This window comes from Parvularcula oceani (genome assembly GCF_000733125.1).
Lineage (GTDB): Bacteria > Pseudomonadota > Alphaproteobacteria > Caulobacterales > Parvularculaceae > Parvularcula > Parvularcula oceani.
The window spans coordinates 1-114884 of the sequence record NZ_JPHU01000004.1 but is presented as its reverse complement, the minus strand read 5'-3'; the positions used below and the strand labels follow the sequence as shown (position 1 = coordinate 114884).

Annotated in this window: 96 protein-coding genes, 1 tRNA gene and 1 pseudogene (1 of these 98 running past the window's edge); 57 read left to right on the top strand and 41 right to left on the bottom strand. The window is 67.6% G+C overall.

All coding sequences use genetic code 11. The features are described 5' to 3' along the window. The 6 genes from gabT to IE88_RS0106430 form a co-directional block, all read left to right on the top strand. A protein-coding gene (gene gabT, locus IE88_RS0106455; RefSeq protein WP_051881598.1) for a 4-aminobutyrate--2-oxoglutarate transaminase crosses the window boundary here: on the top strand, positions 1-1155 show its 3' portion. It extends 174 nt beyond the left edge of the window; the window shows 1155 of its 1329 coding nt (coding positions 175-1329); the start codon falls outside the window, past its left edge; it ends in the stop codon at positions 1153-1155. Between the two features lie 98 nt (positions 1156-1253). Beyond that, on the top strand, positions 1254-2276 hold the full coding sequence (locus tag IE88_RS18520) for a gamma-glutamylcyclotransferase (protein WP_202900442.1): 1023 nt from the start codon (positions 1254-1256) through the stop codon (positions 2274-2276). Between the two features lie 46 nt (positions 2277-2322). Beyond that, entirely contained in the window at positions 2323-2859 is a 537-nt protein-coding gene (locus tag IE88_RS0106445) for a GNAT family N-acetyltransferase (RefSeq protein WP_031551863.1), read from the top strand. A gap of 90 nt (positions 2860-2949) precedes the next feature. Continuing rightward, positions 2950-4173 (top strand): Gfo/Idh/MocA family protein, encoded by a 1224-nt coding sequence (locus IE88_RS0106440; protein WP_031551861.1) that lies wholly within the window; start codon positions 2950-2952, stop codon positions 4171-4173. Between the two features lie 314 nt (positions 4174-4487). Next, positions 4488-4799, top strand: coding sequence for a UrcA family protein (locus IE88_RS0106435; protein ID WP_031551859.1), 312 nt, complete (start codon positions 4488-4490; stop codon positions 4797-4799). A gap of 54 nt (positions 4800-4853) precedes the next feature. After that, a complete protein-coding gene (locus IE88_RS0106430) occupies positions 4854-5318 on the top strand; it encodes a GAF domain-containing protein (protein WP_031551857.1) in 465 nt (154 codons plus the stop codon). Between the two features lie 3 nt (positions 5319-5321). Here the strand turns inward: IE88_RS0106430 and IE88_RS16390 are convergent, their stop codons facing one another. Then, on the bottom strand, positions 5322-5525 hold the full coding sequence (locus IE88_RS16390) for a hypothetical protein (protein WP_051881597.1): 204 nt from the start codon (positions 5523-5525) through the stop codon (positions 5322-5324). 92 nt (positions 5526-5617) lie between these two features. On the opposite strand from IE88_RS16390, the gene IE88_RS0106420 reads away from it, so the two are divergent. Beyond that, positions 5618-6778 (top strand): spore photoproduct lyase family protein, encoded by a 1161-nt coding sequence (locus IE88_RS0106420; RefSeq protein WP_156032440.1) that lies wholly within the window; start codon positions 5618-5620, stop codon positions 6776-6778. Positions 6779-6782: 4 nt separating this feature from the next. Here IE88_RS0106420 and IE88_RS0106415 read toward each other — a convergent pair whose 3' ends face one another. Further along, positions 6783-7397, bottom strand: coding sequence for a class I SAM-dependent methyltransferase (locus IE88_RS0106415; RefSeq protein ID WP_031551854.1), 615 nt, complete (start codon positions 7395-7397; stop codon positions 6783-6785). Positions 7398-7401: 4 nt separating this feature from the next. Continuing rightward, the gene (locus IE88_RS0106410) at positions 7402-8061 is read right to left on the bottom strand and encodes a phosphatase domain-containing protein (protein WP_031551851.1); all 660 of its coding nucleotides are present in this window, start codon (positions 8059-8061) and stop codon (positions 7402-7404) included. A gap of 108 nt (positions 8062-8169) precedes the next feature. Between IE88_RS0106410 and ettA the strand changes: the two genes are divergently transcribed. The 6 genes from ettA (at position 8170) to IE88_RS0106380 (ending at position 17463) form a co-directional block, all read left to right on the top strand. Then, a complete protein-coding gene (ettA, locus tag IE88_RS0106405; RefSeq protein ID WP_031551848.1) occupies positions 8170-9834 on the top strand; it encodes an energy-dependent translational throttle protein EttA in 1665 nt (554 codons plus the stop codon). Positions 9835-10301: 467 nt separating this feature from the next. Next, on the top strand, positions 10302-12458 hold the full coding sequence (locus tag IE88_RS0106400; RefSeq protein WP_031551845.1) for a M36 family metallopeptidase: 2157 nt from the start codon (positions 10302-10304) through the stop codon (positions 12456-12458). Positions 12459-12538: 80 nt separating this feature from the next. Then, positions 12539-13525: an ArsR/SmtB family transcription factor gene (locus IE88_RS0106395; protein WP_031551842.1), complete on the top strand. Its 987-nt coding sequence runs from the start codon at positions 12539-12541 to the stop codon at positions 13523-13525. After that, positions 13518-14393, top strand: coding sequence for a methylenetetrahydrofolate reductase [NAD(P)H] (gene metF / locus IE88_RS0106390; RefSeq protein WP_031551827.1), 876 nt, complete (start codon positions 13518-13520; stop codon positions 14391-14393). The genes IE88_RS0106395 and metF overlap by 8 nt, the downstream gene beginning before the upstream one ends. Next, positions 14390-17017 carry a methionine synthase gene (gene metH / locus IE88_RS0106385; protein ID WP_051881596.1) on the top strand — a complete coding sequence of 876 codons (2628 nt, stop codon included), beginning with the start codon at positions 14390-14392 and terminating at the stop codon, positions 17015-17017. Before metF ends, metH begins: the two co-directional genes overlap by 4 nt. 197 nt (positions 17018-17214) lie before the next feature. Then, a complete protein-coding gene (locus IE88_RS0106380) occupies positions 17215-17463 on the top strand; it encodes a hypothetical protein (protein WP_162178305.1) in 249 nt (82 codons plus the stop codon). Positions 17464-17605: 142 nt separating this feature from the next. On the opposite strand, the gene IE88_RS0106375 is transcribed toward IE88_RS0106380, so the two are convergent. Beyond that, the gene (locus tag IE88_RS0106375; RefSeq protein WP_031551818.1) at positions 17606-19087 is read right to left on the bottom strand and encodes a sigma-54-dependent transcriptional regulator; all 1482 of its coding nucleotides are present in this window, start codon (positions 19085-19087) and stop codon (positions 17606-17608) included. A gap of 192 nt (positions 19088-19279) precedes the next feature. On the opposite strand from IE88_RS0106375, the gene IE88_RS0106370 reads away from it, so the two are divergent. The 9 genes from IE88_RS0106370 to gpmA all read left to right on the top strand — a co-directional run bounded on the left by IE88_RS0106370 (position 19280) and on the right by gpmA (position 27137). Next, on the top strand, positions 19280-20413 hold the full coding sequence (locus IE88_RS0106370) for an NAD(P) transhydrogenase subunit alpha (protein ID WP_036766712.1): 1134 nt from the start codon (positions 19280-19282) through the stop codon (positions 20411-20413). Between the two features lies 1 nt (position 20414). Beyond that, the gene (locus tag IE88_RS18915; RefSeq protein ID WP_272945600.1) at positions 20415-20882 is read left to right on the top strand and encodes an NAD(P) transhydrogenase subunit alpha part 2; all 468 of its coding nucleotides are present in this window, start codon (positions 20415-20417) and stop codon (positions 20880-20882) included. Next, a complete protein-coding gene (locus IE88_RS0106360) occupies positions 20879-22288 on the top strand; it encodes an NAD(P)(+) transhydrogenase (Re/Si-specific) subunit beta (protein ID WP_031551806.1) in 1410 nt (469 codons plus the stop codon). Before IE88_RS18915 ends, IE88_RS0106360 begins: the two co-directional genes overlap by 4 nt. 67 nt (positions 22289-22355) lie before the next feature. Next, positions 22356-23123, top strand: a complete 768-nt coding sequence (locus IE88_RS0106355; RefSeq protein WP_036766711.1) for a PepSY domain-containing protein — start codon at positions 22356-22358, stop codon at positions 23121-23123. An 8-nt stretch (positions 23124-23131) separates the two neighbouring features. Beyond that, complete coding sequence (locus IE88_RS0106350; RefSeq protein ID WP_031551800.1) at positions 23132-23416, top strand: hypothetical protein; 285 nt, start codon at positions 23132-23134, stop codon at positions 23414-23416. A 1-nt stretch (position 23417) separates the two neighbouring features. Beyond that, positions 23418-24641 (top strand): endonuclease/exonuclease/phosphatase family protein, encoded by a 1224-nt coding sequence (locus tag IE88_RS0106345; protein WP_031551798.1) that lies wholly within the window; start codon positions 23418-23420, stop codon positions 24639-24641. Positions 24642-24672: 31 nt separating this feature from the next. Next, the gene (locus tag IE88_RS0106340; protein ID WP_031551795.1) at positions 24673-25479 is read left to right on the top strand and encodes a metallophosphoesterase family protein; all 807 of its coding nucleotides are present in this window, start codon (positions 24673-24675) and stop codon (positions 25477-25479) included. Further along, a complete protein-coding gene (locus IE88_RS0106335; RefSeq protein WP_031551793.1) occupies positions 25476-26369 on the top strand; it encodes a diacylglycerol/lipid kinase family protein in 894 nt (297 codons plus the stop codon). The genes IE88_RS0106340 and IE88_RS0106335 overlap by 4 nt, the downstream gene beginning before the upstream one ends. Positions 26370-26423: 54 nt before the next feature. Further along, the gene (gpmA, locus tag IE88_RS0106330) at positions 26424-27137 is read left to right on the top strand and encodes a 2,3-diphosphoglycerate-dependent phosphoglycerate mutase (protein WP_031551791.1); all 714 of its coding nucleotides are present in this window, start codon (positions 26424-26426) and stop codon (positions 27135-27137) included. Between the two features lie 37 nt (positions 27138-27174). On the opposite strand, the gene IE88_RS0106325 is transcribed toward gpmA, so the two are convergent. Next, positions 27175-27942: a PhoH family protein gene (locus IE88_RS0106325; protein WP_031551789.1), complete on the bottom strand. Its 768-nt coding sequence runs from the start codon at positions 27940-27942 to the stop codon at positions 27175-27177. A 265-nt stretch (positions 27943-28207) separates the two neighbouring features. On the opposite strand from IE88_RS0106325, the gene IE88_RS0106320 reads away from it, so the two are divergent. After that, entirely contained in the window at positions 28208-28780 is a 573-nt protein-coding gene (locus IE88_RS0106320) for a cytochrome b (protein WP_031551787.1), read from the top strand. Positions 28781-28804: 24 nt separating this feature from the next. Here IE88_RS0106320 and IE88_RS17200 read toward each other — a convergent pair whose 3' ends face one another. Together IE88_RS17200 and IE88_RS0106310 are read right to left on the bottom strand one after the other, a co-directional pair. Beyond that, entirely contained in the window at positions 28805-29383 is a 579-nt protein-coding gene (locus tag IE88_RS17200) for a CC0125/CC1285 family lipoprotein (RefSeq protein ID WP_051881595.1), read from the bottom strand. A gap of 118 nt (positions 29384-29501) precedes the next feature. Next, the gene (locus IE88_RS0106310) at positions 29502-30173 is read right to left on the bottom strand and encodes an alpha/beta hydrolase (RefSeq protein WP_031551782.1); all 672 of its coding nucleotides are present in this window, start codon (positions 30171-30173) and stop codon (positions 29502-29504) included. A gap of 151 nt (positions 30174-30324) precedes the next feature. On the opposite strand from IE88_RS0106310, the gene IE88_RS0106305 reads away from it, so the two are divergent. The 8 genes from IE88_RS0106305 to IE88_RS0106275 all read left to right on the top strand — a co-directional run bounded on the left by IE88_RS0106305 (position 30325) and on the right by IE88_RS0106275 (position 37633). Next, positions 30325-30747 (top strand): Rrf2 family transcriptional regulator, encoded by a 423-nt coding sequence (locus IE88_RS0106305; protein ID WP_202900441.1) that lies wholly within the window; start codon positions 30325-30327, stop codon positions 30745-30747. Then, complete coding sequence (locus IE88_RS0106300) at positions 30740-31876, top strand: cysteine desulfurase family protein (RefSeq protein ID WP_031551766.1); 1137 nt, start codon at positions 30740-30742, stop codon at positions 31874-31876. Before IE88_RS0106305 ends, IE88_RS0106300 begins: the two co-directional genes overlap by 8 nt. Continuing rightward, the gene (sufB, locus tag IE88_RS0106295) at positions 31876-33396 is read left to right on the top strand and encodes a Fe-S cluster assembly protein SufB (protein WP_031551762.1); all 1521 of its coding nucleotides are present in this window, start codon (positions 31876-31878) and stop codon (positions 33394-33396) included. Before IE88_RS0106300 ends, sufB begins: the two co-directional genes overlap by 1 nt. Positions 33397-33649: 253 nt before the next feature. After that, on the top strand, positions 33650-34039 hold the full coding sequence (locus tag IE88_RS0106290; RefSeq protein ID WP_031551760.1) for a hypothetical protein: 390 nt from the start codon (positions 33650-33652) through the stop codon (positions 34037-34039). A gap of 179 nt (positions 34040-34218) precedes the next feature. Next, the gene (locus tag IE88_RS18105; protein ID WP_156032434.1) at positions 34219-34437 is read left to right on the top strand and encodes a hypothetical protein; all 219 of its coding nucleotides are present in this window, start codon (positions 34219-34221) and stop codon (positions 34435-34437) included. A gap of 1 nt (position 34438) precedes the next feature. Further along, positions 34439-35188 carry a Fe-S cluster assembly ATPase SufC gene (gene sufC, locus IE88_RS0106285; protein ID WP_031551756.1) on the top strand — a complete coding sequence of 250 codons (750 nt, stop codon included), beginning with the start codon at positions 34439-34441 and terminating at the stop codon, positions 35186-35188. Positions 35189-35190: 2 nt separating this feature from the next. Continuing rightward, positions 35191-36366, top strand: coding sequence for a Fe-S cluster assembly protein SufD (sufD, locus tag IE88_RS0106280; RefSeq protein WP_051881593.1), 1176 nt, complete (start codon positions 35191-35193; stop codon positions 36364-36366). A gap of 46 nt (positions 36367-36412) precedes the next feature. Further along, the gene (locus IE88_RS0106275; RefSeq protein ID WP_031551751.1) at positions 36413-37633 is read left to right on the top strand and encodes a SufS family cysteine desulfurase; all 1221 of its coding nucleotides are present in this window, start codon (positions 36413-36415) and stop codon (positions 37631-37633) included. On the opposite strand, the gene IE88_RS0106270 is transcribed toward IE88_RS0106275, so the two are convergent. From IE88_RS0106270 to IE88_RS18680, 7 genes are all read right to left on the bottom strand, one after another. Further along, entirely contained in the window at positions 37634-38920 is a 1287-nt protein-coding gene (locus IE88_RS0106270; protein ID WP_031551749.1) for a TolC family protein, read from the bottom strand. It abuts the gene before it with no gap. A 5-nt stretch (positions 38921-38925) separates the two neighbouring features. Continuing rightward, positions 38926-40233 (bottom strand): HlyD family type I secretion periplasmic adaptor subunit, encoded by a 1308-nt coding sequence (locus IE88_RS0106265; RefSeq protein WP_031551744.1) that lies wholly within the window; start codon positions 40231-40233, stop codon positions 38926-38928. After that, on the bottom strand, positions 40230-42146 hold the full coding sequence (locus IE88_RS0106260; protein ID WP_051881592.1) for a type I secretion system permease/ATPase: 1917 nt from the start codon (positions 42144-42146) through the stop codon (positions 40230-40232). The genes IE88_RS0106265 and IE88_RS0106260 overlap by 4 nt, the downstream gene beginning before the upstream one ends. 100 nt (positions 42147-42246) lie before the next feature. Further along, entirely contained in the window at positions 42247-44601 is a 2355-nt protein-coding gene (locus IE88_RS0106255; protein WP_051881591.1) for a hybrid sensor histidine kinase/response regulator, read from the bottom strand. Between the two features lie 104 nt (positions 44602-44705). Next, entirely contained in the window at positions 44706-46538 is a 1833-nt protein-coding gene (locus IE88_RS0106250; protein ID WP_031551736.1) for a M2 family metallopeptidase, read from the bottom strand. A 75-nt stretch (positions 46539-46613) separates the two neighbouring features. After that, the gene (locus IE88_RS16385) at positions 46614-47150 is read right to left on the bottom strand and encodes a DUF302 domain-containing protein (protein WP_051881590.1); all 537 of its coding nucleotides are present in this window, start codon (positions 47148-47150) and stop codon (positions 46614-46616) included. Then, positions 47147-48235, bottom strand: a complete 1089-nt coding sequence (locus tag IE88_RS18680; RefSeq protein WP_051881589.1) for a patatin-like phospholipase family protein — start codon at positions 48233-48235, stop codon at positions 47147-47149. Before IE88_RS18680 ends, IE88_RS16385 begins: the two co-directional genes overlap by 4 nt. A gap of 150 nt (positions 48236-48385) precedes the next feature. Here IE88_RS18680 and IE88_RS0106235 point away from each other — a divergent pair, with 150 nt between their 5' ends. Beyond that, positions 48386-51067: a hybrid sensor histidine kinase/response regulator gene (locus IE88_RS0106235; protein ID WP_031551726.1), complete on the top strand. Its 2682-nt coding sequence runs from the start codon at positions 48386-48388 to the stop codon at positions 51065-51067. 133 nt (positions 51068-51200) lie between these two features. Then, entirely contained in the window at positions 51201-51458 is a 258-nt protein-coding gene (locus IE88_RS0106230; protein ID WP_031551723.1) for a GlsB/YeaQ/YmgE family stress response membrane protein, read from the top strand. 21 nt (positions 51459-51479) lie between these two features. Here IE88_RS0106230 and IE88_RS0106225 read toward each other — a convergent pair whose 3' ends face one another. From IE88_RS0106225 to IE88_RS17190, 7 genes are all read right to left on the bottom strand, one after another. Continuing rightward, positions 51480-51857 carry a cytochrome c-type biogenesis protein gene (locus tag IE88_RS0106225; RefSeq protein WP_051881588.1) on the bottom strand — a complete coding sequence of 126 codons (378 nt, stop codon included), beginning with the start codon at positions 51855-51857 and terminating at the stop codon, positions 51480-51482. Then, entirely contained in the window at positions 51854-53845 is a 1992-nt protein-coding gene (locus IE88_RS0106220; RefSeq protein ID WP_031551718.1) for a heme lyase CcmF/NrfE family subunit, read from the bottom strand. Before IE88_RS0106220 ends, IE88_RS0106225 begins: the two co-directional genes overlap by 4 nt. Before the next feature lie 145 nt (positions 53846-53990). After that, positions 53991-55277 carry a PRC-barrel domain-containing protein gene (locus IE88_RS0106215; RefSeq protein ID WP_031551716.1) on the bottom strand — a complete coding sequence of 429 codons (1287 nt, stop codon included), beginning with the start codon at positions 55275-55277 and terminating at the stop codon, positions 53991-53993. A gap of 84 nt (positions 55278-55361) precedes the next feature. Further along, positions 55362-56129 (bottom strand): 3'-5' exonuclease, encoded by a 768-nt coding sequence (locus tag IE88_RS0106210; protein WP_036766709.1) that lies wholly within the window; start codon positions 56127-56129, stop codon positions 55362-55364. Between the two features lie 14 nt (positions 56130-56143). Next, entirely contained in the window at positions 56144-59617 is a 3474-nt protein-coding gene (smc, locus tag IE88_RS0106205) for a chromosome segregation protein SMC (RefSeq protein WP_031551711.1), read from the bottom strand. Between the two features lie 29 nt (positions 59618-59646). Then, entirely contained in the window at positions 59647-60375 is a 729-nt protein-coding gene (locus IE88_RS0106200; RefSeq protein WP_051881587.1) for a DsbA family protein, read from the bottom strand. A gap of 80 nt (positions 60376-60455) precedes the next feature. Continuing rightward, positions 60456-60935: a DciA family protein gene (locus IE88_RS17190; RefSeq protein ID WP_051881586.1), complete on the bottom strand. Its 480-nt coding sequence runs from the start codon at positions 60933-60935 to the stop codon at positions 60456-60458. Positions 60936-60944: 9 nt separating this feature from the next. On the opposite strand from IE88_RS17190, the gene mutY reads away from it, so the two are divergent. Then, positions 60945-62006, top strand: a complete 1062-nt coding sequence (mutY, locus tag IE88_RS0106190) for an A/G-specific adenine glycosylase (RefSeq protein WP_051881585.1) — start codon at positions 60945-60947, stop codon at positions 62004-62006. Here the strand turns inward: mutY and IE88_RS0106185 are convergent. The 3 genes from IE88_RS0106185 to IE88_RS0106175 form a co-directional block, all read right to left on the bottom strand. Continuing rightward, positions 61980-63053, bottom strand: coding sequence for a site-specific DNA-methyltransferase (locus tag IE88_RS0106185; RefSeq protein WP_031551702.1), 1074 nt, complete (start codon positions 63051-63053; stop codon positions 61980-61982). The genes mutY and IE88_RS0106185 overlap by 27 nt on opposite strands. A gap of 90 nt (positions 63054-63143) precedes the next feature. Continuing rightward, entirely contained in the window at positions 63144-63755 is a 612-nt protein-coding gene (locus tag IE88_RS0106180; protein WP_051881584.1) for a ribonuclease HII, read from the bottom strand. 40 nt (positions 63756-63795) lie between these two features. Next, positions 63796-64890, bottom strand: a complete 1095-nt coding sequence (locus tag IE88_RS0106175) for a PA0069 family radical SAM protein (RefSeq protein WP_036766708.1) — start codon at positions 64888-64890, stop codon at positions 63796-63798. Positions 64891-64998: 108 nt separating this feature from the next. On the opposite strand from IE88_RS0106175, the gene IE88_RS0106170 reads away from it, so the two are divergent. Continuing rightward, positions 64999-65682, top strand: a complete 684-nt coding sequence (locus IE88_RS0106170) for a TIGR04283 family arsenosugar biosynthesis glycosyltransferase (RefSeq protein WP_031551696.1) — start codon at positions 64999-65001, stop codon at positions 65680-65682. Continuing rightward, positions 65679-66341, top strand: a complete 663-nt coding sequence (locus tag IE88_RS18675; RefSeq protein ID WP_081871475.1) for a TIGR04282 family arsenosugar biosynthesis glycosyltransferase — start codon at positions 65679-65681, stop codon at positions 66339-66341. Before IE88_RS0106170 ends, IE88_RS18675 begins: the two co-directional genes overlap by 4 nt. Before the next feature lie 103 nt (positions 66342-66444). Here IE88_RS18675 and IE88_RS0106160 read toward each other — a convergent pair. Beyond that, positions 66445-67587, bottom strand: a pseudogene (locus IE88_RS0106160) (MATE family efflux transporter); the annotation flags it as partial. Between the two features lie 267 nt (positions 67588-67854). Between IE88_RS0106160 and IE88_RS0106155 the strand changes: the two are divergent. Further along, positions 67855-69084, top strand: a complete 1230-nt coding sequence (locus IE88_RS0106155) for a class I SAM-dependent methyltransferase (protein WP_031551690.1) — start codon at positions 67855-67857, stop codon at positions 69082-69084. Between the two features lie 43 nt (positions 69085-69127). Here IE88_RS0106155 and IE88_RS0106150 read toward each other — a convergent pair whose 3' ends face one another. Together IE88_RS0106150 and IE88_RS0106145 are read right to left on the bottom strand one after the other, a co-directional pair. After that, positions 69128-69790, bottom strand: a complete 663-nt coding sequence (locus tag IE88_RS0106150; RefSeq protein ID WP_031551688.1) for a DUF1013 domain-containing protein — start codon at positions 69788-69790, stop codon at positions 69128-69130. 154 nt (positions 69791-69944) lie between these two features. Continuing rightward, the gene (locus IE88_RS0106145) at positions 69945-70913 is read right to left on the bottom strand and encodes an NAD(P)H-quinone oxidoreductase (RefSeq protein ID WP_051881582.1); all 969 of its coding nucleotides are present in this window, start codon (positions 70911-70913) and stop codon (positions 69945-69947) included. A gap of 122 nt (positions 70914-71035) precedes the next feature. Here IE88_RS0106145 and IE88_RS0106140 point away from each other — a divergent pair, with 122 nt between their 5' ends. Continuing rightward, entirely contained in the window at positions 71036-72898 is a 1863-nt protein-coding gene (locus IE88_RS0106140; protein WP_031551681.1) for a response regulator, read from the top strand. Continuing rightward, a complete protein-coding gene (locus IE88_RS17185; RefSeq protein WP_051881581.1) occupies positions 72895-73917 on the top strand; it encodes a substrate-binding domain-containing protein in 1023 nt (340 codons plus the stop codon). Before IE88_RS0106140 ends, IE88_RS17185 begins: the two co-directional genes overlap by 4 nt. A 24-nt stretch (positions 73918-73941) precedes the next feature. Here the strand turns inward: IE88_RS17185 and IE88_RS0106130 are convergent, their stop codons facing one another. Continuing rightward, positions 73942-74715 (bottom strand): DUF429 domain-containing protein, encoded by a 774-nt coding sequence (locus IE88_RS0106130; protein WP_272945602.1) that lies wholly within the window; start codon positions 74713-74715, stop codon positions 73942-73944. A gap of 104 nt (positions 74716-74819) precedes the next feature. Between IE88_RS0106130 and rcdA the strand changes: the two genes are divergently transcribed. Next, positions 74820-75344, top strand: coding sequence for a protease adaptor protein RcdA (gene rcdA, locus IE88_RS0106125; RefSeq protein WP_081871473.1), 525 nt, complete (start codon positions 74820-74822; stop codon positions 75342-75344). 52 nt (positions 75345-75396) lie between these two features. Here the strand turns inward: rcdA and IE88_RS0106120 are convergent, their stop codons facing one another. Genes IE88_RS0106120 through IE88_RS0106110 form a run of 3 tightly spaced genes read right to left on the bottom strand, consistent with a single transcriptional unit; the run spans position 75397 to position 78266 of the window. Continuing rightward, a complete protein-coding gene (locus IE88_RS0106120; RefSeq protein WP_051881579.1) occupies positions 75397-75801 on the bottom strand; it encodes a response regulator in 405 nt (134 codons plus the stop codon). Next, positions 75798-76808 (bottom strand): sensor histidine kinase, encoded by a 1011-nt coding sequence (locus IE88_RS0106115; RefSeq protein ID WP_031551665.1) that lies wholly within the window; start codon positions 76806-76808, stop codon positions 75798-75800. Before IE88_RS0106115 ends, IE88_RS0106120 begins: the two co-directional genes overlap by 4 nt. 15 nt (positions 76809-76823) lie before the next feature. Next, positions 76824-78266 carry an ATPase domain-containing protein gene (locus tag IE88_RS0106110; RefSeq protein ID WP_031551662.1) on the bottom strand — a complete coding sequence of 481 codons (1443 nt, stop codon included), beginning with the start codon at positions 78264-78266 and terminating at the stop codon, positions 76824-76826. 219 nt (positions 78267-78485) lie between these two features. On the opposite strand from IE88_RS0106110, the gene IE88_RS0106105 reads away from it, so the two are divergent. Next, positions 78486-79676 (top strand): acyl-CoA dehydrogenase family protein, encoded by a 1191-nt coding sequence (locus IE88_RS0106105; RefSeq protein ID WP_031551658.1) that lies wholly within the window; start codon positions 78486-78488, stop codon positions 79674-79676. A 6-nt stretch (positions 79677-79682) separates the two neighbouring features. Here IE88_RS0106105 and IE88_RS0106100 read toward each other — a convergent pair whose 3' ends face one another. Both IE88_RS0106100 and IE88_RS0106095 read right to left on the bottom strand, forming a co-directional pair. Then, the gene (locus IE88_RS0106100; RefSeq protein ID WP_156032428.1) at positions 79683-81062 is read right to left on the bottom strand and encodes a TrkH family potassium uptake protein; all 1380 of its coding nucleotides are present in this window, start codon (positions 81060-81062) and stop codon (positions 79683-79685) included. A 38-nt stretch (positions 81063-81100) separates the two neighbouring features. After that, positions 81101-82066 carry a bacteriorhodopsin gene (locus IE88_RS0106095; RefSeq protein ID WP_051881578.1) on the bottom strand — a complete coding sequence of 322 codons (966 nt, stop codon included), beginning with the start codon at positions 82064-82066 and terminating at the stop codon, positions 81101-81103. 207 nt (positions 82067-82273) lie between these two features. On the opposite strand from IE88_RS0106095, the gene IE88_RS0106090 reads away from it, so the two are divergent. The 4 genes from IE88_RS0106090 (at position 82274) to IE88_RS0106075 (ending at position 85774) form a co-directional block, all read left to right on the top strand. Further along, the gene (locus IE88_RS0106090) at positions 82274-82654 is read left to right on the top strand and encodes a hypothetical protein (RefSeq protein ID WP_031551652.1); all 381 of its coding nucleotides are present in this window, start codon (positions 82274-82276) and stop codon (positions 82652-82654) included. A gap of 304 nt (positions 82655-82958) precedes the next feature. Then, positions 82959-84098 (top strand): acyl-CoA dehydrogenase family protein, encoded by a 1140-nt coding sequence (locus tag IE88_RS0106085; RefSeq protein WP_031551649.1) that lies wholly within the window; start codon positions 82959-82961, stop codon positions 84096-84098. Beyond that, positions 84098-84559, top strand: a complete 462-nt coding sequence (locus tag IE88_RS0106080) for a MaoC family dehydratase (protein WP_031551647.1) — start codon at positions 84098-84100, stop codon at positions 84557-84559. Before IE88_RS0106085 ends, IE88_RS0106080 begins: the two co-directional genes overlap by 1 nt. Positions 84560-84571: 12 nt before the next feature. Next, positions 84572-85774, top strand: coding sequence for an acetyl-CoA C-acyltransferase (locus IE88_RS0106075; protein WP_031551644.1), 1203 nt, complete (start codon positions 84572-84574; stop codon positions 85772-85774). A gap of 12 nt (positions 85775-85786) precedes the next feature. Here the strand turns inward: IE88_RS0106075 and IE88_RS0106070 are convergent, their stop codons facing one another. The 6 genes from IE88_RS0106070 to IE88_RS0106045 all read right to left on the bottom strand — a co-directional run bounded on the left by IE88_RS0106070 (position 85787) and on the right by IE88_RS0106045 (position 99345). After that, on the bottom strand, positions 85787-89074 hold the full coding sequence (locus tag IE88_RS0106070; RefSeq protein ID WP_051881577.1) for an efflux RND transporter permease subunit: 3288 nt from the start codon (positions 89072-89074) through the stop codon (positions 85787-85789). 3 nt (positions 89075-89077) lie between these two features. Further along, entirely contained in the window at positions 89078-90169 is a 1092-nt protein-coding gene (locus tag IE88_RS16380; protein ID WP_156032427.1) for an efflux RND transporter periplasmic adaptor subunit, read from the bottom strand. A gap of 115 nt (positions 90170-90284) precedes the next feature. Further along, the gene (locus IE88_RS0106060; protein ID WP_051881576.1) at positions 90285-90734 is read right to left on the bottom strand and encodes a DUF2147 domain-containing protein; all 450 of its coding nucleotides are present in this window, start codon (positions 90732-90734) and stop codon (positions 90285-90287) included. Positions 90735-90794: 60 nt separating this feature from the next. Then, entirely contained in the window at positions 90795-93599 is a 2805-nt protein-coding gene (locus IE88_RS0106055) for a phosphoenolpyruvate carboxylase (protein ID WP_156032425.1), read from the bottom strand. A gap of 100 nt (positions 93600-93699) precedes the next feature. Next, positions 93700-97152, bottom strand: a complete 3453-nt coding sequence (locus IE88_RS17180; RefSeq protein ID WP_051881574.1) for a response regulator — start codon at positions 97150-97152, stop codon at positions 93700-93702. A gap of 102 nt (positions 97153-97254) precedes the next feature. Beyond that, the gene (locus IE88_RS0106045; protein ID WP_031551634.1) at positions 97255-99345 is read right to left on the bottom strand and encodes a M13 family metallopeptidase; all 2091 of its coding nucleotides are present in this window, start codon (positions 99343-99345) and stop codon (positions 97255-97257) included. A gap of 155 nt (positions 99346-99500) precedes the next feature. Here IE88_RS0106045 and IE88_RS0106040 point away from each other — a divergent pair, with 155 nt between their 5' ends. The 5 genes from IE88_RS0106040 to IE88_RS18370 are packed head-to-tail and all read left to right on the top strand — an operon-like array spanning position 99501 to position 106497. Then, a complete protein-coding gene (locus tag IE88_RS0106040; protein ID WP_051881573.1) occupies positions 99501-100310 on the top strand; it encodes an N-formylglutamate amidohydrolase in 810 nt (269 codons plus the stop codon). After that, positions 100301-101503, top strand: coding sequence for a tyrosine/phenylalanine carboxypeptidase domain-containing protein (locus tag IE88_RS0106035; RefSeq protein WP_031551628.1), 1203 nt, complete (start codon positions 100301-100303; stop codon positions 101501-101503). The genes IE88_RS0106040 and IE88_RS0106035 overlap by 10 nt, the downstream gene beginning before the upstream one ends. After that, positions 101500-102540, top strand: a complete 1041-nt coding sequence (locus IE88_RS0106030; RefSeq protein WP_031551624.1) for an ATP-grasp domain-containing protein — start codon at positions 101500-101502, stop codon at positions 102538-102540. The genes IE88_RS0106035 and IE88_RS0106030 overlap by 4 nt, the downstream gene beginning before the upstream one ends. A gap of 38 nt (positions 102541-102578) precedes the next feature. Then, complete coding sequence (gene hisG, locus IE88_RS0106025) at positions 102579-103472, top strand: ATP phosphoribosyltransferase (protein ID WP_031551621.1); 894 nt, start codon at positions 102579-102581, stop codon at positions 103470-103472. Between the two features lie 13 nt (positions 103473-103485). Continuing rightward, positions 103486-106497 carry a hypothetical protein gene (locus tag IE88_RS18370; protein ID WP_162178303.1) on the top strand — a complete coding sequence of 1004 codons (3012 nt, stop codon included), beginning with the start codon at positions 103486-103488 and terminating at the stop codon, positions 106495-106497. 96 nt (positions 106498-106593) lie between these two features. Here IE88_RS18370 and IE88_RS0106015 read toward each other — a convergent pair whose 3' ends face one another. After that, positions 106594-107832, bottom strand: coding sequence for a glycosyltransferase family 4 protein (locus IE88_RS0106015; protein WP_051881572.1), 1239 nt, complete (start codon positions 107830-107832; stop codon positions 106594-106596). A gap of 138 nt (positions 107833-107970) precedes the next feature. Between IE88_RS0106015 and IE88_RS0106010 the strand changes: the two genes are divergently transcribed. The 5 genes from IE88_RS0106010 to hisD all read left to right on the top strand — a co-directional run bounded on the left by IE88_RS0106010 (position 107971) and on the right by hisD (position 111263). Further along, positions 107971-108045: transfer RNA gene (locus IE88_RS0106010), tRNA-Thr, on the top strand. A gap of 26 nt (positions 108046-108071) precedes the next feature. Continuing rightward, positions 108072-108200 (top strand): hypothetical protein, encoded by a 129-nt coding sequence (locus IE88_RS18840; protein ID WP_272945599.1) that lies wholly within the window; start codon positions 108072-108074, stop codon positions 108198-108200. Further along, positions 108200-109465: a UDP-N-acetylglucosamine 1-carboxyvinyltransferase gene (murA, locus tag IE88_RS0106000; protein ID WP_031551612.1), complete on the top strand. Its 1266-nt coding sequence runs from the start codon at positions 108200-108202 to the stop codon at positions 109463-109465. The genes IE88_RS18840 and murA overlap by 1 nt, the downstream gene beginning before the upstream one ends. Before the next feature lie 53 nt (positions 109466-109518). Beyond that, positions 109519-109974: a DUF2948 family protein gene (locus IE88_RS0105995; protein WP_031551609.1), complete on the top strand. Its 456-nt coding sequence runs from the start codon at positions 109519-109521 to the stop codon at positions 109972-109974. Then, positions 109974-111263: a histidinol dehydrogenase gene (hisD, locus tag IE88_RS0105990; protein ID WP_031551606.1), complete on the top strand. Its 1290-nt coding sequence runs from the start codon at positions 109974-109976 to the stop codon at positions 111261-111263. Before IE88_RS0105995 ends, hisD begins: the two co-directional genes overlap by 1 nt. Positions 111264-111281: 18 nt before the next feature. Here hisD and IE88_RS0105985 read toward each other — a convergent pair whose 3' ends face one another. Beyond that, complete coding sequence (locus IE88_RS0105985) at positions 111282-112979, bottom strand: alkaline phosphatase D family protein (protein WP_051881571.1); 1698 nt, start codon at positions 112977-112979, stop codon at positions 111282-111284. Between the two features lie 231 nt (positions 112980-113210). On the opposite strand from IE88_RS0105985, the gene IE88_RS0105980 reads away from it, so the two are divergent. Together IE88_RS0105980 and speD are read left to right on the top strand one after the other, a co-directional pair. Beyond that, positions 113211-114377 (top strand): type III PLP-dependent enzyme, encoded by a 1167-nt coding sequence (locus tag IE88_RS0105980; protein ID WP_031551601.1) that lies wholly within the window; start codon positions 113211-113213, stop codon positions 114375-114377. Then, on the top strand, positions 114374-114805 hold the full coding sequence (gene speD, locus IE88_RS0105975; RefSeq protein WP_036766704.1) for an adenosylmethionine decarboxylase: 432 nt from the start codon (positions 114374-114376) through the stop codon (positions 114803-114805). The genes IE88_RS0105980 and speD overlap by 4 nt, the downstream gene beginning before the upstream one ends. Positions 114806-114884 lie beyond the last annotated feature (79 nt).

The following is a 114884-nucleotide window of genomic DNA, read 5'->3' as shown; positions in this document are numbered from 1 at the left end:
GGCATCGGCGTCCTCAATGTCGGGCACCGCCACCCCAAGGTCGTCGAGGCCGCCAAGGCGCAGATCGACAAGGTGATCCACACCTGTTTCGGCGTCGCCCAGTACGAGCCCTATGTCGAACTCGCCGAGCGCCTGAACGCGCTCGTCGCCAAGGCTGGCGGCGGCGGGTCCGCCTACAAGACCATGTTCATGAACACGGGCTCGGAGGCGACCGAGCATGTGTGCAAGTTCGCGCGCCGCATCACCGGGCGGCCGGGCCTGATCGCCTTCGAGGGCGCGTTCCATGGCCGCACGCTTCTGGCGACGGCGCTGACCGGCAAGGCCGTGCCCTACAAGGTCGGCTTCGGCCCGCTGCCCCAGGACGTCTATCACGCGCCCTATCCCAATGCGTATAACGGCATCAGCGTCGAGGGCGCGCTCTCCTGCCTGAACCACATTCTCGAGACGAGCACGCGGCCAGAAGACGTCGCGGCGATCATCGTCGAGCCGGTGCAGGGCGAAGGCGGCTTCGTGCCCGCGCCCAAGGCGTTCCTGCGCGGCCTGCGCGAGCTCTGCGACAAGCACGGCATCCTCTTCGTCGCCGACGAGGTGCAGACGGGCTTCGCGCGCACGGGCTCCATGTTCGCGATCGAGAAATCGGGCGTCGAACCCGACTTCCTGATCTGCGCCAAATCGATCGCGGGCGGCCTTCCGCTCTCGGCCGTGATCGGCAAGACGGACCTCTTCGACCAGATCGCGCCTGGCGGCATGGGCTCGACCTATGGCGGCAACCCCGTCGCCTGCGCCGCCGCGCTCGCCGTCCTCGACGTGATCGAAGAAGAAGGCCTGATCGAACGCGCCGAGAAGATCGGGGCGAAGATCGAGGCGCGCTGGACCGACATCCAGAACGGTGTCGGCAAGGGCGTCTTCGGCGAGGTCCGGAGAGTGGGCGCCATGGCGGCGGTCGAGCTCGTGCAGGACGGCGACCCGTCCAAGCCCAATACCGATGCCGCCGCGGCGATCCAGAAGGAGGCGCGCGATCGCGGCCTCATCTTCCTGACCGCCGGACGCAAGGCGCAGGTGATCCGCACCCATGTGCCGCTGACGATCTCCGACGCGCTGCTCGACGAGGGGCTCGACATCTTCGAGGCGGCGGCGGGCGAGGTGCTCGGCTGAACGCGCCGCAAGAAGCCGGTCTAGCCGGGAGGCGCTTCGGCGCCTCTTCCGGACCGGTGCCGCAGGCTGACAGGCCGCCGGGCTGAACGGAGAATGCCATGCTCGCGATCGCTCATGCCGGCGGTGCCCTGAACGGCGAGGCCTATACCAACAGCCTCGAAGCGCTCGACACCGCCTATGGGCGCGGCTTCCGCTGGTTCGAACTCGACTTCAAATGGACGGCGGACGGGCGCATCGGCTGCCGCCATGACTGGAAGGATTTCGGCGGCGCGGCGCCGACGCTGGCCGACCTCAAGGCGCGCTTTGCGGGCCGCTTCACCCCGGCGGACGCCGAAAGCCTCGCAGGCTGGATGGCGGCGCATCCCGATGCGACCCTCGTCACGGATGTGAAGGAGGATGACCAGCTCCCCGTCCTCGAAACGCTCGCTGGTGCCGGCGTGCCGCAAGAGCGCACCGTGGTGCAGCTCTTCGATCCGAATGAGGACGATGCCGTGGCGCGCGCGGGCTTCTCCCGCCGCTCCATCATCCTCTACCGCTACAAGGGCAGTGCGCACCGGCTCGAAGCCTTCCTGCGGCGCGAGGCCGATCCGCCGACCGCCGTGGGGCTGTCGCTGGCGCAGGCGCGCACCGGGCTTGCCAGGCGGCTCGAAGGGCTGCCGCTCTGGGTCTACACGGTGAACCGGCCCGCCGATGTCCGGCACCTGCGGGGCATGGGCGCCGAAGGTCTCTTCACCGACCGCTTGGCGCCCGAGGGCCTCGGTCTAACCGCGACGCGCGCGGTGCATCCCGTCTTCTCCTACGGCACTCTCAGGGATGAAAAGGTGCAGCGCGCCGTCTTCGGCCGCAGGCTCGCCGGACGGCCCGATGCCATCAGGGGCTATGCCCGAAGCATGCTCGCGCAGCGCGATCCGGCCGCCATCGCCAGGAGCGGGATCGTCCATCACCCCGTCGTCCACCCGAGCGGCCGGGAAGAGGACGAAGTGGCCGGCACGGTGTTCCTGCTGACCGAGGCCGATCTCGCCAAGGCCGATCTCTACGAGGGAGCGGAATATGCGCGGGTCCGCGTGCCGCTCGCCTCGGGAGGGAGCGCATGGCTCTACGGGGCCGCCGATGGAGATTGATGGCCGCAATCGAGGTTCCGCCGGTCGCCGGCGCAAGGAGGAGGCCGTGACGACGATCCGCATCCGCGAGGCAAGAGGCGGCGACGCGCAGGCGATCCGCGACATCTATGCCGCCTCCGTCGAGACGGAGACCGCCTCCTGGGAGACGGTTCCGCCCGATGTCACCGAGATGAACCGGCGCATCGGCAGGATCACCGGCGGCGGCTACCCTTTTCTGGTCGCAGAAGAGGAGGGCACGGGCCCTATTCGCGGCTTCGCCTATGCCGGCCCGTTCCGCGACCGCGCCGCCTATGCATGGTCGGTGGAAGACTCGATCTATGTCGCTGAAGGGATGCGGGGCAGGGGCGTGGGCTCTGCGCTTCTCTCGGCGCTGATCGAGCGCTGCGAGGCCCTGGGCTATCGCCAGATGCTCGCGGTCCTCGGCGATTCCGGCGGCGGCTCGCGCGCGCTTCATGCCCGCCACGGCTTCAAGGAGGCCGGACGGCTTCCCGATTTCGGCTGGAAGCACGGCGCCTGGCGGGAGCTCCTCCTGATGCAGCGTCCGCTCGGCGGCGGCGGGAGCGCACCGCCCGACCCCTCCTGATCCGCGGGCGACTGTACCCCGGCGTGGTTCGCCGTCCCGCTTCGCCCTAGCTATGACGGAACGGCCGCTTCAGCTTTCGGAAGACCGCTCATGACCGCATCGCGCATCTCTCGCCGCACCGCCCTTCAGATCACGGCATCGGGGCTCGCCGCGGCGCCGTGGTGGCGTCCGGCCCTCGGCGCGCAGGGCGAGCCTCTGCCCGAACGGGCGATCGGTAGGCCCTTCCCGCAAGGCGCCTCCCTGCCGGAGGAGCCGCCGGCCAAGCCCGGCGGAGAAAGCGTCGGCGTCGCCATTATCGGCCTCGGCGGCTATGCCCTCGGCCAGATGATGCCGGCCTTCTCGACGGCGAAGAATATCCATATCGCGGGCCTCGTCTCCGGCAATCAGGAGAAGGCGCAGCGGGTGGCGCGCGCTTATGGCGTGCCCGAGGACGCGATCTACGGCTATGACAATTTCGCCGATATCGCGTCGGACGACCGTATCGAGGCCGTCTACATCATCCTGCCGAGCGGTCTGCATGCGGATTGGGCGGAGAAGGCCTTCGCCGCCGGAAAGCATGTCTTGTGCGAAAAGCCGATGGCGCTGAATTCTGCCGAATGCGAGCGGATGATCGCGGCGGGGCGCAGGGCCGACCGGAAGCTGATGATCGGCTATCGCTGCCATTTCGAGCCCTATAATCTGCGGGCGATGGGGCTGATGCGCGAGGACGTGCTCGGCCGCCTGCGGACGATCCGCACGGCCCACACCTATCGCCTCGGCCCGACCACGCCCGCCGAGAACTGGCGCGTGAACCGCGCGCTGGCGGGCGGCGGACCGCTGGAGGATTACGGGATCTACGGCCTGCAGGCCGCGCTCTATCTTTCGGGCGAGATGCCGGAGGCGATCAGCGCGATCAACGACACGCCGCCGAACGACCCGCGCTTCTCGCAGATCTTCGCCCATACGGCGAGCCAGCTGCGCTTCCCTTCGGGCGCTGTGGCGCAGCTTTCGACCTCCTATGACGCGGCCTCCGAGAACCGCGTTTCCGTGCGCGGCGAACTGGGCACGCTCGTCATGGATCCCGCGACGAGCTATCGCGGCAACGTCATGACCCTCGACACCGAAGAGGGCTCGGAGACGCTGGAGCCCGGCGATTCCACCGTCCAGTTCTCGCGCCAGCTCGAGCATTTCGCGCAGGCGATCCGGCAGGGCACGGATGTGAAGACCCCCGGGGAGATGGGCCTGCGCGATGTCCGCCTGATGGAGGCGATCTATCGCTCCGCGGCCGAGGGCAGGACGGTCAGGCTCGCCCCGGACGGGACCATGCGCGGCTGACGAGGCGGCGCCCGAAGAAATCTTTTCCGGCACCGTTTACCCTGCCGTGCTCTCGCCGTGCGCGACGCTGAGCACGGGATGCCCGAAAATCCTGGCTTTGCGACAGAATGGTGCTCGGAAGCAGAAATATTTGGTTGTCTAGGCGACGTCGCGATTCGCACGATTTCGACTTGGGTGGCCCAAGTGCTGATCGGGCCGATCTTTTAACGAAACCATCGATTTCTCTTCATCAACCGGTCACGGATGAGGCCTAGCGGTCCCCTCGTCATCAACGGAGCGGCAGGTGTCGTTCCGACCGGATACAGAGGGAAATCATGATCCGCACCAGCCTCGCCGTTTTCGGCACCGCAGCCGTTCTCTTCCTGCAGCCCGCCGTCGCGCAGGAAGTCAGCGTCGAGATCAGCGCCGTCGAACTCGCCTCCAAGGAGGGCGCAGCGAAGGTCTATCGCAAACTGGAGAAGCGCGCGGCGCGGGCCTGCGGTGTCGAGGAAAGGCTGTCTCCGGCCGAGCGCAATGCGCGCAAGGCCTGTGCTGCCGATCTCCTCGAACAGTTCGTGGCCAGCGCCGACCATTCGATGCTGACGGCGGCGCATGAACGGCCGGTCCGCTTCGCCGAAGCGCGCTGACGCTGGCCACCCGGCCGCGTCTCGTCTACGCGCTTCCGCTCCAAGGAGGCGCGTATGACCGGCAGGGCGGAAATCTATGACGAGGTAAGCCGGCAGCTTGCCTCGGTTCTCGAGGGGGAGGGGGACCGCATTGCCCGCATGGCGACGGTCTCCTGCCTCCTCGCCCAGGCCTTCCCCGACAATATCTGGACCGGCTTCTACATGGTCGATCGGGCCAAGGAAGACGAGCTGGTGGTCGGGCCCTATCAGGGCACGCTCGGCTGCCTGCGCATTCCCTTCGCCAAGGGGGTATGCGGAGCCGCCGCCCGGACGGGCGAGACGCAGGTGGTCGAGGACGTGCACGCCTTCGAAGGCCACATCGCCTGCGACAGCCGCTCTGTCAGCGAGATCGTCGTGCCGGTGCGCGATCCGGACGGAACGCTCTTCGCCGTCCTCGACATCGACAATCCGGAGGCCGGCACGTTCGGCGAAACCGACAGGGCGGCTCTCGAACGCCTCGTCGCGGACGTCTTCGGCTGAACCCTATTTCCAGGCGTCTTCCTCGCGCTTTCGATAATCGAGGAAGGCGTTGCGCAGGCCGCCGAGCACTTCGGCGGCCGTCTCGGCGAGCGCCTTGAACTGCGGGTCGCCCGTCGTCTTCAGTTCCGTGCGCAGCATGGTTTGCAGTTCCTGAAGCTGATCGGCTGCTGTCTTGGCGTGGGCTTCGCCCATGGCGCGGTCGCTCATCTGAACTCTCCTTGTCTGCGGTCAGGAACGGGCGAGCGCCCTGCGCGGTTCCGACGCGCGGGAGGGAGAGTGGCCAGGCGTGTTCTTGCAGCATGCGAGACGCGCCCGCCGCTCCCCATATCGCGCCGAGCCGCGCCGCCGCGCCGCGGCGCGACCCCGAACGGCTCGCCGAGCGCCTGCCCGCCGATCATGCGAAGCTCTGGCGTCCGCGCCGCGTGCTCATCGCGCGGGATGCGCAAGGCTCCGAGGTCGCCCGGCACGCTGCCCGCGCGGGCGAGGCGGCCGGTGCCGAGGTGGTCCATCTCTCCGGCAATCAGATCCGGGGCCTGCGCGGCGAGACGACCGCCGAAACCTATCGCCGCGCCAAATCCACTCTCGCCATCGTCAATGCGCCGCCTTCGGCGCTCAAGCTCCAGCCGATCCCGCCCTCGGCCGATTTCCGGCTCGACCTCGCCACCGGCTGCCCTGCCCATTGCCAGTACTGCTACCTCGCGGGCTCCCTCTCCGGGCCGCCGGTCACGCGGGCCTATGCCAATCTCGGCGAGATTTTCGGCGTCCTGCCGGATTATCTGGGGCAGGGGCGCGTGACGAGCGGCACGCAAGCCCGCGGCGGCGAGGGCACGACCTTCGAAGCGTCCTGCTACACCGACCCTCTCGGGATCGAGCATCTCACCGGGTCGCTATCCCGCGCGATCGAGCATGTCGCGCTGCTCGCAGAGGGTGGCGCGGCGATCGGGCTGCGCTTCACGACCAAATTCGACGCGGTGCACCCGCTGCTGACGCTTCGCCACGGCGGACGGACCCGTGCCCGCTTCTCCGTCAATGCCGAGGCGGTCACGCGCCGGTTCGAGGGCGGCACGGCGAGCCTCTCCCGCAGGCTGGAAGCGATGGGGCAGCTTGCCGGCGCGGGCTATCCGGTCGGGCTCACCATCGCTCCGATCATGCCGATCGAGAACTGGCGCCCGGCCTATCTACAGCTGCTGCGCGATGCGGCCGGGGTCCTGCCCGAAAGCGCCGATCTGACCGTCGAGCTGATCACCCACCGGTTCACTCCCGGCAGCCGCGAGGTGCTGATGGGATGGTACCCGGCGACGGGGCTCGAAATGGATCCGGCCGTCCGCGCGCAGAAGCGCAACAAGTTCGGGGGCGTGAAATACGTCTATCCCAAAGCGCTGATGGAGGAGATGCGAGGCTGGTTCGCACAGAGCGTGGAGCGCGCGCTGCCACGGGCGCGGCTCCTCTACTGGACCTGAGGCCTCAGGCGGCGGCGCCGGTGCTGATATAGCCGGCAAAGCGCGGCGCCCGTTCCGCATAGCCCTGCTCAAGCTCGGGCAGGTCGAACCCCGCTGCGCGAAGCGCCGAGGGAATGTCGCGGGTCAGGTGGCAGCCGCCGGCGAGCCGTCCCCAGACCGGCTGGATGCGGTGCTGCCACCTGGCGACGCCCGCATCGGGCGCCAGGCCGTGTTCGGCGAAGAGAAGCCTGCCGCCCGGCTTGAGCACGCGCCGCGCCTCGCGGAGCGCGCCGGCCAGGTCCGGTACGGTGCAATAGGTGAAGGTGACGAGGACCGTGTCGATGCTGTCATCGGGCAGGGGAACCGCTTCCGCCCCGGCATCGAGAATCGCGTTCGGCAGGGCGGATTGCCGCAGGCGGCTCTCCGCCAGCCGCCGGATCGGCGCGTTCGGCTCGAGGAGGTGGAGGCGGCTGACCCGCGCCGCATCGTAATGGGGCAGGTTCAGCCCCGAGCCGAACCCGATCTCGAGCACCTCTCCGCTGGCGCGGGGCACCAGCTTCGAGCGATAGGGCGCGATGACACGGGAAGAACAGGCGAGGTTCACGAGCCTCGGCTCGATATGCTCCGTGTAAAGACCCATGCCGTCAGCGTATTCCCGGCCGGGTGGTGACGACGAGTCCGGAGCGCAGCACCACGTCGCCGGGCGGCGCGGCTTCCGGCTCGGCCTCCCAGGGGTCGGGCGGCAGGATGATGCCGATATCCTCGAGGCTGCCGGCCGCTTCGGAGACCTCTTCCCTGATGCCTTCGTTGAGCGCGATCCGGGTCAGGTGGGGAAAGGCGACGCGATGTGTCCAGTGCCGAGCCGCCTGCATCTGCGCGGCGGCCTCCTCGGGCGACAGGCCCTCCTCGATGATCTCGAACAGGGCCACGGCGGTGCCGGTGCGGTCCTGGCCGCTGCGGCAGTGGATGAGGACGGGGGTCCTGCCGCGGGCCTGCGCCGAGCGGATCGCCGCGATGACCACGGCGAGATTCTCGCGCTCGAGGTCGTAGGTTCCGGTGGGCAGGGGCAGATAGTCGAGGCCCAGCGCCATCGCTGCCACCATCTCCTCGTCCTGCCCTTCCTGATTGAGGTTGATGACCGTCTCGACCCCGTAGGTGTCGCGCAGGAAGGCCAGTCCCAGAGCGCTCGGCTGCCCCGATCGCACGACCGTTCCCTCGTCCAGGACCTGCACATTGCGAAGCCCGGGCGCCGAGGCGCAGGCGGATGCGAGAAGACAGGCGGCGAGGAGCAGGGAACGTGTCATCCCCTTCACCTAGGCAGCCGATCGCCTCGCGGCGAACATGGCGTGTTGAGCCGCGGCGCTCGCAGCCTTAGATCCCGTTCCCTCAACTCCTGCCGTTCGGAAAAGATCATGGCCCGCCAATTCATCTATCACATGCACGGCCTCACCAAATCCTATGGGGCCAAGAAGATACTCGATAACGTCCACCTGCAGTTCTACCCCGATGCCAAGATCGGCATTGTGGGGGTGAACGGGGCGGGCAAATCGACCCTGCTCAAGATCATGGCGGGGGTCGATCAGGAATTCTCGGGCGAGGCCTATGTCGCCGAGGGCGCCAGCGTGGGCTATCTCGCTCAGGAGCCCGAGCTCGACGAGAGCAAGACCGTCTTCGAGAACGCGGCCGAGGGCCTCGGGGACCTCCAGGCCAAGGTGGACGAGTTCAACGCCGTCTCGATGGAGCTGGCCGAGAACTATACCGACGAGCTGATGGAGAAGATGTCGGCCCTCCAGGAGGAGATCGACGCCAAGGACGCCTGGGACATCGCCTCCAAGGTCGAAGTCGCCATGGAGGCGCTGCGCTGCCCGCCGGGCGACTGGTCGGTCGACAAGCTGTCGGGCGGCGAGAAGCGGCGCGTCGCGCTGACCAAGCTCCTCCTCTCCAAGCCCGACCTTCTGCTGCTCGACGAGCCGACCAACCACCTCGACGCCGAAAGCGTCGCCTGGCTCGAGAATTATCTCCGCAACTACGATGGCGCGGTCGTCCTGGTCACGCACGACCGCTACTTCCTCGACAATGTCACCGGCTGGATCCTCGAGCTCGATCGGGCCAAGGGCATTCCCTACGAGGGCAACTATTCGGGCTGGCTCGAGCAGAAGGCGAAGCGCCTCGAGCAGGAGGCGCGCGAGGAGAACAAGCGCCAAGGCACGCTCAAGCGCGAACTCGAATGGATCAACCAGGGGCAGAAGGCCCGGCAGGCCAAGTCCAAGGCGCGCATCACCTCCTATGAGGAGCTCCGCGACAGGGCCGCGAACGAGAACGTCACCACCGCGCAGATCCAGATCCCGCCGGGCCCGCGCCTCGGCGGCGTCGTGATCGAGGCCGAGGACCTGAAAAAAGCCTTCGGCGACAAGCTCCTGATCGACGACCTCTCCTTCAAGCTGCCGCCGGGCGGCATCGTCGGCGTGATCGGGCCGAACGGCGCGGGCAAGACGACCCTGTTCCGCATGCTGACGGGTGCCGACGAGCCCGATCAGGGCTCGCTGCGCGTCGGCGACACGGTCAAGATGGGTTACGTCGACCAGAGCCGCGCCGATCTCGACGGCAACAAGACCGTCTGGGAGGAGATTTCGGGCGGCCTCGATGTCGTCAAGCTGGGCGAGAAACGGGAGGTGAACTCCCGCGCCTATTGCACCTGGTTCAACTTCAAGGGCGGCGACCAGCAGAAGAAGGTCGGCGACCTGTCCGGCGGCGAACGCAACCGCGTGCAGCTGGCGAAAATGCTCAAGGAGGGTTCGAATCTCCTCCTCCTCGACGAGCCGACCAACGATCTCGACGTGGATACGCTGCGCGAATTGGAAGCGGCGCTGGACGAATTCGCGGGGTGCGCCGTCGTCATCAGCCACGATCGCTGGTTTTTGGACCGAATTGCGACGCACATCCTCGCCTTCGAAGGCGATAGCCACGTCGAATGGTTCGAAGGTAACTTCGAAGACTACATCGAAGACAAGAAACGCAGGCTGGGCCCGGATGCCGACGTTCCGAGGCGGATCCAATATCGGAAGATGGAGCGCTAGCGCTTTCTTCTTAAGGAATATCGGGACCGGTCAGGGCGGAGCGCAATGCTCCGCCCTCTCTTTTTGAATCGTCCAAGAGTAATGGTCTCCATATTAACCATTTAACGTTTCGATAACCTTTTTCGAGACAATACGGTTGCTCAAACATGAAAGAATTCTCATGGAACAATCCGAATGTGGTCACATCTCGCCCTATTGTGGTCACATCCGCGTTAGACAAGGCGCTGGGGCGGTGTGCTGCAAGTATAGATCAGCATACTTCGCCCAACTTCCCAAACTTCTGTTGATTATCACGAAAACGTGTTGACGCTATTCTTGCGCCGGTCTACTCAGCTTCCGTCGAGATAGGGAAAGCAGCAAGAGAAGCGTGGGGTTCGTTGTGCGGCCGGGCAGCCGCGCATCCCGGTGAGCGCGCTTCGTTCGGCTGCGGACTCTGAGCAAGCACCGAGTACGGAACCGTGACGAACATGCTGAAGACGGCGCTCCTCGCCGCCGGGGCCTGGGCAGGGCTCTCCTCCGTTGCAATCGCAGCCGCTCCGCTCGCCGAGACGGAACCCACGGTCATCGCGCCCGAGGACAGGGCAGGCGAAGATGCGATCCGCCGATTGCTGGAAGAGGCCGGCTACGGTCCGCGCAGCCTCGACGCCCTCGTCGAGGTGCGGCGGCACGAGAGCCCCAATGTCGAGCGAACCTATCTCCAGTTCGAGCAACGCATGAACGGCGTGCCGGTGCACGGCTCCTTCGTGCGCGTGGCGCTGGAGGAGGACGGCGCGATATCCCGCCTGTCCTACCGTCTCGCCGATCTGGAGCGGGCCTTCGTGCGGGCGGCGGGAGCGATTTCCGATCGCGCGCTGGGCCGCGCGGTCGGGGATATCTTCGGCCGGAGCGCGGCCGATGTCGCCGCCAAGCACCGCGACAGGCTCGTCTTCGAGCATGACGCCTTCTACGAGCAGGAGCCTACGGCCGATCCCGTGATCATCGCCGACAGCGACGGCACGGTGGAAACCGGCTATCTCGTCGAGGCCTGGGCGAAGGAGACCAACGAACTCAAGCACGCCCTCGTCGATGGCCGCGGCGCGGTCATTGATGTCCAGAACCGCACCGCGAACGACAGCTACATCGCCTACAAGACGAGCCCCGAGCACGGAAATCCGACCGTGATGGGCGGCTGGCTCGCCGACAAGAACGCCTCGCCGAGGGGCTGGCTCAATACGGCGCAGGCGCAGTACGACAACAGCATTCGCGGGCACAACGTCCACGCCTACACCGATACCAGCAGAAGCAATTCACCCGATGGCGGCGGCTCGCGTGTCTGGTCCGGCGTCTTCGGCGTGGTTCCCGATATCCAGCGCGACGCCCTGCACAGCACCAATCAGCGCGCCGCGGTGCAGAGCCTATTCTATCACGTGAACGACATTCACGATAAACTCTACAAATACGGCTTCACCGAAAGCGCGGGCAACTTCCAGGCTTCCAATTACGGCCGCGGCGGGATCGGCGGCGACTATGTCCGGGCCGAAGCGCTCGACGGGACCGGCAGCAACAACGCCAATTTCGCAACGCCCCTCTGGGATGGCGGCGCGCCCCGGATGCAGATGTACAAGTGGAACTGGACCTCGCCGAGCCGGCCGGGCAGCTTCGACGCAGACGTCATCTGGCACGAATACAGCCACGGCCTGACCTGGCGCATGGTGGGCGACATGGACGGCCCCGTCTCCGGTGCGATCGGCGAGGGGATGTCGGATGGCATCGCGGCCATCATGACCGACGATGACACGATCGGCGAGTGGGCGGCCAATAGCGCCACGGGCATCCGGCGGCATCGCTACAAGGGCTATCCGCTGACGCTGAAGGACTTCAGCGGCTTTTCCCAGCACCGCGACGGCGAGATCTATGCGGCGGCCATCTGGCGGACCTGGGAGCTGTTCAAGGCGAACGGCAAGTCGCGCGATCTTCTGATGACCTATCTCGTCGACGGTCTGAACAACACCGTTCCGGGCCCTGACTACATGCAGATGCGGGACGGCCTGCTCGCCGCCTCCCAAGGGGCCGATGACTGCCTGATCTGGAAGGCCTTCGCGCAGTTCGGCATGGGCCAGGGCGCCTCCATGCGCATGTCGGGCAGCTGGCCCGTGATCTCGGAATCGCGCTCGGTCCCGAGCACCTGCTCGGGCGCGCAGAAAGTCTCCGCTCCGCAGACGACGAGCTCTTCGCCGAGCTTCCCCCAGGAAGGGGTCTGGTACGCTTTGAAAAACGTCGCCACCGGCCGCTTCGTCGACACCGATAGCGGCGGGAACGTTGACCAGCATCTCTACAAGAACGGGGATGACCGCTGGTGGCGGTTCAAGGCCGTCGGCGACGGCACCTGGCGGATCATCAACGGCCGTCCCGGCCGCGGGCAGCTCGACACGAATGGCAGCGGCGAGATGCGCTGGGTGTGGCCGACGGACTCGAATGACGATGACAAGCGCTGGCGCATCGAGACGCTCGCCGATGGCAGTGTCCGCTTCACCAACGCGCACAAAAGCCGCTACTTCCTTTCCACCCGCGGCGTGCGCGAAATCGTCTGGGATACGTCCGGCTGGGACGACAACTCCAAATGGGTGCCGGTGAAGATCAAGTAGCCCCAGATCCCAAGACGCACCGGACAGGCGGCGGCGGGTCATCCCGCCGCCGCCTGTTGACCATATAAACGATGCTTTATATGACGATCGCTCATGGAGAGCGATCTGTGCCTGCCGCCTTCGATCAGCGACTGACCCAATTCCGCGCGGCGGGCGAGGCCACGCGCCTCAGGCTGCTATGCCTGCTGCGCGACGCCGAGCTGACCGTGACGGAGCTCACGCGCATTCTCGGGCAGAGCCAGCCGGGCATCAGCCGCCACCTCAAGCTCCTGACCGAAGCGGGTCTCGTCGAGCGCCATCAGGAAGGCGCCTGGGTGTTCTACAGGGGCACGCTCGACGCCGCCTTCACCCGCATCGTCGATGGCCTCACCGGAAGCGAGATCGACGCCGACCGCAATGCCCTCGAAGCCGTGCGGCAGGAGCGGGCCGCCGCGGCCGCCGCCTATTTCGCCGAACATGCCGCCGAATGGGATGCCCTGCGGCGCATGCACCTGTCGGATGCCGAGGTCGAGGCCGCCATGCTGGAACTGGCGCCGCGGGATGTCGGCCACCTCATCGATCTTGGGACCGGGACGGGCCGGATGCTGACCCTGTTCGCCGGACGCTATGACAGCGCCGAAGGCTACGACACCAGCCCGGAAATGCTGTCCCTGGCCCGGGTGAAGCTCGACGAGGTCGGCATCACCAATGCCACCGTCCGCCGCGGCGATATCGGCGGGCTCGAAGCGGCCGGACGAGGCGACCTCGTTCTCCTCCACCACGTCCTGCACTTCATGGCGGAGCCGGAGCGGGCCGTCGGCGTGGCTGCGCGCCTGCTCGCGCCCGACGGGCGCATCGTGATCGCCGATTTCGCGCCGCACGACCATGAGGAACTGCGCGAGCGCTACGCGCATCGCCGCCTCGGCTTCTCGGACGAGGAGATCGGCCGCTGGGCCGAAGCCAGTGAATTGTGCGTGCTCCAGAGCCGCAGCTTTCCGCCTCCGGCAGGCGGCGCGCTGACGGCGCGCCTCTGGGTTCTGGGCCGCGCGGACGAAACGATGCCGCAAAAGAGGGTGGCGCATGGCTGAGGAAAACCGCCTGAAGGTCAGCTTCGAATTCTTTCCGCCGAAGACCGAGGCGATGGAGGCGACGCTGTGGGAGTCGGTGCAGAAACTCGCGCCGCTCGATCCCGCATTCGTCTCCGTCACCTATGGCGCGGGCGGATCGACCCGCGAGAGGACCCATCGCACCGTGGAGCGCCTCAAGCGCGAGACGGATCTCGAGGTCGCCGCACATCTGACCACGGTCGCCGCGACGCGCGAGGAGGTGGACGCCGTCCTGCAGGATTATTGGCGCAGCGGCGTTCGCCACATCGTGGCGCTGCGCGGCGACCCGCCCGGCGGCATCGGCGAGGCCTATGCGCCGCATCCGGGCGGTTATGCCAATGCGGCGGAACTCGCAGCCGGGGCGAAGCGCCTGCACGCCTTCGAGGTGACGGTCGGCTGCTATCCCGAAAAACATCCCGACAGCGCCGATGTCGACGCGGATATCGACATGCTCAAGCGCAAGGTCGACGCCGGGGCGACGCGCGCGATCACGCAGTTCTTCTTCGATAACGATGTCTACGACCGCTATGTGGAGCGGGTCCGCGCGGCCGGCCTCGATATCCCGATCGTGCCCGGCATCATGCCGGTCAGCAATTACGCCGCCCTCAAGCGCATGGCCAAGCTCTGCGGGGCATCGATCCCCCGACGGGTCGAGCGCCTGTTCGGGAACCTCGACGACGACCCCAACACCCGCTCGCTCGTCTCGGCGACGGTGGCGGCGCAGCAATGCCTCGACCTCGCCGAGCGCGGGGTGCGGGACTTTCACTTCTATACCCTGAACCGCGCCGCGCAGGCCTATGCGCTGTGCTACATGCTCGGCCTGCGTCCGGACGAGAAGGAGGCCGCGTGAGCGAAACCCGATCCCGCTTCGTCAATGTCGGTGAGCGGACGAACGTCACCGGCTCGGCGAAATTCCGCAAGCTGATCCAGAAAGACGATTACGAGACCGCCGTCGACGTCGCCCGCCAGCAGGTCGAGAACGGCGCGCAGGTCATCGACGTCAACATGGACGAGGGGATGCTCGACGGCGTGAAGGCGATGACGACCTTCCTGCGCCTGATCGCATCCGAGCCCGATATCGCCCGCGTACCGGTGATGATCGACAGCTCGAAATGGGAGGTGATCGAGGCGGGCCTCAAACAGGTCCAGGGCAAGGCCATCGTCAACTCGATCAGCCTCAAGGAGGGCGAAGCGCAGTTCCTGCACCACGCCTCTCTCTGCCGCCGCTATGGCGCGGCGGTCGTGGTCATGGCCTTCGACGAGGACGGGCAGGCCGACACCAAGGACCGCAAGGTCGAGATCTGCACGCGGAGCTATAACCTCCTCACGGAGAACGGGTTCGATCCCGCGGACATCATATTCGACCCCAATATCTTCGCCGTCGCCACGGGCATCGAGGAGCACGAGAATTACGCCGTCGACTTCATCGAGGCGACGCGCGAGATCAAGCGGACCCTGCCCCATGCGCGCGTGTCGGGCGGGGTCTCCAACATCTCCTTCTCCTTCCGCGGAAACGACGCGGTGCGCGAGGCGATGCATTCGGTCTTCCTCTATCACGCGATCGAGGCGGGCATGGATATGGGCATCGTCAATGCCGGGCAGCTCGCCATCTATGACGACATCCCCAAGGAGCTGCGCGACCCGGTCGAGGACGTGATCCTGAACCGCCATTCCGGCGCGACCGAGGCGTTGCTCGAAGTCGCCGAGCGCTATCGTGGGCAGGGCGCCAAGGCGCGCGAGGAGGACCTGTCCTGGCGCGAGGCGCCGGTCGAGGAGCGTCTGCGCCATGCCCTCGTCAAGGGCATCAATGCCTATGTCGAGAAGGACACGGAAGAAGCCCGCCAGAAGCTCGGCCGCCCGCTCTTCGTCATCGAAGGCCCGCTGATGGACGGCATGAACGTGGTCGGCGACCTCTTCGGCTCGGGCAAGATGTTCCTGCCCCAGGTGGTCAAGTCCGCCCGCGTCATGAAGCAGGCCGTCGCTTACCTGACGCCCTTCATGGAGAAGGAGCGCGAGGAGAGCGGCGAAGAGGCCCGCAAGGCCGCCGGCAAGGTGCTGATGGCCACGGTGAAGGGCGATGTCCACGATATCGGCAAGAACATCGTCGGCGTCGTCCTTCAGTGCAATGACTACGAGGTTATCGATCTCGGCGTCATGGTGCCTGCGAACGACATCCTCGCCGCCGCGCGCGAGCACGAGGTGGACGTGATCGGCCTGTCGGGCCTCATCACGCCGAGCCTCGACGAGATGGTCGGCGTCGCCGCCGAGATGAAGCGCACGGGCATGACCCAGCCTCTGCTGATCGGCGGTGCGACGACTTCCAAGGCGCACACGGCGGTGAAGATCGCGCCGCAATACGAGAACGGCGTGATCTATGTCACCGATGCCAGCCGCGCGGTCGGCGTGGTCTCCGACCTGATCTCGAAGGAGCGCCGGGACGGCTATCTCTCGAACATTCACGATGAATATGACCGCGTCCGCGAGGCCTTCGCGCGCCGTCAGCAAAAGAACGACCGGGTAACGATCGAAGAGGCGCGGGAGAACGCGGCGAAGGTCGCCGATGCGCGCGCGCCGGGCGCACCGGCCAGGCCCGGCATCACCGTCCATGACGACGTGCCGCTTTCGGACCTCGTGCCCTATATCGACTGGTCGCCCTTCTTCGCCTCATGGGATCTGCACGGACGGTTCCCGGCCATCCTGTCCGACGACAAGGTGGGGGAGGCGGCGCGCAGCCTCTATGAGGACGCCGGGAAGATGCTGGCCGAGATCGTTCAGGAGAAGGCGCTGACCGTGAAGGCGGTGGCGGGCCTCTGGCGCGCCCGGCGCGAGGGCGACGACATCGCGGTCCTCGACCCCGAAGACGCTTCGAAGCGCCTCGGCACCTTCCACACGCTGCGCCAGCAGGTCGAGAAGAAGTCGGGCCAGCCGAATTATGCGCTTGCCGACTATATCGGAGACGAGGACTGGATCGGCGGGTTCTGCGTCACGGCGGGGCACGGCGAACAGGACCTCGTGGACCGCTATACGGACCGCCACGACAACTATTCGGCCATCATGGCCTCGGCGCTCGCCGACCGCCTGGCCGAGGCCGCGGCGGAATGGCTGCACGAGCGGGTGCGGCGCGACCTCTGGGGCTATGAGACCGGCCCCGCCTTCGATCCGGCGGACCTCATCGCCGAGGCCTATGACGGCATCCGCCCGGCGCCGGGCTATCCCGCCCAGCCAGACCACACGGAGAAGGAGACGCTGTTCACGCTGCTGAACGCGACCGAGCATACAGGCGTCACCCTGACAGAGAGCTTCGCCATGCAGCCCGGCGCCGCCGTATCCGGCCTCTATTTCGGCCATCCGGAGGCGGTCTATTTCGGCACGGGCAAGATCGCGAAGGATCAGGTCGAGGACTATGCGAAGCGCAAAGGATGGGACGTCGAGACGGCGGAGCGGTGGCTGGCGCCTATTCTTTCTTATAGCTGACGCGCTTTGCGCGACGGCAGCGGAGCTGCCGGCTCGCTCCTGACCGTCGCTCGCTCCGCGGGAGCGGGGTGCGCGGGTGGCGGGCGCATCGCGGCTCTTGAGTTTTCTTGTTGCTGAGGCGCCTTGCGCGACGGCGGGGAGAAGGGGATCGCCCCCTTGAGCTGTCATCGGCCAGCAGCAGCCGGGATTGCCCTTCTGTGTCCGCTGGCTACCCTCCCGGCATGCATCCGCTCGACCGTGTCCGCCGGGTGGCGTCCTATGCGCTCGCCTTCCTTCTCGTCCTGCATGCCGCGTTCAGCTTCGCGATGCTGACGCTGGGCCTCTGGAACGTGATGCAGGGCGAGCCGTGGCGGGCGGCGAACCTCGTGCTCTTCCTCGCCCTGACGCTGGTCTTCGCAGGCGCGGCGTGGTTCTTCGCCTGGTTCGGCCGCATGGCGGGGCGGTGAAAGGGCCGCTAGGCGCACCTTCACCCGCGCCCAGACCCGCCACGATGCGAATGTCTGTCCTTTCCGAACCCGCCGCTGAGCGACCGACGTTCAGGAGGGAGCCGGCAGCTTCGCTGCCGTCGCGCTTCGCGCTTCAGAAGACTCAAGAAGCCCTTCTGACCTCGAGGCCCTGTTCCTGCACCTTCCGGTAGAGGGTCGAGCGGCCGATACCGAGGCGGCGGGCGACTTCGGACATCTGGCCGTTATACATCTCGATCGCCATGGCGATGAGATCGCGCTCGATGTCGTAGAGGCTGCGCAGGTGTCCCTCGCGGTCGAGGACGCTGACGCGGTCCTCTTCTTCCGCCTCGGGCGCATTCCTGGCGGTCGCCGCAGGCGCTTCGGGCGCCTGGGGCGGCGCATCGGCGGCGAGCGGCGGGCCGCTCTCGACCCCGGCCGCCTCGAAGGCGTCCTGCAGGAGCGGGAAGTCGCTGGCCGACAGCCACGCATCCTCGCAGAGGACGACGGCGCGGAAGATCGTATTTTCGAGCTGGCGGATATTGCCCGGCCAGTCCTGCGCCTGGAGCACGTCCATGACCTCGTGGCGGACGCCCTGAACGTCGCGGCCTTCCTCGGCATTGTAGCGCGCGATGAAGTGATCGATCAGCGCGGGGATGTCCTCGCGCCGCTGACGCAGAGGCGGGATTTCGACGGGGAAGACGTTGAGGCGGTAATAGAGGTCTTCGCGGAACGTGCCGTTCTTGACCTCTTCGGCCAGGTTGCGGTTCGTCGCGGAGATGACGCGCACGTCGATCTTGACGGTCTTCTTGGCGCCGACCGGGTCGACTTCGCCTTCCTGCAGGACGCGCAGCAGCTTGACCTGCGCCTCGAGGGGCAGCTCGCCCACCTCGTCGAGGAAGATCGTGCCGCCATTGGCTTCCTGAAACTTGCCGGCATGCTTGCCGACCGCGCCGGTGAAGGCGCCTTTCTCGTGGCCGAACAGGATGCTCTCGACGAGATTGTCTGGGATGGCGCCGCAGTTCACGGTGACGAAGGGCTTGCCGGCCCGGTCGGAGCTGCCCTCGATCGCGCGGGCCATCATTTCCTTGCCGGTGCCGCTTTCGCCGGTGATCAGGATCGGGATGTTGGATGCCGCCGCGCGCTCGCCCATGCGGATGCAGCGCTTGAGCGCGTCGCTCTCGCCGATCACGTCGGAGAAGGCCATGGAATTCTCGGCCTTGCGCTTGAGGCGGCTGACCTCGCCCTTGAGCGTGGTGACGTTGAGGACGTTGTTGATCGAAACGATGACGCGTTCGGGGCTGGCGGGCTTCACGAAGAAATCCGCCGCGCCGGCCTGCATCGCCTTGACCACGGTCTCGACGCCGCCCTGCGCCGTCAGCACGATGACCGGCAGGTCGGGCGCGAAGCCGCGCAGGGTTTCGAGCACTTCGAGACCGTCCATTTCGGGCATGTGCAGGTCGAGCATCATCACGCTCACCCCGCGCCCCGAATCGGACCGCATGAAGTCGATCGCTTTCTGGCCGTTCTCGGCCTGGCAGACGTGATAGCCCGCTCTTTCGCACACGGCCTGCATCAGGCGGCGCTGCGTGGGGTCGTCGTCGACGATCAGAACGGTCTTGGCCATGGCGCGCTCTTTGCTGGAAGAGTTGAACTCACTGCGCTTCTCCTAGGGGGGAGGCGTAAAGACCCGGTGAAGCCGTGCCGAGATGGATCGAATCCGGACATCGGGCGGCGTTTCGCCTGACTGCGCCCCCGTCTGGCCGCTCCTTTCGAAGCGGGTTAGCGTGCCGGTCTTCGCGTGAGGGAGGGGGCAGATTTGACCAGGATCGCCGTTCTGCGGGCCGAGGGCGACGCCCGCGCCGCCGCGACGCCCGACACCGTCTCGCGCATGAAAAAGCTCGGCCTCGACATATGCGTCGAGGCGGGCGCGGGCCGCAGGGCCGGCTTCCCCGATGCCGCCTATGAAGAGGCGGGAGCCAGGGTAACCGGCAACGCGCTCGACGGCGCCGATGCGGCACTGGTGGTCGAGCCGCCGCTCGGCCCCCTGCCGCGCGGCCTCGCGCTGATCGGGCTCCTCGACCCTTACGGCGCCGAGGAAAGAATTCGCGGCTGGGCCGAAAGCGGCATCGACGCCTATGCGATGGAGCTCGCGCCGCGCATCACCCGCGCCCAGTCCATGGACGTGTTGTCGAGCCAGGCCAACCTCGCAGGCTACAAGGCGGTGATCGACGCCGCCCATGCCTATGGCCGCGCCTTTCCGATGATGATGACGGCGGCGGGCACCGTCCCGCCGGCCAAGGTCTTCGTGATGGGCGCAGGGGTGGCGGGCCTTCAGGCCATCGCGACGGCGAGGCGTCTCGGCGCGGTGGTCAGCGCGACCGATGTCCGCTTCGCCGCCAAGGAACAGGTCGAAAGCCTCGGCGCGAGCTTCGTCACCGCCGATATCGAGGCGATGAAGGCGATGGAGGGCGAGGGCGGCTATGCGAAGGAAGCCTCGGACGATTTCCGGAAGAAGCAGGCCGAGCATGTGAAGGGCCATCTCGCCAAGATGGACGTGGTCATCACCACCGCCCTCATCCCCGGCCGCCCCGCGCCGAAGCTGATCATGGCCGACATGCTGGAGGGGATGAAGACCGGCAGCGTCGTCGTCGACCTCGCAGCGCCCAGAGGCGGCAATGTCGAGGGCGAACGGGAAGGCGTGACGATCCTGCGGCCGAAGAACATTCTCGAAGGCCTGCCGGGCGAGGCGTCGAACCTCTATGCCCGGAACCTCCTCTCCTTCCTGACGCTGATCTTCGACGAAGAGAAGGGAGCGCTGGAACCCGAGGCGGGAGACGAGATCGTGCGCGGCGTGCAGCTGACGCGGGACGGGACGGTCGTGCATCCACAATTCGGCGGGCAAGCGGAGCGCCCCCCTGAACCGGCGGCGGAAGACGGGGAAGGAGCCTGACATGCAGATGAGCGAACTCGACGCCGCGAGGCTGGAGGCGGCGCGCGCCGCGGCGGACCTCGAAGCCGCGCAGGCCCAGGCGGAAATCGCGCAGGCGCGGCTCGCAGACGCGCTGGAGGCGCAGCCTGCGGGCCTGATCGAGACGGCGGCGCATCTGCCCTTCGTCTCGGACTTCGTCTATCTCGCGGCGATCTTCGCGCTCGCCTGCTTCGTCGGCTATTACGTGGTCTGGTCGGTTACCCCGGCGCTCCACACCCCGCTCATGTCCGTCACCAACGCCGTTTCCTCGGTCGTGATCGTCGGTGCCCTGATCGCCGTCGGCGCGGAGGTCGCGGATACCGCCGCGGGCGGATGGTCGCGGGCCTTGGGCGTCGTCGCGGTGGCGCTCGCCAGCGTGAACATCTTCGGCGGCTTCCTCGTCACGCAGAGGATGCTGGGGATGTACAAGAAGAAGGAGCGTGGGGCATGAACGCCGACCTCACCGCCATCCTCTACATCGTCGCGGGCATCCTCTTCATCCTGGCCCTGCGCGGCCTCTCCAGCCCTGAGACCGCCCGGCGCGGGAACCGCTTCGGCATGATCGGCATGGCGGTCGCGGTCTTCGCGACGCTGTTCTCCGAGCGCTTCCTGTCCGGCGCGGGGGCAGGGGCGTGGCTGCTCGTCCTCCTCGCCGTCGCGGCTGGCGCTATCCCCGGCGCGCTGATCGCGCGGCGGGTGAAGATGACGGCCATGCCGCAGCTCGTCGCGGCCTTCCACGCGCTGGTCGGGCTAGCGGCGGTGCTGATCGCCTGGGCGGCCTTTCTCGCGCCGCGCGCCTACGGCATCGGCATCCCTGGCGAGATCGAGGCGCAGGCCATCGTCGAGATGGCGATCGGCGTCGTCATCGGCGCGGTGACCTTCACCGGTTCGATCATCGCCTTTCTAAAGCTCGACGGGCGCATGTCGGGCAAGCCGATCCTGCTGCCCGCGCGGCACCTCATCAATCTCGGGCTCGCAGGCGCGGCCATCCTTCTCATCGTGCTGATCGCGGCGGGCGCGCAGTCGGCGGTCCTCTTCTTCCTTCTGACCCTGATCGCGCTCGCGCTCGGCTTCCTCCTGATCGTCCCCATCGGCGGAGCGGACATGCCGGTCGTCGTCTCCATGCTGAACAGCTATTCGGGCTGGGCGGCGGCGGGCATCGGCTTCACCCTCGGAAACATGGCGCTGATCATCACCGGCGCCCTCGTCGGCGCGTCGGGCGCGATCCTTAGCTACATCATGTGCCGCGCGATGAACCGCAGCTTCGTCTCGGTCATCCTCGGCGGCTTCGGCGGAGACGACGCGGCGGCGGGCGCGGGCGGCGAGGAGGACCGGCCCGTCAAGCAGGGCAGCGCGGACGACGCGGCCTTCATTCTGAAAAACGCGGGCAAGGTCATCATCGTCCCCGGCTACGGCATGGCGGTCGCCCAGGCGCAGCATGCCCTTCGCGAGATGGCCGACGTCCTGAAAGAGGAGGGCGTGGACGTGCGCTACGCGATCCACCCGGTCGCCGGGCGCATGCCAGGCCACATGAACGTCCTCCTCGCAGAGGCGAACGTGCCCTATGACGAGGTCTTCGAACTGGAAGACATCAATTCGGAATTCCGCAGCACCGACGTCGCCTTCGTCATCGGCGCGAACGATGTCACGAACCCTGCGGCCAAGACCGACAAGTCCTCGCCGATCTACGGCATGCCGGTTCTCGACGTGGAGGATGCGGGCACCGTCCTCTTCGTGAAGAGGGGCATGTCCTCGGGCTATGCCGGGGTGCAGAACGAGCTCTTCTTCCGCGACAACACGATGATGCTGTTCGGCGACGCCAAGAAGATGTGCGAGGAGATCGCCAAGGCGATGTAATCGGCGGCGCTGGTTTTGCCGTCCGGGGCGGATGCGGCTAACCCCGCGCATCCGCCAAGGAGCGCCCATGCTCATCCTGACCCTCCGGCGCCATGCGCACCGCCTTCACCGCTGGCTCGGACTCCTGATCGGCCTTCAGGTCCTGATCTGGCTCGCGGGCGGCCTCGTCATGTCGGCCCTGCCGATCGAGCGGGTGCGCGGCGAGCATAGGATCGCCGAGCAGGCGGTGACGGCAGTCGCGCCGGACGCGGTTCTTCCCCTCGCCGAGGCTGCGGCGGGGGCGGGAGTGCAGGCGCTGCGCACCGCGCGTCTCGCTCGGCGTGTCGGCACGCCGGTCTGGCATCTCGAGGCGGCTGACGGCCGGACCGCCGTCGTCGATGCCCTGACGGGCCGCATCCTGCCGCCGCTCAACGCCAAGGAGGCCCGCGCGGCCGCCGAAGCCGACTATGCCGGTCCGGGCAGCGTCTCGGCGGTGGAACGGCTGACGGAACCGCCGACGGAATACGGCCGGCCGGGCCCGGTCTGGCGCGTCACCTTCGGCGATCTCGACGCCACCGCGCTCTATGTGGACGAGACGACCGGGGCGGTCCGCGCGCGCCGCTCGCGGACCTGGCGCAGCTTCGATCTGGCCTGGCGGCTTCACGTCATGGACTATGATGACGGGGCGGATTTCAATCACCCGCTGCTGATCGGGGCGGCGGGCGTCGCGGTCGTCTTCGCGCTGTCCGGCCTCGTGCTCGCCCTGCTATGGATTTGGCGGACGGGGCAGGGCAGGCTCCGCGCGAGGGCTGCGCGGGCGCGTCAGGCGTTGCCACGGGAAAACACCGCGCTATGAGGGATCCCATGAACGACAGGACCGAAGATATGAGCATTCTGGACGAGCCGAAGCCCGACGCGGAAGGCAACGTCACCACGGCCGACCATTCCAGGACCTATCAGAACATGATGCGCGTCGGTTTCGCCGTCGGCCTGCCCGTCGGCGTCGCGATAGCCATGTTCGTGATCCTGCTTCTCCTCGGGACGAATTTCATCGTCTCGCTCTTCCTCGCCTTTCTCACCTGGCTCGGCGTCTACGGCTTCTCCAAGACCTTCTTCGTTCACGACGGCACGCGCGCGGACGGCCACTGACATGCGCGCCATCTGCTCGGCCGCCGCGCTGGTTCTGGCAGCGGCGTGCAGCGGCGCGTCCGGGGACATGGCCGCCGAAGAGGCGGCCGCCGCTCCGGAGCGGGACGGCAATGCCCTCCGCGTCGCGACCTACAATGTGTCGATGTATCGCGAGGAGCCGGGGCAGCTTCTCGCCGACCTGCGGGCCGAGGCGGACCCCCAGATCCGGGCGGTGACCGATGTGATCGCGCAGGTCGATCCGGACGTGCTCGTCCTCAACGAATTCGACTACGAGGACAGCGCCGAGGCCCTGGCGCTCTTCGCCGAGCGGCTGGGCTATCCTCATTTCCTCGCTCTGCCGTCCAATACCGGCATCGCTTCGGGCCGCGACCTCGACAATGACGGCCGCGCCGACCATGCGCCCGGCAGCCGGGAATATGGCGGCGACGCCTTCGGCTACGGCACCCATCCCGGCCAGTACGGCATCGCGGTCGCCTCGCGCCTGCCGATCGACGAGGACGCGGTGCGAACCTATCGCGAGCTTCTCTGGTCGGACATGCCCGGCAACCTCCAGCCCGAGAGCTGGTATGACGAGGGCGACCGCGCCGTGATGCGCCTGTCGTCCAAGACCCATGCCGTCGTTCCGGTGGAGACCGCAGCCGGGCCGCTGAACCTCGTCCTCGCCCATCCCACGCCGCCGGGCTTCGACGGGGCGGAGGACCGCAACGGCCTTCGCAACAATGACGAGGTCCGCCTGCTCCTCGACATCGTGGACCCTTCGCGCGGCGGCTATCTGCGCGATGACGAAGGGGGAACGGGCGGCCTCGCGCAGAACGAGATGTTCGTGATCGCTGGCGACCTCAACGCCGACGCCGCCGATGGCGATGTCGCCGAGGGCGCGGGCGAAGGCGCCATCGCGGCGCTCCTCGGCAGCCCTCTCGTCACCGACCCCGAGCCGCGCAGCGAAGGCGGCCCCGCTGCGGCTCAGCACCAGGGCGAAGGCAATCTGAGGCAGGTGGGCGATCCGGCGCTCGACACCGCGGATTTCTCCGACGGGGAAGTCGGGAATCTCCGCGTGGACTACGTGCTGCCCTCGGCCAATCTGACGGTGAAGGATGCCGGCGTCTTCTGGCCCGCCGAGGGGCAGGAAGGCTACGCCCTTGTCGGGCCCGGCTATCCGCCGGTCAGCTCGGACCATCGCATGGTCTGGGTCGATCTCGAACTGCCCGAAGAGACGGGCGAGTAGGACGGTTGGTGCGCCGGCGTGTTCGCACGCCATGGCACGTATCGCGCATCTGTCCGACCTTCATTTCGGCCGCACCGACCAGTCTCAGCTCGACGCGCTCGCGAGCGCGCTCGAGCGGGACCGCACGGACCATATCATCGTCACGGGCGACCTGACGCAGGAAGGCCGCAAAAGAGAGTTCGAAGCGGCCGCCGCCTGGTTCGAGACCCTGCCCATGCGGGTGACCGCCATTCCCGGCAATCACGATGCGCCGGTGCGCAATCTCTACCGGCGCTTCAAGAGCCCCTGGGAGCGCTATGAGCGCTATACCGGCCTCGATGCGGAACCGATCGTGCCGGGCAAAGGCTATATCTTCGCAGGCGCCAACTCCGCCCGCCGCATCCGGCCGAGCCTCGACTGGTCGACGGGCTCCTTGAACCGCCGCCAGGTCGCGCGGGTCATAGAGGCCTTTCGCGACCACCCCGACGACATCAGCATGGTCGGCTTCCACCACCCGATCCGCGCCATCGAGACCGCCGCGAAGGCCGGCAAGGCCGTGGTCAGCGGTGCGGACCACGTTGTCGATGCCATGGCGGACGCGAAGGTGGACGTGATGATGACCGGCCATGTCCATCTCGCCAAGGTGTCGGTGGTGACCGACCGGGGCTGGTCTTTCGTGATGAGCCAGGCCGGCACCGCCGTCTCGACGCGCCTGCGCGGAGAGCTTGCGAGCTACACCGTGCTGGAACTCGACGGCGAGGAGATCTCGGTGGAAATCCACCGCTGGGGCGAGAGCGACTTCGTGGTGGAGCGCGTCGTGCGGTTCGTGCGCGGCGAAGAGGGTTGGAGCGAGGCATGAGCGCGCTTGTCCTGATCAATGCCGAGGCGGGGCGCGTCCTCGACGAAGGCGCGGACCGCATCCAGGAGGAGATCGGCGAGGCCCTGGCCCGCAGCGGCGCTGCGGTCCGGATGGAAGTCGCGCCCGTGCCCGACCTCCTCCGGCTGCTCCGGGAGGCGCGGGAAGACACGGTGGTGACCGTCGGCGGCGACGGGACGGTCGGCGCGGTGGCGGGCGCTCTGGCTGCGATGGAGGCGCCGCCGCGCTTCGTGCCGCTGCCCTTCGGCACCGCCAATCTCTTCACGCGCGATCTCGGCCTCCCGCTCGACCCCATGGAGGCGCTGGAGGCCGCGATCGGCGCGGAAACGCGGCGCATCGACTATGCCCGCGCGAATGAGCACCCGCTGCTCCATTCCGCCGTGTTCGGCACCTTCGCGGAGGTCGCCGAGGCGCGAGAGCACCTGCGCAAGGCGAGGACGCCCGGCGAGTTCTTCGATGCATTGGCCGAGGCCGCCGGCGATCTCCTGCGCGCGGACCCGCTCGATTATCATCTGGTGATCGATGGCGAGGCGCTCGATGCGACCACGAACGCCGTCTTCGTCACCAACAACGCGATCACCGGCGGCGAGCGCGGCGTGCCGGTCCGAGAGCGCCTGGATGCCGGCGAACTCGTGGTCTATCTGTCCGATTCCGTGGGCCCCTTGGGGTTCATCAAGCGCGTGATCGAGGCGGTGACGGGCGGCTTCGACGACTCGGATGGAATCATCCGCCATGTCTGCCGGACGGCGACCGTGACCTCGGGCGGGGGACCTCTCGTTTATTCTGCCGATGGCGAGGTGATCGACGATGAGCGCGAAGTCCGCTTCGTGATCGAGCCCGGCGCCCTGGGCGTTCCCGACCTTCGCCGCTGACTTCGCCCCTGCCTGCCGCTAGACCGGCAGCCGAATCCCAACCGGAGAGACACCATGCCGAGCCTCGCCTTCCTACGCCACGGCCAGAGCCAGTGGAACCTCGAGAACCGCTTCACAGGCTGGGTCGATGTCGACCTGACCGAGAAGGGCGAAGCCGAGGCGCGGCATTCGGGTCAGCTCCTGAAAGAGAGCGGCATCGCCTTCGACGCCTGCTTCACCTCGGTGCAGACCCGCGCCATCCGCACGCTGAACCTCGCCCTTGAGGAAATGGGCGAGAGCTGGCTGCCGGTGACAAAGGACTGGCGTCTGAACGAGCGCCATTACGGGGGCCTGACGGGGCTCAACAAGGCCGAGACGGCCGAGAAGCATGGCGAGGAACAGGTCCATATCTGGCGCCGCTCCTATGACACGCCGCCCCCGCCGCTCGAGGATGCGAGCCCGTTCCCCACGCTCACCGACCGCCGCTATGACGGGATCGAGACGCCGAAATCGGAGTCGCTGAAGCTGACACTGGAGCGCGTGCAACCCTATTGGGAAAGCGAGATCCGGCCGCGCATCGCCGAAGGCGCCGACCTCATCATCGCCGCGCATGGGAACAGCCTGCGGGCGCTGGTCAAGCTGCTCTTCGACGTTGCCGATGACGAGATCCCGAAGGTGGAGATCCCGACCGGCAACCCGCTGCTGATCGAGCTGTCCGAGGACGTGCGCGTGACGGGCGCGCGCTATCTCGACGAGAAGCGGGCGCAGAGCCTGCCGCGCATTCCCTGAGAAGGCCGGGAGGCGGCGCTTGCCGCCTCCCGCACCGTCAGATCCGCTCGACCATGCGGGCGACGAGCGGGTGGCGCACCACGTCGCCATGAGCGAAGCGGACGGCGCCGATATCCTCGGCGCCCTTCAGCTTCTCCTCGATCTCAGCGAGGCCGGAGACGCCGGGCAGAAGGTCCGATTGCTGCGGATCTCCGGTGACGACCATGGTCGAATGCCAGCCGAGGCGGGTCAGCAGCATCTTCAGCTGGGCGTAGGTGCAGTTCTGCGCCTCGTCGATGACGATGAAGGCGTTGTTGAGCGTCCGCCCCCGCATGAAGCCGATCGGCGCCACCTCGATCGCGCCCTCCGCCATCAGCGCGCGCACCTTCTTGGCCGACAGCCGGTCCGTCAGCACATCGTAGAGCGGTCGCAGATAGGGGCTGAGCTTCTCCTCCATGTCGCCGGGCAGGTAGCCCAGGCTCTCGCCGGCCTCCACGGCGGGGCGGGAGAGGACGATCCGTCCGACCGTGCCGGCTTCGAGCGCCTCGACCGCCTTTGCCACCGCCAGGTAAGTCTTGCCGGTTCCCGCAGGCCCCGTCGCGAAGACGACCGAGCAATCGTCGATCGCCTTCATCAGCGCGGCCTGCGCCGGCCCGCGCGGGCGGAGGTTCTTCACGAAGCGCTGCTCGCGCTGCGGCTCCTCGGCCGAGATCGGCGACCACCCGTCCTCGAAGAGCTGCCGGACATTGTCCGGCATGGCGCGGCGGTCCTCCGTCGAGGTCTTGCCGGCACGTTTCACGCTGCGTTTGTTGGAACGGCGGGTCATGGATTGGCTCCGTTGCTTGGGGCACAAAAAACCCCGCCGGCGAGGGCGGGGCGACGAGCGGCCGACGAAGGCGAAGCCTGTTCCGATGCGGAAATCCTTCGTGCCATTGCCGGCCTCTTCCTGGCGGGAAGACGATGCTCTCCCCAACGAAGTTTCTGCCGATTCGCGACGATGGGAAGACGACGAGTGCGTGAAGCCTCCGTGACGGCCCTCTTGTGCAGCCCGACCTCTTGTCACCCGGCGCGCAAGGACCGAACCTCCGGAGATGACGAGTTCGGCAGACCCGACCAACGCCGATCGCTATACGCGCGGGGCCCAGCTCCTCCATTGGGGCATCGCGGTACTGATCGTCGGCCAGATCTTCGGCGGGCTGGCGATGCACCGTCTTCCGCAGGACAGCGCTTCCGCCTCCTTCGCCTTCGAGCTTCACGTCTCCTTCGGCCTGACGATCCTGGTCCTGTCCCTCGTCCGGTTGTTCTGGCGCCTGACGCACAGGCCGCCCGCATTGCCGCCGGGGACGGCGCGCTGGGACCGCCTCTTCGCGAGGACGACCCAGGCCCTCTTCTACATCCTGATGATAGGCGTGCCGCTGATCGGCTGGTCGCTCATTTCCAGCGGCGCGGAGGCCTCTCCCGCCGACATCTTCTTCGTCCTGCCGGTCTTTTCCTTGCCGGTGCCCGGCGGGGAGGGCACGGCAAGCGCCCTGTCCGAGCTGCACGAACTCGGAGCCGCGGCAATCCTCGGCCTCCTGATCCTGCACGTGGCCGGTGCGCTCAAGCACCATTATGCGGACGGGGACGATGTCCTTGCCCGCATGGTGCCCGGGATGAAGCCATAGCCGCCGCGCAAGGCGGCCCTTGGATCAGAGGATGCCGCCATCCTCATCGTCTTCGCCCGGAAACTCGATTTCCGGCCGCAGCCGTTCGATCACGTCGCTCGTGTCGAGAATGCCGTTCACCTCTGACGGACGGTCTTCATAGACCTCGATTACGGCCTGCGCCTCATAGGAGTCGTCCGTCGTGATGTTCGTGTCGGTATATCCCACGCCCGCGCCATAGGGGAACGTCGAGTAGTAGTTATAGCCGGTGAACCCGTAAGTGCCGAATGGCGAGCCATAGCCGTAGAGGCCCGGCGCCGTCTCATAGGTCGTATAGGTGTCGAGATCGATCTGCTGCTCGACGTCGCGCGTGCGGAAGCGGAAATAGGGGTGCCCCGTGTTCTGCGCGATCTGCGCAGCGCGGTAGAGGAGATAGGTTTCCACCGTCTCGCGCTCGGTGACGGCGTTGCCTTCGAAGGTCACGCGATAGGTGTTCGGATCGACCTGCGAACTCGTATAGCCGGTCTGATCCGAAGGACCCGCCGCAGGCTCGTAAGGCGTGGGGCTGGCGCATCCAGCAAGGCCCATGGCGAATGCGGCGGTCAGCGTCAGCGTCGTCTTCATTCCATCCTCCGGAGCATCGTTTCAACTTTCGATGTCAGGAGGACAGGACGTTCCACCGTTCCGTTTCGAAACAGGCATGCCTCTCCCCCAGACGTGAAGAGGAGAGGCAGAGGCAAGATCAGTCCATGTCGAAGAGATGGCCTTCCGGCGGCTCCTGCAGGCGGCGGTCGAGATAACCGGCGGCTTTGTCCAGCAGCTGTTCTTCGTGCTGGCTGAAGAAGTGGTCGGCGCCCTCGACCGTCTCGAACTCGATCCGGCGGCCCTTCTGCGTCCGGGTCTTGGCCATGACGTCACGCGTCAGCGAGGGCGGGCATATCTTGTCGTCGGTGCCGTGGATCACGATCCCCGATGAGGGGCAGGGGGCGAGGAAGCTGAAATCGAACAGGTTCGCCGCCGCCGAGATCGAGATGAAGCCGACGATCTCCGGCCGCCGCATCAGGAGCTGCATGCCGACATAGGCGCCGAAGGAGAAGCCCGCGACCCAGGCGAAGGGCGCGGTGGGGTTCAGCTGCTGGAGATAGTCGAGCGCGGTCGCCGCATCGGACAGCTCGCCCTGGCCCTGATCGTATTCGCCTTCGGACTTGCCCACGCCGCGGAAATTGAACCGCATGACCGCGAAGCCGCGCCGCGCGAACATGTGATACATCTCATAGGTGATCTTGTCGTTCATCGTTCCGCCGAATTGCGGATGGGGATGAAGGATCAGCGCGATCGGCGCGTTGTCTTCCTTGGCCTTCTGATAACGGCCTTCGATCCGGCCATCGGGTCCGGGAAAGATGATTTCTGGCATCAAATCCATCCTGCGCACGCGACGAGGCGGCGCGGCTTGCGAAAGTTGACCGGCGCGGTCGGGTTTCCTACCTGCGCCATAGAGTGGTTCGCGCGGCCTATAGCAGGTTCCGCGCGTCTGGCCAGAAATCCGTTCCGGAGGCGCAAGCGCTTTGAAACTGACTGCGAGAGCACGCACCGCCGTCACCGCCATGGCGGATATCGCCGCCTATGGCGAAGGCGCGCCCGTGCCGCTGTCCGAGGTCGCCAAGCGCCAGGTCCTGTCCGTCCCGTTCCTGGAGCAGGTCTTCGGCCAGCTGCGGCGCGCGGGACTGGTCGAGAGCCGCAGGGGCGCAGGCGGGGGATATGTCCTCTCGCGAGATCCTGCCACGCTCTCTCTCGCGGAAGTTGTCGCGGCGGTGGACGAGACGGTGCGCACGACCGCCTGCCCGCCGGGCGGTGAGGTCGGCTGCACCGGGACGAGTGCGCGTTGCCTGACCCATGGCCTGTGGCGCGAGCTCGACGGGCATATCGAAGGCTTCCTCGCCGGCAAATCGCTGGCGGATGTCGCGAAGGGGGCGCCGGTCCATGGCTGAACGCCTCTATCTCGACCACAATGCGACGAGCCCGCTGCGCCCTGCCTGCCGCGAGGCGATGCTGGGCGCGATGGACGCGCCGCGCAATGCGTCTTCGGTCCATGCCGAGGGGCGGGCGGCCAAGCGCCTCGTCGAGGATGCGCGCAGCGCCGTGGCCGAGGCTGTCGGCGCGCCGCGTGAGAGCGTCGTCTTCACCTCCGGCGGGACCGAAGGAGACAATGCCGCGATCCTCGGCCTGGTGCGCGGCGGGCCGAAGGTCTCCCGCATCTTTGTTTCCGCCATCGAGCATGAGGCCGTGCGCCTCGCCGCAGAGCATTCGGGCGTACAGGTCGAGACGCTGCCGGTGACATCTGAAGGCGTGGCGGACCTCGAATGGCTGGCGCAGCGCCTGTCGGATTACGATGCGAAGTCCGAGGGGGCGTTCCTCCTCTGCCTGATGCTCGCCAATAACGAGACCGGCGTCATCCAGCCGGTCGCCGAGGCCGCCGCGATCGCGCGCCGCGCGGGCGGTTATGTGCTGACCGATGCTGTTCAGGCCTTCGGCAAGATCCCGGTCGATTTCTCGACCCTGGGCGCGGATATCCTCGTCCTCTCCGCGCACAAGGCGGGCGGCCCCGTGGGCGTCGGCGCCATGGTGGTGATGCCCGGCCTCGCCTTCGAGCCGTTCCAGCGGGGGGGCGGGCAGGAAGAATATCGCCGCGCGGGCACGCACAACGTCGCGGCCATTGCGGGCTTCGGCGCGCTGGCGGAAGCCGCGCGGCCCGAAGACTACGCATCCCTCGCGGCGATCCGTGACCGGATCGAGGCCGGGCTGCCGGAGAGCGTCCGGGTCTGGGGCAGAGACGCGCCCCGCCTGCCCAACACGCTCTGCATCAGCGCGCGAGGGTTCCCGTCCGAGACCCAGCTCATGGTGATGGACCTCGCGGGGCTTGCCGTCTCGGCGGGCTCGGCCTGCTCGTCGGGCAAGGTGCGGACCTCGCCGGTCCTCTCCGCCATGGGCGCGAGCGAGGACGAGGCGCGCTGCGCGCTGCGGGTCTCGCTCGGCTGGGACACGCCGGAAGACGCAGGCGAGCGGTTCCTCGCCGCCTGGACCAAGGAATACGAACGCGTCGCAAGGAAGGTCGCGTAATGTCGGAAGTGAAAGTCAAGGAAGGCATCGAGCAGAGCACGGTCGACACCGTGGAAGAGCTCGGCACCTATAAGCACGGCTTCGTCACCAATATCGAATCCGAGAAGGCGCCCAAGGGCCTGAACGCGGACACGGTCCGCTATATCTCGGCCAAGAAGGACGAGCCCGAATGGATGCTGCAATACCGCCTGGAGGCCTTCGAGCGGTGGCAGAAGCTCGATGAGCCCAACTGGGCCAATGTCGGCTATCCGCCTATCGATTATCAGGACCAGTATTATTACGCCGAACCCAAATCCGGCGCGAAATACGAGTCCCTCGACGACGTCCCGCCGGAGATCCTCGCCGACTTCGAAAAGCTCGGAATCCCGCTCAAGGAGGCGGAAGTCCTGCTCGGCGTCGAGGGCGCGGAGGCGAGCCCTGCGCAGGCCCGGAACGCGGGCAGCCAGGTCGCCGTGGACGCCGTGTTCGACTCGGTCTCGGTCGCCACGACCTTCAAGAAGGAGCTTCAGAAGGCCGGCGTGATCTTCATGTCGATCTCGGAGGCGATCCGCGAACATCCGGATCTCGTCCGGCAATATCTCGGCTCGGTCGTGCCGCCATCAGACAACTATTTCGCGACGCTCAACGCGGCGGTCTTCTCGGACGGCACCTTCGTCTATGTGCCCAAGGGCGTGCGCTGCCCGATGGAGCTGTCGACCTATTTCCGCATCAACGAGGCCAATACCGGCCAGTTCGAGCGCACGCTGATCGTCGCGGATGAGGGCGCCTACGTCAGCTACCTCGAAGGCTGCACCGCGCCCATGCGCGACGAGAACCAGCTCCACGCCGCCGTGGTCGAGCTGGTCGCGCTGACCGATGCCGAGATCAAATACTCGACCGTCCAGAACTGGTATCCCGGCGACAAGGACGGGAAGGGCGGCATCTACAATTTCGTCACCAAGCGCGCCGACTGTCGCGGCGACCGCTCCAAGGTGTCGTGGACGCAGGTTGAGACGGGCTCGGCGGTGACGTGGAAATATCCCTCCTGCATCCTGCGCGGGGACGACAGCCAGGGCGAGTTCTACTCGATCGCCATCACCAATAACCATCAGCAGGCGGATACCGGCACCAAGATGGTGCATCTCGGCAAGCGCACCAAGTCGCGCATCGTCTCCAAGGGCATCAGCGCCGGTCAGTCGGACCAGACCTATCGCGGCCTCGTCTCGATCAACGCCCGCGCCGACGACGCGCGCAACTTCACCCAGTGCGACAGCCTGCTGATCGGCGACCGCTGCGGCGCGCACACCGTGCCTTATGTCGAGGACAAGAGCGCCTCGGCCGTGCTTGAGCACGAAGCGACGACCTCGAAGCTCTCAGAGGACCAGCTCTTCTACGCGATGCAGCGGGGCCTCGATGAAGAAGAGGCCGTCGCCCTCCTAGTCAATGGCTTCTGCCGCGAGGTGCTGCAGGAACTGCCGATGGAGTTTGCGGTGGAAGCGCAGAAGCTCGTGCAGGTGAGCCTTGAAGGGAGCGTGGGGTGATTGAGGGACCTCGCTATATCAGCCGACCTGATCCAGACTATCCGGGCGACGAACTGATTGAACCTAGAAACACGCCCGCGCGCGTGCTGCTTTGGTTCGCGCTCTTGTCAGTATTCGGTCTGATAATCGGCATCGTGATGATGATCGATGGAACGGTCGTTCTTGGAGCGCTCGTGGCAACGACATGCTTGTCAACTTCGATCGGAGCTTGGTGGCTAATCGGCAGGCATACGCAGAAGGTGGAGAGTGTAAGATGAGGTGGCTTCTCCTTTCCGCCTTCCTCCTCGCCGCCTGCGGCGGGAGCGACGAGGACGTCACGCTCGAAACAGAAGGCACCGTGCCGCCCTCGGCGCCGACCGAAGAGCCGCTGGCGATCGGGACGACCTATGCCGATATCGACACGCTGGTCGCGGCCGTGGCGCCCGAGGCGCCTGATATCGAGATCGAGGCGCGCCCGCAGAACGATGGCGAGCGCCGAATCGTCATCGTGGCGAGCGGCTATGAGGACGACAGCATCGCCGCCGAACGTTTCGAAATCAGCGCCGAGGAGGGGCCGGACGGCCTCACCGTCACGGCGCTCGACAAGACCCACCGCTGCTATCGCGGCGACACACAAGATTGGACCACGGAGCTTTGTCCGTGAGGAGTGGAAACAGAAGAAACCCGTCACTGCAGGTCACTGCGGCGGCTGGACAACGAGGGGCCAAGACCGGGAGAGGGGCAGCCTCTTCCCGGCCGTGGTTTGAGCGGCGGGGTCGGTCCTTCGGCAACTACTCGCTCCGCCCTGTGGGTGTCGGAGGTTGGGTTTATTCCGCTGGCGCTGTGCTGTTCGCCCTCTTAGGTGCTCCATACTTCATGTTTGTCCTCCGTCCTCTCGTGTACGGCTTATTCGGCGTGTTCGATGCGCCAGTTCCGGCAGAAGTGAAGCTTGTGGTGCTATTGGTTGCTCCCTTCCTCTGGATCGGCATCGCATGGCTCGTCGCTTTGTCTTTCATTCCGCGCCAACGCATCGTCGAGAAAACGACTGAAGGTTGCTCCTGATATGCTGAACATCGAAAACCTCACTGTAGAGATTGAGAACAACCGCATCCTCGATGCCCTCTCCCTGTCGGTTCCGGCCGGGGAGGTGCATGCCATCATGGGGCCGAACGGCTCGGGCAAGTCGACGCTCAGCTATACGGTGGCGGGGCGCCCGGGATACGAGCCCGTCTCGGGCGACGTGACGCTGAACGGCGAGAGCCTGATCGGGCTCGAGCCCGACGAGCGGGCGGCGAAGGGCGTCTTCCTGTCCTTCCAGCAGCCGGTCGCTATTCCGGGCGTCGCGACGATGAACTTCCTCCGCACCGCGCTCAACGCGCAGCGAAAGGCGCGCGGGGAGGAGGAGATGTCCTCCGCCGACTTCCTCAAGGTCTTCCGCGAGCATGCCAAGACGGTCGGCCTGACGCCCGACAAGCTCAAGCGGCCCTTCAACGAAGGCTTCTCGGGCGGCGAGAAGAAGCGGATGGAGATGCTGCAGATGGCGCTCTTCCAGCCGCGCTTCGCCATCATGGACGAGACCGATAGCGGCCTCGACATCGACGCGCTGAAGATGGTGGGCGAGGTGGTGAACGCGCTCCGCGCCCCCGACCGCGGCTTCCTCGTCATCACGCACTATCAGCGCCTCCTCGACTATGTGAAGCCCGACCGCATTCACGTCCTCGCCGGCGGCCGCATCGTCCATTCGGGCGGCCCGGAACTCGCGCGCGAACTCGAAGAGGGCGGCTACGAGCAGTTCAAGGCGGAGGCGGCGTAACCGTGAGCGCACCCATCACCCTCACCGCTTTCGAGGACCGCCTCTTCGCCGACCTGCCGCAGGGCGAGGTCGCCGAGGCGCTCAAGTCGCGCGGCCTGCCCTCGCGCCGGGCCGAGGCGTGGAAGTGGTCCGACCTGCGCGCCGCTCTGCGCGACGAGAAGCAGGCTTCCGGCGATTATGTCGGCGAGGTGCCGCCTGCGCCGCTGTCGCTCGATGGCGCGGTCGTCCTGACGATCCGCAACGGCACGGCGCATATGGACGATGCGGCGCTGCCGGACGGGATCGGCATGACGCGCGGCCTGCCCGAGCCCGGCGTGCTGCCCGATGCGGACCTCGCCAGCCTCGCAACCGCCGCCCACACGCTGACGATCGAGTTACAAGGCAATCCCCCGCCGCTGATCGTTCGCAGGCTGTCCGATGGTGAAGGCCGCCACGCCGACCGCCTCCGCGTGCGCCTCGCCCCCGGAACCTGCGCCACGCTGGTCGAGACGCATGAGGCGCAGGGCGCGCCGTTTGCGAACAGCCTGACGGAAATCGCGGTGGGCGAGGGCGCGAACCTCACCCGCCTGATCGCCCAACCGGCTGCGGACGACGCGGTGATCGTACACACCACGCTCGCCTCGCTCGCCGAGAAAGCGAGCCTCGGCCAGACGGCGATCGCGCTCGGCGGCGCGCTGGTCCGGCACGAGACGCGCCTCGTCCAAAACGGCGAGAGCCATGCGCAGCTCGACGGCCTCTACCGCCTGACGGGCAAGCGGCACTGCGACACCACCACTCATGTCGACTATGTCGGCGAGGGTGCGGAGACGAGCCAGCTCGTCAAGGGCGTCGCCTCCGGCCGCGCGCGCGGCGTCTTCCAGGGCAAGTTCCACGTCGCCCGCGGTGCGCAGCACACGGACGCCAAGATGGCGCATCACGCGCTGCTCCTGGAGCAGGGCGCGCAGATCAATGCCAAGCCCGAGCTGGAGATCTATGCCGACGACGTCGAATGCGCCCATGGCAACACGGCGGGCGCGCTCGACCCCGAGGCGATGTTCTACCTCCGCCAGCGCGGCCTCTCGGAAGAGCAGGCGCGCAGCCTGCTGATCGACGCCTTCGCCGGAGAGGTTCTGGCACGGGTGCAGGACGAGGGCGTGCGCGAGCAGCTGGAACGGGTGTTCCGGGCGGGGCTGGAATGACGACCCGCCCTTCGAGCGGCGAGACGACAGTATCCGAGGTCAGATCATGACATTCGATCCGCAAGCCTTCCGCGAGCAGTTCCCGATCCTCTCCCGCGAGGTCTACGGCAAGCCGCTGCGCTATCTCGACAACGCCGCGAGCGTTCAGAAGCCGCAAGCGGTCATCGACCGGCTGACGGAAGTGATGACCCATTCCTACGCCAACGTTCACAGGGGGCTCCACGCCCTCTCGAACGAAGCGACGACGGCCTATGAGCAGGCGCGGGAGTCGGCGCGCGCCTATCTCGATGCCGCCAGCCCCGACGAGGTGATCTTCACCATGGGGGGTACGGACGGGTTCAACCTTGTCGCCAACGTCCTCGGCCAGAACGCGATAGGCGAGGGCGATGAGATCCTCCTCACAGAGATGGAGCATCACTCCAATATCGTCCCCTGGCACTTCCTGCGCAAGCGCAAGGGCGCGGTGCTGAAATGGCTGGAGGTGGATGAGGACGGCAATGTCGATCTCGACGCCTATCGCGCCGCCTTCACCGACAGGACGAGGCTCGTCGCGGTGACGCACCAGTCCAACGTCCTCGGCGCCTATACGCCGCTCAAGGAGATGGCGAAGATCGCGCATGAGCACGACGCGCTGATCATCGCCGATGGCTGCCAGGCGGCGGTACACGGGCCGGTGGACGTGCGCGACCTCGGCGTCGATTTCTACGTCGTCACTGGGCACAAGCTCTACGGCCCCTCCGGCATCGGTCTCCTCTACGGCCGCAAGGACCTCCTCGACAGCCTGCCGCCCTATCGCGGCGGCGGCGAGATGATCGATATCGTCGAAAAGGACCGCATCACCTATAACGTCGCGCCTCACCGCTTCGAGGCCGGCACGCCGCCGATCCTGGAAGCCATCGGGCTCGGCACGGCGCTCGACTTCGTGCGGGAGCAGGACATCGAGGGCCTGCGCGCGCATGAGGACGCGCTGACCGCCCACGCGATGGAGGCGCTCCGAGAGCTGAACTTCGTCACGATCTACGGGGCGCAAGCGGGCAAGGGACCCGTCATCGCCTTCAACCTCGACGGCGCGCATCCGCATGACGTCGCGACGATCCTCGATCGGCAGGGCGTAGCCGTCAGGGCAGGGCACCATTGCTGCCAGCCGCTGATGGGGCGCCTCGGCGTCAGCGCCACGGCGCGGGCGAGCTTCGCGGCCTACAACACGCATGAAGAGGTGGATGCGCTGGCCGAGGCCTGTCGCAAGGCGAAAGACCTCCTCGGCTGATCAGCCCTCGACCGGATCGGTCAGGATGCCGAGCGCGGCATGGAGGCTGACGAGGGCGGAATAGAAGCGGAAGCGGGCATCCGTCTCGGACAGCGCCGCGCCGTAATAGGCTTCGTTGGCGAGCACGAGGTCGGTCAGCGTTTTCGTACCGCGCTCATATTCCGTCGTCGTCGCATCGAGCTGGATCCGCGCTTCCGAGGCCGCTTCGAGCAGCGCCTCGCCTGCGGCCTGCGCGGCCTTGGCGCGTGCGAGGGCGCGGCGCACGCGGTCCTCCAGGATCAGGCGCTCGAAGTCCCTGTCGGCCTGCGCCCCCTTGAGCCGCGCGCGGGCGTCGAGCCGCTGCGCCCGGTGCCGGCCGCCCGTGTAGAGGTCCTGCCGGATCGAGATGCCGAGACGGGCTTCGTTCTCGTCCTGGCCGAACAGGGGGTCCTGCTGATGGAGCGCGAACGCGTTGGCGGAGACGGTCGGAAGGTTCGCCCGCTGCGCTTCGGACAGGCTGGCGCTCGCGGCCGTCACGGCGGAGCGCGCGCGCCGCAGCGCGAAGGAGCGGTCGGTCGCCCGCGCGACGGCGGCCTCCGGCGACAGGGCGAGAAGCGCCCCCGCATTTGCGCCCAAGAGCTCCGTGACGCTTTCGAGCGCGACGCAGGGCACGGCCCTGTCCGTCAGCACGCGCAGGCGGACGAGCGCCGCTTCCGCCTCGACCTCGGCATCGAGCGTGCGCGAGCGGGCGGTGGCGTAGCGGGCGCGGATCTGGCTCGCGTCGGTCAAGGTGATGACCTGCCGCTCGAGGCGGCCTTCCGCCTGTAGCGCGTCGCTTTCATAGGCGCGGGCCTGTTCGGCGGTCAGGCCTGCGACGGCGCGCGTGCGCAGCGTGTCGAGATAGGCGAGGGCGACGCCTTCGGCGACGTCGATCTGCGCCTCGGCCACTCCCGCCCGGGCCGCCTCCAGCTGCGCGCGCGCCGCGGCCTGCGCCGCCTTCCGCGCGCCGAAGGAGAAGAGCTCCTGGGTCGCCTGAATGCCGTAGCTGTCTCCGCGCGTGGTATCGAGCGGCTGGGTGTTGCCGAGGCTCGCCTGACCGAAGAGCGACACATCGGGCAGATTGCGCGAATAGGCGGCCAGCGCATTCGCGCGCGCCTGTTCCTTGTCGGCCTCCGCCCCCTCGATGCGCGGGTCGAAATCGAGCGCCTCGCGCAGCGCCGTCTCGAAGCGCAGGCAGCTCTCCTGCGCCGCCGCGGCGCCGGGGAGCAGGCCTGCGAGCCCGGCTGCGAGGAGGAGCGCCCGCCGCACGGGGCTCAGTTCATCCTCGAGCCGCGCGACAGCGTCGCGGAGACCGGCTCGAAGACATAGTCGAGCAGGGTCCGGCTGCGCCCCGACGCGATGAAGGCGTCGACGGGCATGCCCGGGATGATCTCGATCCGCGCTTCGGGGTCGAGTTCCTCCGCATCGAGCGCCAGCCGCGCCTCGTAGTAATAGGTGCGGGTCGCAGGGTCCTCCACCAGATCGGCGCTGACGCCGATCACCTGGCCGGGCAGGCGGGGCGCGATGAACGACTTGTAGGCGGTCAGCTGCGCCTCGACCGCCTGTCCGGGGCTGACCGCATCGCGGTCGGTGGGCGAGAGGCGGACCGAAGCGATCAGCTCGGCGGAGCTCGGCACGATCTCCATGATCGGCTCGCCCTGTCGAACGACGCCGCCAATGGTCGAGACATCGAGGTTCAGGACCGCGCCGGAGATCGGCGCCCGGATCACGGTCCTCGCGAGGCGGTCCTCGGTTCCGCGAAGGCGCTCCCGAGCGGCGAGGGCGCCGGCCTGCGCCTGGACGATCTCGCGGCCCGTTTCCTCGGCCAGCCGAGCGCGGGCCTGGGTGATCTCGTCCTCGGCCTGGCGGATGCCGGCGAGGGCTTCGTTCCGGCTGCCCGTGAGGCGGGCGAGGTCCGATTCGAGGCCCGACACCTCCCGCTGAAGGCGCTGGACATTGCCGATGGTCTCCAGCCGCTCGGCCAGCATCTCGCGGCGCAAGGCGAGATCCTCTCTCGCGCTTGCGAGCGCGGCTTCGGTCGCCTGGATCTGGCCACGAAGATCGTCTGCACGCCCTTCGAGCGAGGCCCTGCGGCTCGTCAGGACCTCGAGTTCGGCATCGCGGGCGGCGCGCTGCTGATCGAACAGCGCCTGTTGCCGGGCGCGGATGTCCTCGCGAACCGCGGCCTCGACCGGAATGCCTTCGAGCGCTTCGAAGGATGCGCTGTCGCGGCCTGCGCGCAGGGCGGTGAGGCGTTCGAGCGTCGCCGTCTGCACCGCGAGTTCCTGCGCCAGCTCGTCCCGCGCGGCCTCCGATTGCAGCGGTTCGAGTTCCAGAAGAACCTCGCCCGCTTCGACCATATCGCCTTCACCCACATAGAGGGCGCGGATGATGCCGCCCTCGTAATGCTCGACGGCCTTGCGGTCGTCCTCCACCACGATCTGTCCCGAAGCGGTGACGCCTTCTTCGAGCGGCGCGATCCCCGCCCATAAAAGGAAGCCGCCAAAGCCCACGGCGCAGGCGAGGGCGGACCATCGCACGGAGCGGTCGGAGAGAGGCGAGAGGCGGTCGCCGCTCCTCATGACGCGCTCCCATCGGGGAGCGGCATCGCGACCGTGACCGGCGCTGTGCCCGATCCGCCCGTGCCTTCGGGGGCGTCCCCGCCGGTCTCGACCTTGGGCCGGGCCTGGGCGGGCTGTCCCCGGCGGCTGCGCCGCAGATCGGAGACGCGCTTGAGGTAGTCTTCGCGCGGAGAGAGGACGATCTTGCGGTCCTGGATCAGCATGACCTGATCGGCCGCATTGATGAGGCGCAGGTCGTGGGTCGCGATGATGGCGGTCACGTCGCGCTCGCTCTGCGGTTGGCGGGCATAAGCGGCGAAGCGGCCCATCAGCGCCGCCGCGAGGTTCGCGTCAAGATGCGCGGTCGGCTCGTCGAGAAGGAGGAGGGCCGGATGGCCGAAAAAGGCGCGGGCGAGGCCGATGCTCTGGCGCTGGCCCGCGGACAGGTGCACCCCGCCTTCGCCGATGGGCGTGTCATAGGCCTTGGGCAGGGTCAGGATCATGTCGTGGCAGCCGACCCGCCGCGCCGCCTCGAACACCCGCTCCGGATCGGCATCGGTGAACCGGCAGATATTCTCGAAGACGGTGCCGGTCAGAAGCTCGACGTGCTGGGGCAGATAGCCGACGAAGCGGCCCCGGTCGCGCGCGTCCCAGCTCGCGAGGTCGCGGCCGCCGAGGCGGACCGTGCCGTGCTGCGGCGCCCAGGCGCCCGCGACGGATTGCAGGAAGGACGTCTTGCCCGCGCCTGACGGCCCCAGAAGCGCGATCAGGCCGCCGCGCGGCAGCTCGACCGTCATCTGCGGCAGGAGCGGCTTTTTCGAGCCGGGAATGCCGACGGCGAACTCCTCGAGCTTCAGGACGGGGTCCGGCCGGGGCAGCGCGGTGACCGCCGCCACCTCCATCGGCAGGTCGGAGGCGTCATGGGTGTCGACCCACTCCGAAAGCTCCCGCCAGGCCTTGCGGCCGAGAATGACCTGGCGCCAAATCGACACGGTCTGGTCGATGGGGGCGAGGCCGCGTCCCATGATGATCGAGCCCGCGATGATCGAGCCGGGCGTGATCGCGCCGGCGACGGCCAGGGCCGCGCCACTTCCCAGAATGGCGATCTGCAGGATCTGACGGAAAGAGCGCGTGGTCGAGGACAGGTAGGTTGCCCCTTCGCCCGCGGCGATATTGGTATCCACCGCTTCGCGCCGCAGCTGCTGCCAGCGGCCGACCGCCCGGTCGGTCATGCCCATGGAAACGATGGCGGCGCGCTGTCGGACGAGATGGCCCAGATGGCTCTGCGCCCGCTGATCCTGCTTCCCGGCCTCCTCGACGCTCTTGCGCGACAGGCGGTCCGTCAGGACGGCGAGAGCCAGGAGAACGCCCGCGCCCGCGAGGCTGATGAGGCCCAGAACCGGGTGGATGACGAAGAGGACTAGGATGAAGAGCGGGACGAAGGGAATGTCGAACAGGGGGCTGAGCGTGCCCTGAAGGAGGAGGCCCTGGACGCGGGAGAGATTGCCGACCGCCGCCACCGTCCTGGCCGAAGGCGTGCCCGCCGCCGCGAGGCCCCGCCGCAGGGTCATGCCGTCGAGCGACTCTCCCAGGATCTGCCCCGCGCGCGCCAGCACGCGTTTCCGGCCGCCTTCCGCGGCGATGTAGAGGAGCAGGAGGAAGACCGCGATCAGGCTCAGCAGGATCAAGGTCTCGATCGAACGCGAGGCCAGGACGCGGTCATAGACCTGCAGCATGTAGAGGGGCGAGACGAGGAAGAGCAGGTTGACGACGACCGAAAAGCCGGCAGCCGCCCAGAGATGATTGCGCAGCCGCCGCGCCGCGCGGCGGCTCAGCCGGGCATCGCCCGGCTCGGTCTCGACGCCCGCAAGAGAAGCGCTTGCGGCGAGCCGGTCCTGCGGCGCGTCCGCGATCTGCACCTGGTTCTGTGTCATGACGGGCGCACCATAGGGGAAGGCGCCTCCGCCGGAAACGCGGGCGCGCCTTGATTCTTCTTTACCCCCGAATGCTTATCTCAGCAGGGCAAAGACATGCTTAACCAGCTTCCGCCGCGCCGTCCTGCTCCGGTCCGTCCTCGCCGAGCCAGGTGGCGAGAACGCCCTTGAGGGCGTCCTTCTTGATCGGCTTGTTGACGATGCCGTCCATACCGGCGGCGAGGCAGGCGGCGCGGTCCTCGTCCATGACATGGGCGGTCGCCGCGATGACGGGGCAGGGCGAGGCGCCGGATCCCCCTTCGATCTTGCGCAGCTCCCGCGTGGCTTCGAGGCCGTCCATTTCCGGCATCGAGACGTCCATGAGGATGAGGTCCGGTTTCTGCTGGCGATAGGCCTCGAGCGCCTCGAGGCCCGTATTGGCCAGGCGGACCTCGGCGCCGAGGCCGGCCAGCATGGTCTTGATGACCATCTGGTTCACGACATTGTCCTCGGCGACGATGATGTCGTAGCGCGGCTGGTCGGCCGCCGCGACGGCAGAGGTGGTGGCCTGCGCCTTGCGGATGGATTCCCGGTAGAGGGCGCTCGCCACCGCATCCATGAGCTGGCTCGCGCGGACCGGCTTGGTCAGCCAGGCCGAAAAGCGCCGCCCCGCCGCCTTGTTCGCTTCGCCCCGATGGGACAGCGAGGACAGCATGATCGCCGGTCCCTCATAGCCGTGCCGCTCGGTCAGGAGATCCATCATCTCGATCCCGTCCGTATGCGGCATGTTGAAGTCGGTGATGACGAGGTCGAACGGCCCGCTTTCGGCGAAGGCCCGGCTCGCCTCCTCAGCGCCGCCGGCGGCCGTCACACGCATCCCCCACCGGCGGGTGTGGTCGGCCACGATCCGGCGGTTGTACGAATTGTCGTCGACGACGAGGACGGCGAGTCCGCGAAGCGCGGGCAGGGCCTGGTCGGTGATCGAGGCGGCGGCGTCCGGATCGACGGGCAGCGGCAATTCGACCGTGAAGCAGGAGCCCTTTCCGACCTGGCTGCGCACCCCGATCCGGCCGCCCATCAACTCGGTGAGGCTGCGGGAGATCGACAGGCCGATGCCCGTGCCCTGATAGCGGCGGGTCGAGGTGTTGTCGGCCTGTTCGAATTTCTCGAACATGCGCTCCTGCAGGCCGGCGGGGATGCCGATGCCCGTGTCCTCGACCTCGATCCGCACGGCGGCGACGCGGTTCTTGACCGTGCCGGTGACGCGGGCCGCGACATGGCCGCGATCGGTGAATTTGACCGCATTGCCGACGAGATTGGTCACGATCTGGCGGATGCGGCCGCCATCGCCGATGAAGGCCTGCGGCAGGTCGGACTGGTATTCGACGATCAGCTCGACGTCCTTTTCCTGAGCCCGCGTCGCCATCAGCGTCATGACGTCCTGCACCGAGCTGCGCAGGTCGAAGGGCTCGGGCGCGATCGTCATCTTGCCGGCCTCGATCTTCGAGAAATCGAGGATGTCGTTGATGATCGTCACCAGCGCCGAGCCCGAAGACAGCATGATCTTGGCCAGTTCGCGCTGCTTTTCGTCGAGGTCGGTCTCGAGCAGGATCTCGGCCACGCCGATGACGCCGTTCATGGGCGTGCGGATCTCGTGGCTCATATTGGCGAGGAAGTCGGATTTCGCGCGGCTGGCATCCTTTGCGAGCTTGGCCGCGCGCTCGGCCTTCAGGCGCGCCACCTGGAGGCTGCGGACCATGCGGCTGAGGGTCTGGCTGAGGCGCTGGGTCTCTTCCGAGCCGTTCGCGGGGAAGGTGATGTCGAAATCGTCCTCCGCGATCCGGCCGGCCGCGCGGGAGAGCTGCTCCAGCGGCTTGGTAATCGAGCGGGCGACGAGATAGGCGCCGAAAAAGGCGAGAAGCGCGATGGGCAGGCCGCCGATCATGTTGCGCTGCAGGGCGGACCAGGCGGACTGCCAGAAATCGATTGTTCGGGTGCGGACGACGAGGGCGCCCACCGTGCTGCCGTCGGGGGCCTCGAGCGGCTCGATCACCACGAGGCCGTCCCATGTCTCCGCGACGGTGCGGTTGGCGCCTGCGAGAACCGCCGCGAGCGCTTTCTGCTCGGCATCGTCGAGATAGCCCGACGGCGTGCCGTATTCCTCGCCATGCTGCAGGTGGATCGTCGCTTCGCAGACCTCATCGCGCCCCTGGACCGCCGAGATCACGGCCGAAACGGCGCTGAGGCTGCCCTCCGTGATCGCCGATTCCAAAGCGACGGCGGCGAGGTCGGCCGTTGCGACGGCCTCGTCATAGGCCTGCTCGTCGGCGGCCTTGGTCACGCGGAAGGCCGAGACCAGCGACAGGCCGACCGTCAGCGTTGTCAGGACGAGCAGGATCGTGAGGACCAGGCGGACGAAAAGGCCGTTGGTCAGGCCTCTGAGGGCACCGCGCAAGCGGGTAATGCGATCGCTCATGGGCCCCCTCCAGTCCCGCGACGCGATAGCGCACGGGAACTGAAAGCGGCGTTAACCGCCGAATGCAGTTTTCTCGAACTGCATTCGGCTATGGGAAGGGATGCCTACCAGCCGCAGGAGCGGCCTTCGTTCTCGTCTTCGAGATGGCGCATCAGCGGCTCGAAATAGTCGAGAACGGCCGAAGCATCGAGCTCGCGGCTTCCGGTGAAGAGCTCCAGCGTGTCCGGCCAGGGCTGTGACTGCCCCGCCTCGAGCATGGCGTCGAGGCGCTCGCCGACCTCCTTCGAATTGTAGAAGGAGCAGCGATGCAGCGGGCCCTCCCAGCCGATCTGGTCGCAGGCGGCCTTGTAGAACTGGAACTGGAGGATGTGCGCGAGGAAGTAGCGCATATAGGGCGTATTGCCCGGCACGTGATATTTCGCGCCCGGATCGAAGGCGTCCGCCGGGCGCTCGGCCGGCGGGCGGATGCCCTGATATTCCTCGCGCAGGTCCCACCAGCCCGAATTGTACTCTTCGGGGCTCAGCTCGCCGGAAAAGACCTCCCAGCGCCATTTGTCGACCAGGAGGCCGAAGGGCAGGAAGGCGACCTTGGACAGGGCCTGCTGCATCAGGAGGTCGATATCGCCTTCTGCGGCGGGAACCTCGTCCTGTTCCAGAAGGCCGATCTGCACGAGGTATTCCGGCGTGATCGACAGCGCGATCATGTCGCCGATCGCCTCGTGGAAGCCGTCATTGGCGCCCGACTGGAACAGGGTTGGCTGAATGTTGTAGGCGCGCTGATAGAAATTGTGGCCGAGCTCGTGATGCACGGTGACGAAGTCGTCGGCATTCACCTCGGTGCACATCTTGATGCGCACATCGTCCTTGGAATCAAGGTTCCAGGCCGAGGCGTGGCAGACGACCTCGCGGCCTTCGGGCTTGGTGATCTGGCTGCGCTCGTAGAAGGTCTCGGGCAGGGGCTCGAAGCCGAGCGAGGTGAAGAAGCCCTCCGCCGTCCGCACCATGTCGAGCGGCGTTGCCTCCGCCCGCTCGAGCAGGGCCTGGATATCGACCGGCGCGGCGTCCGGATTGGCGGGCCGGACGATGTCGCCGTAAAGCGCCGCCCAGCTCTGCGCCCACATATTGCCGAGGATGTCGGCCCGGATCGGCTGGTCGAGCGGCGCGATCTCGTCGCCATAGGCCTCGTTCAGCGAAGAGCGGACCGTGCAGTGCAGCTGCTCGTAGAGCGGCTTGACCTGGCCCCAGAGGCGGTCGACCTCATCGGCGAACTCGTCGGGATCCATGTCGTAGCCCGAGCGCCACATCTGGCCGAGATCGTCATAGCCCAGCTCCTCCGCGCCGGCATTGGCGATCTCGACCATGCGGACGTAATCGTCCTTCATGGGCTTGGAGACCTTGCGCCACTCGGTCCAGACCGTCTCGAGCGCCGCGGGATCGCGCAGCTCGCGCATCAGCACCTCGGTCCGGTTCTGCGGAACGGTGTCGCCGCGGAAATCGATCGTGCCGGTCGAATAGGTGCTGTCGAGCCGCGTCGTGATCTGCGCCAGCTCCTCTGCGGCGCCCGCCGTCGTCGGCGCGGGCAGGGTGATGCCCTGCTTGAGGAGGGCGAGCTTGCGCTTCTGGTCCTCGGGCAGGTCGAGACCGTCGAAGCGGGCGGCCTCATTGGCGAACTCGACCGCCATCTCGGTCAGCTCGGCCGCCATGCGGGCTTCGAGCCAGTTCGTGTCATAGGTGATATTGGTCGCCTTGACCCAGGAAATCCGCGCCGCCTCTTCGCCGACCTCCGAATAGGTCGTCTCGACGCGGTCGAGGAAGGCGGCCGCGTCCGCAGCCGTGGGTTCGGCCTGCGCCGCCTCCTGCGCGGAGCGGGCGTCGACGCAGCCAGCAAGGGCGAGAGCCGAAGTGGAAAGCGCAAGGCCGGCGATCAAATGTCTCATGGATCCGGTTTTTCTCTGCTGCACGTGTGCAGGCTATACACGCTTTCGCATCCGGAGAACCGGCCTCTGCGGGGTTCAGCTTCCGGTCACCTCGTCGGTCACGGCGCTCAGCAGCCTCTCCATCCGGTCGAGAAGCGCGTCCTGGTCGTCCAAGGGATAGCTCCGCATGAGGTTGGCGACACCGCTCACGGCGAGATAGGTGTTCCCGCCCCGCTCGAAGACGAGGGCGCGGAGCGGCAGTTCGGCCCCCAGAAGCGGAACCTCGGCCATCAGCGCGCTGCCTGTTTCGGGATTGCCGAAGATCACGAGCGTCGAGCCGGGCAAGGCCGCGCCGGCCTGCTCGGCGGCAGCTGCATGGTCGATGACGGCGAACACGGTCAGCTCCCGCCGGTCGAGCGCCTCGAGCAGCCGCCGCAGGGTCGTCTCGAAGCCATAGGCGCTGCGGGTGACGAGAAAGCGGTCCTGAACGATGACCGGCTCTGCCTCCGCCGCGACGTCCTCCTCGTAGCCGTCCGCCGGAGCGGGGTCGCCGCAGGCGGAAAGGACGCCGAGCGGAAGCGCGGCGCAGGCCAGAGCGGTCGCAGCGGTCCTGATCGGGGATGCCGTCATCATACGCTATCCTTCCTCGGGCCTCCGCCCGTCCGTTCCCGGCCCGGATGCACCGGTTCGAGGTCCTCGGCCAGCGGGTGCGGCGAGGCCAGCGCCAGGATCTCTTCCTTCTTCGCCATCGCGACGTCGTAGCCGATCTGCCGATAGTCATCGAAGCGGTCGAAGGCGGTCGGCGAGGCGTCATGCATGTCGGGTGCCAGGCGCAGCTCCGCGAGGTCGACCTGCGCGCGCGCCTTGGAAAGCTGTGTCTGGACGATGTCGAGAGTCGCGATGACCGTTTCGAAGAAATGCGGCTTCGCATCCGATTTCGCCCGCGCCATCGCGATCTCCCGGTCGATGACGTCCCGGGTGTCGCGCAGGAAATTCGCGACGGCGCCGGGCATCATGCCTTCTCCGGGCACGCTTCGCCGCTCAACCGGGACGACGGCCCGCGTCTTGGGACGGTCGAACCGAGCGAGCGTGCGCGAGACCGAGTTGAGGTCCACCGCGATGACGCGGTCCGCGCCCAGCGCCCGGGCCAGGCTGACCGGGACCGGGTTCGACGCCGCCCCGTCGATCAGCCACCGCTCCTGATCGCCGACCTTGTGGCAGGCGGCATGAAGCAGCATCGGGATCGCCGAGGAGGCGCGGCAGGCGTCCAGCACCGAACCGCGCGTCAGCCACACTTCCTGGCCGGTGGCGAGATCGGTCGCGACGGCCCCGAAGGGCGCGGGCAGATCCTCGATATTGCGGTCGCTCCCGCGGAAGGCCTCGAAGGCCGCGTCTGGATTGACGAGGCCGCCCGAGCCGAGGCCGAGCGCGAAGCTGCTCAGCGAGTGGAAGCCGCCGATCGTCTTCGCCCAGGACAGGAACTCGTCCCAGATGCCGAGCGCGCGGGCCGCCGGGACCAGCGCCCCGACCGAGCAGCCCGCCTGCACATGCACCTCGACGCCGAGTTCGGCCAGGGCGTCCATCACCCCCACATGGGCCCAGCCGCGAGCCGCGCCCGAGCCGTAAGCGACCCCGATGACGGGCAGGCCGGCCTCCCGGCGCGCCGCGACGACGGGATGCACGGGCAGCGGGGAAGATGCAGGCTGGGTCGAGCGCATGTCGTGGCATTTAACCTTTGGGTAAGACTCGCTTGCGATCTGTTAACGGCAGGCCGGTGCCGTTAACACCGTTCTACAACAGACGGGCCAGGGGTACGGTTCAAGAGCCAGGCCGCCGCAGCCGCGCCGCCCGCAAGTCAGAGGGGATCCATGGCCGCGCAGCCCGAGACCGAACCCGCACTCGCCGCCGAACCGATCGCTCCGGCGAACGATACCGCGCCTGCATCCGCCGACGGCGACGAGGCCGAACAGGCCACCGCGCAGCCGGTCGCGCCCGCCGCGCCGCGCCGCCGCCGACGCAGGAGCAGCGCCGATCGCATCTTCGAGGCCATCACCCCGATCCTTCTTTGGACCTGCCTCGCGCTGATCGTGGCGAGCCTGATCTTCGCCGCCTGGACCGGCGGCGTCGACGTCCTGGTGGCCGCGACCTTCGGGGCGGGCCTCCTCCTGTTCGGAACGCTCCTGCTGGCCGCCTCGGCCACGCGCGCCTTCTCGCCGCTCCTCCTGACCGGCATCCTCTTCCGCCGTCCGGCCGGCGCGCAGCGGCCGGCGGTTCTTGCGGGAAGCGACATCCTCTCGGCCCTCGGGCTCGCCGAGGACATCCTGTCGGCCGATCCCGAAGCGCGGCTGGTCACGACGCGCGACGGCGTCGTGGTCTATGCCAACGAAGCCTATATGCGCATCGCCGAAGAGGCGGGCGTGATCGGGGCGACCGGCCTGCCGCCGCGGATCGACCGGCTCTTCGGCCAGGCCGGCAGCGAGAGCTCCAAGATGTTCCGGCTCGCCCGCGCGGCCCGCTCGGGCGCCGAGGGCGATGAGATCATCACCCAGGCCATGGGCGGCGTCAGCGCCGGCAGCGCCGCCGTTCCGCGCCGCCGCTTCGAGGTGGCCGTCCGCCCGATGCGCAGCCGCGCGGGGCTCGAGCACGTCGCATGGCGGCTGCGCGAAGTGCCGATCGAGAGCGCGAAGGACAGCCTGCGCGCCGCCTTCGTCACCTATCCGCGCGCCGTCTTCGCGCTGGAGCGGTCGGGCAATCTCGCCTGGATGAACGCCGCGGCGGCCGAGGCCATCGGGACGCGCCAGGGCGCCACCGTGGCGCTGTCCGATTTCGTCCTCGGCGAGACGAGCGATCTCGTCGGCGCCTTGTGGGAGGAAGACGAGGAGGTCGAGGCCCGCATCCGCGACCGCAGCGCCGCCAGCGGCTATCTCAGCGTCGTCCTGACCGGCTTCGCCCGCGGCGGTGTCGGTGAAGGCTTCGTCTGCGTCGAAATGGTGCCCAAGGGCGGCCTGACCCGCGAGGCGGGCACGCAGGACCTGTCCTCCGACGTCAGCGAGGCGCCTTTCGGGGTCGCCGTGCTCGAGGGCGATCCGGGCGCGGACGCGCAGGTGACCTATGCGAATGCCCTCATGGCGGACACGATCGGCGTCGAGCGGGGCGCGACCCTGTCGAGCGTGCTGCCGCAGGCGGCGCTCAAGGATCTCGTCGCCGCGCTCAGGGCCCGGCCGCAGAACGAGCCCCTGACCCGGCCCATCGACGTGACGCTCGGCGAGGGCGCGCAGGCGCGCATTATCCGCCTGTTCGCGCGGCCGATCCGCCGCCGCCGCGGCGCCTATGGCCCGCGCCAGATCGTCCTCTACGCGGTCGACATCACCTATCAGCGGCGCATGGAGGAGGACCATGCGCAGGACCAGAAGCTCAAGCAGGTCGGCCACTTGGCAGGCTCCATCGCGCATGACTTCAACAACCTGCTCCTGGTGGTGATGGGATCGACCGAGCTCCTCATGCGACGCCATCAGGCGGGCGATCCGAGCTATCCCGACCTCGTCCTCATCCGCGAGAACGCGCAGCGGGCGCGGAACCTGACGCAGAACCTGCTCGCCTTCTCGCGCAAGCAGACCCTTCAGCAGGAAGTTCTCTCGATCACCGAGATGCTGTCGGAATTCTCGCCCTTCCTCGACCGCTACGTCACCGAGCGCGTCAAGGTCGATGTCGAGCATGGCCGCGGCCTGCCGCCGGTCAAGGCGGACAAGGGGCAGCTCGAACTCGCGATCATGAACCTCGCGGTGAATGCCCGCGACGCCATGCCCAAGGGCGGGCGCCTGACCATCTCGACGCAGCTCGTGCCCGCCGACAGGGTCGAGAGCTATGGCTACGCGCTCCTGTCCCAGGTCGACCACGTGCTGATCGAGGTCGCCGACAATGGCGAAGGCGTGCCGCCGGATATCGCCGAAAAGATCTTCGAGCCCTTCTTCACCACCAAGGGCGAGGGCAAGGGAACGGGCCTCGGCCTGTCCACCGTCCACGGCATCATCGGCCAGATGGGCGGGCGCATCTTCTTGCATAACCGGCCGGGGGAGGGCGCGACCTTCCGCATCTTCCTGCCCGCGCTCACCGCCGAGGAGGCGCAGGAGCGCTCCTCCGAGAAGCCGCAAGGAGCGGTCGCGGAGAATGCCGACCTGACGGGCAAGGGCCGCATCCTTATCGTCGAGGACGAGGACGGCGTGCGGAACATCGTCGTGCGCGCGCTCGGCATGTGCGGCTACGAGATCGTCGAGGCCGAGGACGGCGACGAGGCGCTCGAGATGATCGAGGACGATCCCAAGCCCTTCGACCTCGTCCTGACCGACATCATGATGCCGGAAATGGACGGCCCGACGCTGATCACGCAGGCGGGCGACAAGCTCAAGGGCGCGAAGGTGATCTTCATGTCCGGCTATGCCGAGGCGGCGATGCGGGACAAGCTCAGCGAGATCGAAGGGGCGGGCTATCTGCAGAAGCCCTTCACGCTCAAGCGCGTCGCGGCGACGGTGAAGGAAGCGCTCGGCGGCTGATGCGCGAGCCGCTTGTCCCGAAGTGACACAGCGGTAAGGAAGAGTCAGCGGCGAAGCGAACTCGCTCGCGATCGGTGTGTTTCTTCATACACTGACGCGGCATTCCGCCGCGCGACTCTTGAGGAGGGAAATTATGCTCGGTGTGAACTGGCTCATCGCCATCATCGTCGGCGGCATTGCGGGGTGGATCGCGGAACAGATCATGAAGTCCGACATGGGCATCCTGATGAACATCATTCTCGGGATCGTCGGGGCCCTGATCGCCAGCGCCATTCTGACCGCCGTGGGTATCGGCGGCAGCGGCTGGCTCTATTTCCTGATCGTCGGCGTGATCGGCGCCTGCCTGCTGATCTGGATCGTCAGGATGATCCGCGGACGCGGCCGCACCTGAACGATGAAGGGAGAGGGCGCCTCAGGCGTCCTCTTCGTCTTCGAAGGGCACGTCCTTCGCCTTGCGGGCGAAGAGATACATGACGATCGCGCCGATCAGGAGCGCGAGGCCGGGACCCGCCCATAGCGGCAGATTCCGCGCATTCGCCCTTGGGCGCAGCAGGACATATTCCCCGTAGCGCTGGACGATATAGGCTCTGACCTCCTCGTCGCTGTCGCCGGCGGCGACGCGCTGGCGGACCAGCTCCCTCATGTCATCGGCGAGCGCCGCATCGGAATCGGCGATCGACTGGTTCTGGCAGACGACGCAGCGCAGGCTGTCCGACAGCGCATCCGCCCGTGCGGCTTCGACCGGCGTCAGCGTCACCGCGGCCGCCAGGAGGAGTGCTGACAAGGTCATGCCGGCGCTGTCGCGGCATGCGCCATCCGGCGCTTCGTCACCCGCTGCGCGCGGTAGCGGGGGTCGGACAGGGACAGGATCCCGCCAAAGGTCATCAGGATCGCGCCGCCCCACAGATAATAGACAAGCGGGTGGTGATAGGCCCTGACGACCCGCGCCTCGCGCTGTTCGCCGCGTCCTTCCCCGACCGCGACATAGATGTCCGAGGCCCAGCGCGGCAGCACGTCGACCTCCGTCGTGAGCTGCTCGGCGGCGAGATACCAGCGGCGCTCAGGATAAAGCTCGGCCAGCTCCTTTCCGTCGCGCGACAGGGTGAAGGCGCTGACTTCGGACAGATAGTTGGGGCCGCGAGCCTCGTAGATCCTCTCAAGGGTCAGCGTGTAGCCCGCCACTTCGAGGCTTTCGCCCGGGGCGAGCACGGCCTGTTCCTCGGAGACCCAGAGCGAGGTGCCGACCATGCCGAGCACGGCGATGCCGAGGCCGAGATGCGCCAGCGTGCCGCCCCAATAGCCGCGCGGCAGGCCGCCAAGGCGCCGCCATGACTGCGCCAGCGGCACTTCGCGCAGCCGCACGCGGCGCGCGATGTCGAAGAGCGAGAAGCTGATCACCCAAAGCCCGATGAGAAGGCCTGCGAGCGCGATGGGGCTGCCCCCCTGAAGCATGAACCAGATCGCGGCGGCGAGCACTGTCGCGAGCGCCGGCAGGCGCAGGCGGCGCAACAGGTCGCCGCCGCGGCCCCGCTTCCACGGCAGGAAGGTCCCGGCCGCCATTGCGAGGACCAGGAGGGCGAGGAGGGGCAGCGAAACAGCGTTGAAATAGGGCGGCCCGACCGAGATCCGCTCGCCGGTCGCAACCTCTACGACCGTTGGCCAGAACGTGCCGAGGAGAACCGTGAAGAGGAGAACGGAAAGCAGAACGTTGTTGAGGACGAGGGCGCCCTCCCGGCTCAACGGCGCGAAAACGCCCGTCGGACGCAACCGGTCGCCCCTGAGCGCGAAGAGGAGGAAAGCGCCGCCGGTATAAAGGCCGCACAGGACGAGGAGAACCGCGCCGCGATCCGGGTCGTTCGCGAAGGCATGGACGGAGGTGACGATCCCGGACCGCACGAGAAAGGTTCCGAGAAGCGATGTCGCGAAGGCAAGGATCGCCATGAAGACGGTCCAGGATTTGAGCGCGTCGCGCTTCTCGACCACCAGGGCGCAGTGCAGGAGAGCGGTGCCCGCAAGCCACGGCATGAGCGAGGCGTTCTCGACCGGATCCCAGAACCAGTATCCGCCCCAGCCGAGCTCGTAATACGCCCACCAGGCGCCCATCGCGATGCCGATTGTCAGGGCCGACCAGGCGAGAAGCGTCCAGGGGCGCACCCAGCGGGCCCAGGCCGCATCGACACGCCCCTCGATGAGGGCTGCCACGGCGAAGCTGAACGCCACGGACATGCCGACATAGCCGAGATAGAGAAAGGGCGGATGGAAGGCGAGGCCGGGATCCTGAAGGAGCGGATTGAGATCCTGTCCCTGCGGCGGAACGAGGCCGCCCGGGATCGGCGTGAACGGGTTCGATGTGAACAGCGTGAAGGCGAGGAAGCCGACGCCGATCAGCCCCTGCACGCCGACCACGCGGGCCCGCAGCGGCGCGGGCAGGCTGCCCCCTGATCCTGCGACCGCCGCGCCGAGGCCCGACAGCATCAGGAGCCAGAGGAGGAGCGAGCCTTCATGGCTGCCCCATGCGCCCGCCACCTTGTAGAGGAGCGGCTTGTCGGTGTGGCTGTTCTGCCAGACATTCAGGAGAGAGAAGTCCGAGGTCACGAAGGCCTGGACCAGAAGGCCGAAGGCGAGCGCCACCGCGAAGGCCTGGAACAGCGCCGCCGTGCCCGCGACGCCCATCATCCGGCCATTGCCGCGTGCGGCGCCGGCAAGCCCGGCCCCGACCTGAAGACAGGCTAGAAGCAGCGCCAGCGTGAGCGCGAACGTACCGATAGCGGAAATCACAAGAGCGGGCCCGGCGGCGATCTGCGGATGTCCGGCAGATGTGAAGTGCGCGACCGGCAATCGCAAGAGGCAGGGCGCCGCACGAAGCGCCGGACGAAAAAAGCCCGGCGCAAGGCCGGGCTTCTCTCGCAGATGGCCAAAGACCTCAGTCTTCGTAGGAGTCCATCGGCTCGTCTTCCATCATGGGCTCTTCTTCCATGATCGGCTCTTCAACCATCGGATCTTCCATCATGGGGTCATCCATCATGGGCTCGTCCATCATCGGCTCCGACATCATGGCGTCGCGGCCTTCATAGCGCTCGAGGGTGCTGATCTCGGTCGGCTCCAGGTCGAGATAGAAGCCGCCATCGCCTTCGGCGACGCCGAGATCGGCGAAGGGCGCCACATAGTCGGTGCCGTCATAGGCCACGACCAGCGCTTCGATGCTGCCATCCTTCGCCATCGCGATGTCTTCGACGCTGGCGCTCTCGTCGCTCTGGCCGATCACGAGGTCCGAGCCGCGAAGGTCGGAGGCGAGGGTCACCGAGCCCATTTCCTGCTGGGCGGTCTGGAGGTCGAAGGGCTCCATCGCTTCGAGTTCATCGGTGGTGAGGTCCGAGCCCAGCGTCAGCTCTTCGCCTTCCCAGGATGCCTCGACCCGATCATAGTCGACGGCATACTGATCCGCGCCGACACCGAAGAGGCCGCCGGATGCGACGATGACCGACTTGGCCTTGCCGTCGGCATCGACGAGCACATCCTCGATGCGCGCGACCTGCTCACCATCCGCCCCGTTCAGGCCGGCATTGAGGAAGTCGGTCGCAAGAAGCCAGTCGGAGGCCGTCGACGCGGTCTCCATCGACATGTCGTCTTCGGCCATGGCGTAGGAGTCGTCCTCCATCATGCTGTCCGACGCGTATTCGTCGTCCTGCATCGGCGCTGCCATGTCCTCGTCCTGGGCCATGCGCTCCTCGGACATGACGGCACGGTCCTGCATTTCCTCCTCGGCCTGCGCGAGCTCCTGCTCGTTCAGGTCCTCGGCCGACATGTCTTCCTCTGAGCCTTCCGCCAGAACGGCTTCTTCGCTCTCCATCGGCTCCTGCGCGACCTGCATGTCCTCGTCTTCGAGAGGCTCCTGGGCGAGTTCCGTGTCGCCTTCGAGGGCGAGGGGATCGGTATCCTCTTCCTCGGCATAGAGCGGGTCGTCGGTTTCCGTCAGCACCTCGTCCTCCTGCACGACCGCGGCGGTGTCGGCAGGCATGGTGGTCATGTCATCCTGGGTGCGGATGTCGGTTTCCGTTTCACGGTCCAGATCCAGGATGTCGTCGGTCGCCTGGTCCTGCGTCGTGGCTTCGGAGGGTATGGTGCGCGGTGTCTCGTCGACGGATTGCGCGGCGGCGGGCACGAGCGCGAATGCAGTCGCGGCGACGCCCGAGAGCAGAAGACTTTTCATGACGGTGTTCCCTTCCTTAACAGGACTAGGGGAACGCTTCTTGGGCACCATTAGGTTCCGCGTTACTGCAATTTTATCAATCGGTCAGAGGAAACTGTCCTGCACTGGCCGGCCGCTCTGCGGAGGCGGTGCGTCCATTTGCCGTCGGCGCTGCTCGTTTCGCGCCGAATGACGGATATCCTCGTCGCGATCCTTCGCATAGGCGGCGAGCGCTTCCTCGTTGAGCTCATGCCAATAGGTGCCCTTGTCGCTGCCGCGGGGCACGCGGGGCAGCAGGCCCGGCTCCTGTTCCCAGGCGATCAGCGAACCGGCATCGGCCATGTTCAGCATGTCGCGCAGGTGGTGGGCGGTCACATAGGCATCAGGAAAGGCGCGGTGGACCGGCAGGCCCAGCTCCCGGTCGAGCCCTTCGGGCTTGCGCCAGTAGCGCAGCACCTGATTCGAAAAGGACGGGCTGTCCGGGAACAGGCGGAGCGCCCCCTTCCACGTGCAGATCCAGTCCGCGCCGCGCGTCAGCTCGGCGGTGCAGAACCGCTTCTCGAAGGCGGCCCTGTGCGCGGCGAGCGCGATGCAGTGCCCGCCGGGGCGCAGGATGCCCGGGGCGACGTCCTCAAAGACCGGCGCGTCCTTCACGTCCTCGTCGATGATGTGATGCACGGCCTGCGTCACCGCGGGAATCGACCGGCACGGGTTCACGAGGCTCGATCCCCGGCTTTCGGTGACGTGCCAGCGTCCGTCCGCGCCGCGGGCCACGTCCTGCCAGCCGATCTCGCAGACGCCGTGGGCAGGCGGGCGGGAGCCGGTGGTTTCGAGGTCGATCACGCGGATGAAGCAGTCGGTCATCCGCCCCATGTGGCGCGTTTGCGTCAGGCTGCCATCTCGGCGGCTTCGCGCAGATCGACGCTGACGAGCTGGCTGACGCCGCGCTCGATCATCGTCACGCCATAGAGGCGGTCGACACGCGACATGGTCAGGGCATGGTGCGTGATGATGAGGAAGCGCGTCTGCGTCTCCTCGGTCATCTGCGAGAGCATGCGGCAGAAACGCTCGACATTGGCATCGTCGAGCGGCGCGTCGACCTCGTCGAGGACGCAGACCGGCGCGGGGTTCGCGCGGAACACGGCGAAGATCAGCGCCGTCGCCGTCAGCGCCTGCTCGCCGCCGGACATGAGTGACATGGATGCGAGCTTCTTGCCCGGCGGACTGGCCAGGATCTCGAGCCCCGCTTCCAGCGGGTCGTCGGAGTCGACCAGCGCCAGCTGCGCTTCGCCGCCGCCGAACAGCTCCTTGAAGAGCGACTGGAAGTGCCCGTTCACCACCTCGAAGGCGGCGAGGAGCTTCTGTCGGCCATCCCGGTTCAGGGCGCCGATCGCGCCGCGCAGCTTGGCGATGGCGGCTTCGCAATCGGCCCGCTCGGAGGTGATCTCCTCGAGCCGCTCATCAACCTCCGCCATCTCCCGGTCCGCGACGAGGTTCACCGCGCCGAGCGCCGAGCGTTCCCGCCGCAGCTTCTCGATCCGCGCCTCGACCGCATCCGCATCGGGCAGGGGCGCGTCCTCGCCGTGCTCGGCCAGGGAGAGCAGCGCCTCGAGGTCGCCCTCCTGGACCTCCTGGGCGCGCGCCTCAGCCTCGCCCAGCCGCTCGCGGGCGGCTTCGAGCTGGGCGATCGCCCGGGCCCGGGCTTCCCGAGCGCCGATCGCCTCTTCCTGCGCAGCGCTGTGCGCCGCCTCGGCCTCGGCCAGCGCCGACCCCGCTTCTTCGACGGCCCGTCTCGCAGCGTCGCGGCGGCTCTCGGCGATGGTCAGGCGCTCGAACAGGTTCTCCCGCTTTTCCTCGAGCTGCGGCGGCACGCGCTCGGCCTGAGCGAGCTGCGCGGAGACGTCTTCGGCGACGGCGCGGACCGAAAGGATCCGCTCGCTGGCGGCGTCCTTGCGGCCGCGCCAGCCCTCGGCCTGCTGTTTCGCCGCTATCAGGCGCTGGACGCGCGCCTCCTCGTCGCGGCGCAGCTCCGCGCGTCGGCCGCGGGCTTCGCTCGCCGCGCTCTGCGCCTCGCTGCGCGCCAGCCGCGCCGCTTCGAGGCGCTTGCGCAGGCCATCCTGCGCGGGCAGCGCAAGAAGGCGTTCCTCGGCGGCGGCAAGCTCCGCCCGGGCGGCGCGCAACTGGTCTTCGGCCGCGGCGAGGCGTTCGCCGAGCGCTTCGAGGCGGAGCGTGCGCTTCTGCCGCTCCGCCTGCGCGTCCGACAGGGCCTTGTCGGCGCGGCGGGCCGCGTCCTGCCGGTCCCTGATGGCGCGGCGCGCATCCTTCTCGGTCTGCGCCGCCTGCTCGGCCAGGGCCTTCGCCTCGGCCAGGCTGTCGGCCTCTTCCTTCCGGCGGCGTTCGGCCCCCGCGAGCTCCGTCTCGGTCTCCTCGAGGCGCCGCCTCTGTTCGAGGCGCAGCGCGGCCTGGGTGCGGGCGCCGGCGCGGGAGGTGAAGCCGTCCCAGCGCCAGAGGTCGCCTTCGCGCGAGACGAGCCGCTGGCCGGGAGCAAGAGCCGCAGCGCGCTCCTCGCCATCGGCCGCCGCGACGACGCCGGTCGCCGCGATCCGCCTGCGCAGGGCAGGCGGCGCGCTTCGCACGAGGGCCGAAAGCGGCTCAACGCCGTCCGGCAGCTCGGCGCTCCGTAGCGCTTCCTCGCCGAGCGGAGACCAGCGCCGCTGAGCGTCCTTCGCAAGCGAGGCGGAGAGGCCGTCGCCGAGCGCGGCCGCAAGAGCGGCCTCCGCGCCCGCCTCGACCTCGATGGAATCGAGAACGGCACCCTCTTCGGGCGCCGAAGCGGCGAGGAGGCCCCGCAGCGCCTTCGCCTCGGCCTGAAGGGTCGTCAGCGCCTGCACCGCTTCGTCATGCGGCCCCCGGGCGCTTTCGAAGGCGGCGCCCGCCCGGGCGCGGGCGTCTTCGGCCTCCGCCACATGCCGCTCGGCCTCGGCCAGCGCAGCCGCCGCATCGTCCCGCAGCCGGGTCAGGCGCTCGACCTCGTCGCTCGCGCCCGCTTCGGCCTCGTCGCGGCTGCGCTGCAGCTGGTCGCGCTCCTGCGCGGCGCGCTGGGCGCTGCGGCTCTGGCTGTCGCGGGCGGCGGCGGCGGCGCGGCGCTCCGCCTCGGCTTCGGACAGCGCCGATTGCGCCGCATCGTGCTCGTTCTGTGCGGCGGCGAGCGCCTCGTCGAGGCGGGCGGCCTCGGCTTCGGTCTCTTCGAGCGCCGAGCGCAGAGGCGCTTCCTGCTCCTCGAGCCGTTGCTGCTCTTCGGCGAGATTGGCGAGGGCGGCCTCGGCATCGCGCGACAGCGTCTCTTCGCGCGACAGGTCGTCCTCCAGCCTCGCCTTCGTCCTGGTCAGCCGGGCGATCACCGCCTGCGCCCGCTCGACTTCGGCCTCGAAGCCGTCCCGTTCCGCTTCGAGCCTGTGGAGGGCAGCGGCAGCCTCAGCCTCCTTGCGGCGAAGCGGCTCGATCGCCGCATGCTGACGCTCCCGCTCGCCTTGGGCGGAGGCCGCGGCGCCGGCGGTCTCCTGGGTTCGCTTCTCCGCTTCATCGAGCGTCGTCCGCGCGGCGGTCTCCGCTTCGGCGGCGCTTCGCCACCGCAGATAGGCGAGCATTGCCTCGGCGCGCCTGAGATGGCCGGCGATGTTGCGGTAGCGTGTCGCCTGGCGGGCCTGGCGGGCGAGCGTCGCGCGCTGGCTTTCGAGGCCGCCGGTGACATCGTCGAGGCGTTCGAGATTGGCGGAGGTCGCCTTGAGGCGCAGCTCGGCCTCGTGGCGCCGCGCATGGAGGCCGGTCACCCCGGCTGCCTCTTCGAGGAGGCGCCGCCGGTTCTGGGGCTTGGCGGCGATCAGCTCAGACACTTGGCCCTGGCGGACGAGGGCAGGCGAGCTGGCGCCGGTCGCCGCATCGGCGAAGAGGAGCTGCACGTCGCGCGCGCGCACTTCCTTTCCGTTGATGCGGAAGGTCGAGCTCGCCCCGTCGCCGCGCTTGGTGATGCGCCGGGTGACCTCGAGGCGGGCATGCTCGTTCCATTCGGACGGAGCGGTGCGGTCCTCGTTGTCGAGGCTGAGCGTCACTTCGGCCCATTGCCGGGCGGGACGGCCGGGGCGGCCCGCCGCGCCGGTGCCCGCGAAGATGACGTCCTCCATGCCGCCCGCGCGCAGGGCCTTGGCCGAGCTTGCGCCCATCACCCAGCGCAGGGCTTCGAGAAGGTTCGACTTGCCGCAGCCATTGGGGCCGACGACGCCTGTGAGGCCCGGCAGGATGTCGAGCTCGGCCGGTTCCACGAAGGACTTGAAACCGGTCAGGCGCAGCTTGTCGAAACGCATGGGCGCGTCAGCCTCTGAGGATCAGCGGGTCAGCTTCTCGCGTCGACTTCGGCCTGGATCCGCTCCAGCGCCTCGTCGAGCGAACGGCCGTAATCGAAGGGCTCGCCGTCGATCAGCAGCGTCGGCGTGCGGTTGACCCCGGCCTCGACGCCCGACTGCACGTTCTCGTTGATCGCGTCGATGATGTCCTGGCGGCGCAGGCACTGCTCGATCCGGGCCCGGTCGAAACCGACTTCGCTGAAGATGTTCTCGAGCGATGCCGCCGGGCTCGGCCCGCTCACCCATTCCTGCTGACGTTCGTAGAGCGCCTCGATCATGGAGAAATAGGTCGGCGCGCCGGTCTGCGTCGCCGCGCAGCGCGACAGGATGAAGCCGATATAGGAGAGCTGCTGGGGCGGGGTCGGGAATTCGCGATAGACGAAGCGGACCTCGCCGCTGTCGATGAACCGCTCCTTGATCTGCGGGAACAGCGTGCGGTGGAACGCGGCGCAGCCAGGGCAGGTGACGGAGGCGTATTCGACGATGGTCAGCGGCGCGTCCTCCGCGCCGAGCGCCATCTCGTTCGCGGCCATGCTGCCTTCGGGGGCGGCCACGGGTTCGAGAGCCGGAGCCTCCTCCTGCTCGGGCGCAGCCACGAGAACCGCCTCGTCCTCTCCGGCCACGGCGATGGCCTCGGCCTCGGTTTCGGCATCCTCGGCGCCGCAGGCCGTGATAAGGGCGAAGGCGGCGAGGGAGGCCGCGAGAGTCGTGCGCTTCATGAAGAACCCTTCGAGTCGGTCGAGCTTTGCGCACAAGCAAGCCGAAGCCGCCAGAGCATGCAAGTGACGCGGCGGAAGGCTCAGCCCTTGCGCGCCTGAATGGCGGCGCGCAGGCGCTCGAGCGCCTCCTGAGCGGTCCTCGCGGGCCGCGGCGCGGGCGCTGGCTGGCCGTCGTCGCGCGTGACCCTCTTGCTCGCCCAGCTCCGCCCCTCGCTCGCCTTGGCGCCGGCCTGGAGGATGGCGAGGCGGGACAGCTTGGGCTGGCGCAGCTGGGTGCGCGCGCGCGAAAGGATCTGGTTCTGCGCGTATTGCACGCGCATGGCGGCCGCGCCGTTGGGCACGGCGACCTCCAGCGTGATCGCGTTCTTCTGGCGGCGCAGGCGCAGGGGGCGGCAGAGCTTGGCGAGTTCCGGCCCCACGACCTCCGGCCAGCTCCTGGCGAGGGCGGGGTCCATCGCGCCCGATTTCGCCGCGAGCTGGGCGACCTGCGGGGCGAGCTTGGCCGAGAGCGGCGGCGGCCCTCTGCGGGCGGGCTTGGTCGGGAAGGGCGCTTGGGTCATGAGGGCTCCATGAACGCTTCGAGTGTGACCGTGAAGGAGAGGCCGGGCAAGGACGGCTTCTCCGGGAAACTCTTGTCCTGGTACGACGAGCATGCGCGCGCGCTGCCCTGGCGCCTGCCGCCGGGGTCGGATGCCGTGCCCGACCCTTACCGCATCTGGTTGTCGGAGGTCATGCTGCAACAGACGACGGTCGCCGCCGTCGTCCCGCGTTACGAGCGGTTCCTGTCCTTGTGGCCGGATGTCGAGGCGCTGGCCGCAGCGCCGCTCGAGGACGTGCTCGGGGAGTGGGCGGGCCTCGGCTATTACGCCAGGGCGCGGAACCTCCACGCTTGCGCGCGGGCGGTGGCTGAGCGCGGCGGCTGGCCGGAGACGGAGGAGGGCCTGCGCGATCTTCCGGGCCTCGGCGCTTATACGGCCGCGGCGGTCGCGGCCATCGCCTTCGGAAAGCGGGCCGTGGTGGTCGACGGCAATGTCGAGCGCGTGGTGGCGCGCGTGTTCTGCGTCGAGGAGCCGCTCAAGGCGGTCCGGCCCGGGATCAGGACCCTCGCCGACGCGCTGACGCCGAAGGAGCGGCCGGGCGATTACGCGCAGGCGATGATGGATCTCGGCGCGACCGTCTGCCGGCCGAAATCGCCGCAATGCCTGCTCTGTCCCGTCAGCGCTGACTGCGACGCCCGCCGGGCGGGGCTGCAGGACGAGCTGCCGGTCAGGCCCGCCAAGAAGGCGCGGCCGGTGCGATACGGGACGGTCTATGTCGGGCAGCGCCGCGACGGCGCGGTGCTGACGGCGAGGCGGCCGGAGCGCGGGCTTTACGGCGGGATGGCGGGGTTGCCGGGCACGCCTTGGGCCGAGGCGCCGGAGGTGGCCGTGCCGCCCGCCCCGGCCGGGTGGAAGGAGGTGGGCCGCGTCTCCCACGGCCTCACCCATTTCCAGCTCGAGCTGACGGTCATGGCCGCGGCGGTGGAGGCGGCGCCCGAGGGGCTCGCGTTCACGCCGCCGGATGCGCTGGAGACGCTTCCGACGGTGTTCCGCAAATGCGTGGGCCTAGTTCATTCCCTTACGGATGACTGAGCGCAGGCTGTCGATGGGGGCCAGCTTGCCCGCGTCCTCATAGTGCCAGAAGGTCCAGCCATTGCAGCTTTGCGCGTTCTGGACGCCTGCGCCCACCTTGTGGATCGAGCCCTGATGGGCGGTTGCCGACAGCGTGCCATCCGCCTTGACCCGCGCGACATGCTTGCGCTTGGGGCAGTAGAGCTTGGCGCCGGGCGCGAGGAGGCCGCTTTCGATCACCTGGCCGAAGCCGACGCGCGGCTGGCGGCGGGGCGACGGCAGAGGCGCGGCGTCGGTCGCGGCGGCGGGGACGATGGCGTCGATGCGTTTTTGCGCCTCCACCACATAGGTCTCGTCGCGCTCGATGCCGATGAAATGGCGGCCGAGCCGCTTGGCGACCGCGCCGGTCGTGCCGGTGCCGAAGAAGGGGTCGAGGACGATGTCGCCCGGATTGGTGGTCGCCGTCAGCACACGGTGCAAAAGGGCCTCGGGCTTCTGCGTCGGGTGGGTCTTGCGCCCGTCGGTCTTGAGGCGCTCGGCCCCGGTGCAGAGCGGCAGCGTCCAGTCCGAGCGCATCTGCACGTCCTCGTTGGCGGCCTTGAGCGAATGATAGTTGAAGGTCAGCCGGCTCTTCTTGTCGCGCCCGGCCCAGATCAGGGTTTCATGGGCGTTGGCGAAGCGCGTGCCGCGGAAGTTCGGCATGGGGTTGGTCTTTACCCAGACGACATCGTTCTGGATCCAGTAGCCCATGTCCTGGATCGCCGCCCCCAGGCGGAAGATGTTGTGGTAACTGCCGATGACCCAGAGCGCGCCGTTCGGCTTGAGGACGCGCCGCGCCTCGGCGAGCCATTCCTTACAGAAGGCGTCATAGGCCTGGAAGCTCTCGAACTGGTCCCACTCATCCGTGACGCCGTCGACATCCGACTGGTCGGGGCGGGTCAGGCCGCCGCCCAGCTGGAGGTTGTAGGGCGGGTCGGCGAAGACGAGGTCGACGCAGGCATCGGGCAGCGCCTTGAGCCTCTCGATGCAGTCGCCGCGCAGGATGGTGTCTTTATACGGAAGAGCCACATTCGCCTCGGGGTCTTAAGATTCCCCGGCAATAGACTCCGGCATGGCTAACGCAGCGTAAATGCTCCGTTAACGGCTTATTCAGGCAGGTTAAGAAGTCGTTGCGAGAAGGCGCTTTATGGGGGCGAAGCTGCGGCGGTGATGGGGCGTCACGCCGTGCCGGGCCAGGGCTTCGGCGTGGTCCTTCGTGCCGTAGCCCTTGTTGCGCTCCCAGCCGTAAGGCGGGAAGTCCTCCGCCAGCTCGCGCAGATGTGCGTCGCGCCGGACCTTGGCGACGATGCTGGCCGCGGCGACCGAGGCGGAGAGGGCATCTGCGCGCGGGACGGCGCGCGCAGGGATGCCACCGGTATCGGGCAGCTGCGTGCCGTCGACCAGCACCGCGTCGGGGCGGCGGGGCAGGGCGGCGACGGCGCGGCTCATCGCGAGCAAGGTCGCCTTGCCGATGCCGAGCTCGTCGAGGAGCGGCACCTCGACCACGCCGAGCGCGTAGCAGGCTGTTTCCTCGACCGCCGCGCAGGCGGCTTCGCGCCGCTTCTGCGTCAGCTTTTTCGAGTCGCCGAGCCCCTGCGGGCAGCGTTCGCGGTCGAGGATGACGGCGCAGGCGACGACCGGCCCGGCCCAGGGGCCGCGGCCCACCTCGTCGATCCCGGCGACCACGCCGCCGAATTCGTCTTCCAGCGCGAAGGAGGGAGGCGTTCTCATCCGCCCGGTCTGCCCCGGCCCGCCTCGATTCTGCAAGCGCTCAGGCGAAGAGGGAGAGCTGCGGGCGCTCCTCCGGCGGCACGGCGAAGAGGTCGGTCCGCAGAGACGGCATCTCCTCGAAGCGGAGGCGGCGATAGGCGGCGGCGAAACGCTCGCGGATCAGGCGGGCATAGACGCTGCGCGGCTCCTCGGCGCGGGACCACTGGGCGTCGTAGATCCGCCCGCCATTCATGTCGCGCAGATGGCGGAGCACGCGGTCCTTGCGGTTCGGCGCGAAGGTCTCCAGCCACTCCTCGAAGAGATCCGCCACCTCGAGCGGCAGGCGCAGCACGGTATAGGCGGCATAGGTCGCGCCGCGCTCGGCGGAGGCCTCCATGAGGGATTCGAGCTCGGAATCGGACAGGCCGGGGATCATCGGGCCGTGGACGGTTCCCGTCGGCACGCCCGCCTTGGCGAGGACCCGCACCGCTTCGAGCCGCTTGTCGGGCCGCGGGGCGCGCGGCTCCATCGCGCGGGCGAGGCGGCCATCGAGCGTGGTGATCGACAGCATGACCCGGGCGAGCCCCTGCGCCGCCATCGGCGCGAGGAGGTCGAGATCGCGCAGGACGAGGTCCGACTTGGTCAGGATGCTGACAGGGTGGCGGAACTCGGCCAGGACCTCCAGCACCTCCCGCATGACGCGGTGGCGCCGCTCGATCGGCTGATAGGGGTCGGTATTGGTGCCGATGGCGATGGGCCTGACCTCGTAGCGCCTGTTCGACAGCTCCTTGCGCAGGAGCGTCGCGGCGTTCGGCTTGGCGAAGAGCCGCGTCTCGAAGTCGAGCCCGGCGGACAGCCCCAGATAGGCGTGGGTCGGGCGGGCGAAGCAATAGACGCAGCCATGCTCGCAGCCGCGATAGGGATTGATGGAGCGGTCGAAGCCGACATAGGGGCTGTCGTTGAAGGTCACGATCTTCCGCGCGGGCTCCTGCGTGACCTCCGTGCGGTGCTCTTCGGGCGCATCGTCGGTCCAGCCATCGTCGAAGGCTTCCCGCTGCAACCGCTCGAAGCGGCCGGTGGCGTTGGACCGCGCGCCGCGCCCTCTGCCCGTGGACGATCTGGACGAAACGAAAGGGGAGGACGCGACGCGGGCCATGACCGGATCATGCCGCCCGAGGCTGGAACAAAGCAAGAACGACTTTCCCACATTGGCGCGCGCGGCTGCGAAGGCTAGGCAGGCGGTGAAACGAGGGCAGGCCGAGCGTTGATCTCCGTTATCATTCCTACACTGAATGCCGGGCAGGGGCTGCCCCGCACGCTTTCGAGCCTGTGGGATGCGAATTGCGGCGGGCTGCTGCGCGAGGTCGTCGTCTCGGATGGCGGCTCGGCGGACGGGACGGGCGAGATCGCCGAGGCGGCGGGCTGCACGCTCGTCACCGGCGCGCCCGGACGGGGTGCCCAGCTCGCCCGCGGCGCAAACGCCGCCCGGGGCGAATGGCTTCTCTTCCTGCATGCCGACACGGCGCTGGGGCCGGGCTGGGAGCGGGCGGCGGAGGCGTTCACGCGGCGCGACGAGGCTGCGGGCGTCTTCCGCCTCGCCTTCGCCTCGGACAGGCTGGCGGCGCGCGCGGTGGCGGCGGGCGCGAACCTCCGCACGCGCTTTTTCTCGTTGCCCTATGGGGATCAGGGCCTCCTGATCTCTCGCGCGCGCCATGACCGGATCGGCGGCTACGCGCCGCTGCCTCTTTTCGAGGATGTGGATCTCGTCCGCCGCATCGTCGCAGAGAGCGGCCGCGGCGCGCTGCGCCTTCTGCCGGCGGAGGCGGTCACCTCGCCGGAGCGCTATGAGCGCGACGGCTATGTCCGAAGGGCGCTGCGCAACCAGTCCTGCCTCCTCGCCTATGTCCGTGGCGTGCCGCCCGAGAGGATCGCGGAGCGCTACGCGTGAGGCCCGGATGGGGCCGCCGCCTGGTCGTCTTCGCCAAGCCTCCGCTGGCGGGGCGGGCCAAGACGCGGCTGGCGCGGGATGTCGGCTCCGCGCAGGCGGCGAGCTTCTACAGGCTGGCGACCGGGCGGCTGCTGCACCGCCTCGGGCGCGATCCGCGCTGGGAGACGGCGCTCGCCGTCAACGCTCTGCCCGCCGAACGCTTCGCCTGCTGGCCGGCGGCGATCCCGCGCCTCTCTCAGGGCGGGGGCAGCCTCGGGGATCGGATGGGGCGGGTGATGGCTGCGTTGCCGCCGGGGCCGGTCGTCGTCATCGGAACGGACAGCCCGCAGATCGAGCCCTCGGACATCGCCTCGGCATTCGGCGCCCTAGGCAGCCGCGACGCCGTCTTCGGTCCAGCTCTCGACGGCGGCTACTGGCTGATCGGCCTTGCGCGCAGGCGGCCTGCGCCGGGGCTGTTCGAGAGCGTGCGCTGGTCGACCGACCATGCCCTCGCCGATACCGAAGCGAGCCTGCCGGAAGCCTTCACGACGGCTCGTCTTCGAAGGCTGAGGGATGTCGATTCGGGCGAAGATCGTCGTGCCCTACGATCGGCCTTGGGCCCTCTGCGGGCGGGACCATGGCCCGCTTGGGCCGCTCGATCAGCAGGTGAACGAGCGTGAAGGCGGTCAGCCCCGCGAGGACATAGGAAACCGGCGCGGCGAGAAAGATGCCCGTCACCTCCGAGAAGAAGGGGAAGGCGCCGGCATGGGCGAGGGCGGCGAGCCCTGCGTAGAGCACGAGATAGCGCAGCACGGACAGGACCATTGCGAGGTTCGGATAGCCGAGCGGGTTGAAGACGCCGGTGCTGACGATGACGAGCCCTGCGCCGAACAGGCCGAAGCCGACCAGGCCTAGATAGCGGTCGGTCAGCGCGGCGATGGCGGGGTCGGCGGTGAAGAGGCCTCCGAGGCTGCCGCCGAAGCCGAACAGGATCAGCCCTGCCAGAAGGCCCCATCCGAGCGCGAAGACGATCGCCGTCATCTCGGCGCGGCGCAGGCGCGGCGTTCGGGCGGCGCCGACGTTCTGGCCTATGAAGGGCGCGATCCCCGATTGCAGCGCGAAGAAGGGAATGAGCGCGAGCGATTCGATCCGGGCGCCCACGGCATAGGCGGCCACCGTCTCCGCGCCCTGCTCGGAGAGGATACGCGTGATGATCGCGCCCGAGACCGGCGAGACGAGCTGGGCCAGGAAGGCGGGCGCGCCGAAGCGCGCGACATCGGCGACGCAGCCGAAAAAGCCCGCGAAGGTCTCGCGGCTGATCTCCATCAGGTCCTCTCGCAGGAGGTAGACGACGCAGAGCGCCGCGATCAGGCCCCGCGCCCCGACCGTCGCCCATGCCGCCCCCGCCATGCCCAGGGCGGGAAGGCCGAGAAGCCCGAAGATGAGAAGCGGTGAGACGATGGCATTGATCGCCGCGGCAAGCACCATCAGGACGCTCGGCACGATGGCCTCGCCCGATGCGCGGATCAGCCCGTTCAGCACGATCGGGACGATCAGGAAGGGCAGGCCGGCATACCAGACGTCCATGTACTCATCGACATGGGGCTGGAGGCGCGCTGGAAGAGCCAGGAGGGAGAAGACCTCCTCGGACAGGGCATACATCGCTCCGGCGAGGACGAGCGACCAGATCAGCACGAACAGGAGGGTGTTGGTGGTCAGCATGCGCGCGCGCTTTTCCTGCCCCGCGCCGAGCGCCCGCGAGACGACCGATGTCGCGCCATTGCCGACCCCGATGGCGATGGCCGACATCCCGAAGATGACGGGGAAGCAGTAGCCGATCGCCGCCAGCTCCTCGGTGCCGAGGCGTCCGATATAGAAGGTGTCGGTGACGTTGATCGCGATCACCGCGAACAGCCCGACCGTCATCGGCCAGGACAGGGAGAAGAGGACGGGCGCGACCGGGCCGTCGAGGAGGCGGGCGCGTCGGCTTGCGACCAGCGTCGAGGAGGCCATGAATGCCTTTCGCCTGCGAGGGCTTCTGCTGCGGCGTCCGTTGCGCCGGGAGGTCGAAGCGAAACACGTCCGGGGCGCGGCCGTTGTCAGGTGCAATCGAGTCTGGACGGTCCGGACAGATCGCAACACTCTATGCCGCGCTGCCGTTGCGGCGATGCAGCGCACCTTCAACGATCAGAGATGTTTGCCTTGCCTATTGATATTCTGAACCCGCTTCTCGCCAAGGTCGTCGACAAGGGACGGCTGACCATCCTCACCCCGGACGGAAAATCCCATGTCCACGGCCACGGGGACGGCCCCGTGGCGACGATCCGGCTGTCCGACCCCAAGCTTCTGACGGCGTTGGCGCTGTCGCCCGAGCTCAAGGCCGGGGAAGCCTATATGAACGGCACGCTGACGGTGGAGGAGGGAACGCTCCGCGACTTCATCACTGTCTTCTCCATCAACCGGAACGCGATCCGCTCCGCGCCGGTCCAGAAAATGGTGCGGGAGGCGGCGAAGCGGGCGAAACGCTTCCAGCAGAACAACGGCCTCACCCGGTCGCGCCAGAACGTGGCGCATCACTACGACCTGTCCAACGACCTCTACAGGCTCTTCCTCGACAGCGGCATGAACTATTCCTGCGCCTACTGGCCGGAAGAGGGCATGTCGCTCGAGGCGGCCCAGCAGGCCAAGCTCCGGCACATCGCTTCGAAGCTGCGGATCGAGAAGGGAAGCCGCGTTCTCGATATCGGCTGCGGCTGGGGCTCGATGGCGATCTACATGGCCGAGAATTTCGACTGCGACGTCGTCGGGGTCACTTTGTCCAAGGAGCAGAAGGCGCTGGCCGAGCAGCGGATCGAGAAGAAGGGGCTCTCGAAGAAGGTGCGGATCGAGCTGCGCGACTATCGCGAGGTCGAGGAGCGCTTCGACCGCATCGTCAGCATCGGCATGTTCGAACATGTCGGCGCGCCCCAGCACGATGCGTTCTTCCGCAAGGTCATGGCGCTCCTGCCCGAGGACGGCCTCGCGCTCGTTCACTCGATCGGGCGCAGGGGCACGCCGGGCGTCACCGATGCCTGGACCCGCAAATACATCTTCCCCGGCGGCTATTCGCCGGCCCTGTCCGAGACGCTGGCCTCGGTCGAGCGGTCAGGCCTCTGGGTCACCGATGTGGAGGTCTGGCGGCTCCACTACGCCAAGACGCTAGAGGTCTGGAGCGAGCGCTTCGCGGCGAACCGGGACAAGGCGAGAGAGATGTTCGACGAGCGCTTCTGCCGAATGTGGGAGTTCTACCTCCTCGGGGCGGAGCTCGCCTTCCGCCACGGCACGCATATGAACTTCCAGCTGCAGCTTTCGCCCAGCGTCGACGCCGTGCCGCTCACCCGCGACTACATGCTGAAGGCCGAACGGACGCTGGAGCCGGCCTGAGGGCGGCGGGGAGCGGAAGAGGCCTCCGCTCCCCCCTGATCCCTTATTCGGTCTTGCCGAAATTTGCGAAGACCTTGTCGAGGTCGGGCGCGCTGCTCTCCTCTTCGTCCTGCGCCGTCTCCGTCTCGGCCGCGGGCGCGAGCGTCGCGCCTTCGGGCAGCTGCCCGGAGGCTTCGAGCGCGGCGCGGCGCTCGGCCGCCTTGCGCACGGCGGCGTCGAGATCGATCTGGCTGCAGAAGCCGAGCGTCACGGGATCCATCGGCTCGAGATTGGACGAGTTCCAGTGCGTCTTGTTCCGGATCGATTCGATCGTCGGCTTGGTCGTGCCGAGCAGCTTCGAGATCACCGCGTCGGGAACTTCCGGGTGGTTGCGCACGATCCAGGCGATGGCGTTCGGGCGCTCCTGGCGGCGCGAGGTCGGTACGTAGCGGGCCTGCTTCTTGGCCTTGGGAACCACCGTCTTCGCGCGGGACAGCTTCATCCGGTAATCCGAGTCGCCTTCGGCCTTCTTGATCTCCTCGCGCGTCAGCTGCTGCTGGACGACAGGGTCGATGCCGCGCACGCCGGGCGCCACGTCGCCGTCGGCGATGCCCTTCACCTCGAGGGGGTGAAGGCCGCAAAAGGCCGCGATCTGGTCGAAGGTGAGGGCGGTGTTGTCGATCAGCCAGACGGCCGTCGCCTTCGGCATGAGGGGCTTATCGGACATGTTCTCGTTCCTTTCGTCGCCTGCGGCGGTCTGATGCGCTGGAAGGGAACGCGCGGCGTCCCCCGCCCCGGGGGCCTCCCCGGGGCTGCCGCTTCTCTGGAGTGTCAGGGAGACGGCGTAAGCCTGCGGTCGAAATAATCCGATCCGCCGCCTCTTACAAGGTCAGGACGATCTTCCCGACATGCTCGCTGCTCTCCATCAGGCGGTGGGCCCGGGCGGCATCGGCCAGCGGGAAGGTCTCGTGGATGACGGGGGTGACGAGGCCCTCGGAGAGCTTCGGCAGGAGCTGCCGCCGGATCTCCCCTGTCAGGCGCGCCTTCTCTTCGGCCGGGCGCGCGCGGAGGGTCGAGCCGGTGAGGACGAGCCGCTTGCGCATCACCTCGATCACGTTGAACTGCGCATCGGCGCCGCGCAGGAAGGCGATCGAGACATGACGGCCGCCTTCGCGGAGAAGGCTTACATTCTTCGCCACATAGTCGCCGCCGACCATGTCGAGCACGACGTCCACGCCGCCGGCCTCGCCGAGCAGCTTCGCCCAGTCCTCTTCGCGATAGTTGAGGCAGCGCGCATAGCCCAGCGCTTCGGCGGCCCGGCACTTCGCGTCGCTGCCGGCCGTCCCATAGGGCTCCGCTCCGAAAGCGCGGGCCATTCTGCCGGCCATCGTTCCGATGCCGGACGTCGCGCCGTGCACGAGGAGGCGCTCGCCGGCCCGCAGGCCGCCCGCCTCGAAGGCATTGGCGAAGACCGTATAGGCGGTCTCGGGAAAGGCGGCCGCTTCGACGAAGGACACGGTCTCCGGCTTGGGCAGGACATGCCGTGCGTGGCAGACGGCGAAGCCCGCATAGCCGCCGCCCGGCAGGAGCGCCATGACGGCATCGCCTTCGCGGAACCCTTCGGCGCCCGGTCCCAGCGCCGCGACCGTGCCGGCCACCTCGAGCCCGGGAAGGTCCGATGCCCCGTCCGGCGGCGGGTAGAGGCCCTTGCGCTGAAGCACGTCGGGCCGGTTCACGCCGGCCGCGCGCACTTCGATCAGGAGTTCTCCCTCTCCGGGCTGCGGCCTGTCGCGCCGGGCCGGCTTCAGAACGTCCGGCGCGCCGGACTGGGTGATCTCGATTGCGTCCATCTTTGTCATGCCGCGCAATGTGGGGGAGGCGGCATGGTCACGGAAGCGTCGTCTTCACTTAACGGATTTCTGACTGTTACGGGATAGTTGCGTTCGAAGAGCGAGCAGCAAGAGGGCGCTTCGTGAGCCGACTCTCGAACAGGATACGGCGCGTCTTCGAAACCCGTTACGGGATCGCCGTCGTGCTCCTCGCGCTCGCGGCGACCGCGAGCTTCGCCACATCGATCTTTCTGGGGCGCATGGAAAGCCACCGGGCGGAGGCCGTTGCCGAGGTGGCCGAACAGCGCGCCCTGTCCCAGCGCATCGCGTTCCTGGTGTCGGCGCTGGAGGCCGATCCGGCCCGGCGCAGCCTGTTCGACGAGCTGATGCTCAGCGTCGAGCGGATGGAGGCGGCCCATGACGAGCTCACTCTGCGCGGCGGCGACAGCGATCTGCGCGATTTCCTCGAGCCGATCCAGGGCGTCTATTTCGCCGGCTATCTTCCCTTCGACAGCGAGGTCCTGCGCTTTCTTGAATCGGCGAGGACCATCGCCGCGCTGGAGCCGGACACCGACGCCTGGGCGGCGGCGAAGCCGCTTCGCGACAGCGTCATCGCGGCGGGCACCGATTCCATGCTGCAGACCCACGGCCTGATGATCCGCATCATGCAGGTCGAGGCCGAGCGCGCAGCCGCGCATCGCAGGACGGTCGACCACATCCTCTATGCCGCGATCCTCGTTCTTCTCCTCCTGGTCACGCTCGGCCTCTTCCGCCCGATGAGCCGGATGATCGCGAGCAGTTTCGCCGACATGGAAGAGGCGGAGGCGCGCGCCAAGCTCGCAGCCGAGGAGGCGGCGATGGCCAATGCCGCGAAGGGGCGGTTCTTCAGATCCGCCAGCCATGAGCTCAAGACGCCGCTCAATGCCATTCTCGGCTTCACCGACGTGCTGGAGGCGCAGATCGAGGGCGAGGCCCAGGTGGATGCTCTCGATCAGATGCGGCTGGCGGGCGAGCACCTCGCCTCTCTCGTCGATCTCATCCTCGACACCCACCGCGCCGACGAAGGCACGCTGCGGCTCGAGGACACCGAATTCCTGCTGCATGAACCGCTCGCTGCGGCGGCGCGCATCGCCGAGGGGCTGGCCGCCCGCAAGGGCATCGTCTTCGAGAGCATGCTGGACGTTTCCCAGACGGCGAAGGCGCGCGGCGATGCCACGCGCCTCCGCCAGGTCTGCCTCAACCTGCTCGACACGGCGCTGCGCACGGCCGAGGCCGGGCCGGTGCGCTTCGCCGTCGCGGTCGAGGACGAGGACGAGGATCCGGCGCGGCTGGCCGTTTCGGTGTCCGCGAGCAGTCCGAAGATCGCGCAGGAGCAGCTTTCTGCGGCTACGGGAGACGTCTCCGCCGAGCAGCAGCTTCTGGCGGATGCCGGGAGCGGGCTCGGCCTCAGCCTCGCGCTGAGCCGCTATCTCGTGGACCTCATGGACGGCGAGATGACCCTCGCAGGGGACGAGGCGGATGCCGCGATCCGGCTTCGCCTGCCGCTCGACCTCGTCCGGCCGGCCGTCCCGGCCTTGCCCTCAGGCAGCGGCGAGGCGCCGCTGAAGGTCCTGATCGTCGACGACAACATGCCCAATCGGATGGTGGCGGAGGCCCTGGTCGGGCTCGCCGGCGCCGAAACCGTCCTCTGCGCCGACGGCAAGGAGGCGGTCGCGGCGGCCGCGGAATCGCCCTTTGATGTCATCCTCATGGATATCTCCATGCCCGTGATGGACGGCATCGCGGCAACTCAGGCCATTCGCCGCGGCGGGGGGCTCAACGCCTCGACGCCCATCATCGCCGTGACCGCACACGTCTCGCGCCAGGAGGTGGAGGAAGTCCTCGCAAAGGGCCTCGATGCCGTGATCCACAAACCCATCAACAAGGGCGTCATCGAGGAGGTGCTGCTTCGCTGGACGGGCGATCCGCAGGCCCGCCAGGACGTCGGCGAACGGAGCTGCGCATGACCGCGCTTCTGCTGGCGCTTCTGGCGTTTCTCGATCCGGTGCAGGCGTCCGAGCCGCAGGACGGGCCGCTCACGGTGACGGGTTCGTCCACCGTCGCACCCTATGCGCTGGCGGTCGCGGCGCAGGCGCCGGCGGGCGACGTGCTGGTCGAGCAGAGCGGCACCGCCGCAGGCATCGCGGCGCTTTGCCGGGCCGAGGGCGCGGCCGCTGACCTCGCAGGCGCCTCGCGGCCGATCCGCGAGGCAGAGCTTGCAGCCTGTCACGCCGCCGGCGTCGCGACGATCGTCGAGGTCGAGCTGGGGCTGGACGGGATCGTTCTCGCCCAGGCCGAGACCGCCTCCGATCTGCGCCTGTCGCCGCGGGATCTGTTCCTCGCGATCGCCCGGTCGGTTCCTGCCGGAGGGGAGAGCTGCCGGCTCGTTTCGAACAGGACGATGCGCTGGCAGGATGTCCGGCCGGATCTGCCCGACCGTCCGATCCTCATCTACGGCCCCCCGACGAGCTCGGGTACGCGCGACATGATCATCGAGCTCGCCGTCAAGGAGGGGGCGCGCAGCCTGCCTTGCATGGCGCAGCTCGAGGACCGCGAGCCCGAGGCCTTCGAAGCCGCGGTTGATCCGCGGACCGACGGGCCCTGGATCGATGCGGGCGAGAGCGACGGCGCCATCGCCTACACGCTGACCCGCACGCCTGACGCGATCGGCATTTTCGGAATGGACCACGCGAAGAAGCAGGAAGGCCTCGTCACCCTCTCTTTCGGCGGGGTCCATCCGACCCCCTCGACGATCTCGACCGGGCGCTACCGGCTGACCCGGCCGCTCTTCCTCTATACGACGGCGCGCACCCTGACCCAGGACGAGCGCACGGTGCGGTTCGTGAAGGCCTTCCGCAAGGAAGCCAGCGGCGACGAGGGGCACACCTCGCTCGCGCGCATGGGCCTCGTCCCGCGCGAAGAGGCGGGGGCGCGCTTCATCGAGACGGCGACGGGCGAAGCGACCCCGGTCGCCCTCGGCAACTGACCTGGCGGGGACGCCGGCCCGGCCTCAGCCGCAGATCTCCATGAGGAGGCCGCGGGCATCACGCCCGCCATCGCCGAGCCGCCACGCCGTGCCCTGCGCCAGCGCCTGTCCCGTCAGCGCCAGTACAGCGGCATCGAGCACGTCGTCGGGCGCGACCGCCTTGCGCGGATGGGCTTCCTCTACGGCGGCGAGAAGGTCGAGCATACCGGCTGCGCCATGACGGCGGAGAAGGTCGATCCGCCTCACCAGGCCGCTGGCGCTGCGCTTTGGCCATTCGAGCGGAACCCCGGCCAGCCGCGTGAAGGCCAGCTCGGGATGGCCTTCGAGAATGCGCGTCTGGCGGTCGGGCGTGAGCGCCCGGTCGGCCTCCCGCACCTTGGGGAGGATCGCGAAGCTCTGCCGCGAGAGGCCTGTTGGCGGCGTCTGCTGACGGCCGAGGCGCTGGGCCTCGGCATAGGTCTGCGCATCGAGCATGCCCCGCGAGGGAGCGGGAAACACGCTCGATCGGCGCGGCCCCAGTCGGGCGCGCGCCGCCGCGTCGCAGGCTCTCGGACCGCCTGCCGGAAGACCGATCGGAATGTCGATGACGATGGCCGATGCGTCCTGCGCGATGGCCGCATCGAGCAGCGTGTTCAGGCTTGGGAACAGGCCCCAGCGCAAGTCGAGCCGCGGGGCGCTTCCGGTCGCGCCGCCGCAACCCTGGGCAGGAGCGGCGCCCACGGCAATCCACCCGGACGGGCATCCATCTACCCCAAGGCTGTGAACGCGCCCTGATTCGCCTCTTTGAGTTGCTGGCATGGGCATTGCGACCTCTCAATCGTGAATCAAAGGTGTACGACGCGGGCGGCTGAGGTTATGCTCTGCATGTCGGTGCGTACTCCACCACGGATGAGGGAACCCGGATGAGAGCGGCAGGCGCGACGAAAGACCAGAGACCGGGCGACGAGGCGGGGCGGATCGGCCCCTTCGTTCGCTCGAAGATGTTTGCCAACCTCTTCGCGAACGGGATGGAGCTGGTCGAGGAAACGGCCAACTATCTCGACAATGACGGACGGAAGGCGTCGCGCGATCTCAGCCGCGAAGCCGCGCTCGCCTATGCGGGCGTGTCCATGCGCCTCACCACGCGCCTGATGCAGATCGCCTCCTGGCTGCTCGTCCTGCGCGCCGTGCGCGAGGGCGAGATGACCCAGTCCGAAGCGCGGGACGACAAATACCGCATTGGCCCGATGGAGCGCCGCCCCGCCAGCGAGCCTGCCGCGGGCATGCCGCGGGACCTTCAGGCCCTCATCGCGCAGACCGACACGCTCTATGCGCGGATCACCCGCCTGGATCATGATCTCTTCGCATCCGAAGAAGAGGCCGCGCCTGCGACGAACGACGCCGCGGGACAGCTCGCCGTCCTGCGCGACGCCTTTCCCGGCGCCTGAACCCGCCCGCATTTGTCTCCGTACCCGCATGATGCGGATACGGAGACGTTCGTCAGAACCAGTCGACCTGCTTGTTGGGCGGCGGCGTCTCGCCGGTCCGGGCATAGCATATGGCGCCCTCCACTGAGGCGAGAAGCTCGTTCGACTGGAAGGGCTTGCTCAGTACGCCCAGCGCCAGCTCCGAATTGGCGACGCCTTCCCTGTTCTGCCCGGTGACGAAGAGGGAAGGAACGTTCATCCGCTGCAACGCCTCGGCCAGATCGAGGCCGCTATCCCCGCCATAGAGGTCGATATCGACCAGCGCCAGCGACGGCGCCTCGTCGGCGGCGAGCTCCAGCGCGGGCGCGATCTGGGCGAAGGGGCCTGCCACCCGGTACCCCGCCGTTTCGAGATCGGACTGGATCATCATTCCGATCAGGGCATTGTCTTCGGCGATGAGGATGAGGGGAGCGGTCACCTGATGTCCTGACGCGGCATTGGAGCTGTGAGGCTTACGGACAGCCCCTCGGCGGCATAGTCGAATTCGGCCTCGCCGCCATAGCTGCGCATGGTGGCGTCGATGAAACTCACGCCGTACCCGGCTCGCTCCGGCTGGGTGACCGGCGGTCCGTTCCGCTCCTGCCAGCAGAGGCGGAGGCTCTGCGCGTCGCTGTCTTTCCAGCTCAGAGTCACGCGCCCTTCCTCGGCCTGCAGCGCGCCGTGCTTCGACGCGTTCGTCGCCAGCTCGTGCATGATGAGGGCGATGGACTGCGCGATCTCGGCAGGCAGATGAAGAGAGGCCGGCGCGGGCTCGAAGCTGATCGCCTGGCGGTAAGGCGTCAGCACGCCTTCGAGAATCTCCTCCAGCGAGGAGGCGCCGTAATCGCTCTCGTAGAGGACGGCGTGCACGGCCGCCATCGCCGAGAGGCGTCCCTGGAACGTCTCCGCGAAGCTCTCGAGGCTCTCGGCCTTCCGCGCGGTCAGCCCGAACAGGGCCTGAACCGTGGCGAGGATGTTCTTGACCCTGTGGTTGAGCTCGCGGCGAAGCTCGCTCTGCTTGGCGATATAGTCCCGCAGCGCGTATTGGCGCAGGCGCGAACGGCGCATGGCCTCGACCGCGCTTTCGAGCTCGGACACGCGGATCGGTCTTTGCAGCACCAGCGGCTTCGCGCGGGGCAGCACGCTTTGCAGCTTCGACAGCGCATCGGCGGTGTTGCCATAGGCATCGACAAGAAGAATGAGCGGCAACTCGGACCAGGGCGGCTGATCCTCGAGGCTGTCGCCGAGGATCGAGATGACATCGGCGGTCAGCGCTTCCTGCGTCAGAAGGAGCACGCCGATCTGTTCCGGCTCATGGAAGGCGGAACGAAGGCTTTCGGTGTCCTCGGCGATGCGGACCTCGTCTTCGAGACCGGCGAGCGCATCATGCAGCAGGATGCTGTCGCGTCCTGCCGGCGCCCGCACCCACACCCGAACCGGTTGCATCACCTGTCCGCCGCCTCAATCGTAGTCGGAGGGGGAGGCCGGGCCCGGCGGCGGCGGAACGAACTTCTGAAGGGAGATCCCCTTCGCGTCGATCTTCAATTGCTGGATGTCGAGATCATGCGGCCCGTGCCGTTTCTTGACGATCGATATCGTGCGCCGGATCCTCGCCGGCCATTCGAACATGCGCAGGAAGATCACCGTGTCGCCGAGGAAGCTGACATCCACTTCCGTGCTCATGCCGTGGCCGAGGAGGCCCCGCTGCGCGACCACGAGGATCGTCAGGACGTTGCGCCGGGCGAGGTATTTCAGCAGGAGCTGGATCTGGATGATCGCCTCTTCCGCATGCGGAAGACCCGTGATATAGCCCGTGAAGCTGTCGATGACGACGACCCGCGTGTCGTTCTCGTCGACCGAGCGAAGCGCCATTTCGTTGAACTGGCCCTGGCTGATCTCCGTCGGATTGAAATCATAGACCTGCAAATGCCCGTCATCGGCGAATTCCCGCAACGGGAAGCCCAGCCCTTCGGAGCGGCGGAAGAAGGTCTCGGGCCGCTCCTCGAAGAGGAACATCGCGGCGTTCTCGCCGCGCTTCAGGGTCGCGTAGAGATAGAGCGACGCCAGAGTGGACTTGCCCGTGCCCGCCTGTCCGATGATCAGAGAGGTGGTGCCCGGCTCGAGCCCGCCGCCGAGCATGTCGTCGAGCGCCTGCACGCCCGACTGGACGAGCGGTCCGCCTGTCTCTTCCGGCGTGAGGTGCGGCACGACGCGCGGAAAGACGACGACGCCTTTCTCGGCGAGGATATCCATGTCGTGATAGCCGTCGAAGAAGTCGACGCCGCGCATCTTCGAGACGTCGAGGCGCCGCCGGGCCTGCCCGTATTGGGGCAGCTCGCGCTCGAGCCGGAAGATGCCGTGCACCAGGCTCTCGATCTCCGTGTCGGCGGCCGCACTGGGGGCGACATCGATGAAGATCGTCGCGATCTCGCGCTCATGCAGCATCTGCTTGAGGGACAGGAGCTCGCGCTGGAAGCGGATCTCGTCGCGCGACAGCTGCCGGACCTCGACCAGGCTGTCATAGACCAGCCTCTGCGGCGCGTGCTCTTCGATCGCTTGAACGACGGCCGCCTTGGTGGCGTCGAGCCGCACATCCATCGGATAGAAGATGGTCTGATCGGTCGCGTCGGCTGCTTCGGTCTGCAGCTCGATGATGAGGATGCCGTCGAGGGACCAGCCATGGCTGGCGGCGATCATCTCCAGCTCGTAGCGCGTCTGCGACAGCGTGACGAAGAGGCAAGTCTCGCCCTGCGCCACGCCTTCGAGAAGGAATTGCAGCGCCATGGTCGTCTTGCCGGTGCCGGGCGCCCCCTGCAGCAGATAGGTGTAGCGGCCGGGGAGGCCGCCGCCGAGGACATGGTCGAGATTCGGGACGCCGGTGGAAAGGCGGCTTGCAGATGTCACACGCGGCTCCGCGTCAGTGGCGAGGATGGTGGCGGGACGAGAATTCCCGCATAGGCACTGGATTTACGGTATTCGATGACTGTCCCGCAATGAAAGCGGTCAGGCAACCCCTCCGCCAGGGAAATGCGGTTTTTCGCCTGCGCTGAAGAGCCCCCTTGCGCAACCGTCTCCGCCTCAGCCAGTTTCCCTCTCGAGCATACCCAATGATCGGAGACTTCCATGGCTGACGCCCTCGCAGAGTTCCGCACCGCCACGAGAGACTGGCTCGAGGCGAACACCCCGAAGGAGATGCGCGGCGAGTTCGACCCCGAAAAGGATGCCTGCTGGGGCGGACGGAAATGGCAGTTCACCTCCGAGGCCCAGAAGGACTGGCTCGAGCGCATGGCGGCGGAGGGCTGGACGGTGCCGACCTGGCCAAAGGAATATGGCGGCGGCGGCCTCTCCAAGGAGGAGGCCAAGGTGCTGCGGGAGGAGATGGAGCGCATCCAGGCCAAGCCGCCGCACACCAATTTCGGCATTTCCATGCTCGGGCCGGCGCTTCTGAAATTCGGCACCGAGGAGCAGAAGAAGCACTATCTGCCGCCGATCGCGCGGGGCGAGCTGCGCTGGTGCCAGGGCTATTCCGAGCCCGGCGCCGGGTCCGACCTCGCCAGCCTCAAGACCAAGGCGGAGGACAAGGGCGATCACTGGCTGCTCAACGGTCAGAAGGTCTGGACCAGCTATGCCGACGAAGCGGACATGATCTTCTGCCTCGTCCGTACCGACAATTCGGGACCCAAGCATCACGGCATCTCCTTCATGCTGTTCGACATGGAGACGCCGGGCGTCAGCACGAAGCCGATCAAGCTGATCTCGGGCCGCTCGCCCTTCTGCGAGACCTTCCTCGACGACGTGAAGGTGCCGAAGACGGGGCTCGAAATCGTCGGTGAGCTGAACAAGGGCTGGGATGTCGCCAAATACCTCCTGACCCATGAGCGCGAGATGATTTCCGGCATGGGCATGTTCGGGACACGGACGATCGGGCAGCTGGCCGCCCAGGAACTCGGCACGGACGATGCGGGGCATATCGAGGACGCGATGCTGCGCGCACGCGCGGCGCAGACGGACCTCGACGGCTGGGCCTTCATGACCCTGATGCGGTCGGTCAGCGACCGGGCCAAGGCGGGCCAGAGCCTCGGCGCCGCTTCGTCCATGCTGAAATATTACGGCACCGAGCTGAACAAGCGCCGCCTCGAGATGATGATGGATATCGGCGGCTCGGACGAACTCGAATGGGAAACCGAGCGGACCGATGACGGCAAGCGCGCCCGCGGCTGGCTGCGCACGAAGGCGAATTCGATCGAAGGGGGCACGTCTGAGGTGCAGCTCAACATCATCGCCAAGCACATGCTGGGCCTGCCGAACGCCTGAGGCGGTTCAGACGCGCCAAGTCGCCGGCCTGAACAGCAGGAGCACGGCCAGGATCTCGACCCGCCCCATCCACATGCAGAAGGTGAGGATGAGGCGGGTCGCCACCGGCATGTCGCCGCTGCTGAGGCCGGATGTCAGGCCGACATTGTTCAGGGATGACGACCACTCGAAGATCGCGTCGAGCGGGGCGTGACCGACCGCGATCAGGCCGGCGCAGCCGATGACGCTGAGCCCGATCCAGAACCCGATGAGGCGGAGCACGGTTCCCGCGTCTCCGCCCGGCGGCGTCTGCCGGCTCATGCGGTGGCCGAGCAGGGCATAGACGAAAAGAGCGAGGGTCACGAACCGCGCGAGCTTGATGCCGCCTGCCGTCGAGCCGACATCGCCGCCGATATACATGATCACGGCCAGAACCGCTTTCGACGAGGCTTCCAGCTCCGGCACGGACAGGGTGGAGAAGCCGGTCGTCGTCTGGGCGGACATCGCCACCTGCATCGCATCGAAGAGCGCCACCGGGGCGGAGGCCCTCACCTGCATCCAGTATATCAGGCCTCCGGCAGCGGCCGAGAGCGCGAGGAGGGCGCCGGCCACGGCTAGGAGCTTGCGCAGCCCCTCGCCCGAGAGGAGGGGGCGCAGATAGTCTGAGAGTGCGATGGCGCCGAGCAGCGCGAACCCCATCAGGCAGACAGTACCGAGCTGCGGCAGGCTCTCGAGGCTGTCGTTCAGGGGCGAAAAGCCCGCCGTGCTCACGCTCGTCAGGCCATGCAGCAGCGCGTTCTCCACCGAAACGCCCGCAGCGGAGGTCAGGCCGATGCAGATCAGCGTCAGCGCGATATAGACATAGCTCACCTGCCGCGCCCGGATCCTGAGGTCGGGCTGGTCTTGGCCCTCGTCTCCGGCATCGTCCGCCACATCCGACTCCGCCATCTCCTGGGCCTTGCGGGCGCCGCGGGGCAGGAGCGCGACGGTGAGCGTGACGATCACATAGCCGCCGATCCACTGCTGCCACGCCCTCAGGAATTTCAGCGCGAAGCTCTGCGTCTCGATATCGGCATAGCGGGTCAGGCCGGTCGCCGTGACGCCCGACATGCCCTCAAAGGCGGCGTCGAGAAGCGAGAGGCCGTGGGTGAGGTGAGGGCCGCTCGAGACGAGGAGGGCGAGAGGGAAGACGAGGGCGACCGCCACCGCGTTCTCGGCCGTGGTGGCGGTCTGGGCGGGCTTCCGTCGCAGGCCCGGCAGGCTGAGAAGCGCCGTGAGGACCCCGAAGGGCAGGAGCGGCCAGACGAGGCTCCAATCCGCATCCACCGCGCCCACCATCGCCGGGGGCAGGGTCAGGAGGGTCAGGACCGGCATGAAGCGCAGGAGGAGGACGAGCGTCCTTCGCACCCGCACTTCATGGGAGGGCGGCACGAGCGGCCGGCGCGCTAGCGGGCGTCGCTCTCGCTTTGCCGGATCGTGTCTCTCGGCGCTGTCGTGCCGAAATGCGGCCGGACATCGACGCTGGGCCGACCGAACACGATGCCCTGGCGCGCCTTGATGGCGGGTTCGAACCCGTCATAGGCCGAGCGGATCAGCGCGACGCGCGACAGCATGATGCCGAAGACGAGCTTCGAGGTGATGTCGGCGGTCGTGTAGATGAACTGCCGGAAGACCATGCCGTCATTGGTCGGCCAGATCGCGGGCAGGACATAGCCGATCGTGTACAGCGTCCAGGTGGCGACCAGGAAGATGCCGATGCGGCCCATCTCCTTGCGGGCCCGGTCGGGGACCTCGCCCACCATGTTGTGGGTCAGGGTCATCACCTTGTAGTTGATGTAGATGAAGGGAAGCGTGCTGACGAAGCCCCACACCCAGAAGGGATAGGAGTTGCGTCCCTCGGTCAGCCCCGCGACCTGCGGCTCCCAGAATTGTCCGATATAGCCGGTATAGACCATGACGAGGCCGGCGAGGGTGAGCTTCCACCAGTTCGACCAGAACGCGGCGCCGGTGAGGCCGACGACGACCAGGAGCTGCGTCAGCAGCATCGGCACGTCGATCGACCAGTTGATGTAGCGATAGCCGTTGGAGAACATCGTGTCCGCGACCGGCACATAGGCGTTGATGCCTCCCGCCTCGATCCCGGGCAGGACGCTGGCGCCTGCGGGGCTGGTCGGCACGGACTCGAAGCTGCTCTGCCAGGACGTGAAGAGCTGGAAGATCTCGTAGGTCGCCGAAACCATGACCACGGCCGACAGGACGGAAGATATCCTGTACCAAGGCGCGGTATTGCGCATCGACAGCACAAAATAGACGAAGCCGGCTGCAAAACATGCGACTGTCAGCGTGAACAGGTGGCGGACCAGCTCATATTGCCAGTGCTCGTAAGTCAGGAAGTTCTCTAGATTGGGCATCGGCCACTCCTTGCGCGATGTCACGGGACCTAGACGGCAATTCGGTGCCGGCGACCGCAGGAGCTGCACAAGAGTGTGACCGAACGCCGCGCCGAAGTGTTAAGGGCGCGATCTCAACGCAAAACACGCGTCGGCCTCTCTCTCGTGAAGGAATCGAACGCTTTGTCTTCTGGGTTGTTCGCTCAGTGATAGCGAAAGGAGGACGAAATGGCCGACCCCAAGACTCCAGGAACGACGCCGGGTACTCAAACCGGGCCCGGCGCCACGGGAACGACCACGACCAACACGACTGCGGGGACGACCGGGAATCCCACTCAGGCCAACTATAACGCCGAGGCCGTGCGGGTGAGCGATACGGGCACGACCGCCCACACCCACAAGGACAATTCGGCGAAGAAGGGCCTCATCGTGGGCATTCTGACCTTCCTCGGCCTGGCCCTGATCGACTGGCTGGTCGGTCCGGCGGCCTCCGATGCCGAGTCGCTGACCTTCGGCGAGACGATCATCTACGCGATTGTCGGCCTGATCGTGGGCTGGGTCGTCAAGCTGATCGACAAGTCGCGGCAGAAGAAGACGCATCACGCCTGAACCGGCTGAAGCGCGACGCTTGCGAGGCCGCAGATCCGGGAAGCCGGGCCTGCGGCCTTCTTGCGTAAGGAGGGCGCTTCGACAGGGCGGGGATCGGGCGGAATCGGCCGAGCCCGGAGCGGCTTCGGGCCTGGCCAATTTCGGCAAACCCGAACTTCGAAGCTACTGCTGCACCCCAACTTTTCCCGAAATCGACAGGCACACCGCTTTTTTCGCCCCGAATGGCGCGGCAGCCTGCGCAAAGGGGTTGCGGCGCGGGCGGCGGTCAGCAAGCTACGGCCCCAGCAGATGATGGGGTGAATGCATGGCGCTCGTCCTCGACGAAGAGCAGGAAATGCTGCGCGATTCCGCGCGCGGCTTCATCTCGGAGAAGTCGCCGGTCTCGGCGCTTCGCCGATTGCGGGACGAGGACGATCCGGACCGCTTCGACCGCAAGCTCTGGGCCGAGATGGCCGAAATGGGCTTCGCCGGGATCCTCGTGCCCGAAGAGCATGGCGGATCGGGTTTCGGCTTTGTCGGGGCCGGCGTCGTCGCCGAGGAGATGGGCCGCACATTGACGGCCAGCCCCTATCTGTCGACCTCCGTCATGGCCGCGACCGCGCTGTCGCGCTTCGGCACGGACGAGCAGAAGGGCGAGCACCTGCCAAAGATCGCTGGCGGCGAGGCTTTCTTCGCATTGGCGGTGGATGAGGGACGCAAGCACGCTCCCGCGAAGACGGCGATGGAGGCGGCCCGTTCGGGCAATGGCTTCAAGCTGTCGGGCCGCAAGACCTTCGTCGCCGATGGCGGCTTCGCCGATCAGATCCTCGTCGCCGCGCGCACCGGCGGCAGTGCGGGCGAAAAAGACGGCGTGACGCTGTTCGTAGTGGACGCCAAGGCGAAGGGGCTGAGCCGCGAGACGATGCGCACCGTGGACGAGCGGGCCTATGCGCGGCTCGACTTCGACGGGGTCGAGGTCGATGGCAGCGCCGTCCTCGGCGAGGTCGATGGCGGCTTCGCGGCTTTGGAGACCGTCCTGAACGCCGGGCGCGCGGGCCTTGCCGCCGAGATGACCGGTGCGGCGGACGCGGTGTTCCACACCACCAACGAATACCTCAAGGAGCGCAGCCAGTTCGGCGCGCCGATCGGCAGCTTCCAGGCGCTCCAGCACCGGGCCGCGCACCTTCTGACCGAGATCGAGATGGCGAAGGCGGTCACTCTCCAGGCGCTTCAGGCGCTGGACGGCGAGATCGAGACGGCGGGCGCGACGGTCAGCCTCGCCAAGGCCAAGGTCGGGCAGGTGGCAAAGCTCGCCAGCCAGGAAGCGGTGCAGATGCATGGCGGCATCGGCATGACCGACGAATACGATATCGGCTTCTACATGAAGCGGATCCGCGTCGCGCAGGAATGGCTCGGCGATCCCGACTTCCACAATGGCCGCCTGGCCGAGATCCTGGGTTACTGATGTCGAGAACCGTTTCACTCGAGGAACTCAAGGCCCTGGTCGGCCAGGAGATCGGCCCGTCCGACTGGCTGACGATCGACCAGTCGCGCATCGACACCTTCGCGGACGTGACCGAGGACCACCAGTTCATCCACGTCGATCCCGAAGCCGCCGCGAAAACGCCGTTCGGCGGCACGATCGCCCATGGCTTCCTGACCCTGTCGCTTCTGTCGGCGATGGTGCCGGACGATTATCCCTTGCCCGAGAACGTGGCGATGGGCGTCAATTACGGCTTCGACAAGGTTCGCTTCGTCCAGCCCGTGCGCTCGGGCCAGCGCGTCCGGAGCCGGCTCAAGCTGCTCGCTTTCGAGGAGCGGGCACCCAAGCAATACCAATCTCGCTGGGACGTCACCGTCGAGATCGAAGGCGGCGAGAAACCCGCGCTGAAGGCCGAGTGGCTCACGCTCGCCTTCGTTCAATAGGAGGAATACCCCATGTCACGCGAAGCCGTCATCGTTTCCGCCGCGAGGACACCCATCGGGAAGGCCTATCGGGGCGCCTTCAACAAGACCGGCGCCGTCGAGCTTGCCGGGCACGCCGTCGGCAAGGCTGTCGAGCGCGCCGGGATCGAGATGGGCCATATCGACGACTGCGTCATGGGCGAGGCGTTGCAGCTTCGCACGGGCGGCATGAACCTCGCCCGCCAAGCGGCGATCCGCGCGGGGCTTCCCTATGAAGTGCCGGGCATGACCATCGACCGGCAATGCGGCTCCGGCCTGATGGCGATCGCCACGGCGGCCAAGCAGATCGTGGCCGACGGCATGCACACGGTCGTCGCGGGCGGCGTCGAGTCGATCTCGACCAACCAGACCCCCGACGCGCAGATCGTCTTCCCGAACGACTGGATCGTGAAGCACCACCCCGCGACCTATATGGCGATGATCGAAACCGCCGAGATCGTCGCGAAGAAGTGGAATGTCAGCCGCGAGGCGCAGGACGAATACGCCTACACCTCGCAGATGCGCACCGCCGAGGCGCAGGAAAAAGGCTTCTACGACGAAGAGATCGCGCCGATGACCGCGGTCATGATGCGCAAGGACAAGGAGACCGGCGAGACCGAGGAGGTCGAGGTCACCCTGAAGAAGGACGAGGGCAACCGCCCGAGCACGACGCTCGAAGGCCTGTCCGGCCTGAAACCGGTCTTCGGCAATGGCCAGCGCGTCAAGGAAGGCGAGTACATTACCGCCGGCAATGCCAGCCAGCTCTCGGACGGCGCGGCGGCGGTCGTGCTGATGGAAGCGAAAGAGGCCGAAGCCGCCGGCAAGACGCCGCTCGGCTATTATCGCGGCATGGCCGTGGCCGGCACCGATCCGTCGGAAATGGGCGTCGGGCCGATCTATGCGATCCCCAAGCTCCTCCAGCGCAACGGCCTCAAGATGGACGATATCGGCCTTTGGGAGCTGAACGAGGCCTTTGCGAGCCAGGTCCTCGCCTGCCGCGACGAGCTCGGCATTCCGCAGGAGCGGCTGAACGTCGATGGCGGCGCGATCTCGGTCGGCCACCCTTACGGGATGAGCGGCGCGCGCATGGTCATGCATGCCCTGATTGCGGGCAAGCGGATCGGCGCGAAATATGTCGTCGTGACCATGTGCGTCGGCGGCGGCCAGGGCGCGGCGGGCCTGTTCGAGGTCGCGTAAGCAGAAATCCCGCTACTCCGCTGCGGCGGAGTAGCCTTCGGGCAGGGAGCCTCCTTCGGGGGCGTTCCGCCTCTGGCGCCTGCGCCGCCGCACGGGCTGGCGGCGCAGCATCCTCCGCAGGCGGGCTTCCAGCACGCTCGGCGCTGCCAGAAGAACGGGCGTCAGGATCAGCGTCAGCAGGGTCGAGAAGGCCAGCCCGTAGACGATGGCGCTCGACAGCAGCACCCACCAGTCCGACGTCGCATTGCCGATGCCGATCACGCCGCGGCGGAAATCGATGTCGAGTTCGAACACCATGGGCAGGAGGCCGATGATCGTCGTGCCCGTGGTCAGCAGAACCGGGCGCAGGCGCTGGGCCGCCGTCCGGACAACCGCTTCCTGCACCGGCAGTCCCGCCCGGCGGAGCGACTGATAGGTGTCGATCAGCACGATATTGTTGTTCACCACGATGCCCGCCAGCGCGACGATGCCGACGCCGGTCATGATCACCGAAATGTACTGACCGGTCACCGCGACACCGAACAGGACGCCGAAGACCGACAGGACCACCGCCGAAAGCGTCAGCGCGGCATGGTAGAAGCTGTTGAACTGCAAAAGCAGGATGACCCCGATCATCACCATGGCGGCGGTCATCGCGCCCTTGAAGAAGGCGGTGGAGGCGTCGCGATCCTCCGACGCGCCGCGCAGGCGCCACTGAACGCCCGGCACGGCCTCTTCGAGGGCGCCGCTTTCGAGCCATTGCGTGGCCAGCTCGATCGCGCGGTCCTGGCTGACCTCGTGGCCGGGGACCCTGTCCGAACCGTTCGCCTGCAATTCGAGAATGCGGTTTCCGTTCCGCCGCACGACGCGGTCGACCTGCGCCACCGGCTGGCGGGTCACGAAGTTCGAAAGCGGAACGAGGCCTTCGCGGGTCGGGATGCGAATCCGCGTCAGCTCGGACAAAGAGCGTGCATCCGCGGGATAGCGCAGCCGGACATCGAGCTCTTCCTCGGCATCGTCCGGGCGGTATTTGTCGATCAGGAGGCCGTCCGTGACGAGCTGCACCGCCGCGCCGACATCCATGACCGAGACGCCGTAGCGCCCGGCCTCTTCGCGGTCGACGTCGAGGCGCCATTCGACGCCGGGCAGGGGGCCGTTATCCTCGATATCGGCGAAAGCGGGCACGGTCCGCCCCGCGACCTCCGCTGTCGCCCGATCGAGGAAGCGGTGCACGAGCGCCGCGGCTTCGGGCAGCGCCTCCTGCGGCCCGCGAAGCTCGATCTGGACATCCTTGCCCGATTGCGGGCCGGATTCCGGCTGGCGGATCTCCAGCACCACGCCCGGCACGCCGCGGGTGAGGGCGCGCAGCTCGGACAGGACCTGCAGGCTGTGGACCCGCTCCGCATAGGGAAGGAGATCCAATGTGAGCTGCGCGATGCTCTCGGCCGGGGCCTCGCGGGAGCGGGCGACCTGCGGGCCGGTCTGCAGATAGATGCTCTCGATCGCGGGATGGCCGGCGATCCGCCCTTCGACTTCCTGCGCGACGTCCAGCACGTCACGCTCCGACAGATTGCCCCGGCCCTGGATGAGGATCATCACCTGTTCGGAATCGTTCCGCAGGAACTGCTCGACCTCCACTTCCGCGCGGGAAAAGGTCACGAGGCATGTCGCCACCGTCAGCGCGCCGAGGCCGATGAACATGACCGGCCGCCGGACGGCATAGGCGGTGAAGCGCGCATAGGCGCCGGTGAAGCCGGACAGGGCCGTGGGGTCGATGCTGCTCATGTCGACCGTGCCCGCCCCGTCCGTCTTGCCGGTCAGGCCGAAGCGGCGCTTCAGGCTCTCGGGAAGGCCGAGAAAGCTGCCGATCAGCGGCAGGAAGATCAGCGCGACGAAGAGCGAGGCCGTCAGGACGAAGATCAGCGTGATCGGAATCCACTTCATGAATTCCCCTTCGAGGTCCTGCCAGAACAGGAAGGGGATGAAAGCGGCGAGGGTGGTCGCGGTGGAGGCGGTGATCGGCCAGAACATGCGCTCCGCCGCCTCCTGATAGGCCTGGCGCCGCGACAGGCCCTCGGCCATGCGCCGGTCGGCGAGCTCGACCACGACTATGGCGCCGTCGACGAGCATCCCCACGGACAGCACCATGGAGAACATGACCAGCATGTTCAGCGTGAAGCCCATCATGCCGATCAGGGCGAAGCCGATCAGGAAGGAGCAGGGGATCGCGACCCCGACCATCAGGGCGGAGCGCAGCCCCAGGGCGCCGACCACGACGATCATCACGAGCAGGATGGCGAGCCCGATCGAGGCCGTGAGCGATCCGAAGATCGACTCGACCAGCGTCGACTGATCCCCGGTGAAGGCGACCGAGAGAGTCGGCGGCCATTCGGCGGCGGCGGCATTCGCTTCGGCCTTCACCGCCTCGGTCACGTCGAGCAGGTTGGCGGCGGAGCGCTTGGAGATATTGAGGCCGATCGCCTGCGCACCGTCGAAGCGGGCGAAGCCCTCGGCATCCTCGAATGTCCGCCTGACCGTGGCGACATCGCCGAGCGTCACGACGCTATCCTCGTCCGCGCGCAGCGGCACGGCGCGGATATCGTCGAGGCTCTTTGCGAGGCCCGGCACCTTCACCGAATAGGACGCGTCGGAGAAGCGGGCGGCGCCTGCCGTCACCAGCGCGTTGTTCGCGCGAAGGGCGGCGCCGATCTCGCTCGCCGACAGGCCGTAATCGCTCAGCGCCTCGGGATCGGCGACGATCTCGACCACCTCGTCCCGCGCGCCCACCATCTCGACTTCGAGAACGCCAGGCAGGGTCGCCAGGCGATCCTCGAGCGACTGGGCGGCCGCGTAGAGCGCCCGCTCCGGCGCGGTGCCGGAGACGACGACCGAGATCACGGGAAACATGGACTGCGCGTTGAGCTCGTTCACGATCGGCTCCAGCGCGGCGGCCGGAAACTCCGTCTTCGCGCGGTCGACCGCTTCGCGGACATCGCTCAGCGCGTCTTCCATATCGGAGGTCGGCTCGAATTCGAGCCGGATCATGCCGAGACCCTCATAGGCGGTGGCATCGGTCTGGATCACGCCTTCGAGGCTCTGCAGCTCCATTTCGGAGGGGCGGATCAGGAGGCGTTCTGCATCTTCGGGCGAGACGCCCGGCAGGGGCAGGAGGACCTGCACGAAGGGCAGGGGAATGTCGGGATCGGCCTCGCGCGGGAGGGTGAGGAAAGAGACGATCCCGAAGCCCGTCAGCACGACGAGCGCCAGCATCACGACCTTGGCCCGGTCGAAGGCGGCCTGGATGAGAGGGTTTCCGCCCACCGGTCAGGTTTCCTCCGCGAAGGCGACGCTCGTGCCGGCAGAGACATAGTCCTGGCCGCGGACGATCACCCGCGCATCGGCGGGAAGACCGGCGACGAAGGCGCCGTCCTCGCGTTCGCCGAGGATGGCGACGGGCTGGAAGGCCACGATGCCTTCGCCATTCGCCGCGTTTTCGACCAGCCGGACGCCGAGACGGCCATCATCGCCGAAGACCAGCGCTGCGCGCGGGACGAAGCTCGCATCCGCATCGCGGCTGACGATTTCGGCCTCGGCGCTGAGACCGTCGCGAAGGTTTTCCGCCTCGACGTCCAGTTCAACGCGGAAGGCGCGCGTTTGCGGATCGGCGACGCTGGCGACGAAGCGCACCGTGGCGGGATAGGTTTCGCCAGCGGTCCTGACGGTGGCGGGGTCGCCGACATCGAGCGCCTCGACCTCTCCCGCATCGACCCCGCCCGCCATGACGGTCCGGGAGAGGTCGGAGACAATCGCGCAGACGCCGCCGGGGGCGAGAAGGTCGCCGGCCTCGACCGGAACCTCGGTCACCGTCCCTTCGAAGGGCGCGCGCAGGGATGTGTTGCGGCTTTCCTCCTCGGCCCGCGCCAGCCGCGCGCGCGCCGCGTCCAGCGCCGCCTGCGCCGTCTCGACGCCCGCCCTCGCCGCGAAGCCTTCCTCGAACAGGCGGCGCGCGGCGTCGAATTCCGTTTGCGCCGCGACGAGCGCTGCGCGGGCTTCTGCCAGACTGGCGCTTCGGCCGTCATCCTCCAGCCGGCAGAGAAGAGCGCCTGCCTCGACCCTCTGTCCCTCTCGGACGGGGATGTCCGCGATCCTGGCGCCTGTCTCGGCGCGGGCGGCGACGCTGCGGACCGCTTCGGTGCGGCCGCGCATGGCGATGGCGAAGGGCCGGGCTTCCTGCTGGACCCTTCGGACGAGAACGGTGAAGGCGTCCTGCTGGTCCGGCGGCGGCGCCGCCGGCTCGGCGCCGCGCATGAGGGTGCCGAATGCGAAATAGCCGATCACCGCAAGCGCGATCGCGCCTGCGGACAGAACAGATGGCGACAGGCCGAACCTGCGCTGTCCCGGACGTCCCCGCCTCACTTTCGTGCCTCCTCGGACCTTTCAGCCCTCTCCCGATAGCACGATATAATTAAGCTTCAGGCGCATCGCAGGGGCGGGAAGCCCGGATACGCTGCATGTAGGCTATTCGCGCGCCTTATCCGTCATCGCCGGGGCGACCGTCCTGCGCGGCGGCGAGCTCCCAGTGCTGCGCCTTGCAGATCGGACCGACACAGCCCTTCACCTCGAGCGTGTCGCCGTCAATGCGCCGCAGCCGGGCGCGATAGGTGTTTCCGTTGCCGGGATGATAAATCGCGCCGCCGCGCCAACCGGTCTTGCCGCTCTCGAAGCCGCTGAGCAGGGTGATGCCCTCGATCGGCCGCCCGCGCAGGGCCTCGTCGGAATTGTGCTCGTCGACGAGCACCTGCGCACGATCCTCGTCCACCCACACGACCCGGCCGCAGGGCGTGCCGTCGCCGCAATCGGCGATGCGGATCAGGCTGTCGCGCTCCGGCGTGTACCAGTCGCCCCAGACATCGCGTTGCGCCGGCGTTCCCGTGTGCATCGTGGCCGCTGCCGCGACGAGACCTGCGAGTGCCAATTTCATGCCTGCCCTCTACCGTTCCGCCCTCAGAGCCGGAACGGTAGAGGTTCGCGCCACGAAGCGCTAGCCGACGGCGGCGAAGTGGTTCGCCACGCCCACCGAAATGCGCAGGATCATCTCATAGGCTTCTTCGAGCGGCCGGATGAACTCGGCTTCCACGTCCTCGTAGCGGGCGCCTTGTTCCGCCGGGTAATCCGCGGGCTCGTCGAGGCGGTCGACGCCGTAATCCTCCGAACGGACGGGGAAGGTCTCGCGCAGCGTGGCCGCGGCCTGCGGCACGTCGAGCGCGAAGATCAGCGCCATGACGTCCTCCCGGCTGAACCCGCCTTGGGGCGTGAAGACCGGCAGGCGCGCCGCGATCAGGAAGACGCGCTGGATGAGGGCGAGCCGCACCGCATGCAGGAGGTCGAGGGTGACCGGCGGGTTCTCCCGCGCGGGCAGGTCCATCGCCTCCAGAGCGCGGTTGAGCGCGATCGCGTCGGAGCGCAGCCGCCCTGCGAGCTGGAGGGCCGCGAAATAGCGGGCATCCTCCGACAAGGCCTCGGCCAGCACCGAGCAGGGGCCTTCGAGCTGCGGCTCCTCGCCCGAAATCGGCCGCGTCGCCCAGAACGAGCCGTCATAGAGCTTCATATAGGCGATCAGCGTCTTCATCTCGGAGTTCGACTTGGAGGTCGCGACGAGGCGCATGATCCGGTCGAAGCGGTCCGAATTCCGGCGCAGTCGGCCATAGGCTTCGGGTTCGACGCCGAGCGCGCTGCCCACCCCGCCCTGGATGTTCGCGAGGAAGCCCATCTGCTGCAGGATGCCGTTATGCGGAATGGCGCGGATGCGCCGCAGCGAGGTCTCCTCGTCCGCACCGCGCTCGAACTGGCGGCGGGAGCGGCGCGAGCCGGTCTTGGGCAGGAGGGCGAGGCCCATCGCGCCGAGCGCGATATTGTAGGCGGGGTCGGAGAAGAGATCCTCCTGCCGCCGCTTCACCGCATTGTAGAAATCGAGGCTCGCGGAGGTCTCGCGATAGAACGGATCGGCCTCGGACGCCTTCTCCTTGGCGGTCGCCCCGGCGCGCAGGACGCCGGCGAGCGTGCGCTCTGACAGCTCCGGCCCGGTGAACCAGACATAGCCGTCGCCGCCCTGGAAGCTCTGCTCGTGGACGAGCGGGATGCCGCGGGCGGCGAATTGCGCGCGCGCCCAAGGGCTGCAGGCATAGAGGCAGCGGTCCTCGATGCCGCCCGGATGGCCGCCACGGCCCATGCTTTCGCCATGCGTGTCATAGATGACCGCCTCGAGATGCCCCAGGCCCTGGCGCTGCATCTCGTCGGCGAGCTGGCCCTGAAGGCGCTCGATGGCGAGGCCCGCCGGCACCTGTCCCATGAAGCGGCCGGCATCAGAGAAGCCGGTCTCGATACAGACCCGGCCGCGGCGCTGGACCTGCTCGCGATAGGGTTTCTGCTGGAACAGGACGTCCATGATGCGGCGGCCGCGATCGAGGCTGACGGCGGTCTCGAAGAGAGGGCAGACGTCGAGCTTCTCCTCGACGCCGAAGAGGCGGGCGAGATAGATCGTCGTCAGGACCGTGACCGGGTTCTCGCACTCGGCGATCAGCAGGCGGATGGGCGTGTCCGCATCGATGTGCTTGAGGATCTGCGCGGTCGCGATGAAGAGGCGCGCCGCCGAGGAGTCCTCGCCCGCAAGGGAGGCGAAGTTCACCCTGAGAGGCTTCGTCTCCTGGATGAGCCGCGAGACGTCTTCCATCGCGCTCCTGCCGAAGAGATCGACGTCGCGCCCGGCGGCGAGGGCCGCGCGCGCCGCATTGCGGATCTGCGCGGCGTTGAGGCGGAAATGGACATCGCCCATGCCGAGCCCGAAGGTCAGCATCTCGGCCCTCAGGGCGACGAGGCGGCAGGCGACCTCTTCGTCGGCCCGCTCGGCGAGGCGCAGCAGCGTGTCGGCGGCTTCGCGGACGGAAGTGAGGCGCCCTTCGCCCTCGGCGGTGACGAGATTGGCGGCCTTGGTCAGCGCATCCACGCTGTCGAGCGGGTCGCCGAAGGCGGCCGCCTCCCGCTCCGCGCGGGCATGCGCCGCGGCGAGCTGATCGCGCAGCCCGCTCGCCATGTCGCCGGCGCCGGCCGCATCGAGGCGCTCGACATAGCCCGCGAGGCGGTCGCGCTTTTCTTGGAGGCGGTGCGCGATGACGGCCTGCCAGCCGATATCGTTGCGGCCGTCCATGTCATAGCCGACCCATGTGCCAAGCCCGATGGGCTGAGGGGTGAGGGTCAGCCAGTCCTCGGGGAAGCGCTTGCGCGCATAGCGCAGGACGCGGATTGACAGCGCGTGAAGCGCCTCGGCCGCGCAGCCCATGGCCGCTTCGGCCTGGGCGTGTTCCTCGGACAGGGTGATATCGGCATTGGGCAGGCCCGGCCCCTTGGCGGGCACGGCGCGGGTCGCCGCGGCCTCGGCCAGGCGCTCACGCGCCTCGGGCGTGAGGAGGAAGGTCGGGTGGCCGGTGAAGACCAGCGTCTCGCGGCGCCGGTTCCAGAAGGCGGAGAAGGAGGCCCAGTCCGGCAGGTCGTCGGAGAGGGCGGCGACCACCGCCTCGAGCGGGTCCTCCTCCTCGCCGAGCTTGAGGTAGTCCGCGACATGCTCTGCGCGTCCGGCGAAGGCGTCCTTGTCGAGGAGGTCGATCAGCGCGGACAGCGTGTCCACGCCGAGCTTGCCGCCCTCGAGTTCGCGCGAAAGCTCGTGGGCGAGTTGGCGCACGGGATTGGACAGGGGATCGCGCCGCACCTCCTCCCGCAAGGCCTTGAGGCGGTCGGTCAGGGCATCCTCGAGTGCGCTGGGCGACAACTCGTGAAGGGGCGTTGTGGACATGCTCTTGCTCCGGCCGGTCTGAAAGGGACGGGAGCGGTGTGCAGGAGCGAATGGCGGAGCGTCAATGTTCCAGCCGAGAACGAAGCAGTATGTGATCCCGTCAGGCGGTCATCGCCGCGACTGCGTCCGAGCCCCAATGGGCGAGCTTCTCGAGAAGCTTGTCCTTCTTGATGGGCTTGGGAAGATAGTCCGACATTCCCGCATCGAGACAGACCTGGCGGTCTTCCGCCAGGGCGTGGGCCGTCACCCCGATGATCGGCACGTCCGCCCCGCGCTCGCTCGCTTCGCGGATCGTCCGCGTCGCCTCCAATCCGTCCATCACGGGCATGGAAACGTCCATCATCACGAGGTCCGGAGCGAGCTCCTCGAACAGCGCGACGGCCTCCTCGCCATTGCCGGCGAAGTGAACCGTGTAGCCGGTATCGGCGAGCATGGTCTTCACGACGAGCTGGTTGACCATATTGTCCTCCGCGACGAGGACGACGCGGTCGCGGCCCGCTTCCGGGGCGTCCTGCTTCGCACCCCGAAGGGCGGTCCGCGCTTCGCCCGCGGTGCGCAGCGCGGCCTTGGTCAGGGCCGATGTTACTGCATCGAGAAGCTGGCGGGATCTCAGGGGTTTGACGAGATAGGCGGCGAGGCCGAGTTGCTGCTGAAGCTTCCCGTCGCCCGGCTGCCCGGCCGAAGTCAGCATGATCCGGGGCATCGCCGACAGGGCAGGATCGGCCTGCATCGCCAGGGACAGGTCCTCGCCGTTCATTTCCGGCATCTGGTGGTCGATGATCGCCAGGGCGTGGCGCTCGCCCCGCTCCGCGCGCTCGCGGGCGGCCCTGATCGCGTCTTCGGCGCGTTCGAAGCAGTCGGGAACCATGCCCCAGCTCGACAGCTGTTCCTCGAGGATCAGGCGGTTGACTGCATTGTCGTCCACGACCAGCGCCGCGAGCCCGTCCAGCGCGGCGGGCGCCACCTTGGCGTCCGCTCCGCCCGGGGCGAGGGACAGCGCGACCTTGAATGTGAATTCCGAGCCTTCGCCGAGCCGGCTGCGGGCATGGATGTCCCCGCCCATGATCGCCGCGATCTTCTTGGAGATCGACAGGCCGAGCCCCGTGCCCTCGAAGCTGCGCGAGGTGGAGCCGTCGACCTGCTCGAACATGTTGAAGATGTCTTCGAGCTTGTTCTCCGGGATGCCGCATCCCGTGTCCTCGACGGCGATCTCGAGATTGACCTGACTGCCGGAGCAGCGGCCCCGGAGGTCGATCAGGACCTGGCCTTCGCTGGTGAACTTCACCGCATTGCCGACCAGGTTGGTGATGACCTGGCGGAAGCGTCCCGCATCGCCCATGAGCCACAGGGGCAGGTCGGGCTGAATGCGCACGAGGAGTTCGAGGCCCTTCTTCTGCGCCGTGGGCGAGACGAGCGAGGCGACGTCCTCGACCGCCGCGCGCACGTCGAAGGGCTCGGCGGCGATGCTCATCTTGCCCACTTCGAGCTTCGAGAAGTCGAGGATGTCGTTGATGATTGTCAGCAGGCTGTCGCCCGAGCGCTGAATGACCTCCGCCATATCGCGCTGCTTGGGTGACAGCTCCGTCGCCATGAGAAGCTCGGCCATGCCGAGGACGCCATTCATCGGCGTGCGGATTTCGTGGCTCATATTGGCCAGGAATTCCGACTTGGCGCGGCTCGCCGCCTCCGCGGCGTCCTTCGATGCCATGAGGTCGTCGCTCAGCGCCTTGAGCTCGTCCTGCCGGTGCATGTCGCTGGTGATGTCGTTCAGCGAGACGACGAAGCCGCCGCCCGCGCGGGGCGTGTAGTTCTCGCGGATGGCGCGCCCGTCGCGGGTGCGGCGGTAATGGACGAAGGGCTCGCCGCCCGAGATCGCGCCCGCGTCGAACGGGGCCTCGTCTTCGCGGTTGAAGCTCTCTCCGCCCGTGCCTGCGGCGAAGGCGCTGTCATAGGTGCTGGCGAACGCGGTGCCGACTTCCCAGCGGGCCGGAGGCAGCGCATCCGCCGCCCGCTCGTTCATCATCTCCACACTGCCTTCGGAGGACAGGACAACGAGCCCGTCGCTCATCGTGTTCAGCACCTCGGCCAGAAGCTCGGTGCGCTCGCGCAGGGAGCGGGTGCGCTGCGCGATCCGGGTCTCGAGGAGGTGGTTTGTTTCCTCGAGCGCCGCCCTTGCCGCATCGGCGGCCTTCTTCGCCTCGTATTCCTCGGTGATATCCCGTGTATAGCCGCGATAGCCCAGGAAGGTGCCGTCTTCGGCGAAGCGCGGAGAGCCGTCCGAGCACAGCACCCGACCCTCATGGGTCGGCGTGACGCAGTCGCGGAAGGGAAGGCGCTGCGCGATCTGCGCGAGGTGGTTCTCCCACACCTCGCGGAACCGTTCGGAGGAATAGTCAGAATAGCTGGCGCCGCGCACGGTGCCGATCATCTGCTCGACGGGCACGCCGGTCCATTCGGCGAACTTGTCGGACAGATAAGTGTAACGGTTCTCCTCGTCGGTCTCCCACAGGCAATCCGCCGCGAGCGTGGCGAAGTCGCGGAAGCGCGCCTCGTTCTGCGCGAGAACCGCCTCGGCATGCCGCTGCTCGGAGATATCGACGATCCAGCCGCGATAGCCCTGGAATACGCCATCCTCCACGATGGGAACGCAGCTCGTCTGCGTGGCGACCTTGCGGCCCATGATCGTGATGCCGCGCGTCTCCAGGTCCCGCACGGCTTCGCGCCTGGCGAAGGCCTCCTCGAAGCCCTTCATCGCCTTTCGCGTGATGGGGTCGTCGGTATTCGCCATGTTCTGGAGGGACTTGCCCAGAAGCGTCTCGGCAGGCGCGTCGATGAGCTTGTGGAAGTTCTCGGACACCCGCACCAGGCGGCCATCGGCATCCGTTTCGAAATTGTAGTCGTGGCTGACGGAGAGGAAGTCGTTCAGCGCCCTCTGCGCGGCGGCCGTCAGAGTGGATTCCATGTCCGCCCGGTCGTGCAGGTCGCCGACCAGATGCTTCACCGCCCTCAGGATCAGGTGGAGCAGGCCCATCAGGACGAGCATCGTCAGGCCGGTGGGGCGCAGGAAGCCTTCGCCGAACAGCGCGAGGAAGCATCCCATCGGCGCGATCAGCGTCACGAGCACGATCCGGGCAAGCTTGGGGAAGGCGTAGAGGCAGAAGCTGCACACCGCGCCGGCAATGGTGATCCAAGCCGTCGCGAGCGCCGTCACCCCGATCCCGCCCCTCGCGGCGACGAAGGTGAGGAAGACCGAATAGACGACCGCGACGCCGACGCTGGAGATCCACAGCCAGCGGTGCATGGATTCGGCCTTGGCCGGCGCGAAGCTCCGCACATCCGCCTTGGACCAGTAGAAGAAGCGGACGATCGAGAACGCGCCGATCAGGACCGGCACCACGACTGCCGCTTCCAGCCCGACCACGAACGCCGCCCATCCTCCGACGAAGGACGTGCAGATCATCGTCATGTAGAGAACGGGCGTCAGATAGGCGAATTCGCCGAGGCGCTTGGTCAGCACCGCGCTGTCGCTGTCGCTCGTACTTGCCGCCGCCATGAAGTCCCCACCGGTTGATCGGTCGGTGGGAGCTAACACAGTACCGTTAAGTGACAGTCACCGGGGCCGCGAGGACTGGCGCATCCCCGCGGCCCGGTTTTCCTACCAGATGCGCACGCGCTCTTCGGGCGGCAGGTAGAGATCGTCCTGCGGGCCGACACCGAAGGCCTCGTACCAGGCGTCCATGTTCCGCACGACGCCGTTGGTCCGGTATTCGGAGGGCGAATGCGGATCGGTCGCCAGACGGTTCTTCAACTCGTCTTCGCGATAGAGCCGCTTCCAGACCTGCGCCCAGGAGGCGAAGAAGCGCTGATCGCCGGTCATGCCGTCGATCACCGGCGCTTCCTCGCCGTCCAGGCTGAGCTTGTAGGCGTCATAGGCCATAGTCAGGCCGCCGAGGTCCCCGATATTCTCGCCCATCGTCAGGTCGGGGTTCACCGAATGGCCCTCGACCGGCGAATAGCCCGCATATTGCTCGCCGAGGCTCGCGGTCCTCTCGTCGAAGCGGGCCGCGTCCTCTTCGGTCCACCAGTCGCGCAGCATGCCCGTGCCGTCGGACTTGCGGCCCTGATCGTCGAAGCCATGGCCGATCTCGTGGCCGATCACCGCGCCGATGCCGCCATAGTTCACGGCCGGATCGGCATTGGGATCGAAGAAGGGCGCCTGAAGGATCGCCGCGGGGAAGACGATCTCGTTGCGGTTCGGCGAGTAGTAGGCGTTGACCGTCTGGGGCGTCATGAACCACTCGCCCTCGTCGATCGGGCCGCCGAGCTTGGAGATCATCTCCTCATAGGCGAAGCGGTCCGCCCGCTTCTTATTGCCGATGGCATCGCCCCGGACGACGTCCAGATCGGAATAGTCGGTCCACTCGTCGGGATAGCCGATCTTGGTGGTGAAGGCGTCGAGCTTGGCGCGTGCCTCCTCGCGGGTTTCCTCGCCCATCCATTCGAGCGTTTCGAGGCGGCCGCGGAATGCCGTCTTGAGGTTGTCCACCAGTTCTTCCATCTGCGCCTTGCTCTCGGGCGGGAAGTAGCGGTCGACATAGACCTCGCCGACGGCCTCGCCGAGCGCGCCGTTGACGGCCGCGACGCCGCGCTTCCACCGTTCGCGCTGCTCGGGCGTGCCGCGCAGCTCGCGGCCGTAGAAGTCGAAGACGGCTTCGTCGATCTCGCTGGGCAGGACAGAAGCGTATTCGATCAGGGCATGCGCCTTGAGATAGTCCGACCACACCTCGACCGGCGTGTCGGCGAAGACTTCGGCCGAGGCCTGGATCGCATCGTTCTCGCGCACGATAACGCGGGTCTCGCCGCCGAGCTCCAGATCGGTCATGATCTGCTGCCACGGCATTTGCGGCGCGTATTCGGACAGCTCCTCGACCGTATAGGGGTTGTAGGTCAGGTTGCGGTCGCGGCGCTTGGCGGGGTCCCAATGCGCTTCGGCCAGCCGTTCCTCGAGCGCGTAGACGCGCTCCGCGGCGGCTTGAGGATTCTCCTCGCCGGCGAAGCGGAGCATCGTGGCGAGCAGGCCCTTATAGGCCTCCGCCTTGTCCGCGAATTCTTCCTTCAGATAGTAATCGCGATTGGGCAGGCCGAGGCCCGACTGGGTCATGTAGACCGCATAGCTGTCGGGGTCCTTGGAATCGACGTCGACATAGAGGCCCATCGGCGCTTCGGATGCGCGCGAGATGTCGGCGAAGGCCGCGGCCACGTCGTCATGGCTCTCAAGGGAGTCGTAATAGTCGAGATCGGCCCGGATCGGCTCCAGCCCCTTTTCGTTGATCGCCTCCGTGTCGAGGAAGCTCGCGAAGTAGTCGCCGATCTTCTGCTCGACCGAGCCTTGGGCGGCATCGCTCCGCGCGGCTTCCTGAATGATCTCCTGGACCCGCTCCTCCGAGCGCTCGAAAAGCACGGTGAAGGCGCCATAGCTCGAGAACTCGTCAGGGATCTCGAAGCTGTCGAGCCATTTGCCGTTGACGTATTGGAAAAAGTCGTCACCGGGCTCGACCGTCTCGTCCATGTCGGCGAGCACGATGCCGAACGAGCCGAGCTCCGGTTCGGTCGCAAGCGCCGTGTCCTGATCCTGCGCCTCGGCCGCCGCGGCGGCGGGCGCCTGGGCGGCGGTCTCCTCTGTGTCCGAAGAGCAGGCGGCAAGAGCGAGGGCGGCAGCGCCGGCAAGCAGAAGGGTCTTCGTCATGTGGCCTCGGATGCTGAGCAAAACAAAGGCCCGCAAGCGGGCCGTGCGCGCCTCTTAGCCCAAGCCGGCGGCGCTGACAAAACAGTGCGCGGGGCAACTACCGGCGGCGCGGCGCTGTTGGGACGGCAAGTTTCAACGCGTGCAGGAGAAGAACTATGAAGGACGACTGCGATGCAGCCTTGCGTCCGCATTGGGATATCCAGCGCCGAGGCGGCCCGGTCCTGGCGACCGCGGTGCATGCCGGCCACGTCATGCGCGATGAGCTGAAGCCCTATCTCGCCATTTCCGAGCAGGACCAGCGCCGCGAAGAGGATCCGATGACCGGCCTCTGGTCGACGGTGGGCGACGACGCCTTCCGCAATTACACATCGCGTTTCCAGGCCGACCTCAACCGTCCGCGCGACAGCGCCATCTACCTCAAGCCCGAGGACAGCTGGGGGCTTCAGGTCTGGAAGGAGACGCCGCCGGACGAGATGATCGAGCGGTCGCTCGCGGTCTATGACGCATTCTACGACATGATGGCGACCTGGATCGAGGGGCTGATCGCCGAATGCGGCAAGGTGCTGGTGCTGGACATCCACAGCTACAATCACCGGCGCGACGGGCCGCATGGCCGGCATGGTCCGCAGGAGGACAATCCCGACATCGATCTCGGCGTGACGACCCTCGACAGGGAGCGGTTCGGGGGCGTGCTCGACGTCTTCAAAACCGCGCTAGCGGCCCAGCCCGCCCAGTCCCGCGAACTCGACGTGAGGGAGAACGTCCGTTACCCCGATGGCGGTCACTGGCCCGAATGGGTGTTTGCGAATTACGGCGCGGACGTCGCGACCATCACGCTCGAATACAAGAAGTTCTACATGGATGAGTGGACCGGCACGGCCTTCCTGCCGGTGATCGAAGACCTCCGTGCGGGACTCGATGTCGCTGCCTGCGCCGCGAGAAAGGAGTTGCTCTCTTGCCGCTAGACGACGTCCCCGCGCCCAAGCCGCGTCCGCTTCCGCCCGTCGCCGACAAGGTCGACGAGGCGCTGGCGCGGATCGATGAGCAGGTCGACTGGCTCGTCGCGCTCTCGCCGCTCGGCAATGACCAGATGTGGGAGCGCTTCAAGGAGAGCGGCTTCACCGAAGAGCCCGTCCTGCGCTATCCGCCGCAGCGCGCCGATCTGAGCGGCCTGCGCGACGAATTGCTCGGCCTGCCCGTCCGCGACATCGAAGAGCCCTCCTTGCAGGTGCTTCTCCGCGAGAAGCAGCGTGAAGTGGACCGGCAGATCGAGCTCGTCCAGCTCCGCGACACGGACGGCTTCGTGCCCGCTTCGATCGACCTCTTCGGCGGCACCGATCCGAGGCTCCTCACCATCGCGCAGGACATTCTCGACAAGGTCGAGCGCGGCCCCGCGGAGGCCGAGGAGGCGACCTTTGAAGACATGGTCGCCGCCTCCAAGGTCGAATTCGACCGCTATCGCGCCCAGGCACCGGATTTCCGCTCCGAGATCATCGTCGAGGACGACCTCAACTCGATGCTGATGGTCAATCACGGCCATCTCCACATCGCGCGGTCCATGCATCTGCGCCATGACCGGATCGCGCCCCTCGTGGCCCATGAGGTCGGGATCCACGTGCTGACCCGGCACAATGGCCGCCGCCAGCCCCTGCGCCAACTCGAGGTCGGACTGGCCCATTACGACGCGCTCCAGGAGGGGCTGGGCACCTTCGCGGAATACCTCACCGGCTATCTGCCGCCGCGGCGGCTGCGGGTTCTGGCCGCGCGGGTCATCGCCTGCGACCTCGCCGTGGACGGCAAGAGCGTCTGCGAGATCTTCGCGCGCCTCCACGAGGAAGAAGGCCTCCTGATCGACGATGCCTTCGATATCGCCGTCAGGGCGAAGCGTGGAGGAGGGCTCACCAAGGACGCTCTCTATCTCGGCGGCTTGCGGGAACTGCTCGCCTATCTCGCGGAGGACGGCGATTTCGAATTCCTCCTCCTGGGCAAGTTCAGCCTCGCCCAGCGCCACACCATCTCTCAGCTCCTCGAGGAGGGGTGGCTCGTCCCGGCCGAACTCCTGCCGAGCTTCCTCAGCGATCCGCAGGCACAGCGCAGGCTCGACCGCGCACGCACCATGACCGTGGACCAACTCTTCCAAAGGACACCCGCACCATGAAGCTGACCTTCGTCGTCAATGACGTCCAGACCGAGAAGGAAGACTACACTACGATCCGGCTGGCCCGGCGCGCGGTCAGGAATGGACACGACGTCTCGCTGACCAGCATCGTCGATTCGACCTATGAGCCCGACGGGCATGTCGCAGCGCTCGCCTCGAAGCCTCGCAAGACCGAATACGAGGACGATGCCGACATCCTGGCCGACCTCAAGGATGCCGAGCCGACGCGGATCCGGCTGACCGAGCAGGACGTCGTCCTGCTGCGGTCCGATCCGGCGCAGGAGCTGGAATCGCGCCCCTGGGCGCCGACCTCCGGCCTTCTCTTCGCGCAGCTCGCCGCATCGATGGGCGTGATCGTGCTCAACGATCCGCAGCACCTGACGGACGCGTCGAACAAGACCTATTTCCAGCAATTCCCCGAGGCGATCCGCCCCGCCACCTGCATCACGCGCGACCCCGAGGAGATCAAGGCCTTCATCGAGAAGATGGGCGGCAGGGGCGTGATCAAGCCCCTCCAGGGCTCGGGCGGGCAGGGCGTCTTCATCGTCAAGGAGGACAGCGCCTCAAACCTCAACGTCATGATCGAGGCGACGGTGCGCGACGGCTACGCGATCGTGCAGGAATATCTGCCCAAGGCCGCCGATGGCGACCTGCGGCTGATCACGCTCAACGGCAAGCCCCTCAAGGTGGGCGACACCTATGCCTGCTTCCGCCGGTACAATGACAGCGGCGATGCCCGGTCCAACTTCACCGCGGGCGGCCAGATCGAGATGGCGCAGCCGGACGAGGATGCCCTGCGCCTCGCCGAGATCTGCGCCCCGAAGCTGATCCGCGACGGCATGTATCTCGCCGGGCTCGACATCGTCGGAGACAAGATGATGGAGATCAACGTCGACACTCCCGGCGGCATCAACCTCATCGAGTCCCTGACCGATGCGGACTTCGCCGGCGCCATCATCGAGGACCTCGAACGCAAGGTCCGCCTGCGCGAGCATTACAAGGGCAAGCTGTCGAACGACGACATTGCGATCATGTAGCGTCTTGCGGGGCGGGGCGGGGGCTCTATGACCGCCCCATGAGCGCTCCAGACGATGCCCGCCTCCGCCTCGCCGTCCAGAAAAAGGGACGGCTCGCCGATGACAGTTTCGACCTCCTCGCCCGTTGCGGCTTGAAGGCCAGCCAGTCGCGTACCCGGCTCTATGCCCGGATCGCCGAGCTGCCGATCGACCTTCTTCTGGTCCGCGACGACGACATTCCGGGCCTCGTCGCCTCCGGCTCGTCCGATCTCGGCATCATCGGCGGCAACGTCTTCGAGGAAGAGGCGCTGACGGGCGGCGCGGGAGAGGCCGAAATCATTCTGCCGCTCGGCTTCTCGCGGTGCCGCCTCTGCATCGCGGTGCGCAAGTCGCAGGACTATGCGGGGCCGCAGGATCTCGCCGGGAAGACAGTCGCCACATCCTACCCGGCGCTGACCGAGCGCTGGATGCGCGAGAACGGCGTCGATGGCCGCACCGTGACGATGAACGGCGCGGTGGAGATCGCGCCGCGCCTCGGCGTCGCGGACGCGATCTGCGACATCGTCTCCACCGGCGGCACGCTGGATGCCAACGGGCTCAAAGTCGCCGAGACCATCTTCCGCTCGGAGGCGCTGCTGATCGGCGGGGGCGGGACGCTGCCGCCGGCGAAGCAGGCAACGCTCGATGCGCTGCTCGCGCGGATGCGGGGCGTGATGCGCTCGCGCGACGCGAAATATGTGATGATGAACGCGCCCCGCTCGGCGGTCGACGCGATCAGGGATGTCCTGCCGGGCGCGGACTCCCCCACCGTGCTGGATCTGGCGGGCGCCGGCGACATGGTGGCCCTGCACGTTCTCAGCACCGATGCGGTGGTCTGGGAGCATCTCGAAGAGCTCAAGGCCCTCGGCGCGAGCGCTATTCTCGTTCTCGACGTGGACAAGATGCTCAGCTGACCATCGTTCGGCCTTGTTTTGGTCACGGCTGTTAACGCTGTATGACTCCAACGGTTCGAGATCACGAAGGAGAGAGAACCTGGCCTTACAACCTCTCCGTCTAGGCAGTCGGCTCACACGCATCGGTCGCAGGGCACAGCCCCAGCAGACGCCGATGCGCTGCTGGGAGCCGAGAACCATGCTGCTGACTGCGCTGACACTCACTGCCGCCGCTCTGGTGGGAAGCAAGAGCATCGGACCGGGAGAGGTCATCGACCTCGCAGTACCAGGTGGCGCGGCGCGATCTCTCGCGCTCGAATTGCACGATGTGCGGGACGTCTACGGATCGGTCGCGACGTTCCGCCTCGAGGCGGTTCAGGGCGGACGCGTCATTCAGACCCAGGACGTGCAGGTCAGCGAACCGGGGGGCACGATCACCTTCGACGCCCGACTGCCTTTCGACCGGCTGCGCATTTCGGACGCGGAAGGCCATTTGCGGGCAAAGGTCGGTCAGGTCACGTTCTGCGCGTTCAAGGTCGTTCGCGGCGGCGCTGGATGCCTGTCGGACAGGGCAGGGGCGGTCCGCACCGCCGCCTGGACGGCCAAGGGGCCGGCGGCTGCGCCCGCAGCCCCGCTTGCCGGCGGGGCCAAGCCGACGCTGCCCTCTTCGCCCGCGACGCCTGCCACGCGCCTTCCGGACGTGGCCGCGCCCGCTCCCGCGCCGACGCCGGCAGCGCCGCTTCCCGCACCGACGACGCAGGCTCCCGCGCCGACGGCGCCGAGCCCGGCTCCCGCACCCACCACCGACCCCGAGCCTCTGGTGGACGACCCCGACCCGCAGCAGCCCGTGCCGCCATCAGCGCAGCCGCAGACCCCGCAGGGGCCGGTGACGATCGAGACCCATGCGAACCCGTTCGCCGGGGCCGAAGGCGCGCCGGAGATGCTGGCCTATGATCTGCCGCGTGAGCGGATCGTTCAGCTCAATCCGAGCGGCTTGAACTATTGGAACCCGTCCTCGCCTGTCCTGGACAAGTCGCGCATGCTGACGCTCTGGAACCTGAAGGACGAAAGCGGCAAAGATCTGAACAAGGTCGGCTTCACCTGGCCCGACAATTCTGTCCGGTACCGCAGGGATCTGCGGGATATTCCGTCGAATGCTTACGGCCTGCCCGATCTTGGTGCAGGGCGGTACGCTGACAGGTTCGCGAAAGGAGATATGCACCTCCAGGCCGGCGTGTTCTATGATGTTTCCCGCGACATCGACTGGGAGCGCTGGATCGCCGGCACCTATACGATCGTCGTTGAGCACGAAGAGAATGCCCGCCTGAATATCGAGCCCCGGGTCGCCGCGGAGTACAAGACCATCAGCGGGCCGAGCATCGTATATCTGGGTGACGGGTTTGTCCGCAAAGAGTGGACGGTCGAGGTGCCTGTGGGGCTGAAATTCCTCGAAATCCAGGTGCGGGGCGGCACGGCCCGGCAATGGCGGCGTCTTTCGATCTATCAGGTGAAGGACGTGGACGGGAAGCCGACAGGCGACCGCGCGCGGCACGAGGCGGGGAATGTCTGGTCGGAGCGCTATCTCGAGCTCTTCGCCGACCGTTATAACGCGCTGCGCCATCTTGACACTCTGGCCCAGAACTCTGTGGCTGAACTCCTGCACACTGAGCGCAACAGCCTCGACAAGCAGGGCACCTGGGAGGGTGCAACGCAGGTTCTGCCTTTCAGCCATTTCCCTTGGGACCATGCCCGTCACCTCAACGGCAGCTATGCGGGTGGCATGCCGCTCGAGGCGGCGCTGCGCATGAATTACGAGGCGAGTCGGCTCACCGAGGACGGACACGTCCTAAATCCGCAGATCTTCATCCCGCAGCGGGCCGTGGGGCCCGAACTCGACGCCTATATCGACGAGATCGCCGATCATGTGCGGTGGGCCGCCGATCACGGTGTGGACTACGAGTACGTCAAGGTCGCCGTCGGCAATGAAATTTGGAACTCCGGTGGCGGTTTCCGTGACGATCACCGTTATTTCGCCGGCATGCCGAAGACGCTCTACGAGTTCACCAATGCCGAAGCCCCTGGCTACCGCGACAGCAGAGCCCAGTTCGAGGCAACCGACCCATGGTATGTCGATTGGAACACGCTCGAGAAGGACAGCGGCGTGAACACACGAGCGGCCGTGAAGAGCGCGGGACGCAGAATGATCCAGGTCCTCTCCCGCCTCCACGCCCGTCATCCGGACATCAACTGGATCGGAGAGTTCTCGGCCCAGACCGCTTGGCTCGATACCATTGACTGGGCTTTCGAAGGCGCTCGCGACGGGGCTGCTGATGTCGAGCGGTGGGCGGCGGAAGGGGATATGTGGACCGGCTCGACGAATTATGCCCTGATCCCCACCGACGCTGACGGGAACTACGATGTCGGGGCTTTGTTCACCGTCTCCCTGACGACCTACCACAATACGCTCGGCGGCCCATGGAGAAGCCTGTTCGCTGGCCTGAAGGATGCCGAGATCGATGAGAAGAGGCGGGACGGAAGCCTCAATGCATATGTCCTCGACCGCTGGCTCACGCTTCCCGCGGACCCCGTCGATCCGGAGACGGACATGCACAAGTTCAGCGACAGCCTGTCCGGCATGATGCGGCAGTACCGTTGGATCGTGTCGCGCGTTGCAGATCAGGGCGGTGCGATGATCGATTTCTACGAAGGTGGCGACCATACCTTCGAGAATGGCAAGTGGGCATCCTCGACCAAGCAGGCATTCCGCCGGTGGAAAGCCTCGCCCGAAGCCGCCCAGCTGCAGGACGCGTTGCATGAGGCACTTCTCGACCAGCCCCTGATCATCGGCGTCTCCGACTATGGGCACGTGACGAAGGATGAGGATCGGCAGGGCAATCTCGTGGACACCAACCCCTGGCTCGAAGAAGCCGATCCATGGACCGAGGAGCCGTGGGAGCGGATCTGGGAGAAGCGGCGCCAGCCTCTCACGCCTCCCGCCTCGCATTCGACCTCGTCGATGCCGATCCGGTCGAGGCTCCGCCGCTAGGCGCAGCCTCCTGCGGGGGCCCGGGCCGCGGACCTTTCGCGGCACGGAGAGAACACCAGCCGCAGGGCCGTTCAGGGCCCCGCGGCTGGACCCGCTTCAGGCCGGCTCAGTCAGCTCTTGGCGGGGCGCAGGCGAAGCGGCGGAGCCCTCGCCGCGCTGCGCGAGCTGTCTCACCGCCTGTTCGAAGCTGCGGCCTCCGCCCTTCCGGGAAAAGCGTTCCGCCGTCGCCCGCGCCCGCTTCGACATCATCAGCCATTCGGCGGCGGGCATGTCGGCGAAGCGGCGGATCTGCATCGCGAAGGCCTGCGGCTGGGCATCGACGATGATGCCGTTCGTGCCGTCGATGATGTCCGGCGCCGCGCCGACGGCCGTCGAGATGACGGGGGTGCCGCAGGCCATCGCCTCGAGGATCGGAAGGCCGAACCCTTCGGAGGTCGAGGGCAGGAGCCAGGCGCGGCAGGCGCCGTAGAGGGACGGGATCTCGGCCTGTGGCGGGCGGAGAGCGAAGCGCTCGAGCGCCGTCAGCTCGTCCGCCCCGGGAGCGGTGGCGCCGAAGCTGATGAAGGAGAGGTCGGAGCGTCCCCTGCGCGCGAGGTCGAAGGCGCTCCTGGCCAGCGGCATGTTCTTGATCGGGGTTTTCGAGAAGAGGAGGCCGAAGCGCGGCTCGGGGATGCCGTCGCGGGTCGGCGGCACGAAGCGCGTCGTATCAACCGCATTGGGGACCACGGTCACATCCGTCGCGCCATGCTCTTCGCGCAGGATCCGTTCCAGCCAGGGCGCGACGAGGATCTTCGGCATCGGATCGTCGAGCACCGCCCGCACGCGGTCGAGGGGCAGGTAGTCGAACATCTCGTAACCCTGCACGAAATGGATCTTGCGCCCCTTGGCGGGCGGCAGGGCGCGCACCCATTCGGCTGTTTCCCACCACGTCGCCATGACGATGTCCGCATCGGGAAGATCGGCGGCGGCCAAGGGGCCCGTGCGGTCGAGGACGATGTTGTTCAGGCCTCGGCCGCGCAGAAAATCGTCTTGCAGCTGAGCTTTCCTGTAGAGCGGCAGGCGCCGCCACGGACCGCCGAAGAGGCGCTCGCGCGCGGGCTTCGGGGAAATGAGGGTGACGCTGTGTCCGGCGCTCCGGAGCGCTTCGGCATAGTCCGCGATCATCCTGAACCCGCCGACCAACGCTCCGTGTCCGTTGCAGTGGACGATGGTGATGCGCAGCGGCCTGCGGGCGCGGTGCCCGCCTTGGTCGAAGGTGGCGGCCGCGCCGAAATCCAGGGGCAGGCGCTTATCCGGCCATCGGCTGCGCCGCGTGTAATCGAGGTCTACCGTCATGCTGTCGCTCGTTCCCTATGCATCTTCCGGTCGCGTTGGTTGCACAGGTTGCAAGAGACAACCAAAAGTATTTTGCAGTCGTGACGGGCGGTCCTTGACGGGGCCGTCCGTCGCCCCTAGAGGGGCCGCCTTGGTCCCGCCGCTGTAGCTCAGTGGTAGAGCGCACCCTTGGTAAGGGTGAGGCCGAGAGTTCAATTCTCTCCAGCGGCACCAGGGCCCCGAACCGGACGAAGGACGGCATGGCGGACCGGAACGACGATGGGCCCCGCCGCCCCGAACCCAAATCCAAGGAAGAGCGGCTGGCCGAGCAGCTCCGGCGCAATCTGCGCCGCAGGAAGGCGGCGAAACCGCCGCGGGAGGAGCGCTGATGGACAGGCTCGCGATCATTGGCGGACGCGAACTCTATGGCGAGGTGGAGATCGCCGGCGCCAAGAACTCCGCTCTCAAAGTCATGGTGGCCGCGCTCCTGACGGACGAGGCGCTGCGCCTCGACCAGGTTCCCGACCTCGCCGATGTCCGCCAGCTGACGACGCTCCTGCGCAATCACGGCGCCTCCGTCGAGCGCGATGGCAGCGGGCTGACGATCCACGCGCGCGACATCTCTTCGACGACCGCCCCTTACGACATCGTCCGCAAGATGCGCGCGAGCTTCAACGTGCTCGGTCCGCTCCTCGCGCGCGAGCACGAGGCGCGGGTCTCGCTGCCCGGCGGCTGCGCCATCGGAGCGCGCCCGGTCGACCTCCACCTCAAGGCGCTCGAGGCCATGGGAGCGGAAATTGCGCTCGACGAGGGCTATGTGCAGGCCCGGGCGCCGGGCGGGCTCAGGGGCGGGCGCATCGCCTTTCCCTTCGTCTCGGTCGGCGCGACCGAACATGCCCTCATGGCCGCGACGCTGGCCGAAGGGCGCACCGTTCTGGAAAATGCCGCGCGGGAGCCGGAGATTGCCGATCTCGCGACCTGCCTCCGGGCCATGGGCGCGAAGATCGAGGGCGACGGCACCTCCACGATCACCATTGACGGCGTGGATCGCCTGCACGGGGCAGAGCATGAGGTTCTGGCCGACAGGATCGAAATGGGCTCCTACGCCATGGCCGTCGGCGCGGCGGGGGGCGAGCTGTTCCTCAGGCGCGGGCGCCTCGAACTTCTGGGCGCGGCGGACGGCATCCTCGAAGAGGCCGGGCTGGCCCTGCGCGAAGAGGATGGCGGTTTGCGGGTGACCAAATGGGGCCGCCCGACGCGGGGCACATCCGTTCAGACAGAGCCGTTTCCGGGCTTTCCCACCGATCTTCAGGCGCAGTACATGGCGCTGATGGCGATGGCCGATGGAACCTCGACGATCCGGGAGACGATCTTCGAGAACCGCTTCATGCACGTTCCCGAACTCATGCGCATGGGCGCCGACGTGAAGGTCGAGGGCCGCTCCGCAACGGTGATCGGCAAGCCGCGCCTCAAGGGCGCCCCGGTCATGGCGACCGATCTGCGCGCGTCGATGTCGCTCATCATCGCGGGCCTTGCGGCGGAGGGGCAGACCATGGTCTCGCGCCTCTACCACCTCGACCGCGGCTTCGAGCGGCTCGACGAGAAGCTGCGTCAGGTCGGCGCACTGGTCGAGCGCGTGCCTGAAGAGGGCTGACGCGCCGACTTTGCCACTGTGCGAAGAGGCGCAAAGCCTCTAGGTGGGCTGTCATGAAGCCCAAGACATACACGCCGCTCGCCCTGATGGCCGCCGACGAGGAAGACCTCGAAGTGGTCTCTGCCGTCCTGCAGGACGCGGTCGCGAAGACCGGAGAGATGGCCTTCCTGCCGCGCGCGCGCCGCTTCGTCCTCGTCGCCAACCGCTTCGTCTGGGAGGAGGGCGTGAGGAAGAGCCGCGGGCCCTTCGCGCGGGTGCGGACGGGCGCGCATTTCGACGACGTCGTGCGGGTGCGCAGCAAGAATGTCGACCTGTCGTCCAAGGATGCCGTTGTCAGCATCCTCGCCGTGCGCTTCGAGGCTGGCGAGGACGGGACGGGCACTATCATCCTGAACCTCGCGGGCGGCGGCGCCATCGCACTCGATGTCGAAGCCATCAACCTGACGCTCGAGGATCTCAGCGACCCCTGGGCGACGCGGAGCAGGCCGAACCACGAAGAGGCGCCGTGATGGTTCGCCGTCTGCGCACCGGGGCGCCGGGCTTCGAAGCGGAGTTCGAGCGTCTCCTTCACCTCAAGCGCGAGGCCTCGGCCGAGGTCGGCGACGCGGTGGCCGAGATCATCGCGCGCGTGCGGGAGGAGGGTGACGTCGCCCTCTGCGCCCTGACCGAGCGTTTCGACCGCTTCGCGCTCACGCCGGACAGGCTCGCTATCGGGCAGTCCGAGATCGAGGCGGCGCGCGCCAAATGCCCTCCCGCCGAAATCGAGGCGCTTCAGCTCGCAGCGGGCCGCATCGAGGCCTATCACCGCCGTCAGCTGCCCGAGGACGAGCGCTGGACGGATGATGCGGGCGCGACGCTGGGATGGCGCTGGACGCCGGTCGATGCGGCGGGCCTCTATGTGCCGGGCGGCACCGCGAGCTATCCCTCTTCGGTCCTGATGAACGCGATCCCCGCCCGCGCGGCGGGGGTGGGGCGCGTGGTCATGGTCGTTCCGACCCCTGACGAAACCCTCAACCCGCTGGTGCTGGCCGCCGCCGGGATCGCCGGCGTCACGGAAATCTACCGGGTGGGCGGCGCGCAGGCGATCGCAGCGCTGGCTTACGGCACGCAGACCATCGCGCCCGTGGACAAGATCGTCGGGCCGGGCAATGCCTATGTCGCCGCCGCCAAGCGGCAGGTCTTCGGCCAGGTCGGCATCGATTCGATCGCCGGGCCTTCGGAGATCACCGTCGTCGCCGATGCGGACAACGATCCCGACTGGATCGCGGCCGACCTCCTCAGCCAGTCCGAGCACGATGCTTCCTCGCAGAGCATCCTGATCACCGACGATCCCGCTTTCGCGGACCGTGTGGCCGAAGCGGCGGAGGCGCAGCTTCGCGCGTCCCCGCGCGAGGAGATCGCGCGGCGGGCGTGGGAGGACAATTCCGCCCTCATCGTCGTGCCGGGCCTCGGCGATGCGCCGCGCCTCGTCGACCGCCTCGCGCCGGAGCATCTGGAACTCGCCGTCGAAGATCCCGACGCCATGCTGACGAGCATCCGCCATGCCGGCGCGATCTTCCTCGGGCGGCATACGCCCGAAGCGGTCGGTGATTACGTGGCGGGGCCGAACCACGTCCTGCCGACGGCGCGGGCCGCGCGGTTCAGCTCTGGTCTCTCCGTGCTCGACTTCCTCAAGCGGACCACCATCACCGGCCTGTCCGAGAAGGCGGTGCGCCGGATCGGTCCCGCCGCCGTCACGCTGGCGGAGGCCGAAGGCCTGCACAGCCATGCGCAGAGCGTGAAGCGCCGGCTCGATTGAGGGCGCTTCGAGCTTCGCTCAGAACAGCACACGCTCCTTGAGGCCCAGGCCGCGCGGGCGGCGGAAGGCGACCGTGCCGCCGCGCTTTTCGAGGCCGATGCTCGCCTGCCGGCCCGGCTCGTATTCCGGCGACAGGATGTCCGAGACGGTGACGAAATCGGCCTGGCCGCGATCCCCGTCGAGCTGCAGGTCGATATAGCCGTAGCTTCCCGTGCCGTGCCAGCGGACATCCGGGTTCTCGCGGCGCAGGAGGAGCGAGTAGTCGAAGGCCTTGTCGCGCAGATAGCCGGTCGGGCCGGGGGATGTGACGCCGGTCGTGCCGAGCTCCACGCCCATCGGCGAGCCGTCATCGTCGCGCAGGTCGTTCGCCCAGAATTCATGCGTGTCGCCGGTCAGCACGATCAGGTCCCGCGCCCCGGCCGATTGCGCTCTCTCGTAGAAGCGCTGGCGCGCGGCCGGATAACCGTCCCAGGCATCGACGTTGAGGGGCAGGCCGAGGGCCGAGAACTGCACGAAGGCGCGGACCTGGTCCCATTGCTGTTCGAGCTCGAGGAGATCCGCCTCCGTCACATGGGGCACGAGGTTGGGCGCGGTGACCCGCGCCATGATCACCTGGTTGGCGACCAGGCGCCAGGGCTCGGACCGTTCGACCGAGCGGCGCAGCACGCTCTCGAGATAATCGAGCTGCGCCTCGCCCATGAGGGTGCGGCCCGAATCCTCGAGCTTGTCGCGGCGCCAGGCCGCGATCGCTTCGGGCGAGGTCAGCTGCGGCACGATGTCGGAATATTCGAACTGCTCCGAACGCGCCGTCAGCCGCGTCTCGATGGCGGCAAGGCTTAGGAGGCCGCCCCAGCTATAGTCGCGGTAGAGCGCCTCGCGCGAACGCCCCGGCTCAGGGTCGCGAACCGGCATATACTCGTAATAGGCCTGCAGCGCCGCCCGCCGGCGGTCGTTCCAGTCGCCCTCGTCGCGCTGGTGGTTCTGCGCGCCGCCCTCCCAGGAATTGTTCGCGGTCTCGTGGTCGTCCCAGATCGCGATCAAGGGGTGGGCGGCATGCATGGCCTGCGAGCAGGGGTCGGATTTGTACTGACGATGCCGTCGCCGGTAATCGTCCAGCGTGACGATCTCGTGCGCAGGCTCGTGCTGGCGGCCGAGCGTCTTGCCGACATCGCCGCCATAGCCTCTGCGCCCGTATTCGTAGATGTAGTCGCCGAGATGGATGACCGCATCGAAGTCGCCGCGGGCGATATGGTCATAGGCATTGAAATAGCCGAACGGGTAGTTCGAGCAGGAGACGATGGCGAATCGCGCCCGTTCCGCCTGTTCGGGCAGGGTGCGCGTGCGCCCGGTCGCAACCGCATCGCCCGAGAGGAACCGGTAGTGATAGCGCCGTCCGGGTTCGAGACCGTCCGCCACGAGCTTCACGGTGTAGTCGCGGGACGGCCCCGTCTCGAATCGCGCGGACCAGACGATTCGGTCGAAATCGGGCGAATCGGATAGCTCCGCCATGCCGCTCACCGTGCCGCCCGCCCCTGCGGGCGCGGCGCGGGTCCATAGGACGACGCTGTCCGTTCGCGGGTCGCCGCTGGCGACGCCGCTGCTGAAAGTCCCTGATGCGGCGAGCCTTTCCGACTTCATCAAGGCCGATCCGGCGGACCCGCAAGCGGCCAGGCCGAAGAGCCCGCCGGCGAGGAGCCGTCTTCTGGTGAGAGTCATCGCGCTGCCCCTGTCGCTGCCATGCCCTTATTCAGGGTTATTGCGTCAATTTCGTCTCATAGGTGGGTTGTCAGCCGGTTCGAGCGGCTCTATTTGCGCCTCCCGCCGCGACCCGTATCTGCCACGCGAGGTGGCCCACCCAGGGGGACGGCGCTTTTCCAGAAGTGGCGGTCAGGACTTCGACCACAAAAACCGAAGTCGTAGCCGCCTGCCGAAAGGGGACCCCATGCGGTGGCAAAATACCAAAGCGCGCGGCAGCTAGCCGAGACCCAGCCGGACGAACCGGTGTTCTGCATCCGCCCGCACGCCGTGCGTCGGGCGGCATCCTGGTTCTCGGACAATTTTCCGGGCCAGACCTATTACGCCGTGAAGGCGAACCCCGAGCCATGGCTGCTGAAAGCGGCGTGGGCCGGCGGGATCGACCATTTCGACGTGGCGAGCCTGTCCGAGATCCGTCTCGTGCGGGAGCTGTTCCCGGCGGCGACGCTCGCCTTCATGCATCCGATCAAGGCCGAGCGCGCGATCGCCGAGGCTTATTCCGAGCACGGCGTCCGCATCTTCTCCCTCGACACCGAGGAAGAGCTCGACAAGATCCTGCGCGCGACCGGGAACGCGTCCGACCTCACGCTCGTCGTGCGGCTCGCCGTCGCCTCTCATGGCGCGCATGTTCCGCTGACGTCCAAGTTCGGCATCCACCCGGCGCTGGCGCCGTCGCTCCTGGGCCGCGTGCGCCAGGCCGCGGCGAAGCTCGGCATCAGCTTCCATGTCGGCAGCCAGTCGCTCGCCTCGGGCGCCTATGACGCGGCCATCGCGCTGGCGCAGAACGCGGTCGTCGAAGCGGGCGTGATCCTCGACATCCTCGATGTCGGCGGCGGCTTCCCGGCCGCCTATCCGGGCATGCTGCCTTTGCCGATGTCGGCCTATGTCGACGAGATCTCCCGCCGCTTCGAGCCGTTCCTCTCCACAGGCAACTCCGAGCTGTGGTGCGAGCCCGGCCGGGCGATTTCCGCCGAAGGGGCGAGCCTGCTCGTCAAGGTCGAGGCGCGCCGCGGCGACTGCCTCTACCTCAATGACGGCACTTACGGCGCGCTCTACGACGCGGGCGCTCTGGATTGGGTCTATCCGGTCCGGAACGTCAGCCGGGGCGGTATCCTGACGGACTTCTCCTTCTACGGACCCACCTGCGATTCGGCCGACAAGATGGAAGGGCCGTTCTCCCTGCCGGAGGACACCCAGGCCGGCGACTATATCGAGATCGGCCAGCTCGGCGCCTATGGGCGCTGCATGGCCACCCGTTTCAACGGCTATGGCGACTACGCCGAAGCCGCGTGCACTGACGATCCCTTCGGATCCGTCTTCATCCAGGACAACGAACAGATTTGGGAGGCGATCCAATGAGCGTCGTCGAATTCAAGAAGAAACCCGAACTCGCCCACCAGACGGGCGATGAGCTCGATCACTTCATCACCCGCGACGGCAAGACCTTCGCGGGCACGCACCTCATCATCGACCTGCACGATGCCGAGCGCCTGACCGACAAGGACCACATGGAGGCGACCTTCCGCGCCTGCATCGAGGCCTGCGGCGCGACGCTGCTGCACATCCACATCCATACCTTCCTGCCGTCCGGCGGCCTCTCGGGCGTCGCGGTGCTCGCCGAGAGCCACATCTCCGTGCACACCTGGCCCGAGCGCGGCTATGCCGCCTTCGACGTCTTCATGTGCGGCGACGCGCAGCCGCAAAAGGCCGTCGAGATCCTCCGCCACGCCTTCAAGGCGGACCGGGTGGAAGTCGGCGAGCACCTGCGCGGCGAGGGCGTGGAGTAAAAGGCGCCGATTTTGCGCTTCACCTCTCCCTGTGGGAGAGGTCCAAATCTACGATTTGGGGTGAGGGCACGTTGGGGCC

What these genes read in the sequence shown, in the direction of transcription:
- IE88_RS18520 (WP_202900442.1), top strand. Translation starts at nt 1,254, where the DNA reads ATGCTCGCGATCGCTCATGCCGGCGGTGCCCTGAACGGCGAGGCCTAT.
- IE88_RS0106440 (WP_031551861.1), top strand. Translation starts at nt 2,950, where the DNA reads ATGACCGCATCGCGCATCTCTCGCCGCACCGCCCTTCAGATCACGGCA.
- IE88_RS0106435 (WP_031551859.1), top strand. Translation starts at nt 4,488, where the DNA reads ATGATCCGCACCAGCCTCGCCGTTTTCGGCACCGCAGCCGTTCTCTTC.
- IE88_RS0106430 (WP_031551857.1), top strand. Translation starts at nt 4,854, where the DNA reads ATGACCGGCAGGGCGGAAATCTATGACGAGGTAAGCCGGCAGCTTGCC.
- IE88_RS16390 (WP_051881597.1), bottom strand. Translation starts at nt 5,525, where the DNA reads ATGAGCGACCGCGCCATGGGCGAAGCCCACGCCAAGACAGCAGCCGAT.
- IE88_RS0106420 (WP_156032440.1), top strand. Translation starts at nt 5,618, where the DNA reads ATGCGAGACGCGCCCGCCGCTCCCCATATCGCGCCGAGCCGCGCCGCC.
- IE88_RS0106415 (WP_031551854.1), bottom strand. Translation starts at nt 7,397, where the DNA reads ATGGGTCTTTACACGGAGCATATCGAGCCGAGGCTCGTGAACCTCGCC.
- IE88_RS0106410 (WP_031551851.1), bottom strand. Translation starts at nt 8,061, where the DNA reads ATGACACGTTCCCTGCTCCTCGCCGCCTGTCTTCTCGCATCCGCCTGC.
- ettA (WP_031551848.1), top strand. Translation starts at nt 8,170, where the DNA reads ATGGCCCGCCAATTCATCTATCACATGCACGGCCTCACCAAATCCTAT.
- IE88_RS0106400 (WP_031551845.1), top strand. Translation starts at nt 10,302, where the DNA reads ATGCTGAAGACGGCGCTCCTCGCCGCCGGGGCCTGGGCAGGGCTCTCC.
- IE88_RS0106395 (WP_031551842.1), top strand. Translation starts at nt 12,539, where the DNA reads ATGACGATCGCTCATGGAGAGCGATCTGTGCCTGCCGCCTTCGATCAG.
- metF (WP_031551827.1), top strand. Translation starts at nt 13,518, where the DNA reads ATGGCTGAGGAAAACCGCCTGAAGGTCAGCTTCGAATTCTTTCCGCCG.
- IE88_RS0106375 (WP_031551818.1), bottom strand. Translation starts at nt 19,087, where the DNA reads ATGGCCAAGACCGTTCTGATCGTCGACGACGACCCCACGCAGCGCCGC.
- IE88_RS18915 (WP_272945600.1), top strand. Translation starts at nt 20,415, where the DNA reads ATGCAGATGAGCGAACTCGACGCCGCGAGGCTGGAGGCGGCGCGCGCC.
- IE88_RS0106360 (WP_031551806.1), top strand. Translation starts at nt 20,879, where the DNA reads ATGAACGCCGACCTCACCGCCATCCTCTACATCGTCGCGGGCATCCTC.
- IE88_RS0106355 (WP_036766711.1), top strand. Translation starts at nt 22,356, where the DNA reads ATGCTCATCCTGACCCTCCGGCGCCATGCGCACCGCCTTCACCGCTGG.
- IE88_RS0106350 (WP_031551800.1), top strand. Translation starts at nt 23,132, where the DNA reads ATGAACGACAGGACCGAAGATATGAGCATTCTGGACGAGCCGAAGCCC.
- IE88_RS0106345 (WP_031551798.1), top strand. Translation starts at nt 23,418, where the DNA reads ATGCGCGCCATCTGCTCGGCCGCCGCGCTGGTTCTGGCAGCGGCGTGC.
- IE88_RS0106340 (WP_031551795.1), top strand. Translation starts at nt 24,673, where the DNA reads ATGGCACGTATCGCGCATCTGTCCGACCTTCATTTCGGCCGCACCGAC.
- IE88_RS0106335 (WP_031551793.1), top strand. Translation starts at nt 25,476, where the DNA reads ATGAGCGCGCTTGTCCTGATCAATGCCGAGGCGGGGCGCGTCCTCGAC.
- gpmA (WP_031551791.1), top strand. Translation starts at nt 26,424, where the DNA reads ATGCCGAGCCTCGCCTTCCTACGCCACGGCCAGAGCCAGTGGAACCTC.
- IE88_RS0106325 (WP_031551789.1), bottom strand. Translation starts at nt 27,942, where the DNA reads ATGACCCGCCGTTCCAACAAACGCAGCGTGAAACGTGCCGGCAAGACC.
- IE88_RS0106320 (WP_031551787.1), top strand. Translation starts at nt 28,208, where the DNA reads ATGACGAGTTCGGCAGACCCGACCAACGCCGATCGCTATACGCGCGGG.
- IE88_RS17200 (WP_051881595.1), bottom strand. Translation starts at nt 29,383, where the DNA reads ATGAAGACGACGCTGACGCTGACCGCCGCATTCGCCATGGGCCTTGCT.
- IE88_RS0106310 (WP_031551782.1), bottom strand. Translation starts at nt 30,173, where the DNA reads ATGCCAGAAATCATCTTTCCCGGACCCGATGGCCGGATCGAAGGCCGT.
- IE88_RS0106300 (WP_031551766.1), top strand. Translation starts at nt 30,740, where the DNA reads ATGGCTGAACGCCTCTATCTCGACCACAATGCGACGAGCCCGCTGCGC.
- sufB (WP_031551762.1), top strand. Translation starts at nt 31,876, where the DNA reads ATGTCGGAAGTGAAAGTCAAGGAAGGCATCGAGCAGAGCACGGTCGAC.
- IE88_RS0106290 (WP_031551760.1), top strand. Translation starts at nt 33,650, where the DNA reads ATGAGGTGGCTTCTCCTTTCCGCCTTCCTCCTCGCCGCCTGCGGCGGG.
- sufC (WP_031551756.1), top strand. Translation starts at nt 34,439, where the DNA reads ATGCTGAACATCGAAAACCTCACTGTAGAGATTGAGAACAACCGCATC.
- IE88_RS0106275 (WP_031551751.1), top strand. Translation starts at nt 36,413, where the DNA reads ATGACATTCGATCCGCAAGCCTTCCGCGAGCAGTTCCCGATCCTCTCC.
- IE88_RS0106265 (WP_031551744.1), bottom strand. Translation starts at nt 40,233, where the DNA reads ATGAGGAGCGGCGACCGCCTCTCGCCTCTCTCCGACCGCTCCGTGCGA.
- IE88_RS0106260 (WP_051881592.1), bottom strand. Translation starts at nt 42,146, where the DNA reads ATGACACAGAACCAGGTGCAGATCGCGGACGCGCCGCAGGACCGGCTC.
- IE88_RS0106255 (WP_051881591.1), bottom strand. Translation starts at nt 44,601, where the DNA reads ATGAGCGATCGCATTACCCGCTTGCGCGGTGCCCTCAGAGGCCTGACC.
- IE88_RS0106250 (WP_031551736.1), bottom strand. Translation starts at nt 46,538, where the DNA reads ATGAGACATTTGATCGCCGGCCTTGCGCTTTCCACTTCGGCTCTCGCC.
- IE88_RS16385 (WP_051881590.1), bottom strand. Translation starts at nt 47,150, where the DNA reads ATGATGACGGCATCCCCGATCAGGACCGCTGCGACCGCTCTGGCCTGC.
- IE88_RS18680 (WP_051881589.1), bottom strand. Translation starts at nt 48,235, where the DNA reads ATGCGCTCGACCCAGCCTGCATCTTCCCCGCTGCCCGTGCATCCCGTC.
- IE88_RS0106235 (WP_031551726.1), top strand. Translation starts at nt 48,386, where the DNA reads ATGGCCGCGCAGCCCGAGACCGAACCCGCACTCGCCGCCGAACCGATC.
- IE88_RS0106230 (WP_031551723.1), top strand. Translation starts at nt 51,201, where the DNA reads ATGCTCGGTGTGAACTGGCTCATCGCCATCATCGTCGGCGGCATTGCG.
- IE88_RS0106225 (WP_051881588.1), bottom strand. Translation starts at nt 51,857, where the DNA reads ATGACCTTGTCAGCACTCCTCCTGGCGGCCGCGGTGACGCTGACGCCG.
- IE88_RS0106215 (WP_031551716.1), bottom strand. Translation starts at nt 55,277, where the DNA reads ATGAAAAGTCTTCTGCTCTCGGGCGTCGCCGCGACTGCATTCGCGCTC.
- IE88_RS0106210 (WP_036766709.1), bottom strand. Translation starts at nt 56,129, where the DNA reads ATGGGGCGGATGACCGACTGCTTCATCCGCGTGATCGACCTCGAAACC.
- smc (WP_031551711.1), bottom strand. Translation starts at nt 59,617, where the DNA reads ATGCGTTTCGACAAGCTGCGCCTGACCGGTTTCAAGTCCTTCGTGGAA.
- IE88_RS0106200 (WP_051881587.1), bottom strand. Translation starts at nt 60,375, where the DNA reads ATGAAGCGCACGACTCTCGCGGCCTCCCTCGCCGCCTTCGCCCTTATC.
- IE88_RS17190 (WP_051881586.1), bottom strand. Translation starts at nt 60,935, where the DNA reads ATGACCCAAGCGCCCTTCCCGACCAAGCCCGCCCGCAGAGGGCCGCCG.
- mutY (WP_051881585.1), top strand. Translation starts at nt 60,945, where the DNA reads ATGAACGCTTCGAGTGTGACCGTGAAGGAGAGGCCGGGCAAGGACGGC.
- IE88_RS0106180 (WP_051881584.1), bottom strand. Translation starts at nt 63,755, where the DNA reads ATGAGAACGCCTCCCTCCTTCGCGCTGGAAGACGAATTCGGCGGCGTG.
- IE88_RS0106175 (WP_036766708.1), bottom strand. Translation starts at nt 64,890, where the DNA reads ATGGCCCGCGTCGCGTCCTCCCCTTTCGTTTCGTCCAGATCGTCCACG.
- IE88_RS0106155 (WP_031551690.1), top strand. Translation starts at nt 67,855, where the DNA reads ATGTTTGCCTTGCCTATTGATATTCTGAACCCGCTTCTCGCCAAGGTC.
- IE88_RS0106150 (WP_031551688.1), bottom strand. Translation starts at nt 69,790, where the DNA reads ATGTCCGATAAGCCCCTCATGCCGAAGGCGACGGCCGTCTGGCTGATC.
- IE88_RS0106145 (WP_051881582.1), bottom strand. Translation starts at nt 70,913, where the DNA reads ATGGACGCAATCGAGATCACCCAGTCCGGCGCGCCGGACGTTCTGAAG.
- IE88_RS17185 (WP_051881581.1), top strand. Translation starts at nt 72,895, where the DNA reads ATGACCGCGCTTCTGCTGGCGCTTCTGGCGTTTCTCGATCCGGTGCAG.
- IE88_RS0106130 (WP_272945602.1), bottom strand. Translation starts at nt 74,715, where the DNA reads ATGCCAGCAACTCAAAGAGGCGAATCAGGGCGCGTTCACAGCCTTGGG.
- rcdA (WP_081871473.1), top strand. Translation starts at nt 74,820, where the DNA reads ATGAGAGCGGCAGGCGCGACGAAAGACCAGAGACCGGGCGACGAGGCG.
- IE88_RS0106115 (WP_031551665.1), bottom strand. Translation starts at nt 76,808, where the DNA reads ATGCAACCGGTTCGGGTGTGGGTGCGGGCGCCGGCAGGACGCGACAGC.
- IE88_RS0106105 (WP_031551658.1), top strand. Translation starts at nt 78,486, where the DNA reads ATGGCTGACGCCCTCGCAGAGTTCCGCACCGCCACGAGAGACTGGCTC.
- IE88_RS0106095 (WP_051881578.1), bottom strand. Translation starts at nt 82,066, where the DNA reads ATGCCCAATCTAGAGAACTTCCTGACTTACGAGCACTGGCAATATGAG.
- IE88_RS0106090 (WP_031551652.1), top strand. Translation starts at nt 82,274, where the DNA reads ATGGCCGACCCCAAGACTCCAGGAACGACGCCGGGTACTCAAACCGGG.
- IE88_RS0106085 (WP_031551649.1), top strand. Translation starts at nt 82,959, where the DNA reads ATGGCGCTCGTCCTCGACGAAGAGCAGGAAATGCTGCGCGATTCCGCG.
- IE88_RS0106080 (WP_031551647.1), top strand. Translation starts at nt 84,098, where the DNA reads ATGTCGAGAACCGTTTCACTCGAGGAACTCAAGGCCCTGGTCGGCCAG.
- IE88_RS0106075 (WP_031551644.1), top strand. Translation starts at nt 84,572, where the DNA reads ATGTCACGCGAAGCCGTCATCGTTTCCGCCGCGAGGACACCCATCGGG.
- IE88_RS0106060 (WP_051881576.1), bottom strand. Translation starts at nt 90,734, where the DNA reads ATGAAATTGGCACTCGCAGGTCTCGTCGCGGCAGCGGCCACGATGCAC.
- IE88_RS0106055 (WP_156032425.1), bottom strand. Translation starts at nt 93,599, where the DNA reads ATGTCCACAACGCCCCTTCACGAGTTGTCGCCCAGCGCACTCGAGGAT.
- IE88_RS17180 (WP_051881574.1), bottom strand. Translation starts at nt 97,152, where the DNA reads ATGGCGGCGGCAAGTACGAGCGACAGCGACAGCGCGGTGCTGACCAAG.
- IE88_RS0106045 (WP_031551634.1), bottom strand. Translation starts at nt 99,345, where the DNA reads ATGACGAAGACCCTTCTGCTTGCCGGCGCTGCCGCCCTCGCTCTTGCC.
- IE88_RS0106040 (WP_051881573.1), top strand. Translation starts at nt 99,501, where the DNA reads ATGAAGGACGACTGCGATGCAGCCTTGCGTCCGCATTGGGATATCCAG.
- IE88_RS0106030 (WP_031551624.1), top strand. Translation starts at nt 101,500, where the DNA reads ATGAAGCTGACCTTCGTCGTCAATGACGTCCAGACCGAGAAGGAAGAC.
- hisG (WP_031551621.1), top strand. Translation starts at nt 102,579, where the DNA reads ATGAGCGCTCCAGACGATGCCCGCCTCCGCCTCGCCGTCCAGAAAAAG.
- IE88_RS0106015 (WP_051881572.1), bottom strand. Translation starts at nt 107,832, where the DNA reads ATGACGGTAGACCTCGATTACACGCGGCGCAGCCGATGGCCGGATAAG.
- IE88_RS18840 (WP_272945599.1), top strand. Translation starts at nt 108,072, where the DNA reads ATGGCGGACCGGAACGACGATGGGCCCCGCCGCCCCGAACCCAAATCC.
- murA (WP_031551612.1), top strand. Translation starts at nt 108,200, where the DNA reads ATGGACAGGCTCGCGATCATTGGCGGACGCGAACTCTATGGCGAGGTG.
- IE88_RS0105995 (WP_031551609.1), top strand. Translation starts at nt 109,519, where the DNA reads ATGAAGCCCAAGACATACACGCCGCTCGCCCTGATGGCCGCCGACGAG.
- hisD (WP_031551606.1), top strand. Translation starts at nt 109,974, where the DNA reads ATGGTTCGCCGTCTGCGCACCGGGGCGCCGGGCTTCGAAGCGGAGTTC.
- IE88_RS0105985 (WP_051881571.1), bottom strand. Translation starts at nt 112,979, where the DNA reads ATGACTCTCACCAGAAGACGGCTCCTCGCCGGCGGGCTCTTCGGCCTG.
- speD (WP_036766704.1), top strand. Translation starts at nt 114,374, where the DNA reads ATGAGCGTCGTCGAATTCAAGAAGAAACCCGAACTCGCCCACCAGACG.